This is a genomic window from Capnocytophaga cynodegmi (assembly GCF_002302475.1).
Lineage (GTDB): Bacteria > Bacteroidota > Bacteroidia > Flavobacteriales > Flavobacteriaceae > Capnocytophaga > Capnocytophaga cynodegmi.
Window position 1 is genome coordinate 2,368,357 of sequence record NZ_CP022378.1, and the last position, 115,343, is coordinate 2,483,699.

Genomic DNA, 115,343 nt, shown 5'->3' on the forward strand with positions numbered 1-115,343 from the left:
TGGTTGATTTTGGTACTAAAATTTTAGGTACACAAAATGCCTATTTGAATAAGCTTTCTGAGTTTAAAGATGATATTGCTAATTCACGAACATTCAGTTTTTTACACGAATTAGAAATGCTTCTTGACCACGGGCTGATTAAAGGAGGAGATTTGAATAATGCTATCGTTTATGTAGATAAAGAAATCTCGGAAGAGACGATGGAAAAGTTGAAAAAAATCTTCAATAAAGAGGATATTTCTGTGAAGCCAAACGGGATTTTAGATAATTTGAATTTGCATTATTCCAATGAGGCTGCCCGACATAAGCTCCTTGATGTAATTGGAGATTTGGCTTTGGTCGGTACACGTATAAGAGGAAAGGTAATTGCTACAAAACCAGGTCATTTTACTAATACACAGTTTGCTAAAAAATTGTCGAAAATTATTAAAAATGAACGTAGAAATAACGTCCCTTCAATTGATGTAAATCAACCTCCGTTGCTGAATGTCAATGATATAATGAAGCTCTTGCCACATCGTCCGCCATTTTTATTAGTGGATAAAATTTTTGAGCTTTCGGACAAACACGTTATTGGCTTGAAAAATATAACAATGAATGAGCCTTTCTTTGTAGGACATTTTCCTGGGGCTCCCGTGATGCCTGGTGTTCTGCAAATTGAAGCAATGGCTCAAGCAGGAGGTGTATTGATTTTGAGTACAGTACCTGATCCTGAAAATTATTTAACATATTTTATGAAGATAGATAATGTTAAGTTCAAAGTTCAAGTAATGCCTGGTGATACACTTATTTTTAAGTTAGAACTCTTGACTCCTATTAGAAGAGGTATTTGTCATATGCAAGGGTACGCCTATGTAAATGGGAAATTGGCAACTGAAGCCGAGTTGATGGCCCAAATTGTAAAAATTAAATAATTCGGAAAAGCGATGAATCAACCTTTGGCTTATGTACACCCTGGTGCGAAAATAGCTCAGAATGTGGTTATAGAACCCTTTTCAACCATCCATAATAATGTTGAAATTGGTGAGGGTACTTGGATAGGCCCTAATGTTACGATTATGGAAGGAGCAAGAATTGGCAAGAATTGTTCAATCTTTCCTGGAGCAGTAATCTCTGCAATTCCTCAAGATAAAAAATTCCAAAATGAGGAAACTATTACCATTATTGGAGATGGAACAACTATCCGAGAGTGTGTTACAATCAACAGAGGGACGATTGATAAAATGAAAACTGTGGTGGGAGAAAATTGCTGGATAATGGCTTATAGTCATATTGCTCACGATTGTATTGTAGGGAATCATTGTATATTTTCGAATAATACAACTTTAGCAGGACATACTACAGTTGGAGATTTTGTGGTTTTAGCAGGGATGGTTGCAGTTCAACAGTTTACCACTATTGGTAGCCACGCATTTGTGACAGGAGGTTCTTTGGTTCGCAAAGATGTGCCTCCTTACGTAAAGGCGGCTCGTGAGCCGCTTTCATACGTGGGAATAAATTCTGTTGGTTTACGAAGAAGAGGTTTTACACCGGAAAAAATCAGAGAGATACAAAACATTTACAGAATTATTTTCCAAAAAGATTTTAATATCACACAAGCTCTTTCCATAGTAGAAGCAGAAATGGAGGCTACTCCTGAGAGAGATGAAATTCTTGATTTTATTCGTAATTCTTCTCGAGGTGTGATGAAAGGTTATACAGGAGGAAGTATGTAGCAGTATCGTACTTTCTTATTTTATGATGAAGTTTTTAATATTCTTGAAAAATAAAAGTTTAAATTAATTATATAGATGGCAACAACAGCAGATATTAGAAAAGGATTATGTATCCGTTTTAATCACGACATTTACAAAATAATCGAATTTTTGCACGTCAAACCAGGAAAAGGACCCGCTTTCGTTCGTACCAAATTAAAAAGTGTTACAACAGGAAAAACCCTTGATAATACATTTTCTGCAGGACATAAAATTGATGATGTGCGTGTAGAAACTCGCTCTTTTCAATATTTATACGAGGAGGGAGACGATTTTGTTTTTATGAATACTGAGGATTACAACCAAGTAAATATCCGCAAAGATATGTTGGAAAATCCTGAATTATTAAAAGAAGGAGAAATAGTAATGATTATTTTTAATGCAGAAGATGAATCACCTCTTTCTGTGGAAATGCCTGCCAGTGTGATACTTACCGTTACACACGTTGAGCCGGGAGTGAAAGGAAATACAGCAACTAATGCTACAAAACCTGCTACTGTGGAAACAGGGGCAATTGTAAATGTTCCGTTGTTTATTAATGAGGGAGACCGCATTAAGGTAGAAACAGAAAAAGGAACGTATGTAGAACGTATGAAAGATTAATTATCTTTTCAATAAATATAAAAATCCGAATTTCATTAATGAAATTCGGATTTTTACTTTCTTATCAACCATTACAGTATTTCTCAATAGCTACTTTACATTCTTTTTGAAAAAGGTTTTCTAAATCATCAATTTTTAGACGTAGTTCCAGAATATCACTTTTTTCTGAAATATTGTTCAAAAAACTTAATATTTCCACTTCTCTTTTGGCATTTATCTGTCCGAACATACTTAACATTTTGTGAGCAATAGCTCGGATATGTTCATATTCTCTAATATTTGCAAAACGTTTTAAGTCTGAAATGTTTTTTATAGAGTCATTTATAAAGTTTTCGTAAAGAGCGATTATACCTTCTTTATCATCACCCATAAATTGTTCCAAAACTTCGGGACGATACTTTGTAGAATCAACAGTTAAAGGAGGTGTGAAGTCTACTTCGTTTACTTCTATTTTTGGGAAAAATGAGTTCAATTTTTCGTAAAATTTTTGAGGTGTGAAAGGTTTGGGTAATATTCCTGAAAAGCCGTTTTGAGTATAGAAACTCTCAGGGACATCTTTTCTTCCAGTGATGGCTAACACAGGAATTGGATTATCTTTATATTTCTCATTGAATAACGTAACAAAGTGAAAACCATTCATTTCAGGAAGCTGAATATCTGTAATGACCATATCAAAACTGAGGGTGTTCATCTTGGAGAGAGCTTCTTTTCCGTTACTGAAAGGAATTACTTCTATATTCTTTTGTTGTAATAATTCCTGAATAAGTCCCAAAATGGTCACATCATCATCAATGGCTAGAATTTTAATTTCGTTAGGTTTTTTGTCAGAAATCCATTTTTGTGAAATATTCTTTTGATTTTCAACAACCTTTTCAGATACAAAACGAAAAGTGAATGTGCTTCCTACATTTTCCTCACTCTCAAGAGTTATTTTTCCTTTAAGTAAATGAGCCAATTTTTGTGAAATATGTAGTCCCAATCCTGAGCCTCCATAACGTTTTGAGACATCTGTATTAGCTTGTGTAAATTCATCAAAAATATGTGCTTGTTGCTCTTTTTTTACACCAATTCCAGAGTCAGTAACAGAAATTATGATTTCAGAAGCCTTATCCGTGAAAGGTTTTGCCTCAGCTTTAATGCGAATTTCTCCTTTTTCAGTGAATTTAAAAGCATTGGAAATCAGATTGTAAAGTATTTGTCTGATACGATATGAATCATTTGTAAATTTGCTATTACGAATTGTATCGGAAATTTCGATGGAAAGGGTAATAGGCTTTGATTTGAATATAGATTTCACATTATCAGATACTTCCTTGATGGTGTCAGCTATGTTTATAGGAACTTTTTGTATAGTAATTTTTCCAGCCTCTAATTTTGAATAATCTAACAATTCATCGACCAATTTTTGAATATATTCTGAAGAATATTTAATATGTGATAGATAATTCTTACTTTTTTCTGTAATATCTTGCTTACTAAGCAATTCCGAATAACCTATGATGGAACTTAGCGGTGTTCTTAAGTCGTGGCTAACCATCGATACGAGTTGTTCTCTACTTTTTAACAAACGATTGGTTTTCAAGTTTGCTGTTTCTAATTCTTGTCGGTATGTTTGAATTTTCCAAAAGTCTCTAATTATGATAAAGGAGAGCAAAACCGTCACTATAATAGCAAAAATATAAGATGAAATTAGAAAAGATTTACTTTTTTTGAAAATAATTTGGCGTTCGTAGTTAATTTCCTGTGAGCTTTTCAGGATATCTTCTTCAAAATCGGAAAGTAAATCACTGATTTTCTCTGACATACGGTTGTCATTGTGCCAAAGAGTTTGAATCTTTTCATTTTGCTTATATTTAGATTTTTGAGTTTCTTTATAGACTTTAGTCAACAATTTCAAGGTCTCCATAACAGTTTCATCAAATTTTGACTGATTCCGAGTAGGAGGGATTTTGATGTCCTTATATCGTTTTAAGATGGAGGATATATCGGGCTGTGTATCCGTTGAATCTATCTTAGGACCTATTCGCTCTTGGTTTGTTGCTATGTTGTCATTCAACAAGAAATGCCCCAATGAAGGTTCCAAACTCGAAAGTTTTTTAATAGCATTACGAATGGTAATTGATGAAATATCACTACGTTGAATAACTTTTAGTTCCTGAAGATTTTTACTTTTTAATTGCAGTAACATCTGCACAGTATCAAGCATTTGTAAATGTTTTTCCGAAGTGATATGTTCCCTGAATTTAATAATGCTATCCTCCAGAATATGATTCTTTTTAAGAAACGATTGAAGAGCTTGTTCGTCGTCAGTACGGATTGCGATTTTTCCAGCACTCTCCGTTTCATTCATAAGAGTTAGTATCCTACCAATTTTCAGAATTTTATCTCTGTTGGATTCATTTATATTTTCTGAAGCGGTTAGCTTCTGGATTTCTTTGTAAGTAACAACAGCAACTGTCGCAGATGTTAAGGTTAATAGAAGGTACCCTAAAATTATTTTTAGTGTTATTTTTGGAGATTTCATAGTTTTTCTAAGCTAAAAATTTAACTCTGACAGCAAAAATAACATTTTTTTATGATTTAAAATACTATTTTGTGAATTTAAGAATTAAATTGAATTTTGTTTGGAAAAACATTTTTTTTTTTATAAAATTGCAGTCGCATAAATAGAATAGTTTTGTTTTTATAAATGATTGATTTCAAATAAGTTATCTTTAATACAACTACACAAATATGGGTTTTTTTGACTTCTTAACAGAAGAAATAGCAATAGATTTAGGAACTGCAAACACATTAATTATTCATAATGATAAGGTGGTGGTCGATAGCCCGTCAATTGTAGCTCAGGACCGAACTTCGCACAAAATTATAGCAGTAGGTAAGGAAGCTCGTTTGATGCAAGGTAAGACACACCCTAATATTAAAACAATCCGACCATTGAAAGATGGAGTAATTGCTGATTTTGATGCTTCCGAGCAGATGATTAGTATGCTTATCAGGAGTGTACCCGCATTGAAAAGACGCTTTTTTTCTCCTTCGTTGCGTATGGTGGTTTGTATTCCATCGGGAATTACAGAGGTGGAAACACGTGCGGTACGCGAATCGTGTGAGCGTGTAAATGGTAAGGACATTTACCTTGTTCACGAACCAATGGCTGCAGCTATTGGGATTGGTTTGGATATTATGCAACCAAAAGGAAATATGATTATTGATATTGGAGGAGGAACCACAGAAATTGCTGTAATTGCCTTAGGGGGAATTGTTTGTGATAAGTCCGTGAAAATTGCAGGTGATATCTTCAACTCTGATATTGTTCATTATATGCGTACTCAACACAACTTGTATGTTGGAGAAAGTACTGCTGAAAATATTAAAATAACCATTGGTGCAGCAACAGAAGATTTAGACCTTCCGCCAGATGATATTATGGTACAAGGGCGTGATTTGTTAACGGGTAAACCCAAACAAGTACAAGTTTCGTATCGCGAAATGGTAAAAGCATTGGATAAGTCCATCTTACGAATTGAGGATTCTATTATGGAAACTCTATCACAAACGCCTCCTGAGTTAGCGGCAGATATTTACAATACAGGTATTTATATGGCTGGTGGTGGGGCTATGTTGCGAGGTTTGGATAAGCGAATTTCTCTAAAAACTGATTTGCCAGTTTATGTAGCGGAAGACCCATTACGTGCAGTAGTTCGCGGAACTGGAATTACCCTGAAAAACATAGATAAATTCAGAAGTATATTACTTAAGTAATGATTTATAATTTTGAAATTGTAAGGTGTAGGATACTAAAAACTTGCACCTTACAATTTGTCTTTTAAAAATATGTAATTTAAAGTTTATGCAACAAATCATTTTGTTTTTTATTCGTAAAAGAAACTTTTTTGTGTTTTTGTTGCTTTTTTCTTTTTCTATCTTTCTGACTATTAAAGATAATTACTATCCACAAAGTAAGTATATTAACTCTGCTAATATAGTTTCTGGAAATTTATATAATTTTTCAAGTTATTGGGCTCAGTATTTTGACTTGAGAGGACAAAATAATATTCTTAGTGAAGAAAATAAACAACTTCGTAGCCAAATATTTGCATTAGAAAATCAGCTCAAACAAAGGATTGCAACTGATAGTATATCATTTTTTGATACAAGCCAATATGAAGTTCGTAGGGCTAATGTTATAAAAAATAGTTTCTTACGAAAGAAAAATTATCTGACAATTGATAAGGGAGAAAAAGAAGGAGTAAAGCAAGATATGGGAGTTATTTCTCCTAATGGAATTGTGGGAATTGTTGAGAACACATCGGGTGAATTTGCTACTGTTCAAAGTGTTTTGAATATAAAATCTTCTTTGAATGCAATGGTAAAACGAACAGGTCATTTTGGTTCATTGAAATGGAATGGGCAAGAGTTAAATATTGTTCAACTTGTGGATATTCCTAACATAGCTCCCATTCAAAAAGGTGATACTATAGTCACGGGAGGAATGTCGAGCATTTTTCCTAAAGGAATTCCTGTTGGGCAAATTATGAATATTACTAAAAGTCAAATGGATAATTCTTTTGTAGTTGATATTAAATTATTTACGGATATGTCCAACGTGGATTTTATCTATATAATTGAAAACAAAGACAAAGAAGAGATTAGTAATTTAGAAAGTCAAAATCCTAATGAATAATCTTTTTATCAAAAATATTTTTCTGTTTATTGTACTAGTATTGTTGCAAGTACTTGTGTTTAGCAATATTGGCTATTTAGGGTATGCAAATCCGATGGTGTATTTACTTTTTGTAATTATTTATCCATACAGAGAGTTCAAGATACCATTTTTATTTGCAGCTTTTTTAATAGGTTTAAGTATTGATATTTTTTCGAATACAGGAGGAATTCACGCAGCAAGTACAGTTTTTGTAGCCTATATTCGTTCAGTAATATTGAGATTCGTGTTTGGTAATAACTTTGATTTTCAGGAAATAAAGCTTTTGCAATATCCTCCTGCAAAGGTATTTTCTTATACAACAATTATGGTTGTATTGCATCATACGTTATTTTATTTTCTCGAAATATTTAACTTCAATCATTTGTTCACAACCTTTGTAAAAATAGGAGTTTCTTCTGCTTTTACTATAGTTGTATGTTTGCTATTCGTCTACATATTTAGAAGCCAAAAGAAATGAGAAAGTATTTGTTATTTATCATAATTATCTTAACATCAATTATTTTCGTAATTCGTTTAGTTTATCTTCAAGTTGTGGAATTTAATGAGAATTCACGTCCTGACGAAGATGTTGCTGTTGAGGTTGTTTACGACTATCCAGAAAGAGGTTATATTTACGATAGAAATGGGCAACTTCTGGTGTCAAACCAACCAGCCTACGATGTGATGGTAGTTCCTAATGATGTTAAACAATTGGATACGTTGGAGTTATGTGGATTATTGGCAATTTCAAAAGAAGATTTTAAAGAACGTTTACAGAAAGCAAAAAAATATTCTTATCGAAAACCATCTGTTTTGGTAAACCAACTTTCAAAAGATGATTATGCAGTTTTGCAAGAAAAGTTACGTAAATTTGATGGTTTTTACATTCAAAGACGCTCATTACGTCATTATTTAACGCGTAATGCAGGAAATGTTTTAGGATACATAAGCGAAGTAAATGAGTGGGAATTAAAAGAAAATTTATATTATATAGCAGGGGAATTAGTTGGACGTCAGGGAGTTGAAAAACAATATGAATCTTTTTTAAGAGGAGAAAAAGGAGTACGTTATTTTCAGAAGGATAGACACAATCGTCAGATAAGTAGCTATAAAGAAGGAATGTTAGACACGCTTCCTGTTATGGGACAGTCTCTACAACTTACATTAGATATTGGTTTACAGGCATATGGAGAAGAGTTAATGCAAAATAAACGAGGTGGTATTGTAGCGATTGAACCTAAAACAGGAGAAATATTGGCATTGGTTTCTGCTCCTACTTTCGATCCTAATTTGTTGGTAGGAAGGCAACGTTCTAAAAATTATACAACTCTTTATCAAGACTCTATTGCTAAACCTTTGTATGATAGGGCTTTACTTGCAGAATATCCGCCAGGTTCTCCTTTCAAAGTAATCAATGCTTTGATAGCCTTACAGGAGAATGTAATATCTCCTTCAACCTCTTTTGGTTGTGGGGGAGGGTATCGGTATGGAAATCGAATAATGCGATGCCATTGTGGGCGTTCGAGCAATGATTTGCTACACGGAATTGCTCACTCTTGTAATTCTTATTTTGCAAATTCTTACAGACGTAGTATCGAAAAGTATGGAAAACCTTCTGTAGGAATGGATGCGTGGAGTAAACACGTCAAAAGTTTTGGTTTGGGAAGCTTCTTGGGAAGTGATTTTCCTACAGGACGACCAGGCAAAATTCCGAATACGGCACTGTATGACAGGCAATATGGACAAGGTCGTTGGGCAGCGACATACAATATTTCAAATGCAATAGGACAAGGAGAAATATTGACCACTCCAATACAACTTGCTAATGTAATGGCAATTATAGCTAATAGGGGGCATTTTTATACACCTCATATCGTAAAGAAGGTAAATGATGAAGTAACTCCATTTAAAGAATTTACAACACTTAAACGTACAACTATAGATAAGCAACATTTTGAACCTATAATTCAGGGAATGAACACAGCTTATAATTCAGGTACTGCACGTGGAACGAGAATAGAGGGAATTGATATTGGTGCGAAAACAGGAACCGCTGAAAATTTTATACGAATTAACGGAAAACGTATGCAGTTGACAGACCACTCTATTTTTGTGGCGTTTGCGCCAATTGATGATCCTAAGATAGCTATTGCTGTATTTGTAGAGAATGGATACTATGGAGCAAGAGTTGCAGGACCAATTGCCTCACTGATGATAGAAAGATATATAAAAGGAGAGGTATATCGTTGTGATTTAGAAAAGCGAATGCTTGAAAAAAGCTTAGAGGAAGAGTATGCAAAACCATATAGTGGGCAACCTTTCCGTATAAATCAATAAAATTTCAGGTAAGTTGTAATTTTGATATGGTATTTTTAGTGTAAAAAATATCCAAAATTAAAAATACTTGATTTTTCTGAATTTTATAATCTGTTAATAATCAGTATCTAATATATATAGTGTCCAAATATATGGCACACTATTTTGAAAAATAGTTTTGTGATATTGTATTTTTAAGTATATTTGTCACTATCTATTTCTTAATATTGCAGAAGAGTAAAAAAATGTCTTCTTTTTTTAAGAAAATTTTAAAAATAAAAACATAGATAAAATAATATGAAATTTATTGTATCAAGTTCGTACTTATTAAAAAAATTACAAGTAATAGGAGGAGTTATTAATAGTAGCAATACGATGCCTATTCTTGATAACTTTTTGTTTGAATTGTCTCCTAATGTACTAACTATCTCAGCATCAGATTTAGAGACAACAGTTAAAGGAGCGTTGGAAGTGGAGTCAGATTCAGAAGGAAGCATTGCTGTACCTGCGAAATTGTTGGTCGAAATATTGAAAACTTTCGCTGAACAACCGCTAACGTTTGTAGCAAAGGATAATAACACAATAGAAATCAGCTCAACACACGGAAAATATTCATTGGCATATTTGAATGGAGAGGAATTTCCAAAGCCTGTTACCTTATCTGAAGCCAACAAAGTAACTTTGCTTGGAGATGTTTTGGCTACTGCGATTCAAAAAACAATTTTTGCTGTTGGGAATGATGATTTACGTCCTACAATGAGCGGAATTTTCTTTGAATTTAATGAAGAAGGGCTAACTTTTGTGGCTACAGATGCTCATAAGTTAGTGAAATACCAAAGAACAGATATCAAAGCCACAGAAACTTCAGAGTTCATTATGCCTAAAAAACCTTTGAATTTATTGAAAGGAATTTTAGCAGGAAGTGAAACGGAGGTTATCGTTGAATATAACGAAAGTAATGCCAAATTCTCTTTCGATGGAATGGAGTTTATATGTCGTCTGATTGATGGGAAATATCCAAACTACGATGCAGTAATTCCTAAGGAAAATCCTAATAAGTTGGTTGTGAATCGTTCACAATTTTTAAATTCAGCAAGACGTGTTTCTATATTTTCGAATAAAACGACACATCAGGTTCGTCTAAAAGTAGCAGGCTCTGATTTACAAGTTTCTGCAGAAGATATCGATCACAGCAATAAGGCAGATGAGCGTTTGGTTTGTAACTACCAAGGAGATGATATGGAAATTGGGTTCAATTCTCGTTTTTTGATTGAAATGTTGAATAATTTGGATTCAGATGAAGTAATGCTTGAAATGTCTATGCCAAATAGGGCAGGTATATTAACTCCGCTTGATGGGTTAGACCCAGGTGAGAAAGTGTTAATGTTAGCGATGCCTATAATGTTGAATAATAATTAGTTGAAAAAATAAAAAAGGGAATAAATTTTTAATTTATTCCCTTTTTTATTTTCTCATTCAATTTCAGCACTCAGGTCAGCATCTAATAAGGCAAGACACATAGGTTTTAGTTTTTCATAACTTCCTGACTTTACATCACATTTACCTTTAAAATGAACAATGATGGCACATTGTTCTGCTTGGTCGTAAGTATGTTTGCAAACATTGACCAAAGTTTCGATAACGTGGTCAAAAGTATTCACATCATCGTTGTACAAGATAAGATGGTATCCATCATCCAAGAGTTCTTCTGTAGAAATTTCGATTTGTATTTTTTCTTGGTGATTGAAAATCATAGTTTTTAGGATTTTAATTTTTTCTAAATTTTAAAGCAACCCACTGATTACGTTCTAATTTCTCCACAAGTTTTAGATCATTTTCGTTGCATTTATTCGTAATTACAGGTATATCAGATTCGTAAAATCCACTCAATAATAACGTTCCTTCAGAAGGTAAAGTTTTTGCATATTGTGGAATATCCGAAAGCAAAATATTTCGATTAATATTGGCTATAACAACATCAAAATTTTCATTATCAAGAAGTGAAGCATCGCCTAATTTTACCGAGATATTTTTGCAATAGTTCCTTTCTATATTTTCAACAGAATTTTGAACACACCAATCATCAACATCAATAGCAGTTACGGATTTAGCACCCCGTTTTTCTGCCATAATAGCCAAAACGCTTGTTCCGCACCCCATATCTAATACTTTTTTTTCTTGCAAATCTATGTTTAATAGAAATTGCAACATCATATATGTAGTTTCGTGATGGCCTGTGCCAAAACTCATTTTTGGTTCTATGATAATATCATAAGTTGTATTAGGAACTTCGTGAAACGGAGCTCTGATTGTGCAAATATCATCAACAACAATGGGACTGAAATTTCTCTCCCACTCTTCATTCCAATTGATTTGTTCTATGGTTTTGAAAGTATATGAAATTTTGAATTCAGCAGATTGTAAGATATAAACATCGTCCAAGATATTTTTGTGCCATAAATTTTCTTGAATATAAGCCAATATTCCATTTTCAGAATCCACAAAACTCTCAAAACCAAGCTCTGCTAATTCAGCAACCAGAATTTCAGAAGCAACTCCAAGAGGTTCAATTGTAAAATTGTATTCTATATAATTATACATTTTTTTGTTTTTTACTCCATTTTCTTTTTGCGAAGCTCAAAGTTTTTACCTAAATATACTTTTCTAACCATTTCATCTTCAGCAAGTTCTTCGGGTGTTCCTGCCTTTAAAATTCCTCCTTCAAACATCAGGTAAGTTCTGTCCGTAATGGAAAGAGTTTCCTCCACGCGGTGGTCAGTAATTAAAATTCCAATATTTTTGCTTTTTAATTGAAAGACAATAGATTGAATGTCTTCAACAGCAATAGGGTCAACACCAGCAAAGGGTTCATCAAGTAGAATGAATTTAGGATTTGTAGCCAAAGCACGAGCAATTTCGGTACGTCTACGCTCTCCTCCTGAAAGTAAATCTCCTCGATTTTTTCGTATATGTCCTAAACTGAATTCATCAATAAGTTCATCAACTCTCCTTTGTTGTTCTTTTTTAGATAGTTTGGTAAGTTGCAACACACTTTTGATATTGTCCTCAATGCTTAGCTTTCTGAAAACGGAAGCCTCTTGTGCCAAATATCCAATCCCGTATTGTGCTCGTTTGTACATAGGGAAGTTAGTAATATTCTCTTTATCAAGATAAATTGTGCCTCCATCGGGTTTTATTAAACCAACAATCATATAAAAAGAAGTTGTTTTCCCAGCTCCATTTGGTCCTAAAAGCCCTACAATTTCTCCTTGATTTACTTCCAAAGAGACGCCCTTAACAACTTTTCTTCCTTTGTATATTTTAATGATGTCGTTTGCAATTAGCTTCATTTTCAGATTAATTAGAAAACCAAAAATTACATATAAAAATGATTTCTGGCAGAATTTTTTCTGGATTTTATTTAAAACTCAAATCGATAAGGCATTTCGTCTAATTCAGTTTCTAAGTCTACCCAATCGTGAACTTCTGTTACGAGGCTATAAACCATTTTTTCGGTCAATATTTTTCCTTCATATATGTCTGAAATTGTTTGTTCTGACATATCTTCTCTTAGGAAAGTTTCATCTCCAAAGAAGTCAATTGCCCAATTTTTGTATTCTTCTGGTTTGGTAGTAATTTGGTCAAATTTATGAATAAATTCATCAACTTCAAAATTTTCTTCACAATTCCAAGTTTCGCCGTCCAAAGACCAAATCACAAACGGAATATCAGCATCTGAAAAATTCTTACGATAATAAGGAAGGAAAATTTTTGGAATTCTTTTTTCAAATGACTTATTGTCAGAATCTCCATTTCCTTCTGAGGCTGTTGATGGAACAATCAAACAAGCTTTATCAGCAAAATAAAATGAGAGTGAAGCACCATCTTCATCTTCAAATCCAAGTCCCCACTGAGCTTCAGTTCCATCGTATTCTTCTTGATTGCTTTTGTAGTAAGTGTGGTATGTTTCAAATTCATAACCACAAATAATCCAGTCTATTACAGCTTTGCCTTTGCAAATCTGTTTCAACGTTTTCACGTTGGGTAGTTGTTGTAGGTAGGCTTTACAATCCATTGAACCTTGTTGTATTATAAATTAATTTTTTTTGATTTTTCGTCTTTTTTTAGTACGTATTTTGATATGAAAATACTTATTTCATATAAGATTAGAATAGGGATAGTTACAATAATCTGGCTGGTTACGTCTGGAGGGGTAATGATAGCTGATATGATTAAAATAACTACAATGGCGTGTCTGCGATATTTTCGCATAAATGGAGGCGTTACCAATCCTAATTTTGTTAAAAAATAAACAATTATTGGAAGCTCAAAAACTAATCCACAAGCTATTACCGACGAACGTACTATGGAAATATACGAGCTTAAATCAATTTGGTTTTGAACCTCGTCACTTACAGAATATGAACCTAAAAAGTTAATTGAAAGGGGTGCTATTAGGTAGTATCCAAATAAAATTCCAGAGAAAAACAAAACTGAAGCAATAATAATAAAGCCACTCGCTAGTTTTCGTTCGTTTTCGTATAAGCCGGGACTTATAAACTTCCAAAGTTCATAAAGAATGTAGGGGAAAGAAACGATAACTCCAGTCCAAATAGAAGTCCAAATATGAGCTGAAAATTGCCCGGCCATAGTTCTGTTTTGCAGTGTGAAAGGCAATTCCTGAGCACAAAAAACACTTTCATAATCAAAAAGTTGCCCAAGTTTACAGAACATTTGATATGTGAAAAAATCTCCCTGTTTTGGTCCAAAAATGATTGCAAAAATGTAATCTTTGTAGATGAAAGCAAGAACAGCGACTATCAAAACAGCCATTGTTGAGCGAATTAAATGCCAACGAAGCTCCTCCAAATGGTCTAAAAAAGACATTTCATCTTTTTGATTTGTCATATTTTTTAAGCTGAAAACTTTCTATTTTAATGGTTGAAATACTCTGCAAATATACATTTTGTTTTCAATTTTCAACATTTTTGAAAAGAATTTTTTATGTTGGGAAAAATATATTGGCTATAAAGAAAAATAGAATTGCTTTTTTTATCTCTATATTGTTGCTTCCCAGTGAGTTTTGAACAGACGGAGTTCGTCCCAAGTGTATTTTCCATTGAGTTTTTCAAATATATTTCCGAGTGAATGATTTTCTTCTTCGTTAAAAATTTCAGTAAGTTCCTGTATTGTTGTTTCTGATAAAATTTCTGAAGCCATAATTTTCTGTTGTTCAACGAGTTTTATCAGATGGCGATAAATAGTTGCTTCAGTTAGCATTCTTTTTTCAGCAATAGATTTTACGCAATGAGTAGTATTCCAGAGTTGTAATGTGATGTTGTAAGTAGAGATTTTTTCCGTTTGATTTTTTATATCTTTTTTATTGATATTTTCCGATACAAAAAGCTGTTTGTTTTTTAAATGTTGCTCAACTTTTAGAAGTAATTCCGTTCGCATATTCTTAAATTTTTCGGAATTAATATTCTGATTTTCAAAATCTTTTCCTTCTTTGTGTAATTTAATTAATTGTTCTGTTTTTAAAAGATTTCTAATGATTTTTGAAGTGATGTCATCTAAATCAGATAATTCATCTTTGAATTGTTTAACTTTCTTTAAAATTTCAATTTCACCATAAATGCAAAGAATTTCGTACCAAATTTCTTTCAATTGTGGCATAAAATAGGAATATGCTTTTTCAAAACGTTCACAGATGAATGAAAATTCATAATCTGAAATGAAAATATTTTTGAGCTGCAATACAAATTTTTCGGCGATTCCTGTTAATGTAATAACTTGCGATAATTTTTCATTTGCCCAGTTTTTGTATGTGCTTTTTTTACCAACTTCACCAGTATAACTTAATTTGTGTAAGTTCCATTGATACAATAAGTTATCCCATTGAAAGCATTCCAAAATTAACTTTTCCAAGAATTGTTTTTTCCCATTTTTACAAGCATTAAGTATTTCATTTTCAGAAGCTTTATTTTTAGTATATTGTCTTACGGTTTCATTGCCGTCAATTCCGTGTTCGCTGATAGGAGAAAGCAAAATCAATCCATCTAAAGAACGCAAACGAGAAAAAGCCACATACGCTTGACCTGAAGCAAAAACGTTATCCAAATCCAAAGCTGCTTTTTCAAAGGTAAGTCCTTGACTTTTATGAACTGTAATCGCCCACGCTAACCTGAGTGGATATTGTGTAAAAGTTCCTAATCGTTCTTCTTCAATGTCTTTGGTTTCTTCATTTACACGATAACGGATATTTTCCCATTCATAACGTTCCACATTTATCATTTTTCCGCCATCTAATTGTATTTCAATTTCATTCTCGGAAAGAGAAGCGATAGTCCCCATTTTTCCGTTGAAAAAAAGTTTCTCAGGAGATAAATCGTTTTTGATAAACGTAACTCTGGCACCTTCTTTCAAATGTATTTGTTTTTCAATAGGATACATATTTTCAGGAAAATCACCAACAATGATAGCTTCATAGGTAAATTCTTTCGTTTTTAGTTTGCTTATTTTTTCATCGTTGATGGCATCTGCTTTTGCATTGTGTGTTGTTAGTGTTATAAAATCGTTTTCTGGTTTGAAGTTAGGTTTTACGTATTGTTGCAAAAATTGTATGTCTTTCTGATTTAATTTGTTATCTCTTAAATTATTGAGAATAGATATGAAATGCTTATCCGATTGGCGATATATTTTTTCTAATTCAATGTAAAGCAATGGATTCTGTGAAATCACTTTCGATTGGAAGAAAAACATTCCTTCGTAGTACATTTTCAAAATTTCCCACTCATCATTTTTCACAACGGGAGGAAGCTGAAGTAAATCTCCTATAAATAATACTTGCACACCTCCGAAAGGGACTTTGTTTTTGCGAATGGTTTGTAGCATAAAGTCTATCGCATCTAAAACATCAGCACGTAGCATACTTACTTCATCAATCACCAGAAGCTCCATACTTTCAATAATTTGACGCTTATTTTTATGCATCTTAAAGTGATTTCGTAAGGAAGTTCTGTTTTCGAATCGAGTATTGTTATTTATGAGAGGAGTAGAAGATGAAGTTGGTAGAAATGAAGCAAAAGGCAATTGAAACATCGAATGGATTGTAACGCCTCCTGCATTGAGTGCAGCGATACCTGTCGGTGCCACGACAATCGTATTTTTATGGCTTGTTTCAATAATTTTACGCAATAACGTGGTTTTTCCTGTTCCTGCTTTTCCTGTTAAAAAAATATTTTGGTATGTTTCGTTTACCAATGTAAGTATTTGCTTTTCCATAAAAAAATCGCTGACGAGCAAAAGTAATAAATTATTCTGAAAATTAAATTTTTACAAAAAGAAAGAAGTTGCCTTTTGAGCAACTTCTTGAAATATGTATGTTTTTCTTTCTTTACCAGAAGATAGCGTACAACGCCACTAAAAGTATGATAATCACATAGGAAGCAATATTAAATGTTGAATCTGTTTTGAAAGTGTTTTTGTCAATGATGATAGCTTTTTCACTAACAGCACCTTTATTTTCAAAGTGGCTAACCACAGCAATAATTAACATTGAAACAATCCAAGTAATCATCATTTGATGCATCCAAGGAAGTGTAACGAACAAGCTACTTAAAGCTGAATCTGCCATCCAACCGTTAGGTCCTATTTTGAAATAGAAGGCAATCAATGTAGAAAGAAGTATTCCCCAAATAGCTCCTTTGTTTGTAGCTCGTTTATAGAACAATCCCATCATAAAAACAGCCAAAATACCTGGACTAACAAGTCCTGTATATTCCTGAATGTATTGGAACATTTGATTAATTCCTCCTAAGGCAGGTGCTACAACCAAAGCAATTACTAGTGCAATTGCTGCTGAAATACGACCTACGCTAACCAGTTGTTTTTGAGAAGCATTTGGATTAATATTTTGTTTGTAAATATCCATTGTGAAAATTGTAGCCGTGGAATTTAACATCGAAGCTAATGAAGAAACAATTGCGGCTGCCAAAGCGGCAACTACCAATCCTTTTAACCCTGTTGGGATAAATGTTTTGATAAGCCAAGGGTAAGCATTGTCATTCATTACAGCTCCATCTACTCCTGTAAAGGCTTCTTTTACCCCATCAATAGTCGCCGTTCCTGTTCCACTTTGATACATAACATACGCCACAATTCCTGGTATTACCACCAAAACGGGTACAATCATTTTTAAGAAAGCCGCAAAGACAATCCCTTTTTGTGATTCTTTTAAAGATTTTGCAGCTAAAGTACGTTGGATAATATATTGATTAAATCCCCAGTAGTACAAGTTTGCAACCCAAAGTCCACCAACTAGTACAGCAATACCAGGTAAGTTCATATATTCGGGGTGCGATTCGTTTAAAATCATTTTAAAATGGTCAGGAGCAACATCGAAAATATGCTGTAAACCAGTTATTACTCCACCCTGAGGTGTCACATTGTCAAGTGCAATGTAAGCAGTAATCAATCCGCCAACAACAAGTAATGCCACTTGGATTACATCTGTCCAAGCAACCGCCGACAGCCCTCCCCAAAGAGAATATGCCGCTGCAAAAAGTGCTAAACCAATCATTGCGTAAAAAGGGTCAACTCCTAAAACTACTTGCAAGGCTTTTCCTCCTAAAAATAAGACACTTGTAAGATTAACAAAAATAAACAAAGCCACCCAGAAGACAGCAAGAATTGATTTTAGATTAGCACTATATCGTTTTTCGATAAACTCAGGAATGGTGTACAATCCCTTTTCAATGAATATAGGTAAGAAGTACTTTCCTACGATAATTAATGTAAGAGCTGCCATCCATTCGTAAGATGCAATTGCTAAACCTAACGCAAACCCCGAACCGGACATTCCTATAAATTGTTCCGCGGATATGTTTGCAGCAATTAGTGAAGCACCAATTGCCCACCAAGGAAGAGATTTACTCGCCAAGAAATAATCTTCTGCAGTTTTCCCTGAATTCTTTTTATTGCGTGACACAAAAAGCCCTACACCGAGAATGACTGCTGCGTACAAGGCAAAAATCACATAATCTAACGTTGTAAATGAATTCATATATTAAAATTTTAGTATGTTTTTATTTTTTCGGGTGCTAATTTAAGAAATTTTTATTTACGATGTAGCATCTGCCCTGAAAGATTTAAATGTGTTAAAGGTTAAATGCGATTGTATTTGCTAAAATTGTCATATAATCACCTCTATACTCGGGTTAATTTCCAACAAATCAGCGATAAATGCGGTTCTATCTTTTGGAGAAATCAGAAAGCAGTCATATTTATTGTAAAAAACTCCGATACGCTCAAGTGATGCTCCCAGTCCAAGTTCTGCTATAAAGCCTACTTTTTCTATTTTTCGGATACTTTTAATAGCTATTTTTTTCTTGAAAAAGAAACCTCCTTTTAAAGTCAGGAATTCTTGGTCAATACTATATCGAATGCCCCAAATACAATTTCCAAATACTAAAGCCAAAAGCAAAAGTATTGTTGCTACAATTATTCTATCTCCAAAAGAAGTAAGCTCATATAACAAGAATATAAGCGGAAAGAATGTAATTACGATAACAATTCCAAAAAGGAATTTATCTACTTTGGATTTATATACTTTTTTCATTTGTAAAAAAATAAAAGCCAAATGAAAAAATGATTTCACTTGGCTTTCTGATGATTATAATTCACGAGTTCCCTCGCCGATGCTCACGTCATACACCGATGGGGCGTACCCAATTTTTTCTGTGTAGCGTTCGGTAATGTGTTTTTTGTAGGCTTCTACACGGTCGTTTTTAACCAGTGCAATGGCACAACCTCCGAAACCAGCTCCAGTCATACGAACGCCCGTAACGCCATCAAAATTGATACTTTCCAAATAGATGGTATCCAGTTCTTTGCCTGTAACTTCATAATCTTCCATTAGGGATTTGTGCGAGGCAGACATCAACTCTCCGAAACGCTTCACGTCACCTGATTTTAGGGCTTTTTCGCTTTCTTTCACGCGTAAATTCTCATAAATTACGTGTTTAACTCGTTTTTGCATCTCTTCGGTAAGTTCGTTTTTGTGAGCCTCGAAGTACTCAGCAGGGATAGAACAAAGGTCTTTGAAATCGGCATTTTTGTTGAAGATTTCCAACGCTGCTTCGCAAGTAGCACGACGCTCATTGTATTTGGAATCTGCCAGTTTTCTTTCTTTGTTGGTGTTGATAATCAGTAGGGTATCATCTTTTAAGCTGAAAGGCGTATAGGTATAATCCAACGTTTGGCAATCCAAAATGATGGCGTGTTCCTTTTTCCCCATTCCGATAGCGAATTGGTCCATAATACCACAATTTACCCCCACAAATTCGTTTTCTACATTTTGTGAAATTTTCACCAGTTCAATTTGGTCTTTTCCTAATCCGAAAAGAGAGTTCAAAGCAAAGGAAGTTACAAGTTCGATAGAAGCCGAAGAGGAAAGTCCGCCGCCGTTAGGAATATTTCCGTAGAAGAGAAATTCCATTCCACTGAATTTCGCACCTTCACGTGTAAAATAGTCAATACAACCCAGCGGATAATTTATCCAAAGACTTCCATTTTTGGTATATCCTTCGTGATTGATGGTTACCTGATGTGTTGATTCTGGAAAGTTTAAACTCTTGAAAGTAAATGTGTTGTCGTTTGTTTTGCGAACTGCCAAATACGTTCCATTCTCAAGAGCACAAGGCATCACCAGTCCGCCGTTGTAGTCGATGTGTTCGCCAATCAAATTGACACGAGCCGGAGCAAAGAAAACCTTGTCACAAGGTTGCCCATAGCTTTTCTGAAATTCTTCTTGTATATATTTTTTCATTTTTTGAAATATTTTTTCTTTTGTTTTATGTTTGTTTTTAAGTTGAGATATTGGATTGTATTTCAAAGATGCTTATTTCTTGATTTTTGATTTTACTTCCAATAACTCATAAGATACTTCATAGGGAGTAGCTTTAGTTGTCTTTTTTACTTTTAGAATATATTCATTTCCTGCTTCAAAATTAAAATTTTTAATTTCTTTCAGAATCAAAATAGTGTTTGTTTTTGTATTTGTGCAGTAAAGAGCATCATAAACCTTTGGAGCACCATCATTTTGCAGATCGTAAGGGAGTGTTGGAGAAAATTTAACCAACTCGTTTCCTACTTTTAATTCCAACTCTTGCTCAGTATCTTGGGTAATGACTTTTTCTTTTTTGATTTGTTTCAATAGCACATATTTGATAGGAGATACATCGGCAATTACGTGTTTTCGTATCCAGATTTTTTTGGCTTCGTATATGTATTGGTAGCCTCTTTCAAAATTAACAGATTCTATTCCGTCTATGTGTGTATGGAAAACGTCTTGTTTTTTATTATTGTCACTATCCGAAAAGACAATGTTTTCCGTCCAAGTAGTGGATAATACGTGATGTCCGTACACAGTTTCTGGATAAATTGTAAATTCTACAACCTTTTCTATGTCTTCGTCACCTTCTCTATTAATAGTTTTTGAGCAACCAATTGCACAAAAGCTTAAAAGCAAAACGATTAGTAAATTTGTTGTTTTCATTTTATTTGAATTTTATATGTTATCCTTAAAATATTTTTCTAAAAAATGAAACTTCTTAGGTAAATGCTCAAAGCTTCAAAACGTGTGTTTTCTCCAATCGGGAAAACCCCGAAGTCCTAAAACGTGTGTTTTCTCCAATCGGGAAAACCCCGAAGTCCTAAAACGTGTGCTTTCTTCATTCGGGAAACCCCCGAAGCCTTAAAACGTTTGTTTTCTTCATTCGGGAAACCCCCGAAGCCTTAGAACGTTTGTTTTCTTCAATCGGGAAACCCCCGAAGCCTTAAAACGTGTGTTTTCTTCTATCGGGAAAATCCCGAACCTTCACAACGCGTGTTTTCTTATTTCGAATAAATGTCCGAAAGGCAAAAACTTTCATTTTTAATTCTGAAAATTTATGCTATTTCAATGAACTTAAAAATAGTAAAATGTTTGTATTCCTCCTGCGGATTTAACTGCGTGGATTGAAACTGCGGATAGTTCAACGCATCGGCAAAACCTTGGCATTCAAAGCATATTCCTGCATTCTGCCCAGTAGCTTTTCTGTTTTTGGGGTGTAGTTCAGGCACATAATATCCGCCATAGATGTGGAGTACGGGGTGATTGGTACGCACGTCCATACGAATACCACTTTCGTTGCAAATGAGCGACCCAACGGTTTCTTCTTCCGAAACCTGACGCGGAAAGGCATTGTCAATATCGGGATGTACAAGGGTAGGCTTACGATAATCCCATTGTGTGCCTTCCACCAAGCGTAATTCACCCGTTGGAGAATAATCAGGATTTAGCGGAGAAACTCTGTCGCCATTAATCTGTAAATGATGATTTAAAATATTGCTGGAATCGGTGTTCAGGTTAAAATAAGCGTGTTGGGTTAGGTTCAGGATAGTAGGTTTGTTGGTAGTTCCGTAATAATCCACTCGGAGTTCGTTTTCATCAGTAAGTGAGTAGGTTACTTCTGCGGTAACTTCGCCTGGGAAGCCTTCTTCGCCATCGGCAGAAATGTATCGGAAAGTTATAGACGGAATTGGTTCATCTTGTACCGAAACGACTTCCCAAACTTTGCTGTCAAAACCTTCAAAACCACCGTGTAGTTGTGCTTGGTTGTGGTTTACGCTTAGTTGGATTGTCTGTCCGTTGAGGGTTGTTTTTCCATTTTTGATGCGTCCAGCATTTCTCCCGATGATTGCTCCAAAATACGGATATTCTTTGCGATAATCTGCACTTAGGTATTCTTCCAACGTGTCAAATCCGAGAACGGTTTGTATGTGTTTCCCGTCTTTTGGGAATTTAATGGAAGTGATGATACCGCCAAAGTTGGTTACTGATACTTCCATTGTGTTTTTATTGGTTAAGGTAAAGAGTGTTACCTGTTTATCGTGGTGTTTTCCAAAAGGTTTTTGTGTAATATTTTTCATTTTCAAAAATTTTGACGAATGTACGAAAATTTTGACAGAGTACAATGTTTTTCTGTTCAGAAATGACCAAAAACAGAAAATATTTTTTCTCTTCTGATGAAAACTGCTATCTTTGCAAAAAAAGTTTTAATGATGAAATCAGAGCAAGAATTGGCTGAATTTTACGAACGTTTGAAAAAAGAATTGGAGGAAACAACTTCTTTCCCAACCTCGTATTTGTACAAGTTTATCGTACCAACCGACGCCCAAAAAATAGAAACGCTTAATTCTGTTTTTGAGAAAACAGATGCTGAAATAAAAACTCGTCCTTCTTCGAATGGAAAATATACAGGAGTTTCTGTGACTATTCTTTTGCAAAATCCAGACGAGGTAATCCATTACTACAAGGAAGCAGGAAAAATAGAAGGAATTGTTTCCTTGTAAAGATTTGATAATTACTGAAACACAATGCTGAATAATCAGAAGAAAATGGAAAATCAAGATACACAAAATATGTTCGAAAATATGGGGTTGGAATACAACACAGAACGAACGCCTTTGATAATTCCTGAATATGGAAGGCATATACAAAAAATGATTGAGAAAGCCATAACGATTGAGGATAGGGAAAAACGTAATAACACGGCAAAAAGCATCATAGCTGTAATGGGAAATATGTTTCCTCATTTACGAGATGTTCCTGATTTTCAGCATAAACTATGGGATCAGTTATTCATTATGTCAAAGTTTCAGTTAGATGTAGATTCTCCTTTTGAAAAACCAACTTCTGACGTATTGATTAAACATCCTGATACTCTTCAGTATCCGCAAAATCATCCAAAATACAGATTTTATGGCAATAACATAAAGAAAATGATTGAGGTTTGCGTTCGTTGGGAAGAAGGGCAGCTAAAAGAAGCATTAAAATATGCAATCGCTAATCATATGAAAAAGAGCTATTTGATTTGGAATAAAGAAGCTGTTGAAGATGAAGTAGTTTTTCAGCATTTGTATGAATTAAGCGATGGTAAAATTGACCTAACTGAAACAAAAGAATTTCTGACAAATAGTAATGAACTCATCAAAACCAAGCAAAACTTAACGAAAAGAAATTCAACTCAAACCAAAAAAAATAAAAAAACTAAAAGCAGTTAATTATGGGTGTATTTAAAATAGAAGGAGGACACACGCTGAAAGGCGAAATAACTCCGCAGGGAGCTAAAAACGAGGCACTTCAGGTGTTGTGTGCGGTTTTGCTTACAAACGAAAAAGTAACAATACATAATATTCCTAATATATTAGACGTTAATAAGTTAATTTCATTGCTTGAGAACTTGGGAGTGAAAATACAAAAATTGGGCAAGGGTTCGTATAGTTTTCAAGCAGATGAGGTGAATTTAGAATATTTGAAATCAGAGGCTTTTCAGTCTGAAGGACAGGGGTTACGAGGCTCAATTATGGTTGTGGGACCTCTGCTTACACGTTTTGGAGTAGGTTACATTCCTCGACCAGGCGGAGATAAAATTGGTCGTCGTCGGTTGGATACACATTTTGAGGGATTTATAAAATTGGGTGCAAATTTCAACTATGATAAAGAAAACCAGACATATAGCGTAACTTCAAATCGACTAAAAGGAGCGGATATGTTGCTCGATGAGGCATCAGTAACTGGAACATCAAATATTATTATGGCTGCGGTTTTGGCAGAAGGAACAACAACCATTTACAATGCTGCCTGTGAGCCTTACGTACAGCAATTGTGCCGAATGTTGAACATAATGGGTGCTGATATTCAAGGAATAGGCTCTAATTTTTTGACAATTAACGGAGTAGAAAAGCTTTCAGGTTGCACACATACGCTTTTACCCGATATGATTGAAATTGGTAGTTGGATTGGATTGGCAGCGATGACTCAAAGTGAGATAACTATAAAAAATGTAGGCTGGGAACATCTTGGGCTGATACCTAATGTTTTTCAGAAATTAGGAATTACCCTCGAACGCCGCGGAGATGATATTTATATTCCTGCTCATACTCAAGGATATGAGGTTCAGAATTACATAGATGGTTCCATTTTGACTGTTTCCGATGCTCCTTGGCCAGGCTTTACTCCTGATTTGCTGAGTATTATATTGGTGATGGCTACACAGGCACGTGGAGAGGTATTAATTCATCAAAAGATGTTTGAAAGCCGTCTGTTTTTCATTGATAAACTGATAGATATGGGAGCTAAAATCATTTTATGTGACCCACATCGAGCTACGGTAATTGGTAATGACTTTAAATCTCCGTTGAAAGCTACTTTGATGACTTCTCCTGATATTAGGGCAGGAATTGCTCTGTTGATTGCAGCTCTTTCAGCTAAAGGGACTTCAACCATCTATAATATAGAACAAATTGACAGAGGTTACGAAAACATTGACGAGCGTTTAAGGGCTTTAGGAGCAAAAATAATACGAGTAAATTAACAGAAAATCAAAAATTTATATATAAATAAAAAATCAAAATGCTAATCATAGGAATTACGGGAGGAACAGGATGTGGAAAAACAACCGTTGTAAATCAGATAGTTAAAGAGTTGTCGGGAAAAGAAGTAACAGTAGTTTCGCAAGATTCATACTATCGGGATATGAGTCACTTACCTTATTCTGAAAGAGTTAAAGTTAACTTCGACCATCCAAGTTCTATCGATTTTGATTTACTAAAACAACATTTGATTGCTCTTAAAGAAGGAAAATCAGTAGAAAGCCCCGTGTATTCATTTGTGGAACACAACCGAACAGGCGAAACTATTTTGATAAATCCTACGAAAGTAATTATTGTTGAAGGAATTTTGATTTTTTCACACGCAGATATTCGTAGCCTATTTGATATCAAAATTTATGTTCACGCTGATTCTGATGAGCGATTGATTAGACGTATTAAGAGGGATACTACCGAAAGAGGCAGAGATGTGGAAGAGGTTTTGAATCGTTATCAAACTACTTTAAAACCAATGCATTTGCAATTTATTGAACCCACAAAAGAATATGCCGATATTATTATTCCTAACAATAAAAGAAATAATGTAGCTATTGGTATTATAAGAACCATTGTTCACAATCGAATTTCTCAAACTGTTTCCTGATGAAATCTATTTTTCGATACATCGCACTTTTGAAAGGGTATAAGCTATACGCTTTTATACTCGTTTTTTTCTTTGTATGGATGGCTTTCTTCGATGCAAATTCTTTATTGACACACAGGGAATTAAATAAAGAAATTAAAAAATTGAACAAACAAAAACAGTTTTTGGAAAAGGAAATAGAAAAGGATAAAAAAAGTTTGAAAATCCTCAATACTGATGAAGGTAAGGAAAAAATGGGAAGAGAGGCATATTATTTAAAACACGATAATGAGGAAATCTTTATAATAGAATACGATACAATAGATTGAAAATTAAAGTTATATGAACTTCGGAATTGTTATTCCAGCCCATAATGAAGGAGATTTCATAGAAAAAACGTTGGAATCTCTTTTTAAACAAACAAAAGCACCTTCACAAATCATTGTAGTTGACGATTGTTCCACTGACTTAACACCTCAAATTTTAGAAAAAATTAAACTAAAAAATCCTTCCTTAGTAATTCTTCGCAGAGAAGAGGGAGCTACGCATTTGCCTGGGAGTAAGGTAGTTCGGGCGTTTAATTCAGGTTTGCCTTTTCTGAAAGATGATATAGATGTAATTTGTAAGTTTGATGCGGATTTGGTTTTTTCTCCTGATTATCTTGATATTTTAGAAAAGCATTTTACTGAAAATCAGAAAATAGGAATGTGTGGAGGTTTCTGTTATGTAGAAGAGAATGGTGATTGGGTTTTGGAAAGTTTGACGGACAAAGATCATTTGCGAGGTGCGGTGAAAGCTTATCGGAAAGCCTGTTTTTCAGATATTGGGGGACTAAAAACTGCAATGGGCTGGGATACAGTTGATGAACTTTTAGCTCGTTTTTATGGTTGGGAAGTGAAAACCGATGAAGTATTGAAAGTCAAACATTTACGTCCTACAGGAGCTGGTTACAATTTAAATGCTCGTTTTCTGCAAGGAAGTGTTTTTTATCGTTTGCGTTATGGTTTTTTGCTTTCTGTTTTGGCCTCGGCAAAGTTGGCTTTCAAAAAGAAAAAATGGAGTTTATTTAAGGATTATTTGCGAGGATATTTTAAAGCAAAACGTGAAAAACAAGAATTTTTGGTAACTCCTGAACAAGGAAAATGGATTAGACATTACCGATGGAATAAAATTCTCACAAAGATTTTTTGAATACACTAAATTTTTATAGCTTTTGGCAATAAACTTTCGTCTTTTTTAATGTATCAAATTGTTATCTTTGCGGTAAAATAGATTTTTTTAATGAATCCTACAAATAGAATATATTTTGATAATGCTTCAACAACACAACTATTTACTGATGTAATAGAAGTTTTAAATCAAACATTTTCAGAATTTTACGGAAATCCATCATCAACACATAGCTTTGGACGTTCTGCAAAATCATTGATTGAAAGTGCAAGAAAAACTATCGCCAAAGAATTAAAAGTTCAAGCATCTGAAATCATTTTTACATCGGGTGGAACAGAAGCTAATAATTTGGTTTTGAGAGCTTGTGTACGTGATTTAGGAGTTCAAACCATTATAACGTCTCCTATAGAACATCATTCGGTGTTACATACTGTACAATTACTAAAATTAGAATATAATATTGATGTTCATTATGTCCATTTAACTGGAGAAGGTGATGTTGATTTGAACCATTTGGAAGAACTTTTACAACAAACAAAACAACAGAAAGGTTTGGTCAGTTTAATGCACGTTAATAATGAAATAGGAAATATTCTTCCTGTGGAAAAAGTTGCTGAACTTTGCAAGTTGTATGGAGTTTATTTTCATTCGGATATGGTGCAGTCTGTTGGGCATTTTCGGTTGAATTTGAATGAACTTTCAGTGGATTTTGTAACGGCTTCGGCTCACAAATTTCACGGGATTAAAGGAGTAGGATTTGCTTATATCCGAAAGGGAATTGACTTAAACGGACTTATATTTGGTGGAGAGCAGGAGCGAGGTATGCGTGGAGGTACCGAACCTTTGCATAATATCGTGGCAATGGAAAAGGCTTTTTCGCTATCTTATAAAAATCTGGAAGATACTATTTTATATCTATCTGAATTGAAGAAATATTTTATCAAAAGGATAAAAGAAGTATTTCCTGATGCATTATTTAACGGAACGTCTGCCGATTTAAGAAAAAGTACACATACTATTATAAATGTGGGATTTCCTTCTTTAAAACAGAAGAACGAAACACTTTTGTTTTATCTGGATTTAAAAGGAATAGCTTGTTCAAAAGGGAGTGCCTGTCAAAGCGGAAGCACGCAAAACTCACACGTTCTGACCTCTTTTCTTCCAGAAGAACACCTGAAGATACCTTCACTTAGGTTTTCATTTTCTCAATTTAATACAAAACAAGAGATAGATAGTTTTGTGACTATATTAGGCACATTATAGTTTAACTTAGAAGAAATAAAAAAACCGATGACTTATTGTCATCGGTTTTTTACTTGTAAATATAAAAATCAAACTATTTTTTACCAACTTTGTGCCCCGCCATACCATAATATAGTATAAATACAAAACAAGGTAGACAAAGCCAATAAGCGTTTTGCATTCCGTAACTATCTTTTAGCCACCCGAAAATAAGCGGAAGCACAGCACCCCCAGCAATCGCCATAGTTAAAAGAGAAGCTCCTGTTTTGGTGAATTTACCCAATCCGTCCATAGCCAAAGGCCAGATGGCAGGCCACATTAGTGAGCAACCCAAAGCCATAAATGAAATAAAGTAGATTGAGTACTCAGCTGGAGCGAGTCCAACAGCTATTGTACCAAAAATAGCCAACAAAGAGCAAATTTTAAGTGCCGCAGACTGGGAAATATATTTCGGAATAAATAAAGCACCACAAATGTAACCAATAATCATTCCGATAGAAGGAATAAAAGCCGCCACTTTAGCGATTTCAATTCCAAATAATGAAGCCACCTTAACTCCGCTTTCTTCAATATCTTTTGCATAATCTACCATAGTTGCTAAAGAAATGGTTTCAACTCCCACATAGAAGAATAAAGCTAAAACTCCTAAAAGCAAATATGGAAAATCAAGGATTGAGTTCTTTCCACTACCTTCGCTAAGGTTACTTTCAGTAGAGTCTTCATCCTCTCCAGCTGCTTTTACCTCAGGAAGCGGAGCCATTAGTGAAACAACTCCTAAAAGCAAAAATACTCCAACAATAATGTAAAAAGGTAATTGCAAGTCAGCTGGAGTTACGTTTTCAATACTTTTTCCAATAATAAAAGCCAAGAAAAGTGGTGCAATAGGCCAAGCCAATTTATTACAAATTCCCATTATACTGATGCGTTTCGCAGCACTTTCAATAGGTCCTAAAATTGTTGTATACGGATTTACTGAAGCTTGTAGATAAGCATTGGCAGCACCACTAACAAAAGAGGCTAACAAAAAGATATAAAAGTTAGTTGCTGTAGCAAAAATTCCAAAAGCAATGGCAAAGAGTAAAAATGAAAAAGCCATTGTTTTTTTATACCCGATTTTTTTTATCAGCATCGAAGCAGGATATCCAAAAATTAAAAATGGAATAAAAGTAGCAGCTAAAAGCATATAACTTCCTGCAGATGAAATATCTAAAGTTCCTTTTAAAACAGGAATCAGATATGAATTAATCCCCAGAGCAAACCCAATGGAGAAAAACATCAGCCCGATGAACGCCAACGGAACTAAAAAACTTTTTGAAGATTCGTTTGTTTGCATATTAAATTATTTTAATTGGTTATGAACAATGTTTAAAAATTCAGCTGACTAAATTAATACTTTTTTATTGATGGAAAAAGTAATTCAGTATAAAAATGTATTTATAAAATAAGAATTTATTTCTAAGTTATTTATAATAAGTTGTTTGTGACTTTTATGAATTATGTTTTCTATTTTGAAAGAAGAAAAATTAGAATATAATTTAATAAGATGCTTAACTCCTTAATTGTGATGTAATTACTAAACTCTAGTGTGTACTCATATTAAAAAAGTGAAAAAAGTGGGGTTATTTCAAAAAAAAATTGTAATTTTACCTCGCAAAAAAAATAATGTATATATTAAATGTCAGAAAAAAAGATTAAGAAAATAGCAGTTTTAACCTCTGGTGGTGATGCTCCGGGAATGAATGCTGCCATCCGTGCAGTAGTTCGTACGTGTGCGTATCACAATGTTGCCGTTTTGGGGGTGTATCGTGGTTATCAAGGAATGATTGAAGAAGATTTTGTAGAATTGAATGCTCGTAGCGTTCGTGATACCATCAATAAAGGAGGAACTTTCTTGAAATCAGCACGTTCTAAGGATTTCCGAACAAAAGAAGGTCGCCAAAAAGCTTACGAAAATCTTAAAAAACACAACGTAGATGCCTTAGTAGTCATCGGTGGAGATGGTTCATTTACAGGGGCTTTGCTTTTCAATGAAGAGCATAATTTTCCAGTGATGGGAATTCCTGGAACTATTGATAACGATATTTATGGAACAAGCCATACCTTGGGTTACGATACCGCACTTAACACAGCGGTGGAAGCTATTGACAAAATCCGCGACACAGCAAGTTCTCACAACCGAATGTTCTTTATTGAGGTTATGGGGCGTGACGCTGGATTTATCGCACTAAATACGGGTATTGGTGGTGGTGCTGAACGAATTTTAATTCCAGAGGAAGATACACCTATTGAAGAACTTCTGCAAGATATTGAAGAAGGACACGCTAAAGGAAAAACTTCTAACATCATCGTGGTTGCTGAAGGAGATAAAACGGGTAAAAATATTTTTGAATTAAAAGAATATGTTGAGAAAAAACACCCAGAGTACGACATTCGTGTGGCCATTTTAGGACATATGCAACGTGGTGGAGCTCCTTCTTGTTATGACCGTGTTCTTGCCAGTCGTATGGGAGTGAAAGCGGTAGAAACGCTTTTGGAAGGAAAATCGAACTATATGGTAGGAATCAACAATGATGTAATTGACTTGACTCCGCTCGAAAAAGCCATCAAAGGTGGAAGCAAGTTGGATATGGAACTTGTTCGTGTAGCAGAGATTATGAGTATTTAGTTTCTCGTAATTCAGAAGATTGTTTTTATGCAGAAATATCACACATTTAACGTAGATAATTAGGCAATAATTTTATTAGGATGTAAAAATGGTAGAGTTAGTTACAAAACAAGAATGGTTAGACAATTGGCAAATAAATCGCCGATTAACTCGCAAGGTAATTGAGGCTTTTCCTGAGAAGGAATTGTTTGAATTTTCCGTTGGTGGAATGCGTCCGTTTTCAAAAATAGTTGATGAATTGATCTATCTTGGTGTTATTGCTCTTAGACAATTTTCTGAAAATGAAATAATTACTTTTGAAAATCACGATAATTATGCCGGAAAAACCAAAGCCGAGATTCTGTCAAATTGGGATAAACTTACCGAACAAATTAATACATTTTTTGCCAATACTTCTTTGGAGCGTTTTCGTGAAGAGTTTAACGTGTTTGGAATGTTTAACTATCCGATTATTCATAATTTAGATTACCTTTTGCAAAACGAAATTCATCACAGAGGTCAAGGATATGTTTACTTGCGAGCATTGGGCATTGAACCGCCAACATTTTATAGTGAATTTTAATAAAAACAATAGAATTTAATAAGGATTTTCAAAATTGAAAAAAATATAAAGATTGTAACATAAAAAGCTAATTGCTAAAAATAATTTAATAACAAATAAAAGAGATAATTATGTCAACATTAAAAATTGGAATCAACGGATTCGGACGTATCGGGCGTCTTGTGTTTAGAGCGGTTTACGAAAGACCAAATGTAGAAATCGTAGGGATTAACGACCTTCAAGACGTAGAATACATCGCTTATCTTTTAAAATATGATTCAGTTCACGGAACTTTCAAAGGAAACGTAGAAGTAAAAGACGGAAACTTGGTAGTTGATGGAAAAGTGGTTCGTATCACTGCTGAAAAAGACCCAGCAAACTTAAAATGGAATGAAGTTGGAGCTACTGTAGTTGCTGAATGTACAGGTATTTTTACTACATTGGAAAAAGCTCAAGCTCACATTAATGCAGGTGCTAAAAAAGTAGTTATTTCTGCTCCATCTGCTGATGCTCCAATGTTCGTAATGGGAGTTAACCACAAATCAGTAAAACCAACTGACAACATCGTTTCTAACGCTTCTTGTACAACAAACTGTTTGGCTCCTATCGCCAAAGTTATCAACGATGCTTTCGGAATTGAAGAGGCTTTGATGACAACAGTTCACGCTACAACAGCTACACAATTAACTGTTGATGGTCCTTCTAAAAAAGACTGGAGAGGTGGTCGATCAGCACTTATCAACATCATCCCTTCATCAACAGGAGCTGCTAAAGCGGTAGGAAAAGTTATTCCTGAGTTGAACGGAAAATTAACAGGTATGGCGTTCCGCGTTCCAACAGCTGACGTTTCAGTAGTGGATTTAACAGTTCGTACTAAAAAACCAACTTCATTAGCTGAAATTAATGCTGCTATGAAAAAAGCTTCAGAAGGTGAATTGAAAGGAATCTTAGGATATACTGACGAATTAGTTGTTTCTCAGGACTTTGTAGGCTGCAAAAAAACATCTATCTATGATGAAAAAGCAGGTATTGCATTGAGCGACACTTTCTTCAAAGTAGTTTCTTGGTACGATAACGAAGCTGGATACTCTAACAAATTGGTTGATTTGGCAGAGCACGTAGCTTCTTTATAATAAAAAATAAGGCTGTTCGTTTTTTTCGGATAGCCTTTTTTAAGTGTTTAACTTAATTACATTAAGATTATGATTTTAATTGTTGATAGTGGAGCTACTAAAGCGGATTGGACAGCTTTGGACAATAACGGAGAGAAACTATTTGTTACACAGACCTTAGGATTAAATCCTGAAGTAATTGATGAAGAGGTTTTTGTAGAACGTGTTACCACTAATAAGGAACTTGCTGAAAATAAAAATACTGTTTCGGAGATTTATTTCTATGGGGCTGGTTGCGGTACTGAACGTATGTGGACTTTTGTAGAGCGTACTCTAAAATCTATTTTCAGAAATGCAAAAATAGACGTGAAAGAAGACACCTTTGCTGCGGTTTATGCTACCACTAATCCTTCCGATAAAGCTATCGTTTGTATTTTAGGAACTGGTGCTAACTGTTCTTATTGGAATGGTGAAAAGCTAATTCAAGCGGTTGATTCTCTGGGATATATAATGATGGATGAATCCAGTGGAAATTTCTACGGGAAAAAATTAATCAATGATTATTTCTTCAAAAAAATGCCAAAAGATTTGGCTGAAAAATTTGAGAAGGAATATGATTTGAATTCTGATGTTATTAAAAATCATTTATACAAATTACCTAACCCAAATAGTTATTTAGCTACTTTCGCAAGATTCGCCGTAGAGAACAAGGAGCATAAATATTGTCGTCAGATTATAGAAAACGGAATACAACTATTTGTTGACCACTGGATTACACAATACGAAGCCAGATATGAAGTGCCAATCAATTTTGTAGGAAGTATCGCTTTCTATTTACAAGATATTCTGAAAGAGGTTCTTACAAAAAATAATTTGAAGTTAGGAACAGTTTTACGTAAGCCAATTGATGGATTAGTTGCGTTCCACGTTAAGAATAGATAATATCATAAAAGTCAGGATTTTTTCAAAAATGATATAAAAACACCTGATTTTAAAAATTTTGAATAAAAAATAAGGAATTATATTTGTTTATGTTCCTTATTTTTTATTTTTGCAACATAATGAGTATGAAAATATTATATACGCCTTACGGAATATGCCATTTAAGTGTGGTTCCTGTTCGCTTAGAGCCTTTTGAAGGTGCTGAGATGATAACCCAATTGCTTTTTGGTGAATTGTTACAAGTGATTGAAACGCAAGAAAACTGGAGTTTTGTTCGAATAATTTTTGATGGAACAGAAGGGTGGGTTTTGAATAATCAGTTTACAGAAATATCTGATAAAGAATATCGTAAAGTTCTCAAAAAGAAAGACAAATACGCACATCGTTTGGTAACTAAATTGCGGTTAAAAAACGCAGAGAATTCATTTTTGTATGTTCCTAAGGGAGCCACTTTTTCATACAACTATTTGTTAAATGCTTCACAATCAACACAGAAATCCTCTGGTGATGGTGTTATCTCAACAGCATTTGAATATTTGAATGTTCCTTATCTTTTGGGAGGAAGAACGCCTTTTGGTATTGATGCATCGGGTTTTGTTCAAATGGTTTATAAACTAAACGGAATCAATTTGTTACGAACTCCAGAAAAGCAATCCAAGCAAGGGGAATTAGTGGGGTTTATCGAAGAAACAATTCCTGGTGATTTAGCTTTCTTTGATGATGAAGAAGGAAATATCACGCACGTTGGAATTCTGTTGGGGGATAATCAAATCATACATTCTTATGGGAAAGTTCGTGCTGATAAATTAGACCATATAGGAATTTTTAATTCTGAAATTAGAAATTATACACATAAATTACGTTTGATGCGTAGAATACTTTAAAATATTTACCAAAATGATAAAAATATATCATAATCCGAGATGTTCAAAATCTCGTTGCGGTTTAGATTTACTTAAGGAATCAGAAAAAGAATATGAAATTGTGGATTATATGAAAAATCCGCCGAAAAAAGAGGAAATAGTTGAGATTTTAGCAAAACTAAAAATTTCTCCATTGGAACTAGTTCGGAAAAATGAATCAATTTGGAAAGAAAATTTTAAAGATAAAACGTTAACCGATGAGGAAATTATTCAATTAATGGCAGATTATCCTCAACTTATTGAGAGACCAATAGTTATTGTTGGAGATAAAGCTGTTATTGGAAGACCAACAGAAAAAATAAATGAGTTGTTAAGTATTTTTTAAGATATCTGTTTGGAATTTTCATTATTTTTTATAGGTTTGCACAAACGTATAAACATTTAAATAATGAAAAGAAATTTTTTATTGGCTGTAGCTGTGATTTTTGGAACAGCGGTTTACGGACAAGCGTATGTTTCAGTAAGTGGTGGCTACGGATTTGAAGCTCACAAAAAAAAGATTGGAGAACAAGTAGCACTAACGGGAGTTGCATCGGATTTAGAAGGAAGTTTTGGTGTTGGGTTTCAAACACAATTAAGAGGAGGATACTTCTTCAATAAAAGATTGGGTGCAGAATTGGCAGTTGGTTATTTGCATGGAAAATCAACCACAACTTCAAAAACTCCTGTTTCTGAGTCAATTTCTAAGTCAAATGTGTTCGGAGCATCATTGTCTGCTGTGTTCAATGTCACTGAAAATATTTATTTACGTGCAGGAGGAGTTACCAAAGTGGGAGGCTCATCAAAGATTAATACAGATATAGATTTGACTTCATTTTCTATGCCAGCAAAGGCTGCAGTGACTTCAAAAACAAGTGGAAAAATGCCTTTTGGGTTTATTGGCGGATTGGGTTATAAATTCAAATTAACTGAGAAACTTTCTTTCTTTGTTGAAGGTGAGTATATTAACATAAATGTTGCCCCAGATAAGTTGAAATTGGATAATTTTAACGGGACATTCGGAGGGAAAAACGTTTCATCAAAAGAATTTTTAGGGAATGTGAATACTACAATAGAAAGATTATCAGGTTCTCCTTCTCCTGAGCATAAGGCACTTGTGGAGAAAGCTAAACCTTTAGTAACCAAGCTTTCTACGTTATTGCAAGAAGATGAAGTTTCAGTAGCAAATCAAGATAAGTCACCTTATTCTTCATTAGGATTCAATTTTGGTTTGATCTTTCATTTCTAAGATTTTGAAAATAACATATCAAAAAGAGGTTTTTTTAAAAAGAACCTCTTTTTTTGATTTTTACGGGTGAGTAATGTATATTTGTAGCTGTATTTCAAAATAAAATAACTTACAGATGAAAATAGCTTTACTTGGGTACGGGAAAATGGGAAAAACCATAGAGAAATTAGCTTTAGAACGTGGTCACGAGATAGTTCTAAAAATAGATGATTCAAAAACCTCTTATGATATTTCTGTTGCTGATGTTGCAATTGAATTTAGTACTCCTGATAGTGCTTTTGGTAATATTGTGAGTTGTGTTCAAAAGCAAGTTCCTCTGGTTGTCGGAACTACGGGGTGGTTAAAGAATTATGATAAGGCAGTGGAGATTTGTAAGGAATATCGGGGAGCATTTTTGTATGCTTCCAATTTTAGTATAGGGGTAAATGTGTTTTTTGCTTTAAACAAGAAATTAGCAAAATTGATGGCTCCCTTGAAAAATTATGATGTTTCAATAGAAGAAATCCATCATACACAGAAATTAGATGCTCCAAGTGGTACAGCAATTACCTTAGCTGAAGGAATTATTCAAAATTCTGATAAAACAGCTTGGAAATTAGGACAGGCAGGAACAACTGAAATATCCATTGAAGCTAAACGTATTGAAAACGTGCCAGGTACGCATATCATAACTTATGAGAGTCAGGTAGATACCATTGAGATTAAGCATACGGCTCACAGCCGTGAAGGGTTTGCTTTGGGTGCCATTTTGGCGGCTGAATGGATTTTGGGCAAAGAGGGTGTATTTTCAATGACAGATGTTTTGGGAATAGATTAATTTTAGTTGATTATAAATGATTGATAATGAATTGTAAAATTATTTTTTCAGATATAGATGGAACACTTTTGAATGGGGAACGAACTCTTTCGGAGACAACTATTTCGGAAGTTAAAAAAGTAAAAGATAAAATACCTTTTGTTTTGGTTTCTTCACGTATGCCTAAGCAAATGAGTTATTTGCAAAAAATGTTAGATACGCTTCATCTTCCAGTTATTGCATATAACGGAGCGTTGGTTTTAGACCAAGAAAAAGTATTACATTCAACAGAAATAAATCTCGAACTAATTGAAAAAATAATATCATATAATGAAGAGAGGTTTGATGGCAAAATTCATATAAGTTTGTATCACAATGATTTGTGGTTTGTTCCGGAATATGACTTCTGGGCGATGCGTGAGGAAAACAATACAAAAGCAAAACCAGATGTCCTTTCCAATAGAGAAGTGCTTGTGGAATGGAGAAAACAAAATATTGGAGCTCATAAATTAATGCTTATGGGGGACCAACGCCTGATTGAACAAATGTTTGCCTATTTGAATGATAATTTTTCTGAAAAATTGCATATCTACCGAGCTAAGGATACGTATATCGAGGTTGCAGACATAAAAGTTTCAAAATTAACAGGAATTAATGTACTTCTGAACCAAAAATACAACTATACCTTGAAAGAAGCAATGGCTTTTGGTGATAATTACAATGATATGGAGATGATTCAAGGTGTTGGTTATGGAATTGCAGTTGCAAATGCTCGTGAGGAAGTGAAAAAGGTAGCTTACGGACTTACATTTCACCATAAAGAAGATGGTGTAGCAAAGTATTTATTCTCTTTCTTCAAAGATATTTTATAACTAATTTTGAATTTAAAAATAAAATTCGCACAAAATGTCTGTTCGATTTGTTGTAATACGCGAAAATATAAGAATTGCTATTGAGTCTATCAAGAGTCAGTTGTTGCGTACTATTCTGACAATCTTGATTATAGCAATTGGTATTACTGCTTTGGTAGGAATTTTGAGTGTGATTACAGCTTTGAGAAATACCCTTGAAGGAAATTTTTCACAGATGGGAGCAAACACATTTTCAATTTCAAGATACGAATTTGAACAACGGGCTCAAGGTAGTGGTGCCAAAGAGAAAATAAATCCGTTAATTACTTACCAAGATGCACTGATGTTCAAAAAAGAATTGGACAATCCGTTTGCTAAAACAAGTATTTCTATTTTCTCTGCTTCGGGAGTGGAAGTGAAGTATGAAAACCAAAAAACTGACCCTTTGGTCAATATACTTGGAGTTGATGAAAATTATGTAACTAATTCAGGATTAGAACTTGAAGCAGGAAGAGACCTTACTACTTTGGATATTGAAAATAATGCCAATGTTTGCATCATTGGTGCTGATTTTCAGAAAACTCTTTTGAAAGATATCAATCCTATTGGAAAAGTAATTTCAGTTCGTGGGCATAAGTTTACTATCGTTGGCGTTTTGAAATCAAAAGGTTCAACCTTTGGTAATTATGAAGATTTGCAAATACTTCTACCATTGGGGATTGCACGTTCCTCTTTTACAACTCAAGTGCCTAATTATCAGATAAAAGTGCGGGTAAGTGACCAACAGAAAATAGACGCAGTTATGGATGATGCTATTTTGGTAATGCGTAATATCCGAAGCCTTAGACCTTTAGATGAGAATAATTTTGGAGTGGAACGCAGTGATGATTTACTACATCGTATTGCGAATATTACTGGTGGAATTGCTATTGCAGGTTTTGTAATTGGGTTGATAACTATTTTGGGTTCATCAATTGCATTGCTTAACATTATGTTAGTCTCTGTAACAGAACGCACTAAGGAAATTGGAATACGAAAAGCCTTAGGTGCTCACAGAAAGGCAATTACGATGCAATTTTTTACCGAAACAATAATAATTGCTCAATTAGGAGCTGTTTCTGGCATTGTTTTAGGAATAAGCTTGGGATATTTTATATCAAAAATGGCTAAATTTGAGTTTACAATTCCTTGGATGGTAATTTTTGTAGCCATTTTAATAGCTCTTGTAGTTTCTATAATTTCTGGTTTGTATCCAGCTATAAAAGCCTCAAAATTAGACCCTGTTGAAGCCTTACGCTATGAATGATTCAATCCTTATTTTCGACGGAGATTGTATGTTCTGCAATCGAATGGCTTATTTTTTAGCAAAAGCAGACAAAAAAGATTACTTCAAATTTGTATCCAGCATTTCAGAAAAAGGAAAACAAATTATAGAGGAGAATAACTTGCAAGAAATGGTTGATAAAACAGTGATTGTGAGAGTGGAAGAGAAATTCTATTTTAAATCACAAGCGGTATATCATTTTCTGAAAATAAGTAAAACATTTCCTGTTTTTCGTTTTTTGATTTGGATATTTCCTACATTTCTGACAGATTTCTTTTATGATATCATTGCCAGAAATCGAAAAGAAATTATCAAAAGTAAGTGTCCAGTTCCAAAACCTGAAATTAGAAGGAAGTTTTTATAAATGATTGTAAAGAAATAATGTTTAGAATAAAAAAACTCAGAAGATAGAAATTCGTTTTCAAATCTTCTGAGTTTTTCATTTATTTTATTAGAAAAGAGTTATTTTTTTTCTGGTAGTCGTTCATACAAACAACAGTGATGCAAATTCTCGTATGTTTTATTATCTGCACGTTCCTCCCCAGCATCGTGACCTATTTTAGCGATAGCTTTTTGAACATCTTTTACTGAACATTTGCGTTCATCAATAACCACTTGAATATTCCCGCTTTCCACGTTCCAAATGGCACTTTTTACGCCCTTAATAGAATAAGCAGCCTTTTCGATACGTTTTTTACACATTTCGCAATTTCCTCCAACGGCAAATTCAGCTTTTTTATTTTTGTTAGGTTTTTCTTGAGCGGCAATTAGTCCAACAGAACAAAATAGTACCATTAAAATTAAAAACTTTTTCATTTTATTTGGTGTTTATGTTAATTATTTTTCCAATTTCTTATTTTAAAACGTAATCCAGCGTAGTACATTTGCCCAAAAGTAGGAGCATATAGCATTGTACTGTCAAAATATGTACCAAAAGGGTTATTGGCAGACAAGATTCCGTTTTCTTGCTTATAATTTCCTATGTTTTCTCCTCCAACATATATTTCAAATTGATGAGAAAAAGCTCTTGTTATTTGAAAATTCATTGTAGCGAATGATGGTGCATACTCGCTCAAACGATATTGCTCTGGATTGTTTTTGGTTGAAGGAAGTCGTTGTTTTCCAAGCCAATTAAATGTAAAGTCAAACTTCCAAAGAGCGTGATTTCTTTCGATAGTTTCGTATGCTACGTTCGCAAAAAATCGATGTTTGGGTGTTAATGTTTTCTCCAATTTTCCTGTTGTAAACTGCGTTTGAACATCATAGTATTTGTAGGCAGTTTTTAAATCCAAACCTCTGAGAGGAGAAATACTAAATTCAGCTTGAAAAGAATTGGCAAAACTTTCTCCTTGCAAATCATAAAATAGAACTTGTTGTGCAGAATTATCTAAGTCTATAACTGATTGATTTTCAAAATGAGTTCTGTAAATATCAAGGCTAACTTCTACATTTTTATTAAATATTTTGAATGATTGCAAAAAGCTTCCTCCGTAATTCCACGCTATTTCAGGATTCAAACCATATAATTTTCCGCCATTTCCAAGTATTGAAATTTCTCGATTTGAAGCAAAAAACTGTTGATTTTCAGCAAAAATATTAGCAGCTCGTTTTCCTCTTCCTGCAGAAGCTCTAACAACTGCATTTTTCCAAGGATTGTAGCGTAAATGCAAACGTGGAGTTATGAAATTCCCCAAATTATTGTGAGTATCAGCACGAATACCAGCTACCAAACTAAAATTATCTAAATTGTCATATGTATATTCAAAAAAAGCACCGATAGATTTATCTATACGCGAAAAATCGGCTTTCAAATTGCTTGATACCAATTCATTAAAGTCATCGTAAACAAAATTAATTCCTGTAGCGAATTTATTTTTTGTATTGGTAATAATCGAATTATAGATTAGATTCGAGTAAAAGCTTTTTTGATGTATATCATACTGATTCAGACCAAAATATGAGTTCTGTTTGTGCCAATGAAAAGCATTTTGTAATCCAATACTTTTGTGAGGCTCGTCGGGAAAAGCATAACCAACCTTATTTGCAATACCAATTCTTTCGGAATTTATTTCACTTCCCCAAGCATTTTTAGAAAGCTTATCCGTTGCAGGATTAAATTTCATTTCTCCTGCTTGTCGGTTATCTTTCATATAATTTAAGTTCAGAAATCCAACCCAACCCTTCTCATTATCAATAAATTGCCAACGATTTAGTAAGTTTATTTGATTACCTTTTGGGTGGTCTATAAATCCATCTTTATTATGGTCACTTTTTGTATTCAAAACATTTCCGTGAGCAAAAAATGTAGAACTCAGTTTGTCAGAAAATTTTTGATTTAAATGAGCGTTAATCTCCATACGACTATCCTGCGAACCAAATACATTAAGGAAAAAAGGAATATCCGTGGCAGGTTTTAAAATTTCGTAATTAATTTGTCCTGAGATACTTTCATATCCATTTATAACACTTCCTGCACCTTTGGTAATTTGGATACTTTCAATCCACGTACCAGGGACAAACATCATTCCGTAGGCTTGTGAAGCACCCCGAATTGTTGGGATATTTTCCTCAGCCATCAGGATATACGGACTTGTGAGTCCTAACATCTTGATTTGCTTATTTCCTGTAACTGCGTCAGAAAAATTTACATCAATTGACGGATTTGTAGAAAAACTTTCCGAAAGATTGCAACAAGCAGCTTTTAGTAGTTCTTTGCTACTCATTATCTGTAGATTAGCTACCTGATATTTTGACCGAACTGTGGCTGCCCGATTGTGTGAAACTACAACCTCTTCCAAATTGTTCTCTGGTTGTAGTTGAACCACCAAATCTGATTGAGAATTTACATTTATAGTCTGTGATTTGAATCCTATGTGGCTGAAAACAAGAGAGTTTGATTGTTCTGTGTTTTTTATGGTAAAATTACCATTTTCATCAGTAGAAACTCCAATAGAAGTTCCTTTCCAGTGAACATTCGCACCCAAAAGAGGTTCTTTGTTTTCATCGATAACTTTTCCACTTGTATATTTTTGAGAGAAAAGTAGAAAAGGGAATAAGAATATTCCAATTATAAAAAAGTATTTATTCATTTATTGTCAGTATTTTATGTTATAATTTTTACGTAAAATGTTTAAGACATTCTAAGTTAGAATATCTAAAAAATGGTTACTAAAAATTAATTATGCATAAAATATAAACTGACAAAATAATTCGTACAGAGGAGGAGCATTTAAATCAACATAAAAAGCAGGAACATTTCTGTTTGATTTTAAAATGCTTATATTCTTGAAATTGTACGAATTTTCAGGTAAGGCAAAGGTGAAAAAACTTAACTGAAATGTTTTAGAGGAAAGCGTATCATCCGATTTAGAAGATTCAAAGGTTTGATTGTCACAACAATTAGAGTGTTCATCGTTCGATTCGCAACAACCTCCAACTAAATCGCAATAATCGTTTTCTTGCTCTGAAATGATTTCGTAAGTAAATGAAATAGAAGCTAATTCGTCTTTACAATAATGGAAAGACAATGCCCATCCTGAATTTGAAAACAAGATGAGAATTATCAGTAATATGTGTGTAAATTTTCGAATCATTGGGGCAAAAGTAATGATTTATTTGTTATAAAACTGTTAAAAATATAAATTTAATTGTGTCTTTGATGTAAGTAGTTGTCAATTAGATATTTTTTGATTATTTTACTGAAACTTTCTTGTATTTTTGTATATTGCTTTTTACTTTTGTGTTTTTAATAGAAATTTATGGCACCACTATCCACTATCTCAAAGTTTTTGCCACAAGAGGAACGATTGGCAATATCTAATAGGCAAATATCGCTAAAAATAGGTTTGCCCAAGGAAAGTACATTTCAGGAAAAGCGTATCTGTCTGGCTCCTGACGATGTTGCTGTTTTGGTGGCAAACGGGCATCAAATTTTGGTTGAATCGGGTGCGGGTGAAAATGCTAATTTTTCTGACAGAGATTATAGTGAGGCTGGAGCAGAAATTATATATGATACGGAACAAGTATTTTCTTGTCCCATAGTGTTAAAAGTTGAGCCACCAACAAAAACGGAAATAAATTATCTCCGTCCGAAATCAGTTTTGATTTCAGCTTTGCAGATAAAAACTCAAACAAAAGAATATTTTGAGGCTTTGTCCAAAAAACAAATTACAGCTTTAGCTTTTGAATATATTCAAGATGAAGAAGGTAATTTCCCAGTACTTCAGTCTGTTAGTGAAATTGTAGGAACTGCTTCAGTATTAATAGCTTCAGAGTTGATAGCCAATGTTTCGAATGGAGGAGGAGGTTTTCTCTTCGGGAATATTACAGGGGTGCCTCCCATCGAGGTTGTTTTTTTAGGAGCAAACGACATAACCAAATCAGCTGTTAAATCAGCAATAGGTTTGGGAGCAAAAGTAAAAATGTTCGATAGTTCCTTAGCAAATTTGCGAGAATTGAAGCAATCGTTAAACGACTCGATTTTTACATCTACTTTGCAACCTAAAATCTTAAAAAAAGCCTTGATGCGTTGTAATGTTTTGATTGGAGCAATGCGAGGTGAGAGCCGTTCTCCCATTGTGGTTAGTGAAGATATGGTTCAGTTGATGAAAAAAGGTTCAGTAATAGTGGATGCCAGTATAGATACGGGAGGATGTATTGAAACAAGCCGAATAACCACTTTGGCAAATCCTACTTTTGTGAAACATAACGTGGTACATTATTGCGTTCCAAACATTGCTTCACGTTACGCTCGAACTTCGTCATTTACTCTGAGCAATATTTTAATGCCTTTTATATTGAAAGTAGGAGAGGAGGGAGGAATTGAGAATATTTTACACGCAGACAAAGGCTTAAGAAACGGATTGTATTTCTATCACGGAATTCTGACGGATAGTACTGTTTCTGAGTGGTTTGGATTACCTTACAAACCCATTAATTTATTATTTATTTAAAAACCAATCAATAAGAAGTTTTTTATCGGTTGGAAATGTTAAAAGGAGTTGAAATGTCAATATTAAAAAGAATTGGATATTATTCTATTGGGCTTTCTATCGGGATTGTAATTGTTGCTTTTTTCTTCAAAAAGAAAGAAACAGAGACTTTTTGTTATTTTCCTAATTGCAGAGTTTTGAAAGATTTACGTTCCAAAACAATGGAAATTTCTCCCGAAATTATCGCTACCAAAGAGGAATTAACCAAAATTTTTACAGATGGTAATGTGCTTTTTAGCAAAAGTGATGTGAAGGCAGAGCCGTGTAAAGTTTATGTTGTTGAAGGAGATTTAAAGGGGAAAAAAGTAGAGGTGATTGTTGAGAATTGTAAAGAAAAAGTTTTTGTTAAAAGGATAGAAATCCAATAATTTCTTTTTTTGAAAATATGAAAAATCCTCTTGAAATACTCAAAAAATATTGGGGATATGACTCCTTTCGATATCCTCAAGATGCTATAATCCAGTCTGTTTTGCAAGGGAATGACGTTTTAGCTCTAATGCCAACAGGAGGAGGTAAGTCCATTGCTTTTCAGGTACCAGCTTTGGTAAAGGAAGGAATTTGCATTGTTGTTTCTCCTCTGATAGCATTGATGACAGACCAAGTTGAAAACTTGAAAAGTAAAGGTATTAAAGCCCTATCAATTGCTGGTGGAATCTCATATGAGGACTTGGAAAGATTGCTAAATAACGCTATTTGTGGTGATTATAAATTTCTGTATTTATCTCCCGAACGTTTGCAACAAGAGGTTGTTCAGAATTTCATTAAATCAATGAATGTTAATTTAATAGCGATTGATGAGGCTCATTGTGTTTCCCATTGGGGAAAAGATTTCCGTCCCGCTTATCTGAAATGTAAATGGTTGAAAGAACAGTTTCCTAAAGTTCCATTATTGGCTTTAACTGCTTCCGCAACACTGAAGGTGCATAACGATATTCTTCAGCAATTAACCATTGAAAAAGCAACAATTATTTCCACTTCTTTAAAGCGTCCTAATATTGCCTATATGACTTTCAAAACTGATAGTAAATGGCAACGATTAGAGCAGATTCTGAAGAAAAATAAAGGAACTTCGATTGTTTATGTTCGTAGCAGAAATGGAACAATCCGAATGGCAGAATATTTGCAAGAACGAGGTATTTCAGCAACTTTTTTTCACGGAGGACTATCTTCCGAAGAAAAGAACAAAAAATTGAGTATGTGGCTACTAAATGATATTCAAGTGATGGTTGCCACAAATGCCTTTGGTATGGGAATTGATAAGCCCGATGTTCGAACGGTTATTCATTGGGAAATTCCAACAACTATTGAAGATTACTTTCAGGAAGCAGGAAGAGCTGGACGTGATGGAGAGAAGTCATATGCTGTTTTACTCTATAATAATTCAGATTTGCAAAGTACTAAAAATCAACTTGCAGAACAAATCGTTGATGTTTCGTATTTGAAATTCTTGTATGCTAAATTAAATGCCTATTTTCAGATTGCTTACGGAGAAGGAGAAGAAATTTCCTTCCGATTTCAATTTTCCGACTTTTGTAAGCGATACAATTTACAATTTCAAAAAACATATAATGGATTATCTTTACTTGACAGATTATCAGTTATTTCATTGAGTCAAAATTTTCATCATAAGATTACATTGCGTTTTCTTCCTTCAAGTGTAGAGGTAATTAACTATTTGAAAAATCAGACAAAATTAAAGGATATCGTTTTCTACTTATTGAGAAACTTTCCTGGAATTTACGAACAAACCATTCCTATAAAAATTGAAAGAATAGCCCAAAAAACAGGAATGGAAATCTCAAAAATTATAGCTCAATTTGAAAAATTACAAAAAGACGGGATAATAGAATACACTAACGAAAACACTGATGCTGAAATAATTTTTAAAGTTCCACGCGATGACGATAGAACTATTAACGCAGTTGCTAAAAATTTGAAAGAATATAATGCGAATAAGACTGATATGCAAGAAGCTATGTTCCGTTATATCGAAAATTCAGATGAATGTAAAAGTATTCAGCTGTTAAGGTATTTTGGTGAAAAGGAAATGAATCCTTGCGGTATTTGTTCTGTTTGTATTTCTAAAAAACAGAAAATAAAAATAAATAGTGAGGAATTAAGACAAAGGATTTTGGATTTATTAAAGGGGCAAAGTTTGTCTTCCAATGAGTTGCTTTTACATTTAGATTTTGAAGAAAAAGATATTTTGGAAGAGTTGTACAATTTATTGGAGATGAATAAAGTGTATATTAACCAATACAATCAATATGTTTTGTTAAAATAATATATTTTAAAAATAAAAAAGCAACCTTATTTAGGTTGCTTTTTTGAGCGGGAGACGAGGTTCGAACTCGCGACATTCAGCTTGGAAGGCTGACGCTCTACCAACTGAGCTACTCCCGCCTATCCTTTGTTTTACGAGTGCAAATATAATGCAATTCATATTAAAGTTCCAAATATTTTTTTACTTTTTTTTGATAAAATTTTATGTTAAAATGTAAGTGATTTATATTTAGTGTTTTATGTTAATAAAAAATTAAACAATTTCTGCAACAACGAAAGTACTTCCTCCTACAAAAATGAAATCTTCTGGTTTCGCATTTTTCTTTGCTGCTTCCAATGCGTTTTTTACCGAGTCGTAAGCTTTTCCTTTAATACCTTTTTTAGTGGCAATTTCGTATAAAATTTGCACATCTAACCCACGCGGAATATTCGGTTTACAGAAATAATATGTTGCATTTTTAGGAAACATATCAAGTGCGGAGTTCACGTCTTTGTCTTTTGCAAAACCTAAAACGATATGGAGTTTTTCAAAGGATTGTTGAGAAATTTGCTCAATAACGTATGATAATCCAGCCTCATTGTGTCCTGTATCGCAAACTATTTTAGGTCTTTCGGAAAGAGTTTGCCAACGCCCCCTTAGCCCCGTATTTTTTACCACATTAAGTAGCCCAGTTTCGATGTCATTATCAGAGATTTCCCAAAAATTATTTCTCAAAAAATCTAAAACGGCAATAACTCCTTTTATATTTTTTTCTTGATAAATTCCTTGTAAATCAGTTTTTAAAACAGTTGAAATATAGGAAGCAAAAATAATAGGAGCATTTTCTTCTTTGGCTTTTTTGATAAAAATAGGGGCAGTTAATTCATTATATTCACTAATAACTATAGGTGTATTTTTTTTTATAATTCCTGCTTTTTCGGTAGCTATTTCTGGTAAAGTATTTCCTAAAATATCCATATGGTCTTTCGATATGTTCGTGATTAAGGATATCTCAGGATTTATAATATTTGTAGAATCAAATCTACCGCCTAACCCAACTTCAATAACGGCAATATCTACTTGTTGTTTTGCAAAATAATCGAAAGCCAACCCAACTGTCATCTCAAAAAAAGACAAGTGATTTTCTTCAAAGAAAGATTTGTGTTTTTCTATGAATGTAATTACATCACTTTCAGGTATTTCGATGCCATTTATTTTGATACGTTCTCTGAAATCCTTAAGGTGAGGTGATGTGTACAAGCCCACTTTATATCCTGCTTGTTGTAAAACTGAAGCTAACATATGGCTTGATGAGCCTTTTCCGTTGGTACCAGCGATATGTAGTGATTTGAATTTCTTTTCAGGGTGATCTAGTATGGCGGTAAGTGCTTGAATGTTATCCAATTTATGGTTTAATGCTTTCCCGCCTTGGTTTTGAAACATAGGCAAACGATTAAACATCCACGAGAGTGTTTCTTGATAGTTCAATTTCATTCAGTTAATAAGTTGATATAAGAAAAGATAATTTAAGAAAACCTATTTTGAAATTCTTAAATTATCTTCATTTTTTTTAATAGCTTCACGTTGCGTAAATTATTCTCCTAATTTAAAGTTAATTACAATAAATCCGATTTGTCGTGAAGGAGCCTTTGAATCAGCATTCCATTTGTGCTTGAAGGCTGTTTTTCGGGCTGCTTCTAACAGACAAGCTTCTCTGCTTGTAGAGCCTCTCACACCAGGAGTAGCCTTTACCACATTTCCATTTTGGTCAACTTCAATTTGAACGACTATTGTTCCTGATTCATTACAGTCTTGCAGAACTTTTCCTTCAGCTTCTATGCTTCGTCCTTTAAGTCCCCAGCCTTTGCCTCCTGTTCCTGAACCTCCAGAACCGTAATAACTACTTGCGTAAGGGTCTCCATCAGGGCTACCTTTGTAACCAACAACATTGTCATCGCCTTGTCCTCCAGAGGAGTTTCCGTTTGCATTAGCAGCTCCTAAAATACTTGATAAAGCATCAGTTGCTTCTTTTGATGGCTTGGGCTCTTCTTTTGGCTTTTCAGTCGTTTGCTTATTAGGAGTTTTTTCTGATTTTTCCTTTTTGGGAGTTTCCTTCTGTTTTTCTTTCTTTTTTGGTTCGTTAGGAACAGCAATTTCTTCTTCATTGTCCTGAGCCAAAAGATTTTCTTTGACACTTTCAGAAGTACTTTCCTCTGGTTTTGACGTTTCCTCAGAACGTGATGGTTGTGGTTTTGAAGCACTTGGAGGAGGAGACTTTTCGCCCATTCCCTGTACATCAACACCAAAAACGACATCAACACCGCTTTCAGGAGGAGGGTCAAGATATTTCATTCCCGCAAAAAATAGCAAAATCACGATAAGCCCCATTATAGTGGTAGTGATAGCTAATGATTTACGTTTATGTTCTGTGTCAATTAAACTCATATCATTTTATTTTGGACGAACAGCCAAAATTACTTTATATTGGTTTTGATTTGCGATATCCATCACAGCAACAGCTTTCTCAATGGGAACGCTTTCTTCTACCCTTAAAATGATGGTAGGCTTTTCAACACCTTGCAATGCTACTCTAAGTTCTTGTTCTAAACTCTCAATAGCAATTTGTTTTTTATCAATAAAGTAATTTAAGTCTTTGTTTATGCTTACAGAAACATTCTGTGTATTAGTCGATTTACCCTTAGCTTTTGGTAAGAGCAAGTCTAATGCGTTCGGACTATTTGCCGTAATCATAAAGAATACAAGCAACAAGAACACTATGTCAGTCATTGACGACATACTGAATTCAGGACTGACTTTATTTCTACCTCTTATTTTCATTTTGATACTTGGCTTTAGAGGTTGTTTTTATACGGGTTCATTCAATAAATCCAAAAATTCAACTGCATTAGCCTCCATTTGGTGAACGATTTTATCAGTACGAACGACTAAGTGGTTGTAACCGATGTAAGCGATGATACCAACAATTAATCCAGCCACAGTTGTTGCCATTGCGGTATAGATACCATTGGCTAAAGCTCCCATTTCTGCCTGTCCTCCAGCAGTAGCCATCTCGTGGAACGACATAATCATACCAACAACCGTGCCTAAAAATCCAATCATAGGTCCAGCACCTGCAATAGTAGCCAAAATCGCTGTATTTTTTTCCAACTTGTAAACTTCCAACGTTCCTGCATTTTCGATTGCTTTATTGATGTCTTCCAGAGGTTTACCAATTCGGGAAATACCTTTTTCAATCAGACGAGCCACAGGTGTATTCGATTGCATACAAAACATTCTCGCTGCATCTAATTTACCCGCCGAAATACCATCACGGATTTTCATCATAAAATTCTTATCAACTTTAGAAGCTGATTTTATGGCAAATAATCTCTCAAAATAAATAAATAAGGCCACAGCTAACATAATGAATAACACAGCAATGATAACTGTACTCGCCGCTCCTCCGTTGAGGATCATATCCATAACCGAAAGTGTTTTTTCTTCAACAAGTGCTGTTTCACTTGCGACACTCGCCAACTCACCAGATGTTTGTAATACCAACATAATAATTTTTCGTTTTTCTTTTAAATCTGGCAAAATTAATAATTAATTCTTATTATGCATACTTTTTGTTGTTTTTTTACATTTTGATTGATTCGTTTTAAGATATATTTTTGAATTAACCCACTGAAAAGGATTTAACTAAGGTAATTTTTTATTCTTCATCTTCGTTATGAAAAATTTATTTTTTTCGATTTTCTGTAAAAATAGTTATCTTTGTCGTCTTAAAATTTAGGTATGCATCATTTACGACATATTCGAAAATATTTTTATAAGTATCGTTTTCATCTGGTATTGGGAATTTTTATCACAATTATAGCCAGAGTTTTTTCGTTATTTATGCCAGAATATGTACAAAATTCTATTTCTGCGATTGAACAATACACAAAATCTCCACAGGAAAATATAAATATCACAGAATTACTGTTGAAATACGCCTTGATTATCATTGGAACTACAATTGTTTCTGCAATAATGACTTTTTTTATGCGACAATTGATAATTAATGTTTCAAGATATATAGAATATGACCTAAAAAATGAAATTTTTGTAAAATACGAGCAACTTTCACTTTCTTTTTATAAAAAAAATCGTACTGGCGATTTGATGAATAGAATTAGTGAAGATGTTAGTAAAGTTCGGATGTACGCTGGTCCTGCAATTATGTACAGCGTTCAAACGATAACGCTTTTTTTGTGCGTAATTCCGCTAATGTTTTACACGTCTGTAGAGTTGACGCTTTACACATTAATTCCTCTCCCTATTTTGTCAGCGTTGATTTATGTGATGAGTAGAAAAATCAATAGAGAGACACTGGTTGTACAACAATTTTTATCCAATTTGTCCACTTTTTCTCAAGAAACATTTTCAGGCATAGGAGTTATTAAAGCCTATAATGATGAATCTCTGATTAACAGTCAATTATCTGTTTTAGCAGAAGAGGGAAGACAAAAAAATATCAAATTAGCAAAAGTACAGGCAATTTTTTTCCCGACAATGATTTTGATGATAGGTTTAAGTCTAATTTTTGTGATTTTTATGGGAGGAAGGCTTTATTATCTGGGTGAAATTACTTCGATTGGGGTTATCGTAAAATTTAGTATTTATGTGATGATGCTCACTTGGCCTGTGGCAACGGTGGGTTGGGTAAGTTCTATTGTGCAACAAGCTGAAGCCTCTCAAAAACGGATTAATGAGTTTTTGGCAGAAGTTCCTGATATTCAAAATACAAATCCAAATCCAGAGACAATTAAAGGAAATATTCGTTTTGAAAATGTAAGTTTTACCTATCAAGATACAGGTATTCAGGCTCTTAAAGATATTTCTTTCAATATTAAAAAAGGAGAAACAATAGCTATTATCGGTAAAACAGGAAGTGGAAAAACCACAATTATTGATTTGATTTCCAGAATGTATGATGCTTCAAAAGGGCAAATTTTCATTGATGAAAAACCTATTCAAAGTATGAATTTACCGAGTCTTCGCAAGGCTATTTCAGTAGTTCCACAAGAATCTTTTTTATTTTCGGATACGATAAAAAATAATCTTTTATTTGGAAACAAAAACGCAACACATCAGCAAATCGTTGAGGCAACAGAAAAAGCAGTTGTACATCATAATATAATGGATTTTACACATCAGTATGAATCCGTTTTGGGAGAACGTGGTGTGTCGTTAAGTGGTGGGCAAAAGCAACGTATATCTATTGCTCGAGCTTTACTTAAAGAGGCCGAAATTTATTTGCTGGATGATAGCCTTTCGGCTGTGGATACGGATACTGAGGAAAAAATACTTTACAATTTGGGTGAAATTTTTAGGGAGAAAACCGTAATTATCGTAAGTCATCGAGTTTCAATAACCAAAAATGCGGATCGTATTTTAATGTTAAATCAGGGAGAATTAGTAGAAGAAGGAACACACGAAGAACTTTTTGATAAAAATGGCTATTACAGAGCATTTTACGATTCACAAGTAGAAACATAAAAAATTGTGTAAGAATAGAAATAATTATTGTATCTTTGTGCTGAATTGAGATGTAATTAATAATTAAAAAAATATAAAAATATGTACAAAATTGTATTGTTGCGTCACGGATTAAGTGAGTGGAATAAGTTGAATTTGTTCACAGGTTGGGAAGATGTTGATTTAACAGAACAAGGAATCGAAGAAGCTCGTGAGGCAGGTAGAATTCTTAAAAAAGAAGGTTTTAAATTTGATGTAGCTTTTACTTCTGTATTGAAAAGAGCCATTAAGACATTAAATTACGCTTTAGATGAGATGGGAGATTTATGGGTACCTACTAACAAAAGTTGGCGTTTGAATGAAAAAAGCTATGGAGCTTTACAAGGTTTAAACAAAGCTGAAACCGCAGAAAAATATGGGGAAGATCAGGTACTTTTATGGAGACGTTCTTACGATGTAAAACCACCACTTATTGAAGAGACAGATAAGAGACACCCTTCACACGACCGCCGTTATAATAATTTAAAAGCGGAAGAAAAAACAGGAGGTGAAAGCTTGAAAGATACGTATGACAGAATGTTGCCTTTCTGGTTTAGTGATATCGCTCCTGCCATCAAGGAAGGAAAAAGTGTGATTATTGCAGCCCACGGAAATAGTTTGCGTTCATTAGTTCAGTATTTAGATGGGCTTAGCGAGGCTGAAATCTTGAAATTGAATATCCCAACAGGTGTGCCTTTGGTTTATGAATTAGACGCTGACTTAAAACCAATTAAGAGTTATTATTTAGGTGATCAAGAAGCCATTGCAGCAGCAATCAATAGTGTTGCTAATCAAGGTAAATCAAAATAGTAGATTAAAAAATATATTTAAAAATCCGTCTGAAAGTTTCAGTTTTCAGACGGATTTTTTATTTTTAAGTGAATGATATAAAGTGGTCGTAGGTTATGATAATGATTAAAATAAAGACCTCTACACCCTCAAAGTCAAAGATAAAGCTAAAGTCCAGTTAATAAGCACTTTGGTCACTTATGTGCTTATAACTTTTGGTTGGGTGCAGAGCGAAGATTCCAAAAAGGGTGACCAAGTAATGAATAAATATCCACCTTATATCATTCTAAATCAAGTAAATAAAAGTCTGTTATAGGTCAACTATCTTTTCTTACCTGAACCTTGATTATTTTTTAATAAATCTTGAATTTCAGTTTTATATAAATTTGGAATAACAATCCTAAAACTTGCAATTTCTTCTTTTATTTTTATAAGTTCAGCTGTTTCGCTCACTACCAACTGATTGATTTTTTCTTGTCGTGCTTGTGAAACTCGTAAAAATTCCCTTTCGTAATTGACTTTTGATTGATTTTCGAATTCGCGAAATTTTGCTTTATAGAAATTAACTTCGCTTTCAAATTCACGATGTTGTGCCAATAATTTTTCTTGCAAAATTTGCAATTCTTCTATCTCATGCAAAGGTACATTTATAATTTTGAACACTTTTTCACCTATCTGCCTGAGTGAAATAAGTTCTTTTTTAGTGATCTCCTCACGTAAAGCATCAAAATTGTGAATGAATTTTCCAATATGTGCTGCTTTTGCCTCACAGGAGTTGTATTTTATGACTTTTTCAAGAGGTAAAGTTTTTAAAAAATCTTCAATAGTAACGTTTTTTAATTTATCCAGAGCTTCAAAGTCAATTTTTTCTACTTTTCCTCTACTTTCTGGCGAATTTGTAATATTTTTTGTGAAATTTCATTGACACGATTATCTTTTTCTTTGATAGCACTTCTTAAATAAGCAGAAATGGCATATAAGGTTCCGATTTTTTCTAACTTCTCATCAATATTTTCTACTTTTTTGAAATTATCCAATTTTTCTCCTTTTAATGAGGAAGTATGTGTGGCTATGTTTGTAACCAAATTTTGAATTGGTTTCAAATGCTCCTTGATACGCTAACAAACGTAATTGGCTTCGTAAGAGGTAAGTCCTGAAGTATTAAAATATAGACTTTTTGTCAGTAATGAGTTCGTAATTTGAATATTAAAAAAACGAAGATAATGATTCTTTAATCTAGTGTTGAAAATCTACAAAAAAAAACTACGTAACAAGATGTAGATCATTTTATTACGTAGTTCTATAAAAAATAATATTGACAGAAGTTATTCTACAATTGTCATTTCATCAACAATATGTTTTGCTCCTGAAAATTTGTCGATTACCCAAAGTACATAACGGATATCTACATTGATTGTACGTTGCAGTTTTGAATCGAAAATAACGTCTCCTGCCATTGCTTCGATGTTTCCATCAAAAGCCAATCCGATTAGTTCACCCTTACCATTCATTACAGGCGAACCAGAATTTCCACCGGTGATGTCGTTGTCTGTTAGGAAATTAACGTGCATTGTCCCATCTTTATCTAAATAGCGTCCGAAATCTTTTGCTTCATACATTTCAATCATACGTTTTGGCATATCAAATTCAGGGTCGTTGGGTTTGTATTTGGCAACCATTGATTTGAATGTTGTATAATTATTGATGGAAGCATCGGCATTACGTTTATCGGCAGGAAGGGCACGAACTGTTCCGTAAGTCAAACGAAGTGTGGAGTTTGCATCAGGATACAATGTTTTCCCAATTTTAGAAACTCGCATTCCTTTCACAAACTTGCGGAAAGCTTTTTCATAAGAATCTTGTAAAGCGATTTGCTCTTCTGACTTATGATTGTATTTATTTACAATAGCAAATGAAAGCTGTACTAACAAATCATTTTTAAGAACTTCTGGGTTAGGATTTTCTAAAAAGGTTTTGAAATTTTCTTCTGAACCAAATACACTTGTTTCAAAGGCTTTATTAGCAAATTTTTTGAAATCACCCTGATAATCAGTTTGTATTTGTTGTATTTCGGAAGGAATATTTTTTGCTTTGGTTGCGTATAATTTTAATCCGTCAGCCAAAATAGCTTTTTCGGTAGCGATGTGTTTTTCTTTGTAAATTTGCAGAACATTTTGCATACGGCTAACCAATTGTTTCTTTTGCTCATCAGGCATTTGTTCGTAATTTTGAAAAGCACGTGCTACTGCCTGTGGAAGTGCAACAAAATCCGTAGCCCGAATAAGTGAAACCAAATAGTTATTATCAGCTGATTGAACGTTTGTTTTCTCAAAATAATTAGCCATTGTTTTCAGTACATCGCCATATTCAGCTCTGTTTTTCTTTTTATTTGCCCATTTAGCAAATTTTTTCTCGTAACTACGTTTTGTATCAGCAGTTTTGTGAGCTTTTAAAGCCTCAATCATTCCTTGACGATTTTTCCAGTAATTAGCGATTTGTGCGTATTTTGAAGCATACATCAATCGAACGGCATCATCAGCATTCATAAAAGGTTTCATAGCGTCCATTGCTGTTTTTGAGCCTTTTACCCAAGCTGGGTATGCATACGTTACGTTTTGGTCAACCCAGAAAGAAGGCACCCAGCGATTTGTACGTCCAGGATAGCCCAAAATCATTGCGAAATCCTTTTCTTGAACTCCTTTTAGGCTTACTTCTAGGTGTTTTTTGGCTTTCATAGGGACATTTTCAGCAGAATACTCGGCTGCATTTCCGTTTTTGTCAGTGTAAACACGGAAAAGTGAAAAATCCCCTGTTTGTCGAGGCCATTCCCAGTTATCGGTATCCCCTCCAAATTTTCCAATACTTTCAGGTGGAGTTCCTACAAGGCGAACATCTTTAAAGTCTTGATAAACAAAATAATAAAATTCATTTCCTTGGAAGAATGAACGAACAGAAACTACATATTTTCCTCCTTCATCATTTTCTTTTTGAATTTTAGCCATTTCACGATTCAATGCTGCTTCACGCTCTTTTTCAGTCATTTTATCGTTAACCACAGAGAGCATTCGTTGAGTAACATTATCCATACGGACAAAGAAACGAACAAAAAGTGATTGTGGTTTTATTTCATCTTGATATGTTTTAGCCCAGAATCCATCACGCAAGTAATTATTTTCGGGTGAAGATACTTCCGCAATTTGCCCGTATCCGCAGTGGTGATTGGTTAGTACCAACCCATCTTTGGAAATAATACTTGCTGTACAACCTCCGTCAAATTGTACGATGGCATCTTTTAAGCTATTATTGTTAATACTATAAATTTCTTGGGCAGTAAGCTGTAAGCCCATTTTTTGCATATCACGCTGATTTAAGCGTTCTATGAACATCAGAAACCACATTCCTTCATCGGCACGAGCTATTGGTGTTAAAAGCAAAGTAGCGATGAATGCTAAACATATTTTTTTCATCATAAAATAAATTAAATTTTTTGAGGCTAAAAGTAAATAATAAATATATTTAAAAATATTATTTAGTGTTTTTTAACATTTTCGAGCGTCATTTTTTCTCTTTTCCATAGAAAATTCTGTTTGCGCATCTGAATTATAAAATATTAAAATTTTGATGTATTTGGAAAGAGAATCATTTTTTAGCTCTTAACATTTCACGTTTTCCAGGAGGACCTTGTAATTTTTCAACCTCAAAACCACAATGTTTCATCGCTCTTTGTACGCTTCCTTTTGAAGAATAGGTAACTAAATATCCATTTTTTTTCAAGGCGTTGTACATTTTTTCAAAAATAGAAATTTCCCAAAGTTCAGGTTGAACCCTTGCTCCAAAAGCATCGAAGTAAATAAGGTCAAACCGCTCAAAATCATCAATTTGTTCAAAAAAGTGATTTCTTTTCTTAATTACAAAGTTTTCTGAAAGTGGAAATTCTTTTTCCCATTCCGATTGGTGAATTTTTTCAAAAATAGAATGTAGTGTATTATTATTCAGTAGGTTGCAATAGTTCATTTGTTGGACTTCCTCCCAAGAAAGTGGATAACCTTCCACAGTTTCATAATGAATTTTCAACCCCAGTTTTGAATGTTCTGAATAAGTCACTAAAGTATTTAATCCTGTTCCAAAGCCAATTTCAAGAATAGAAATAGATTGATTTCCAAATAAATAAAGTCCATTTTTTATGAATACGTGTAAGGCTTCCTGAATAGCTCCGTGTTTGGAATGGAAACTTTCATTCCACTTAGGAATATGTAAAGTAGTTGAACCATCGGAGGTTACGATAATTTTTCGTTCCATTTTTTAGTTTTTAAAACCTATTTTTGAAGGTTCAGAATTTTCCTTAAATTCCTTGATATTAATGTTTGTCAATTCTGCTAAAGAATAAGGTTTATTTACAGTGATTTGTTTATCAGTTGATTGTAAATATTTGTTTGCTTTTTCAATGGTGAGCTCTTTAAATTTGTATTCGGCAATAAGCCTTCCTTTTCGTAAAAGGGCTGGGTCAATTTTTGAAATATCGGAGTTGAAAGTGCAAATTAATTGACACTCAAGTACATCGGAAAGCATACCATCTGCAATATTTAAGATAGAAGAAACTACATCTGTATTGCTATTGAAAGCAGTTCGCTCAGCAATGTAATTTTCGCAATCCTCTAAAACTAAAATGGAGTTTTTGTTTCCAATCAGTAGCCCAATAAAAGCGGGATCGGTAAGTGAGCCAATCATTGTTGTAGGAACGAAAATAAATTTTTTATTCGGAATTTGACTTGTTAACCATTTGATATAGTTTGTTTTACCAGAACCTGCAATTCCGTGAAAAAGAACTACTCCTTTCGTGTCGTTTGTCAAAACATTTTTAACTCGATTGTGGATTTCCAAAAAATCATCATTGTACATTGTCTCAAAATCAATACGATATGGTTTTATAGTGTGAGTTTTGATTTCAAGTCCAACTTGAGTTTTTAATAAAATTGATACTTTCGAATCTTTAGAAACATATTTTTCTATATATTCCGAAAAAAGGGCAGTTAAATTTTCTTTCGTTTTGGGATTTGTATTTTCGTAATATACGTAATTTACTTTAAAAAGTCCCTCCTCAAATATTTGATTATCATATTCATTAGATAGGTTTTTATCTGTTAGAATAAAAACTTCCAGTTCTGGATGAAAAAAGCATTCTTCCGATTCAAAAAGTTCATTTTGTTTTGATGCATAATCAACTGTATAGTAATCAGTGCATTTTACAAAATGTTTTAGCTTTTCTTTCTGAATTACTAAATCCTCTCCACTTAGATAAATTCTACTCATCAAATCGTCCAGCAAACACTGATATGGGTTGCTGTAAGTCAGCATTTTAAATTTATCCACAACCTGAATGTTGTCATCTCCATCAGTTTGTAGTAGATTAATAGGGCGATAATATTTAGAGTCTTGTATCTTCATAAATAGTTTTTTTTAAGTATTTTTCAAACAGAGAAAAAGTTCGTTTTTATCAAAAAATTTTGGCAAAGGTATGAAATGTAGTCAGAAGTTAAAAAATAAAATTTCAAATTTGATTGTAGAATTTAAAATAACAAAAGCGAAACGTAATTATAATTTGAAGTACGTTTCGCTTTAAAATCAAATATATGAGCTTACACTATCCTTTTAATAATTTTTCTTGAACTTCGTGGTTCATTACCTGATAGCCCCACAAATGCCTACTGAATTTAGATTTTCCTTGCGTGATGGAACGCAGTGAGGTGGAATATCCGTACATCTCGGAAATGGGTACTAAAGCCTTGATTTGCTGGTATTGTCGGATGTTGTCAATTCCTGTAATGACAGCTCTTCGGCTTTGTAAATCGGTCATTACATCGCCCATCGCAACAGCATCACAAAGCACTTCCAATTCGTAAAAGGGTTCCATAATTTTGGGTGAAGCATTTTTGAAGGCTTCCGAAAAACCAGCTGAAGCTGCCAACTGAAAGGCAATATCATTGGAATCTACAGGGTGCATTTTTCCGTCGAAAACGCTTACACGAACGTTTTGGCAATACGAACCTGTGAGAGGTCCTTCTTCCATTTTTGCCATAATTCCTTTTTTGATAGCTCCAATAAAGCGTGTGTCGATGCTTCCGCCAACAATGCACCATAAGAAATGCAAATATCCGCCCCAAGGTAGTTCGATGAGTTCTTCTTTTCTGATATTCAAATCGGTAGGTAAAGGGGAATTTTCATCATAAGGTTCAACACGAAGATGCACTTCGGCAAATTGCCCCGCTCCACCTGATTGTTTTTTATGACGATATTGGGCTTCAGCGGTTTTTGAAATCGTTTCACGATACGGAATTTTCGGACGAATAAGCTCCATATCAATATTATACAGCGATTTGATACGTTGTTTCACCACATCAAAATGCATTTGTCCTTGTCCGTGAATGATGGTTTGTTTCAGCTCAGGAGAATATTGCAAGGTAAAGGTTGGGTCTTCCTCCTGAATGATATGTAAAGCGTTGGTTAGTTTTTCAAAATCCGATTTTGAAGGAGGCACCACAGCCATACGGATTTTCATTTGTGGGAATTTGATTTTGCGTATTTGTACGTCTTCGTGTCCTTCCGCATTGAGTGTGTTGTTGGTATGTGAATTTTTTAGTTTTATAGTAACTCCTAAGTCACCAGCGACCAATTGCTCAACGGATTCTCTGTTTTTTCCATTTACGACGAAGATTTTGTTGATGCGTTCGTCTTCGCCATTCATCTGATTTTTAAGGGTTTCTCCGCTTTTCAGTTTTCCGCTATATACTTTAAAATAACTGAGTTCTCCAATTTGTGATTCGTTCAGTGTTTTATAGATGAAAATACTTGTGGGTAATGAGGCATTCGGAGCGAGAGTTTTTCCGTTTTGAAGCTCTTTATCAGGTTGTTGCAAGGGGGAAGGACAGATGTCACGAATGAAACCCATAATACGTCCCGTTCCTTTATTTTCCTTTGCCGAAGCACAAAAAACAGGGAAGAAATTTTGTTTTCCCATAGCCAATTGAAGTCCTTTGGTAAGTTCTTCTTCCGATAGTGTTCCTTGTTCAAAGTAGCGTTCCATTAGTCCTTCTTCTTCCTCAGCAGCTATTTCAACAAGCTGATTGTGAATTTGTTTTGCTCGTTCAAGTACCTCTTCAGGAATAGCTTCTTTTTTAGGTTTTCCTCCGTTGGAATCGAAGGTATACATTACCATACGCAATGCATCAACGATATGATTAAATCCGTTTTCTAATTGATATGGAAACTGAATTTCGACTACTTTATTTCCAAAAGTATTTTTGATTTCCTGAAGTGATTTTTCAAAGTCTGCTTTTTCGTGATCCATTTGGTTGATAACGAAAAGAGTAGGGGTTTTAAACTCTTCGATGTAATCTTTGTGGAGTTCGTTTTGAACCTCAATGCCTTCCTTAGCGTTGATAACCACTACGGCGGTATCGGCGACTTTCAGCCCTGAGATAGCTTCACCGATAAAATCATCAAAACCAGGGGTGTCAATAAAATTGATTTTGACATTTCCCCATAACACGTGCATCAACGAACTGAAAATACTGTGTTTTTTTTCTCGTTCCATTTCGTGAAAATCGGAAATTGTATTTCCCTCTTCAATGCTTCCGATGCGTGTAGTAGCTCCTGATTCAAACAGCATTGTTTCTACCAAAGAAGTTTTTCCGCTTCCGGCGTGTCCTAAAAGAACCGCATTCCGAATATTGTTGGTATTATAATCCATAATGAATAATTTTGGGTGTTAAAAATACCCTATAAAAGTATAAAAAAATGAAATACAAAGCAAAGTAATTTTGCATTTTTTGTTTTTAGAAACTAAAATAATATAATTTATTTCATATTTCAATTTTTATACTATTGTTAATCATATTTTTATATAAATAAAAACAGATTGTCTGAAAAGACAATCTGTTTTCGATTTTATTCTTATTTTTACTATTTCTTTCTTGTTCTCCAAGTGATTCCTTCAATTGATTTTTTATTTGGAATCAATAAGCTCAAAGTAAATGCAACAATGATGTTAGAAACCATTCCTATAAGTCCGTAAAGTAGGAATGAAAAATCTGTGTGAGATTTTACTAAATATAGGACAATCACGCCAGAAATCAACCCAATGAAAGCAGGAGTAGCACCCACGCGAGGGAAAAATATTCCTAAAATGAATAAAGCACCTAATCCGCTAGTTAGTAGACCTAAAAAAGTATTAAATTGATCCCAAAGTGAAGCTATATTCCAAGTAGCTAATACAATAGCCATTCCTGTTCCTAATAAACCAATGATAACTCCTGACCATCTAGCTACAATCATTTGTTGCTTGAATGAAGTATTTTTAAATAGAGATTTGTAAAAGTCAGAAGTAATTACTGCTGAAACTGAATTGATGTTTGATGAAAGTGTACTCATCGCTGCAGCAAAAATGGAAGCTATTAGTAATCCTGACAATCCTACAGGCATCTGTGAAACAAGGAATTGAGGAAAAATAGAATCAATATTAGGGTCAGTAATGGACATTTGTTCAGGATTCGATTTGTAAAATGCAAATAGCCCTGTTCCAAGAAGGAAAAACAAAATGCTCACAGGAACACTCACAATTCCGTTTAACCAAATACTTTTTGCCGTTGCTTTTTCGTTTACGGTCGACATATATCTTTGCACTACTGATTGGTCACTGGTATATGATATTAAAGTATTGGCAAGTCCTCCAAAAACTACAACCCAAAATACAGGTTGTGAGAAATCGAATCGGAAATCAAATGTATCAAATTTGTTGAAAGATTTCGTTGTCTCCCAAAATTCACCAATACCACCTTCAATCCCTGTAATCATTACTACAAGAGCAGCAATAGCACCTCCAACTAAAATAAATCCTTGAATTACGTCGCCCCAAACCACAGCTTCCATTCCACCACTTGTTGAGTAAATTATGGTTACAAGGCTCATTATCAATATAGCATAGTAAATATTAAATCCCGTAACTATATTTAAAGCTAATGAAGGCAAGAAGAGTACAATTGCGATACGGCTTATCATAAAGAGAGTAAAAAAAGCCGATGCCACCCAGCGAATTGGGCGATTAAAACGGATTTCTAAATATTGGTAAGCTGTGTCTAATTTAAAACGCAAGAAAAATGGTAGAAAAAAGTGAATAATTATGGGTACAGCCAAAATAATTGTCATATTGAACATCAACATACGCCAATCAGTAGCATAAGTTTTGGCGGGAATTGAGATAAACGTAATGGCACTGAGCATTGTAGCAAAAATACTTACTCCTACTGCCCACCACGGAATGCGTCCGCCTCCTTTAAAATAATCTTCGGTATTGTTATTGTTTTTCATAAAGAAAAACCCAAGTCCTAACATTCCTATGAAATATAGCCCCAATACAGCATAATTTAACCAACCAAAACTTTTACCCTTTGAAAATGATAATTTGGTAATCAAAGAAGAACGAATACCTGGTTTTTGTTCTCCTCCTGCGATATAAATATGTTGATTTTGAGTGTCATAAAAGATTGACGATACAGCTACAGCGTTGTTTGCATTGCCTAAAGTAAACCACTCATCGGTAATTGTATTGTAAACCAAAATTTCTTTTTCAAATCCTTGATGGTTTTGCCATAGTTTGTTACGAAGTTCAATATCATTATCGTTTATAGCTTTTTCTATCTGATTGAAAATAAATCCAGTATCTCCTCCAAATAGTAAAATACTTGATGCCCCTACTTTGGTACCTGTAGAAACTGCCAGAGGTAAACTTCCTTTCGAGTTTTGAATGTTTTTCTTTTTAATCCATTGATTTCTTGAAGGTTTGAATTGATAAACTTCGTCGTAAAAATCAGTAATGTTAGAATTATTACGACTTCTTCCTCCAAAAGTAAAAATTGAAATTTCTTCTCCATCTTGTTGGGCAACAGCCACTGCTCCCGACACGTGTTTGGGATAATTGGGTAATTTTTGCCAACCTTTTTTAGGATTGTTGATGTCTAATTTTATGAATTGATTCGATGACGTACCGTTAGTTGTCTGTCCACCAACAATATATATGTGGTTTTCTATGAGAGTTGCCGCCGCACTTTTTACGGCTATTGGTAAATCTGGAAAGTTTGTGATTTTTATTTTTTTGTTTTCGTAAGAAATTAAAAAGTTTTTTGATGAAACGTCATCAGGTGTTTGTCCTCCAATGCAGAGAAGTCCTTCAGGGAGAGAAATATAAGTCCCTTCGGCGATGGCTTCAGGCAAATCATCTCCTTGGTGAACTAATGATAATTTACCATCAGTTGAGGATTCAAAAATAAAAATAGTTTTGGAAAATTCTTTTTTGCCTCCCTGCCAAGGTTTTTCGTTAGGAAAATATGAGCCACCTGCTAGTATAAAAAATTGCTTGTGTTTGCCGAAATAAGTTCCTGCTAATCCTTCTTGAAATTGTTTTGTTTGAAGTGAATTACTATTCCAAACTACGGATTGTTCAAGCTGGTTAATAGTTTTCCTTTCCTGAGCTTTTGAAGAAAAGATTGCCCCAAAGAAAAAAAGAATTGAAAAAACGACCGAATAATAATTTTTTATCATAACGAAAATATTGGTCTTACAAAGGTATATTTTTTTAATTCTAAAATCAAAAAAAAGGAGGTATATTTCGGTAGAGGAGCAAAAATTTCATTCTAATGGAACTTTTTTATATTTTTGCACCCCAAATTCTTTTTGTCCGTATTTAAAATGATACAAATTGGTGAAACTATAATCTCAGAAGATATTATTGAGAATGATTTTGTTTGTAACTTAAATGCTTGTACAGGAGCTTGTTGCATTGAGGGAGATGCAGGTGCTCCCATTGAAGAATCAGAGCTTAGCATATTGGAGAAAATTTATGATAAAGTAGCTCCATATCTTACCACTAAAGGGTTACAATCTATTGAAAAACAAGGGGTTTGTATTAAGGGAGAAGACGGAGAATGGGAAACTCCACTTATTGATGGGGGAGAGTGTGCTTACGTAATCCGAAATGAGAAAGGATGGGCTTTGTGTGCCATTGAACAAGCCTATAACGATGGTAAAATTGATTGGAAGAAACCGATTTCTTGTCATTTGTATCCCATTCGTTTACAGGAATATACTTCTTTTACAGCTGTAAATTACAATCGTTGGCAAATTTGTGACGATGCTTGTAGTTTGGGAAAAGAACTCCAAGTTCCGGTTTATAAGTTTGTGAAAGAGGCACTTATCAGAAAGTTTGGAGAACAATGGTACAAAGAGCTTGAGCTAATTGCAGAACATTTGAAGACTGAACCCAGAAAAAATAAAAGAAAATAAGAATATATTACTAACTGAGATAAAGGTCAATCAATCCTTCGGGAGTTTTTACTATAATTTTTTTATTTTCTCTGTCCACTTTCTCAAGAAATTCATCATTCATTGGTATAAGAATTTCTTTGTCATTGTTTTTTACTTCGAATAAAGCTTGTGAGGTGCTGTCGTTTACGCCAGTAATTGTTCCCACATACCCGTATTCAATGTCTTCCATTGTAAATCCGATAACTTCGTGATAATAAAATTTATTTCCGCTTAATTTTGGGAGAAAAGAGAGCGGTAAATAAAGTTTATGTTTTAATAAAGCATCTGCGTCCGATTCATTTTCAACATCTTCAAATTTAATTCGCAGTAAGTCGGACTTATGTAGGGAGCATTTTTCAACAAAAAAAGGAACCAGATTATTGCCAAGGGCAATAAAAACTGATTCCAAATTTTCGTACAATTCGGGGTCATCAGAGTCTAATTTTACCAAAACTTCCCCTTTAAAACTGAATTTTGATACAATTGTTCCTACATAAAAACAATCTTTCAAAGTCATAATTATGCTTCAGTTTCGTTGTTTTCTTCACTTGTAGTTGCTTCAGCAACTTCGTTTTCAGCCTCCGCAGCTTTAGCAATAGCAGCATTTTTGCGTTTCTCATTAGCCTCTTTTTCAGCAGCTAAAGCGTTTGCTTTCGCAGAAGCTTTGTCTTTTGCTAATTTTTCTTCTTTTGAAGAGATTTTCCCAGCTTTTTCTTCTAACCAAGCATTGAATTTTGCTTCAGCTTGTTCCATAGTTAAAGCTCCTTTAGCAACACCGCCCAAAAGGTGATATTTCAATAGAACACCTTTGTAAGAAAGAATTCTACGAGCTGTTTCTGTAGGCTGAGCCCCATTTTTTAACCATTTCACCGCTGCATCAATGTTTAACTCAATCTGAGCAGGATTTGAAATTGGGTTGTAAGTTCCTATTTTCTCAAGGAATTTACCATCTCTTTTTGCACGAGAATCAGCTGCAACCACCCAATAGAATGGTTTACCTTTTTTTCCGTGTCTTTGTAATCTGATTTTTACTGGCATAAGTATTTAATTTGTGAGGTTCACGACCTCGTTATTAATTCAGGGTGCAAATATATATCTATTTTTTGAAATAGAAGCAGAATTGAAAGATTTTTTTAAAAATGTAATTATCTAAAAATCAAAATGAAGATATTTTACCTGTAATGGAATAAGTATTTTTTATAGTATTCTTTGTAAAAATTATGAATCTGCTAAGTTTTTAAGGGAATATTTATTTCTATCAAAAGTATTTTTATAAGTTTATTATTTAGAATTATTAATAAATACGTAACTTTGCGGACGTTTTTAAAACTTAAATTTTGTTTTATGGAAGATATGATTTTATATAATCGATTGCAATTTGCTTTTACGATTACTTTTCATTATTTATTTCCACAATTAACGATGGGACTTTCCTTAATGATTGTTTACTTTAAGTGGAAATTCCTAAGAACCAATGATGTGTCTTATAATGATGCGGCAAAATTCTGGATGAAAATTTTTGCGTTGAATTTTGCAATGGGGGTGGTTACAGGTATCCCAATGGAATTTCAGTTTGGAACGAATTGGGCGAAATTCTCTGAACTTACAGGTGGAATTATTGGGCAAACATTGGCTATGGAAGGAATGTTCTCTTTCTTTTTGGAATCTTCCTTTTTGGGAATGTTTCTTTTTGGAGAGAAATTATTGGGACACAGACTTCATTTTCTTGCAGGATTTTTGGTCTTTTTAGGGTCTTGGGCGAGTGGATTTCTCATAATCGCTACGCATTCTTGGATGCAACATCCAGTAGGTTATGAAATTCTTGCTAACGGAAAATTCGTTTTGAATAATTTTTCTGCTTTATTTGATAATCCTTGGTTATGGCCTTCATATTTGCATAATCAGGCGGGGTCGCTCGTTACCAGTTCTTTTTTTGTGACAGCAGTAGGTGCTTTTTATCTGTTGAATAACAAACATAGCAAATACGGCAAACTATTTGTTAAAAACGGAGTTATTTTTGGAGTTATTTCAGCCGTTTTAGTAGCTTTCCCAACGGGAGATTTGGCTGCTAAAAATGTGGCAAAGTATCAGCCTGTTACTTTTGCTGGAATGGAAGGTATCTTTGAAACTGAGAAAGCAGGTGCGGAAATTATACTTATAGGGCAGCCTGATATGCAAAATAAGAAAATTGATAACAAAATAGCTGTTCCTAACGTACTTAGCTTTTTAACTCACCACCGTTGGGATGCAGAAATTAAAGGATTGAATGATTTTGACCCGTCACTTCACCCAACAAACGTTCCTGGTTTATATTATGCGTATCATATTATGGTTGGTTTAGGAACTATTTTCATAGGAATAATGGCTTTTGCAGCTTTTTTACTTTGGAAGAAACGACTTTTCTATACAAGATGGCTACTTTGGGTTCTGATGATGTTACTTCCGTTTCCATATATCGCCAACACGGCTGGTTGGTATACTGCTGAGCTTGGCAGACAGCCTTGGCTTGTTTATAATTTGATGCGAACAGTAGATGGAGTATCTCCTACGGTTTCTTCTGGAAATACGCTATTTACGTTTCTCGGATTTGTAGGTCTTTATCTGCTTTTGGGCTTACTTTTCATTCTTTTGGTATTTAAAATTGTTAATAAAGGACCTGAAACAAAAATTCAGTTAAATCACTAAGAAATATGGAGTTATTTTGGTATATTGTTTTGATGTTTATGTTGGGAATGTATGTTATTCTTGACGGATATGACTTTGGTGCAGGAATTGTACATTTATTCTTTACTAAAACAGAAGAAGAAAAAAAAGCTGTAACGAAAGCGATTGGTCCTTTTTGGGACGCTAATGAAGTTTGGTTAATTGCAGGGGGAGGAGTGTTATTTTTTGCTTTTCCAACTTTGTATGCTTCATCATTTAGTGGATTTTATTTGCCTTTAATGATGGTTTTATGGTTGCTGATTTTCAGAGCTGTAGGTTTGGAGCTTCGTGGACAATTTCACAATCCGTTATGGGAAGGATTTTGGGATAAGGCTTTTGGAATTGCGAGTTTGTTGTTAGCTCTTTTCTTTGGGGCAGCGTTAGGAAATGTTGTTCGTGGGGTAAATTTAGGAATGGTTGAAAATGGAATTTCTACTCAAGAGCCTCATTATTTTTTCCTTCCGTTGTGGAATCCAACTTTTGATCCTATTGCTCATCAGCAAGGTGTAATTGATTGGTTTACATTGCTTATGGGAGTTTTAGCTGTGGTAACTTTAACTATACACGGAGCTAACTGGGTGATTTTAAAAACTTCCTCTCCTCTTAATCAGCGTTTGCGAACTATTATTTTCAAGCTGAATTTTGCTTTGGTATTTTTAGTAATTTTGTCAATAATATTATGGCAATATGTTCGTCCTGTTCCTTTTCATAACTTTAAAGAGCATTTATGGCTGTGGATTTTTCCTATAATTGCTGCTGTGGGATTATTAGGTCAGTTTCGTATTCGGAATTTTAAAAAGGATAGCACTGGTTTTGTATTTTCAACATTGTTTATTTTTGGAAGTTTTGCTACCAGTGTAGCGTCATTATTCCCGAATTTATTACCTTCTACTAATAATGTTAATCCTTCTTTAACTATCTATAATACAGCAGCAAACGATTATGGTTTGAATGTAGGATTAAATTGGTTTATTATTGCTGCTGTATTGGTAGTTGCTTATTTTGTTATTCAATTTAGGGTTTTTAGGGGGAAATTGGATAATATTGATTATGGTGAACATTGATAAAAGTGGTTTATAAAATGAAAAAACAGCTGATAAATTCTAAAAATTTATCAGCTGTTTTTTCGTAATTGAAAAATATTAATTTTTATTTTAATCCTCTAGCTTTCAGTAATGATTCAATAGAAGGTTCTTTTCCTCGAAAATCCAAATACATTTTTTCGTAATCCAACGTATTACCACGAGAAAGAATCATATCTCTGAAACGCTGACCATTAGCTCTGGTAAGTCCGCCATTTTCTTCAAACCATTTGTAAGCATCGTGATGTAACATTTCTGTCCATTGGTATGAATAGTATCCAGCTCCATATCCTCCTCCAAAAATGTGAGCAAAATATGATGAGCGATAGCGAGGAGGAACTTCATTTAATAGCAATCCTGTTTTTTTCAAAGCTTCCTTTTCAAAGGTAGTTACATCTTCGATTTTGGTATCAGCAGAAATAGTGTGCCATTGCAAATCCAAATTTGCAGCAGCTAAAACTTCTGTAAATGAATATCCTTGGTTAAAGGTACTTGCATTTTTTATTTTTTGAACTAAAGATTGAGGAATAGCTTCTTTAGTTTGATAGTGAAATGCATAATTACTTAAAACTTCGGGGTGTAAAGCCCAGTTTTCGTGAAATTGTGATGGTAATTCAACAAAATCACGAGCTACAGATGTTCCAGAGAGTGAAGCATATTGCTGATCAGCAAAAAATCCGTGCAAAGCGTGACCAAATTCGTGATAAAGTGTAGTTAATTCATCAAAAGATAGTAGGGCAGGAGCTCCATTAGCGGGTTTTGGATAGTTACAAACATTATAAATTACAGGTTTTTTGCCTAATAACTTAGATTGCTCGACGAAATTACCCATCCAAGCACCTCCTCGTTTACTTTCACGAGCGAAAAAGTCACCATAGAATAGTCCTAATTTGGTTCCATCTTCTTCAAACAATTCATAAACAACAACATCAGGGTGATATACAGGAATATCTTTTCTTTCTTTAAAAGTAATTCCGTATAGCTTTGTAGCGGCGTAGAAAACACCATTTTCTAAAGCATTTTTCAGCTCAAAATAAGGTTTTATTTCATTTTCATCTAAGTCATATTTTGCTTTTCGAACCTGTTCAGCATAAAAATTCCAATCGTATGGAGTAAGTTTGAAATCGCTCCCTGTAGCCTTAATTTGTGCTTGAATTTCTTTAGCTTCATCTTTGGCTTTTCCAACAGAAGCGGGAACTAAATCCTTGAAAAACTGATAGATATTTTCAGGAGTCTTAACCATTGTTTGTTGTAATGACCACTCTGCATAGTTTTTAAATCCTAGTAAACTTGCTTTTTTAGCACGAAGTAAAGCAATTTTTTTAATCACTTCATTTGTGTTGTGTTTTCCGCCATCGGTTCTGTTCCAGGCAGATTCAAAAATCTGTTTGCGAGTCTCTCTATTTTTCAAGTCTACAAGTAGTGGTTGTTGTGTGGTATTGAAAGTAGGAACTTTCCATTTTCCCTCTGTTTCAAGTCCTTTTAGGGCTTCCTCACTCAAACCTTCGAGAGAATTTTTGTCCGTAAATACTTGGGCAGAAGCCAAATTTCCTTCCAATAATATTTGATTAAATTCGGTTTGCAATGATGCTAACTCTGAATTGTAACCTTTTAAAGTTTCCTTGTCAGTGGAAGATAAATTTGCACCTGAAATTATGAAATTTTCATAATAATGCTCCAATAATTTTTTAGACTCAGCATCTAAGTTTAAATTTTCACGTTTTTCGTAAAGTTCTTTTATTCTTTTAAAAAGATTGTCATTCAGATAAATAGCGTCAGAATGTGCTGCAAATTTGGGTGATAATTCCTTCTGAATGTTTTTAATAGTATCGTTGGTGTGTGCTGAAGATAAAGCTCCAAAAACTCGTCTTGCTCGGCTAAATTCTTCACCACTTTTTTCCAAAGCTACTATTGTGTTTTCGAACGTAGGAGCTTCTTTGTTTTCGGCGATGGCTTTAACGCGTTCTGTTTGTAATTCCATTCCTTTTAACAATGCAGGACGGAAGTGTTCATCTTTGATTTTCGAGAAATCAGGAGCAAAATACTCCAATGTACTTTCAATTAGTAATGGATTTTCTTCCATAGTGTCATTTTTAACTGATTGATTTTCACTACAACTAACTAAGGCTAAGACTAAAGCTGTTGAGGTTAAAAAATTAGAATACTTCATAGACATAAAAAATTTATGTTAAAATTAATCGCTAAAGGTATGAGTTTATTTTCGAAAAAGCAAAAAATGAAGTGTTTTTTAAATCAGTAGTGAGAAATGACGTTTGAAAAATTGTTGTGTTTGGTTAGTTCACAAACTACAAATGGTAAAAAGTTTTATATCTTTGCGAAAATATATTTTTTGATGATGAACACACCTTTAGCAGAGCGTATGCGTCCGCAGGATTTGGCTTCATATGTGGGACAAGAACATTTGATAGGCGAAAATGGTTCTTTACGGAAACAAATTGAAACTGGTTTGCTTCCCTCTCTCATATTTTGGGGACCTCCAGGAACGGGAAAAACAACACTCGCTAACATCATAGCTCAGCAAAGTAATCGTTCTTTTTTTACGTTAAGTGCCATTAATTCAGGTATTAAGGAAGTTCGCGAGGTAATAGAACAATCTAAAGGAGCTGGAGGTTTGTTTTCTGCTAAAAATCCAATCGTTTTTATTGATGAAATTCATCGTTTTAATAAAACTCAACAAGATTCGTTGTTACAAGCTGTTGAAAAAGGGTGGATTACGCTTATCGGTGCTACGACAGAAAATCCGAGTTTTGAAGTAATACCTGCCTTACTTTCACGTTGCCAAGTGTATGTCCTCAATGCTTTTGAGCGAAATGATTTGGAAAAATTATTGAGAAATGCCATTGAAAGGGACTCAATTTTGAAAACTAAAAACATAATACTTACTGAAACAGAAGCTCTTTTGCAACTTTCTGGAGGAGATGGAAGAAAATTACTCAATACTTTTGAATTAATTATAAATTCTTCATCAGAAGATGAAATTATTGAAATAACAAATGCCAAAGTATTTCAAATTGTTCAAAAAAATACGGTTTTATATGATAAAACAGGAGAACAGCATTACGATATTGTTTCAGCTTTCATCAAATCAATTCGTGGAAGTGACCCAAACGGAGCTGTTTATTGGCTTGCTCGAATGATTGAAGGAGGTGAAGATGTGAAGTTTATAGCACGGCGTATGCTTATTTTAGCTTCAGAAGATATTGGAAATGCAAACCCGACGGCACTTATTTTGGCAAACAATGCTTTTCAGGCAGTTACAACGATTGGTTATCCTGAGGCGAGGATAATTCTCAGTCAATGTGCTACTTACTTGGCTTCTTCCCCCAAAAGTAATGCATCATATATGGCGATCAATAAGGCACAACAAAAGGTAAAGCAAACGGGTGATTTATCCGTTCCAATTCACTTACGTAATGCTCCAACCAAACTTATGAAAGAGCTGAATTACGGAAAAGATTACAAATATTCGCACGATTATGAAAATAATTTTGCTTTTCAGGATTTTTTACCAGAAGAGTTACAAGGAGAAAAATTTTATGAGCCAGGGGATAACCCACGTGAGAATGCAATACGCACGTACTTAAAAAATTTGTGGAAAGAAAGATATAATTATTGATTTTTAATATTTTATTGTTCCTTTTGTTTTGAAATTTTGTTTTGCAGTGATAAGATTTCTTCATATTCTGCGAAACGATGTTCTCGAACAGGACGAATGTAAGGTTCTGTGTTAAAGTAGAGTAATAAACACGGACTTATGTTTTTGTATTTTTCAACAAATTCATATTTTATCAGCTCACCATTTTTTATTCTTTGTTTTATTTTGTTGTGGTAAGGATACATATTAATCCATTTTTTTTGATTCTTGCCAAAAGCGTTCCATTTCCTCCAAAGTCATATCTTTCAATGATTTACCTTGTTGTAGGGCTTTATTTTCTAAAAACTGAAAACGTTTGATGAATTTTTTATTTGTTTTTTCCAAAGCATCTTCTGGGTTAATTTTCAGGAATCGAGCATAATTAATTAAACTGAAAAGCACATCACCAAATTCTTTTTCAATGTTTTCCTTGTTTTTGTTTTCAATTTCATAATGAAGTTCATTGATTTCTTCTTTTATTTTATCAAAGACACCTTCTTTTGAATCCCAATCGAAGCCTACTCCAGCTGCTTTATCCTGAATTCGAGAAGCTTTTACCAAAGCAGGTAAACTTTTCGGAACTCCTTCTAAAACACTTTTTTTACCTTCTTTCAATTTGATTTTTTCCCAATTTCTCTTTACATCTTCCTCATTTTCAACTTTAACATCACCATAGATATGCGGATGACGCTCAATGAGTTTTTCGCATACTGAATTAGCTACATCTGCAATATCAAAATCGTTGGTCTCACTACCAATTTTTGAATAAAAAACAATATGAAGAAGTAAATCACCTAATTCTTTCTTAATTTCTTGTAAATTGTTGTCCAAAATAGCATCACCTAACTCATAAGTTTCTTCAATAGTTAAGTGACGAAGTGATTGCAGGGTTTGTTTTTTATCCCAAGGACATTTTTCTCTTAAATCGTCCATTATGTCAAGCAAACGCTCAAATGCTTGTAATTGTTCTTTGCGAGAATTCATCAGAAAATAAATTGAAAAATTATTGTTAGAAAAAGTTGGTTGCTATCAATATTTGTTATATGAAAAATGGAAATTTGAAAAAACGCATATGCTACTCAATTTTTTCAAATTTCCATATAAAATTATTGTATTGTTGGTTTATTTTATGCTGTTGAAAAGAGCTTCCATTTTTTCTTTTTCTTCCTCAGCAAGTGCTAAATCTACCAGAATGCGTCCGCTGTGTTCATCGGTTATGATTTTCTTACGAGCAGCAATTTCCATTTGTACTTGTGGTGGTATAGTAAAAAATGAACCACCTGAAGCTCCACGCTCTACGGGAACTACTGCCAAACGGTTAACTACACTACTGCGAATTCTGCGATAAGCAGTTAGTAGTCTTTCTTCAATTTGCTCGGCGTATTCTTCAGCTTTTTGTCTTAAGAAAGCTTCTTCTTTTTCAGTTTCAGCTAAAATGGAATCCAATTCTTCTTTTTTGTGCTTAAGATGAGCTTCTCGTTGAGCTTTTTTCTCTTCAACTTGTTTGATGGCTTCCTTTTTTTGGTCTGCCTGAGCTTTACCTTCTTTGATTCGTTTTTCAGCTAATTGAATTTCAAGTTCTTGAAACTCAATTTCTTTTGTAATGGAATTATATTCTCGATTGTTACGTACGTTTTTTTGTTGTGTATTGTACTTTTTAATCAAGATTTTAGCTTCTTCTATAACATTTTTTTTCTCAGCAATTCCAGACTGCAAATGTTCTAATTCTTCTTTGAATTTAGACAAACGATTTTTAAGTCCTTCAACTTCATCTTCAAGGTCTGAAACTTCTAATGGAAGTTCGCCTCGAACATTTTGTAATTCATCAATTTGTGAGTCGATAAGTTGCAAATCATACAACATTCTCAACTTTTCTTCTACTGTAATTTCAGCTTTCTTTGTCATATTTACTGGTAATACTTGATAGGATTTGTGTTTACGTCGGATAAAACGACGGCAAAGTTAGGAAAATTTTTTGTAAGATAATCAAATAAAAGCATTTTTGTGAATTGTTCGCTTTCAAAATGACCAATATCGGTGAGTAAAATCTGGTTTTCAGCTTTGAAAAAATCGTGATATTTAAAATCAGCACTAACGAAAGCATCGGCTTTGGCAGCTTTGGCTTTGTCAATGGCGAAAGCTCCACTTCCTCCCAAAACAGCAACTTTTTTTATTTTTTTACCAGTTAGAGCCGAATGCCGAATGCAATCAGTTTGCATTTTATTCTTTAGATAATTAAGAAAATCTTGTTCGTCCATTGGATTTTCAAGTTCTCCAATCATTCCCATTCCGATATGTTGATGAGTATTTTCCAGAACATAAATTTCATAGGCAATCTCTTCATAAGGGTGATTTTCTTTCAAAGCTTTTAATATTTTATTTTCAAGATGTTTGGGAAAGATAACATTTATTTGTGTTTCATTTTCAGTGTGTAAGAGATTTTTCTCACCAATGGTTGGATTGGAATTATCATTTCCTTTGAACGTTCCATATCCTTCCAAATTGAAACTACAATTGCTGTAATTACCAATTTCCCCAGCTCCTGATTCAAATAATGCTTTTCGTAACATTTCGGAGTGTTTGTGGGGAACGTAAGTAACAAGCTTGTGAATAGTGTGTTTTTGAGGAATTAGGATAGCTCTATTTTTAAGTTTCAAAGCATCACATATCGCTGAGTTGACACCTAAAAACATATTGTCCAAAGCAGTATGCATACTATAAATAGCAATATCATTTTTGATAGCTTTCATCACTACACGTTCCACATAGTTTTGACCTGTAAGACTTTTTAATCCACTGAAAATAATTGGGTGAAAGCTAACAATAAGGTTGCATTTTTTTTCAATAGCTTCATCAGCAACACTTTCAAGAGTATCAAGCGTTATCAAAACTTTGTTTACACTCATTTCAGGATTACCTACAAGTAAGCCTACATTGTCAAAACCCTCCGCGTATGATAACGGGCTGAGTTGTTCTATCTTCTGAGTAATGTCTTTTACTTTCATAGAATAGATAAATTACTTAATGTTTCGGTTCATTTTGATAGATAGATAAATCCAAAAAATATTGATTCAGAAGTTTTTTGATTTTCTTGCTATACATCTTAGTTTTAGTAAAAAAAGCTACCCTTTATTTGAGTAGCTTTTTTCCCTTTAAAAACAATTATTACTATGAATGTGATTCTTCTTTTTTAGATTTTCTATCCAAAGTATCATAAAGCATTGGGGCGGCAATGAATATAGATGAATATGTTCCTACAACTACACCTACAATCATTGCGAACATAAAGCCTCTTAACGTTTCTCCACCAAAAATAAATATGGTTACTAACACAGCCAATGTGGTAAGCGAAGTATTCAAAGTACGACTTAATGTACTATTCAACGCCGTATTAATTTTTTCTTTTGTCCAATTAGGTTCGTTCATATATTCACGAATGCGGTCATAAATAATTACTGTATCGTTCAATGAGTACCCTACGACCGTTAAAATAGCAGCTATGAAAGCTTGGTCAATCTCCATATTGAAAGGCATAAAGCTGTAAGTTAGAGAGAAAACTCCTAGTACTAAAATAACATCGTGAGCAGAAGGCACCACTGTTCCCAAAGAAAATTGCCATCTTCTAAAGCGGATTAAAATGTAGAAAGCAATCACAACCAAAGCTCCAAGCACAGACCAAACAGCGTTACTTTTGATATCTTCAGCAATTGTGGGACCTACCTTCATTGATTGTACGATTCCTAAAGTACTCTCTGCAGAAGCTCCTACAAAGTCTTCATATGAGTACCCTTGTGGTAAGAACTTCTGTAATCCTTTGTATAGTAATTCTTGAATTTCATTGTCCACAGCAGTGCTTTCTTCTTCTACCTTGTACTTAGTAGCGATTTTGATTTGGTTTGCAGAACCAAAGGTTTTCACTTCGGCATTTCCGATGAGTGGCTGTAATTCTTTAGATATTTCAGCTGGAACCACAGGGTGTTCAAAACGAATTTGGTATGTTCTACCTCCTACAAAATCAATCCCTTGGTTTAATCCTTTAGTAGATAGTGAGATGATACTAACTAATATAGCAACAGCCGAAATAATATAGCCAACTTTACGCTTTTTAATGAAATCAATATTGACATTTTTGAGAATATTCTTAGTAAGATTTGTAGAAAACGTCAAATTGTGTTTTTTCTCAACACTATAGTCTATTAGTAAACGTGTTATGAAAATAGCTGTAAACAAAGTAGTTGCGATACCAATAAGCAAAGTAGTTGCAAAGCCTTGGATAGGTCCGCTACCAAAAGCTAACAAAATAAGAGCTGTCAGCCCAGTTGTTATGTTGGCATCTAAGATTGATGAAAGGGCATTTCCAAAACCATCAGAAACTGCTTGTGAAACACCTTTACCTTTATCTAATTCTTCTTTAATACGCTCAAATATAAGTACGTTAGCATCAATTGCCATACCGATAGTAAGCACAATACCTGCAATACCAGGCAAGGTAAGTACAGCATTGATACTTGCTAGTACACCAAATACCAATAATATATTGAAAACCAATGCTATATCAGCATAAATTCCTGCTCTTCCGTAGTAGAAAATCATCCAAGCAAAAATGATGATAGCAGCAATCAAAAATGAATTCATACCACTATCAATAGCTTCTTGTCCAAGTGATGGTCCAACTACCTCTGACTGAACAATATCAGCTCCTGCTGGTAATTTACCCGCTCTTAGTACGTTAGCTAAGTCAATAGCTTCATTTAGTGTGAAAGTTCCTGTGATTTCTGAACGTCCACCAGTAATGGCTCCATTTGTTACGCCTGGTGCAGAGTACACGATATCATCTAAAACGATAGCGATGTTTCCTTGCTCTTTGAACGCTTTATCAGTAAGGCTTTCCCAAATTCTAGCTCCTTTTCCGTCCATTTGCATCGAAACAGCAGGTTGATTTCTCACATCGTACGTTTGAGCTGCATCTGTGATTACATTTCCTGTCAGTGCTGCTACATTATCACGATTAGATTTTAAAGCATACATTTCCACCAAATCTGAATCTTTGGAAGGTTTGCCCCAAACGAATTTAGCAAACTGAAGATTTGCTGGTAACAATCGTTTTGCATCAGCAGATTTTAAGTAGTTATTAACTTTTGCAGTATCTTTTAAACTTACAGCAAAAAGAACTGGAGAACCCTCATAAGTCGGTACAGGCTTAAATAAATCAAACAAAGGGTTAATCTGTTTTGCTTGGTCTATTGAGTCTTTTTTAATGTCTGTAAGAAGTGAATCAATTGTATTTGATTCACTTACAGATTCCTGAGGTTTTATTGTAGATTTTAAGGTTTCATTTACAGCACTTATGTAAGGAAGAACATCTATGTTTTTAAAAGTTTCCCAAAATTCTAACTGAGCTGTACTTTGTAAAAGTGATTTGATACGTGTAACATCTTTAGCTCCAGGTAATTCAATTAAGATACGTCCTGAAGCACCCAAACGTTGAATGTTAGGTTGTGAAACACCAAACTTGTCAATACGTTTACGCAATACCTCAAAGGCTGATGTTACAGACTCATCAACTTTTCTTTTGATGATAGGACGAACTTCACTATCAGACATTTGGAAGTTGATTTCCTCACTTAATGTTTTATTGGCAAAAACATCAGGAGAAGCCAATTTACCTCCATTTTTTTCGTACGATTCAAAAAACAAATCCAAATATGTACGATCTGTTTTTCGTAATAATTCGTCAGCTTCAGCTAATGATTTGTTGAAAATGGGGTCTTTCGTATTGTTAGCAAGACCTTTCAATATGTCTTTTACAGAAATTTGTAGGATTACGTTAATCCCTCCCTTTAAGTCCAAACCTCTGTTTAACTCCTTGTCTTTCACCTGTGCATAGGTGTACTTGGTAATTCCGATGTTGTACACATTTTGCCCCAACATAGAGTCTAAGTACTGAGATTCAACTCTTTCTCGTTTCGAAACGTAATTACTCTCTGCGTTCGACACTTTTGCCTCAGCGAATGCCTTAGCTTTGTTCTCCACCCTATTTGCGATGTACGTAAATGAAAGCTGAAAGATGCTTACAAGTCCGAATAAGAGTGCAAATAGTTTAATAAGTCCCTTGTTTTGCATTTTTTTAAATTAATTACTTATTCTTTTTTTCTTCAATCGGCAAATATATACAATTTAAGTAATATATAACACTTTATAGTTGTTAAAATTTTAAGTTTTTTTACTTTAGAAATATTTAAAAAATTAACATTGACATTTTAGGTAATTTCTTGTTCAGAAGAACTACTTTTTCACAATATTTGTTCTTTGGTAATAAACTCGAATGATTATAGTTACTAAGAGAAATAATAAAAGGGGATAAATAATGCTTTTTACTTTCCAAGACTTCTGACTTTCAGCAACTTTTTCTCTATCCAGAAAGGCTAATTGTACCTTTTTATTTCGTAGTACAAGAAAATTTGTGTCATCTAATAGATAGTTAATGACATTTTGTAGGAATGCTTTGTTATCGTAAAATTTATTGGTCCATTTGTCAAAACCTAATTCCAAAGGATTATTGTCACTGATGTCATTTTTGATAATATCGCCATCAGAAACTACAATCATTTTGGTAGGTTTACTAATTTCAGTATTGGTTTTCAAATCAATAGGTCGGATTCTATTTTTATAAACAGAAGTGAATTCTCCCTCCAGAAGAACAGCTGTAGGGATATTACCTGTTTTATAAGCATTTTTATCTAACTTATTTACATCAATTTTCAGACTTACTTCTCTTGGAGTACCATCAGCTTTTGAAAAAGGAGAGCTTGAAAGAAGAATAGTTTTTTTAATTCCGTTTTTTAGTGTGTCAATACTATTAGCAAATTGCAATCTCGTAGCATCTAAGTGGTTGTTAATTAGGTGATTATTTTTTGATAAAATCATAGGATTATACACCCAAGGAATAGGCATATAACGAGTTTGACTTCCTTCTCCAGTCGCAATTACGATTTGTGATGAGTATAAATCATTGATAATATTGAAGTTAATTCGAAAACCATACTGAAAGAATAAATCTGTAAGATTCAGATTTACAGGCATTGCCATTGCTGTACCTGACGGATTGTACAAATCGTTAATATCAATTTTTACATTGTCGATGAGCCACAATAGACGTCCACCTTTCATCACAAATTGGTCAATTACCTGTTTTTGAGGGTCAGAAAAAGGTTCAGTAGGTTTAGCAACTATCAGTAAATCAAATTCATTGAGGTCTTTTAATGTTTTTTCCGCATTTGTGTTAACAGAATCTAAAGTAAAAGGAGCAATGCGATAATACCCTTGTACAGATTTCAGAAAATCAGCTATATATATATCTTCGAGAGTTCCATTGCTTTTTAACATTGCAATTTTTTTTCTCTTTTTCAAAGTCAACTTATGAAGCGCATCTGTTAAGCTATATTCCAATCTTTGTACCGAATTTTGAACGCGTTCTTGGTCATTTGCACCTAATTTGTTTACGAAAAGAGCTACTTTTTCTGATTTCTCTCCATTATTTACTATTGCCCAAGGGAAAATATACTCAATAGATGATTTTCCAGCTTCATTTTGTGATATTTGTAAGGGATTTAGTCCAAAATTAATTAATTCTTGTAAGGTTTGTTCTGTATTTTCTTCATTTTCCAGAGGATTGACAAAATTGAAGTGAATATTGTTGTTAAAAGCTGAATATTCTTCCAGAAGTTGCAACGTTTCCGTTTGTAATTTTTTAAATTCTGTTGGAATGTTTCCTTTTAGAAGAACATCAATAACTATAGGACTATGAATTTTTAGCAATATTTTTTGCGTTGTTTCAGAAAGGGTATAACGTTTGTCCTTGGTTAAATCCCAACGATTATGCCATTTACTGGCCAAGAAATTGACCAAAAGTAACATCAAAAAAGCTATAATTGCTTTGAAACCAATTTTATTTAGAAGTACTTTCATAGCTTATAACTTTTTAAAGATAAGGTTGTTATATATAAGAAAAAAGCAATTACAGAAATGAAATAAATGATATTTCTGCTGTCAATCACACCACGACTTATAGCATCAAAATGCGATTGAAATCCGATTTTTGAGAGGTTTTCAGGAAAAATTAGCTCTACAATTTGGTCTAATCCGAAAAAGAAAAAAAAGCACAAAAAAGCAGCCAATACAAATGAAATAATTTGGTTGTTACTTACCGATGAAGTCCATAGCCCTACAGCTGAAAATGAGGCAATAAGAAGAAAAAGGGCAATGTAAGAGCCAATAGTACCAGTAATATCCAGATTTCCAACAGGGTTGCCTAAGGTCCATACCATATATACATATATGACAGAGGGAACAAGCGTGATGAACAGCAAAAATAGAACTCCTAAGTACTTTCCGAGTACAATTTCCAAAGTGCTTACGGGTTTTGTAAATAAAAGTGTTAGCATTCCGTTGCGTTTTTCTTCAGAAATGGTTCGCATTGTTAAGGCAGGGACTAAAAATACAAAAATCCACGATGAAATTTTGAAAAATGGAAGTAAATCAGCAAAATTACTATTGAAAATATTATATTCCGTTTTCAGAATCCATAAAAATAATCCGTTTAGAACGACAAATAGCCCAATGATAGTAAAACCGATGGGTGAAGTGAAAAAATAACGTATTTCTTTTTTGAATAATGCGTACATTCAATCAAATTTTTTAAAATAAAGTTCTATAATTGCGATTGAGGTTTGAAATTCAGAATTCTACTTACAAAATCTTAAATTTCAAACCTCAAACAAAAAAATAAAAATAAGTTATTTCAATTTAGTATAGTTTATTTTCAATTGCAAGCGTTTATCTTTATCAATACTTGAACTATTTCCGTAAATTACAGTACTCAAAGGAGTTGAAAGTGAATTCATAGGAATAAATTTATTTTCATTGGATGAGTTCAAATATTTTGCAGAAAAACTATTTTTAACATTTGAAGCCACGGCAATTCCCAATGGAACATTTTCTGCCTTGTTCTTTATAATATTTAAAATATGATTTGTTATACGAAGCTGATAGTAAACACCCTTTCCATTTTTCTTTTGCAATTTCCCTAAATGAACCGTTTGAGCATCGTTTGATGAAGGCAAACTTGCTGTTGGGTCGTGCAGATAATCAGCTAAAATAGCTCCAGTTTTGGCATTATAGATAAAAATTCGCTCCGGTTCTTTGTTATAGGTAACCGATTCATCTACATATAAAAACAAACTCGCATCTGTGATTAGAACATCTTTTTTGCGAATTTCTGCCAATTCAGTTTCTGTAAATAGTTTGAATTCAGCAGTTCTTCCTTGTGAACCGCTGAGAAATACTCGTGATACATCATTAGGATTTGAATCCAAATTAATAGCTTCTTGCGAATTATTAAAAAGATTTACTGTAATTCCGTTTACATTCATCTCATAACGATTGGTATTCTTTTTATCCTTTTTATCCTTGTCTGAAGATGATTTGTAAGTATAAACCAATTCAATTTTTGCATTTGCCATATTCAAAAGCATCATTAAGTCTGCTGAAAGATTATCAACGGAGATAGCTATCCCTCTGAAATAGTTTTTAAAAACATTCTGGTTAGAAAGTTCATTACTACCTTCTTTATTCAATATTTTTTGCTGAAAGAAGTCTGGTTTTAAATCAATTCGTATTCCTGGAGCTAACACATCTCCCACGTTATCAGTTTCTTTATCATTTGAATTGCCTAACTTATTTCGTATGATGGCTTTTCTGCTAATGGTGTAGCTTTTGTTTTCCTTTATCAAAGAAACTCCCAAATGATTATTAACATTCAGGTCAGAATAATAAACTTGATTTTTTAAATTTTCATCAATATCTCTCAAAAAATAAGTAAGTTCTTTTACGTCTACTTGGAAAGACGCTTTTGAATCTCCATAGATGGAGTCTAACACATATTCAGCATCTTTGGTGTACGAGAAGTTTTTTGAAAAACTATTAGGATTGAAAAAAGGTATATATAGGTACACTTCAGTAACGGTTTCTTCCTCTTGTGATTTATTTTTAATTTCAGTAGCCTGAGAATTAGCACCAAAGGTGGGATTTTCACTTGGTAAAGTTACTTGAGCGATGATACTTGCTTTTTTTGTTCCAAATGGTTCTTGAGTGTATTGTCCTAAAAGATATCCTCCAAGTCCGTTGGCTTGGGTCGCTTTCTCCTTAACATTATTTATAGAAACTGTAGCAGTATAAACGCCTGTATCGTAATTAGGATTTCCTAATAAATCGCTTTCAATCTCCTTGAATGAATCATCAGTACAACTACAAAAGATAATTGATAATCCTGTGATTGCTAATGTTTTGAAAAACATTGTTTTGTTCATATTTTCTATTTGTCTTATTTTTTTAAAATTCGTAAATAAAAATCTCTGTAGGATTCTTGAAAAGTTTCCTGATCACTATTGTAAAGGATAGGTTTTTTAAGTCCTTTAAGGAATGCACTAAAGTCCTCCGACATTTCATCTCCTACAATGATCACCCCGTCAGAGTTTTTCGCAGCTATTTTCATTAAATTAAAATAATTCGGCTCTTTTAGTGCATCGGAGGCTCTGGAACTAATACCATCAAAATTCACTTTACTAATTAATGTTGAGTCCAAATTGCCTTCAAAATCCTTATTGAATACTGAAGTAATTATCTTACTTTCCTGAAAAATAGGCTCATCTTTGTAATAAGTCCTCAAATATAGTGGTAATAATGATGCTAACCAGCCGTGAATATGAATGATGTCAGGAAGCCAATTAAGTTTTTTAACAGTTTCTACTACACCTTTTGCGAAAAAAATGCAACGCTCATCATTATCAGGGAATAACTCTCCATTTTCATCTGAAAAAGTAGCTTTCCTTTTAAAATATTCATCATTGTCAATGAAATAAACCTGAATACGCTCCTTGGGTATAGACGCAACCTTGATAATCAAGGGTACATCAATGTCATTGATAACAATATTCATTCCTGAGAGTCGAATTACTTCGTGAAGTTGGTGTCTTCTCTCATTGATATTTCCGAAGCGTGGCATAAAAATTCGTATCTGTCCACCATTGCTATTAACCATTCTTGGAGTTTCAAAAGACATTTTTGAAATCTCATTTTCAGGAGAATAAGGCATTACTTCAGAAGACACAAAAAGCACTTTTTTATCTTTCATAAAAAGTAAATAGTTTTTTGTTAGCTTTGAAAGCTACAAAAGTACAAAAAAATATACAGAAATCCATAAAAAATATATAAGTTTGCACGATAATTATTTAAAGAATGGAAATTTATACGCAACAAGAGAAACTAAGAAACACAATTTCAACATATAAAAAATCAGTAAAAAGTATTGGTTTTGTTCCCACAATGGGAGCTTTACACGAAGGGCATTTATCATTGATTTACAAATCTTTGTCAGAAAATGATGTGACTGTAGTGAGCATTTTTGTAAATCCAACGCAGTTCAATAATACTGAGGATTTGGATAAGTATCCACGAACGCTTGAGGCAGATGTGGAGAAGATAAAAAAAGTTAGTGAAGAAGTTATTCTTTATGCTCCCAGTGTGGAAGATGTTTATGACAAAGACGTAGTTTCCGAAAAATTTAATTTTGAGGGACTTGACAAAGTAATGGAAGGTAAATTTCGTCCTGGGCATTTCGATGGGGTAGGCACCGTTGTAAAGAAACTTTTCCAGATTGTTACTCCTAATAAAGCTTATTTTGGAGAGAAAGATTACCAACAATTCCTTATTATCAAGAAGATGGTTGCTCAAACAAAATTACCTGTTGACGTAATTGGTTGTCCGATTGTTCGAGATGAAAGAGGCTTGGCTTTGAGTTCTAGAAATCAAAGGCTTAGTGAAGATAGGAGAGAAGAAGCTGCCTATATTTATCAGGTACTTCAAGAAGTTAGAAATCAGTTTAGTACAAAGAATCCTATTGAGATTGAGAAGTGGGTAAAACAGCAATTTGAAACAAAAAAAGATTTCGAATTAGAGTATTTTAGCATAGCAGAAGCAGATACATTGATTGAGATTATTGAAAAAGAATCTGGTAAAAAATATAGGTCTTTTGTTGTTGTATACGTTGATGGAATTCGCTTGATAGATAATTTGGAAATGTAGAAGTGAGTAAAATAAGCTAAAGGTATTTTTTTTCTATTTTATTTTGAAAAAAAGCAGATTTTTTGCACCTTTGCAAATATTTCTGATAACTCACTTATTTTTTATGTAAAATATTAAAAATCAGATATTATAAAAGATTATATCATACTAAAATATAAAGGCAAATGAAAAAAATTGGTAAAGATGTGTACCTGAAATGGTATGAGGATATGCTTTTTTGGAGAAAGTTTGAAGATAAACTTGCAGCAGTTTATATTCAACAAAAAGTGAGAGGATTTTTACACTTGTACAATGGGCAGGAAGCTATTGTTGCAGGTTGTATGCACGTTATTGATCCTAAAAAAGATAAAATGATAACCTCTTACCGCAATCACGTTCACCCTATTGCTTTAGGGGTTGACCCTAAGAAAGTTATGGCTGAGTTGTACGGAAAAGCTACAGGAACTTCACAAGGATTGGGTGGGTCGATGCACATCTTCTCAAAGGAACATAATTTTTATGGAGGTCACGGTATCGTTGGAGGTCAAATTCCGTTAGGAGCTGGTTTGGCTTTCGCTGATAAATATTTTGACAGGAAGGCAGTTACGCTAACATTTATGGGAGATGGTGCTGTTCGTCAGGGGGCTTTCCACGAAACACTCAATTTAGCAATGCTTTGGAAGCTACCTGTTGTGTTCATTATCGAAAATAACCATTATGCAATGGGAACTTCGGTGGAAAGAACTGCAAATCACGTAGACATCTGGAAACTTGGTTTGGGTTACGAAATGCCTTGTGGACCTGTCGACGGAATGAATCCTGTAAAAGTTGCTGAGGCAGTTTATGAAGCAGTGGAGAGAGCAAGACGTGGTGACGGACCTACCCTTCTGGATATCAGAACGTATCGTTATCGTGGGCATTCAATGTCTGATGCTCAGCATTATCGTACCAAAGAGGAAGTAGAGGAGTACAAGAAAATCGACCCAATTACTCAAGTACTTGATGTGATAAAAGCTAAGAAATATGCTTCTGAGGCTGAAATTGAGGCTATTGATGAGCGAGTTAAGAAACTTGTTGCTGAGTGTGAAAAATTCGCAGAGGAATCTCCATTCCCAGCCAAAAATGTGATGTACGATACTGTGTATGAACAAGAAAATTATCCTTTTTTATCTCATAAATTATAATAAAAAATGGCAGAAATAATCAATATGCCACGATTGAGCGACACAATGGAAGAAGGAGTTGTTGCAAAGTGGTTAAAAAAAGTAGGTGATAAAATAAGTGAAGGTGATATTTTGGCAGAAATTGAGACTGATAAAGCTACAATGGAGTTTGAATCATTTTATTCAGGCACATTGTTATACATCGGTCTTCAAGAAGGCGAAACAGCTCCTGTAGATTCTCTTTTAGCAATTGTAGGTAAAGAAGGGGAAGATATTTCGGCATTGATAAGTGGGGGAGCTACTTCTCAAGTTGCTTCTCAACCTGAAGAAGCACCAAAATCTGAAGCACCTGTAGCAGAAGTAACTATACCTTCGGGAGTGGAAGTGGTGACTATGCCACGATTAAGTGATACTATGACTGAGGGAACAGTAGCTACTTGGCTAAAAAAGGTAGGTGATAAAGTAAGCGAGGGTGATATTCTGGCAGAAATTGAGACTGACAAAGCTACAATGGAGTTTGAGTCGTTCTATTCAGGTACATTACTATACATAGGTATAAAAGAAGGTGAGTCAGCCGAAGTGGATTCTCTTTTAGCTATTATTGGTCCTGCTGGGACAGACGTGAGTGCTATCGTGGCTGGTGGAGGAAAAGTTTCAGCTCCCGCACCTAAACAGGAAGAAAAAACTGAACAGAAAAAAGAAGTGACTTCAGCTTCTGTGTCTAATTCTAATATAGCTGCTAGTAGTGAACGTATTTTTGCTTCTCCATTGGCTAAAAAAATAGCACAGGAAAAAGGTATTAATCTTTCGCAAGTGAAAGGTTCTGGAGAAAATGGACGTATTACCAAAAAAGATGTTGAAGGATTTACACCATCTGCAGTGGTATCTTCAGCACAAAGTGCTACTGCACCAGTAGCTACTACCTTTGCCCCTGTAGGACAGGAAGCAGTAGAAGAGGTTAAAAACTCTCAAATGCGTAAAACGATTGCTAAACGCCTTTCTGAATCGAAATTCACGGCACCTCATTATTATCTGACTATAGAAATTGATATGGAAAATGCGATGGCTTCACGTGTGCAAATTAACAACATACCTGATACCAAAGTTTCATTCAACGATATGGTTGTGAAGGCGTGTGCAATGGCACTCAAAAAACATCCTCAGGTGAATACTTCTTGGAAGAATGATGTTACCGTTTACAACAAACACGTACACATTGGTGTAGCGGTTGCTGTAGATGAAGGATTGGTGGTTCCAGTGCTTAAATTTGCTGACCAATTGAGCCTTACTCAAATAGGTGGACAAGTGAAAGATTTGGCAGGTAAAGCAAGAAATAAAAAGTTGACTCCAGCTGAAATGGAAGGAAGTACATTTACTGTTTCTAACTTAGGAATGTTTGGTATTGAGTCGTTTACGTCAATTATCAATCAACCTAATTCAGCGATTTTGTCAGTTGGAGCTATTGTTGAAAAACCAGTTGTTAAAGAAGGACAAATTGTGGTAGGACATACAATGAAAGTTACCTTGGCGTGTGACCATCGTACAGTTGATGGTGCTACGGGAGCCCAATTCCTGCAAACGCTTAAAACGTACATTGAAAATCCTGTTACAATGCTAGCGTAGAAATTTTTAGGGTTTTTATAATATTACGTTGAAAATGCAAATCTGAATATTTAGATTTGCATTTTCTATTTTTGGAATATTAGGAAAAATAGAAAAAAAGCCATTCTTTTGCACAAAAATTTAGGAAACGAGTTAAAATTTGAGTTATGAGAAAAATTTGTTTGTTTTTTCTATTGTTGATAACATCAACGCTGTATTCTCAGCAACTTGATGATGTGAATACTGACCGTCCCGACCAAAGTGAAGGAGTCTACACACTTCCGAAAAATAAATTTCAGTTGGAAGATGGCTTTACGTTTTCTGATGAAAATACTTCTAATAATTTGATGTTGCGTTATGGGGTTTTTAACGGAACAGAAATTCGATTGTCTTCTGATATTGAGAAAAATAAATCGGAAAATATTCAGGTAGATAATTTAGTTTTGAGTTTCAAACAACGCATTTTGCAAGAAAAGGGAAGTTTACCTGCAATTACTCTGGTTGGTTACTTGGCATACAAAAATCCTCTGAAACAATGGCAAACAGATGTTTATTTAGCTTTTGAAAATAATATTTCTGAAAAGTTTGTTCTTTGCTACAATGTGGGAACATCGAATTCTTTTAAAGAATTGAATGTTACAACCCAATTTGGTTATTCTATTAATAAGGATTTGTATACATTTTTAGAATATTTTGCTGTTTTCGGAAATCAGTTTCCTGTACATAATTTTGATACAGGATTGTTGTATTGTATAACTTCTGATTTTCAGATTGATGTATCTTTTGGTCGTTCTATTTTCAATGAAAATTCAAATTGGTTTGTAAGCACTGGATTCGCATATCGATTTTTTTAATATAAGCCATTTGTAATACGTATTACTTTTTTTATTATCTTTGCCCTCTCAAATAGATTATTTGTAATGAATTTATTATCATATCATTATACTTCTGTTTTTCACGAAAATGTGAAAAAATTTGGGCATAAGAAGGCTTTAATAGGTAAAGTTGAACAAAATTGGGAAGGGATTACTTGGAATGAGTTAGGAGATGTAACCAATTTACTTTCAAAATCATTATTACATTTTGGACTTCAACCACAAGAAACTATTGGCATTTTTTCTCAAAATATGCCTCAGTGGACAATTACAGACTTTGGTAGCTTACAAATCAGAGTGATACCCGTTCCTATTTATGCTACAAATACATCAGAACAAGCTCTCTATGTGTTGAATCACGCAGAGGTAAAGATATTATTTGTAGGTGATACCGAACAATATGAAAAAGCTCTTCAAATAGCTGAAAAATGTCCTTCTTTACAAAAAATAGTTGTTTTTAAAGAAGATGTTGAGCTGAAAGAGGATAAATATTCCATTAAATGGAATGATTTTTTAGTGTACGGAAAAACGGATATCTATAATGAAGAACTTCAAAAAAGGATAGCAGATAAAAGGTTAGATGATTTATTTACAATAATATATACTTCAGGAACAACAGGTGAACCTAAAGGTGTGATGTTGGATTATGAAAATTTAGCCTACCAATTAATTGGACACGATATAAGGCTTGAAATTTCGGATAAAGATGAATCATTGGCGTTTTTGCCTTTATCACACGTTTTTGAAAGGGCTTGGACGTACTATTCGTTATATAAAGGTGCTACGGTTTATTATTTAGAGAACCCCAATAATATTAAAAGTGCGTTGGAGGAAGTAAAACCAACTGTAATGTGTGCTGTACCAAGATTTTATGAGAAAATATTTGCAACCGTTCACGACAAAGTGGATAGTTCTTCTTTCGCTAAGAAGATGATATTTGCTTTTGCTATAAAAACAGGAAGAAAGGTATTGAAAATCAATCAAGAAGGTAAGAAGATTTCTTGGTGGTTAAAAAAAGCACACAATATCTCAGATAAGTTAGTGTATTCTAAATTAAAGCAATCATTAGGCGGACGCATTCGTTTTATGCCTTGTGGTGGAGCTAATTTAGAGCCAAGTATAGGACGTTTTTTCCATTCGATAGGGGTAAATGTAAAATTAGGATACGGAATGACCGAAACACTTGCTACGGTGTCTTGTTGGGATAATGTAGATTTTGAAGTTCAGTCAGTTGGATCGATAATGCCAAATGCTGAAGTCAAAATTGGAGCAGATAACGAAATTTTGGTTAAAGGGGGTATGGTGATGAAAGGGTATTATAAAAATCCTGAGGAAACCAAAAAAGTATTTACGGAAGATGGCTTCTTGAAAACGGGTGATGCAGGTAATTTAGATGCTCAGAATAATGTGTATATTACGGACAGAATCAAGGAGTTAATGAAAACTTCTAACGGAAAATATATTGCACCACAACATATTGAAGGAAAGGTAGGAAAATATAATCTTATAAATCAGATTGCAGTAATTGCAGATGGAAAAAAATTTGTTTCGGCTTTGATTGTGCCTAATTTTGAGATGCTTACACAGGCTCTTCAGGAGTTGAATATCAAGTACAAATCAACAACGGAACTTTTGAAAAATAGCCAAGTAATTGATTATATTACCAAGCAATTACAGAAGTTTCAAAATGATTTGCCTGATTATGAGAAAATTAAAAAATTCACGTTGCTTCCTGATGCTTTCTCAATTGAGCGAAATGAAATTACACCAACATTAAAGCTCAAACGCAAGGTTATCTACGCAAATTATAGTAAGGAAATAGAAGCAATGTACAAGTAGAAAAGTAAGGACAGAATTATCGCTGTCCTTTTTTTATTTTCTGTATATTGTTACTGGTGGAGTTCAGAAAAAATCTTTCTTTGAATGGAAAATGCTGTGATGAGATATAGATAAAACTGTTTTTATTGATGAAGAATCATTAAATGAATTTTGTAAAAAGTAAGATTAGAATAAGAAACTGAATAAACCGCAATAAAATTCCTATTACCAAATTTTATTGTTATATTTGTGGCAATAGAGTCTAATTTTTTAAACTTAAAACATATGGAAACAACTAGAGGAGGAGAGTTCTTAGTAAAAGAAACCCTATGTGAAAACATTTTTACACCTGAGGATTTTTCGCAAGAGCAAATCTTGATGAAAGACACGGTTAAGGAGTTTGTGGATAAAGAAATTTATCCGAATAAGCCTCGTTTTGAGCAAAAAGACTATGCCTATACCATAGAAATGATGAAGAAAACTGGGGAAATGGGATTGTTAGGAATCGCTATCCCAGAGGAATATGGTGGGCTTGGAATGGGATTTGTTACTACGTCGGTTGTATGTGATTATATTTCGGGAGCGACAGGCTCATTTGCTACGGCTTTTGGGGCACATACAGGGATTGGAACAATGCCAATCTTGCTTTACGGAACGGAAGAACAAAAGCAAAAATATCTACCAAAATTAGCAACAGGTGAAGCTTTTGGAGCGTATTGCCTAACGGAGCCAGAAGCAGGTTCTGATGCCAATGCTGGAAAAACAAAAGCAGAGCTATCTCCTGATGGAAAGTTTTATATACTCAACGGACAAAAAATGTGGATTTCAAATGCTGGGTTTGCTACGATTTTAACAGTATTTGCCCGTATAAATGACGACAAAAACATAACCGCATTTGTCGTGGAATATGATCCTTCTAATCCTAATGGGATAACTTTAGGTGAGGAGGAACACAAATTGGGGATACACGCTTCTTCTACCCGACAAATATTTTTTAACAATACAAAAGTCCCTGTTGAAAATATGCTTTCGGAGAGAAATAACGGGTTTAAAATAGCACTCAATGTATTAAACATAGGTAGAATAAAATTGTCGGTGGCTACTTTAGACGCTCAACGTCGCATACTTGAAAATTCTGTAAATTATGCAAAAGAGCGTATTCAGTTTGGGATACGTATTGCCGAATTTGGAGCAATTAAAGAGAAAATAGCAGAAATAGCAAGTAGCTTGTATGCAGGTGAGGCAGCCGTGTACAGAACACTTAAAGAAATTGAGAATCGAATAGAAATCAGAAAATCTGAAGGGAATGCTGAAAATGAAGCTGAACTTAAGAGTATTGAAGAATATGCGATTGAGTGTTCTATTCTAAAAGTAGTTCTTTCAGAAAATATTCAGCGAAGTAGTGATGAAGGAATTCAAATTTTTGGAGGAATGGGATATTCAGCTGAGATGCCTATGGAAAGTGCTTGGCGTGATGCTCGTATCACGCGAATTTATGAAGGTACTAATGAAATTAATCGAATGCTTTCAGTGGGAATGCTCATTAAAAAAGCTATGAAAGGTCACGTGGATTTGCTCACTCCAGCAATGGCAATCAAAAATGAATTGATGGGAATTCCTTCCTTTGAAATTCCTGATTTTTCGGAAGTAATGTCGGAGGAAAAAGAATTGATTGCTCGGTTGAAAAAAGTTTTTCTGATGGTTTCAGGTTTTGCCATTCAGAAGTATGGAACTGACTTAGAAAAACATCAGTTATTATTGATGGTGGCTTCCGATATTATGATGGAAATTTATATGGCCGAATCGGTTGTATTACGAGCAGAAAAAAATGCAAAACGTTTCGGAGAAGAAAATCAGAAAGTGCAAATAGCGATGGCCAAACTTTGTTTGTATCAATCTGTTGAAAAAATAATTACTCGAGCTAAGGAAGGAATAATTTCTTTCAGTGAAGCAGATGAGCAACGAATGTTATTGATGGGCTTGAAACGATTTACAAAGTATTATAATTATCCGAAAATTATTGATTTAAAAGAGTTTATAGCAGAAGAAATTTGTAAGGAATAAAAAATATTCCTGAATGATTGATATAGAAAACTCTATTGAAACATACTTTTTCATAAGGTTTTGATGGAGTTTTTCTTTTTGTTTTTTCAAAGGATTTATTCGATTCTTGCAAATTATTTTGTTTTTAGAACTTCTTAATGGCAAAATTCTGATTTTAAGAATAATTTAATTTTCAAATACCAATTAAATTACTATTTTTGCCCACCAAAAGTTAGTAGTATGGCTAAAAACGTAGTAATTGTAGAGTCGCCTGCGAAGGCAAAAACCATTGAAAAATTTTTAGGGAAAGATTTTAAAGTAGTATCAAGTTACGGACATATTGTTGATTTACCCTCCAAGGAATTGGGTGTAGATATCGAGAATGGCTTCAAGCCTAAATACTTGGTTTCCAGTGATAAAAAAGCAGTTGTTAAGGAGCTTAAAACACTTACTCAAAAAGCTGAAACGGTTTGGTTAGCAAGTGATGAGGACCGTGAGGGAGAAGCTATTTCTTGGCACTTATCAGAAACGTTGAAATTAAAACCTGAAAATACAAAACGCATTGTTTTTAACTCTATTACAAAGTCTGCAATTGAAAAAGCCATTCAAAATCCGAGAGGAATTGACTACAACTTGGTAAATGCTCAACAAGCACGTCGCGTATTGGATAGGCTTGTCGGATATGAAATTTCGCCAGTGCTATGGAAAAAGGTTAAAAGCGGACTTTCAGCAGGACGAGTTCAATCAGTTTCTGTGAGATTAATCGTTGAAAGAGAACGCGAAATACAAGATTTTAAAACGAATTTTTCTTATAAAATAACAGCAGAGTTCGCTAATTCCGAAGGGAAAACATTTAAGGCAACCTTGCCAAAATCATTTGATACATTAAAGGAAGCAAAGCAATTTTTGGAAAAAAATTTGGGTGCAAACTTTACAATAGCTTCTTTAGAAACAAAACCCGCGAAAAAATCTCCTGCACCTCCTTTTACTACTTCAACACTGCAGCAAGAAGCTTCTCGAAAATTATACTTCTCGGTAAGTAAAACAATGATGATTGCACAGCGTTTGTACGAGTCAGGTTTTATAACCTATATGCGTACCGACAGCACTAATCTATCACAAGAAGCAATAAATACTGCCAAAAACGCCATAGTTAGCATATACGGAAACCAATATAGTCAGGTTCGCAATTTTGCCACCAAAGCAAAAGGAGCCCAAGAAGCACACGAAGCCATTCGTCCTACGGATATGACACGTACTTCCATTTCTGCAGAGAGCGACCAAGCTCGTTTGTATGAACTCATCTGGAAACGCACAATTGCTTCACAAATGGCGGACGCTCAACTTGAGCGAACTAATGTAAAAATTCAAGCAGATAAACATACTGAACTTTTTACAGCTAACGGAGAGATGATTCGCTTTGACGGATTTTTAAAAGTATATCTCGAAGGTAGCGATGACGAGGAAGAAGAACAAGAAGGTATGTTGCCAACATTAAAAAAAGGAGAATCTATCAGCAATAATAATATCATTGCTACACAGAGGTTTACTCGTCCTCCAGCTCGTTACACAGAGGCTTCTTTAGTGAAGAAACTCGAAGAATTGGGTATCGGGCGTCCTTCAACCTATGCTCCTACAATTTCAACAATCCAAAACAGAGGCTATGTAGAACGTAGCTCTTTGGAAGGAGAGGAAAGAAAATACGAGCAACTTGTACTTGCCAAAGAAACCATACAACAAAAAACACTTACAGAAAAAGTGGGTGCTGATAAGGGCAAATTAATTCCTACTGATATAGGAATTGTTGTAAATGACTTTCTGGTTACAAATTTTGAGAATATTATGGACTACAACTTTACTGCAAAAGTAGAGGGTAGCTTTGATAATATAGCCGAAGGCACTGAAGACTGGACACAGATGTTGCAACATTTTTATACGCACTTCCACCCAGTTGTGGAGAATGTAGAAAAAAATGCAGCGAGAGAAACAGGCGAACGTATTTTAGGAACTGACCCAAAATCAGGACGACCGTTGAGTGTTCGCTTAGGACGCTTCGGAGCGATGGCTCAAATAGGAACAAATGAAGATGATGAAAAACCACTCTTTGCAAGTCTTCATTCGGGAATGTCTATCGAAACAATTACTTTCGAAGAAGCCTTAAAACTCTTTGAACTCCCCAGAAAATTAGGCATTATCGACGGAAAAGAGGTTGATGTGAATGTAGGAAGGTTCGGACCTTATGTGCGTTATGGAGATACTTTTATTTCTTTGGACAAAGGGGAAGATGTGTTTGGTGTAACACTGCAACGAGCCGAAGAACTTATTTCACAAAAGAAAAAAGCTGACGCCCCTATCGCATTATATCAGGGTATGGAAGTTACCAAAGGAACAGGAAGATTTGGTCCTTTTATTAAATGGAATAATATTTTTATCAATGTAAGTAAAAAATATGACTTCGATAACCTTTCAAAACAAGATATAGAAGAACTCATTGAGAATAAATTACAAAAAGAATCGGAGAAAGTGGTAAAAGAATGGGAAGATGGTTCTATCCGATTGGAAAAAGCACGTTGGGGACGCTATAATCTCATTAAAGGAAAAGTGAAAATCGAATTACCAAAAGAAACCGATGTTGAAACTTTCACTTTAGAACAAGCTACAGCCCTGATTGCTGAGAAAACTCCGAAAACAAAAACAGCTTCAAAAGTTGCAAAAACCAAAAAGACAACCACAAAAGCGAAGAAAAAATAATGATACGAAAACTTTGGTAAAAAAATGATTTGCCAAAGTTTTTTTTATGAAATAACACCAATAACACTATTCCAATTAAAAATATGAAAAAGCAAGATAAATTCACATACACGGAGGCATATTTCAGAGAAAACAGATATATAAAATATCTGTTGATAGCAAAACTCACGCATTTCTCTTACCTTACCATTTGGAGAGACTTGGAGTACGACTTTCTCAACTTAAATTTTCCTTCGTACGAAGAAGCTAAGGAATTTGCCGAAGACATAAGTTTTTTAGCAGGAAAAGAAATACCCGTTAGCCATATTCTTTCTTCGGCAAATGAAATTTCAAACCGAATCATCGATTACACCAATCAGGCACAAGAAATTAAAGAAGAAATAGTCGCAAATTTTCATATTCCTCACTTTACGGTCGAAGATTTTCTCTTTTTACTAACTTTTGAGTCAAGTTTGTACAGATTTTTAAGAACTTGGGGAATGCATATCGTGAAAATATACGAAACAGTAGCTCAATACACTTTGGGCAACATATCCAAACAAGAATGCGAGGAGAAAATAGAAGAATTGCGTCAGAATGAGTTTCGAGAAATGCCCAAACAATCATTGAGGGACGCAATCGGCTTATTGACGCAATTATTTTGGATGGTTTACAGAAGATACCTCAGGAAAAGACAAATGGCTAAAGAAATGGGCTTCGATTAAAAGTAAACTAACCTCAAAACATTTTTGCCAAGTAGTCGTAATGTTCTCCTTCGGCAACCAATTCGCATTCTAAGCCTACCGAGTGTGCAACGTTCTGCAAAGTGTTGTAGTCCACGTAAAGCCACGCAAAAGGCTCTTCTTTCTCATTTTTGTACTTAACCAAATAATCAACCTCGCCGTAGTAATCAAAATGGAGTGGTACGTCGTATGTTCCGTCCTCATTCTCATCGAACATATAAATAATATCGGACGAATCGGTCAAAATTTGTCCGTTTGGGGCTAACAGACTTTTAATTTTAGCTAAAAAAGTTCCCATTTGCTTTAATCGTCCGCACATTCCAGCTCCATTCATTAGTAGCAAAATAGTATCAAATTTCCCCTCGAACTCCATAACATTGGCAACTGAAACGTTCTTTAAACCTCTGAGTTTACAAGCCTCGACAGCCTTTGGTGAAATGTCGATAGAATGAACTTCCAAATTTCGTTCGTTTTGCAAATACAATCCGTGGCTACCAGCTCCACAGCCCACTTCTAAAACTTTTCCTCTCGCCAAACGCAATGCTTTTTGCTCCAATGGTGGCATTTCTTTAAACGAACGGAATAAATAGGGCAGGGGCAAAATGTCTTCTTCCGAAATAGTAGTTTCTGTTTTAATATCTTCCGTATAATTGCCTTGTTGATAATCTAAGATAGCTTGTCCGAATAAATCTTTCATTAATAAATTATTTTTTAGTAGATATACAATTAAATAAATGTATTTATAAGATGTACAATTTGTTGTATTGTTATTTTGAAATCAAAAAATTTTTTTGAGGCTGGATTATCTGCAATCTTGTCTGAAAAACTTTTTTTGATGTTGGATTGTTTGCAATCTTTTTTAAAAAACTTTTTTAGCGTTGGATTGTTCGCAATCTTGTCTTAAAAACTTTTTTTGACGTTGGATTGTTTGCAATCTTTTTTGAAAAACTTTTTTTGATGCTAGATTGTCTGCATCTTTCTTAAAAAACTTTTTTTGACGTTAGATTGTCTACAATCTTCTTTAAAAAACTTTTTTTGATACTGGATTGTTTGCAATCTTTTTTGAAAAACTTTTTTTGACATTAGATTATCTATAATCTTATCTTAAAAAGAATTTTTGATTATGTATTTTTGTTGATATTGCAATATATTTTTGGAAGCGTATTGCATACACTATCATTTTGCTTCTCAAGATGTATGCAGTACGCCCCGATGTACGATATGCTTTCAAAAAACATTTTTGAAGGCGTATTGTACAGATTCTTTTTTCCGAAAGAAAGTAGGAGAATTATTTAACCAACTTCTCAATTTCTTCAATCATTTTATGGCTTTCGATGGTTCGTGCGATGATGGTTCCGTTAGCATCAATTAAGATGTATGTAGGCAACCAACGCAAAGTATAGGTTTGAGCTGCTTCTGATTTCCAAGCATTTTCCACAAATCCGTGTTCCCACGAAAGTCCGTCGGCGATGGCTTTCTGCCAATTTTTTTTGTTGCGGTCGAGCGAGATACTCAGTATTGTAAAGTTTTTGGAATTGTATGTTTTGTAAATTTCTTTCAGAGAAGGTATTTCTTTGAGACAATCAGGACACCAAGTAGCCCAAAAATCGATGAGAACATTTTTTCCTTTTAAATCACTCAGTTTAAAAGTTTTTCCCTCAGAATTTTCCATAATAACATCAGGAGCAGGATTTCCTGGCTGAAGTTTTTCGAGCTTATTGATAGCAGTATCAAGTTCTTCGATGTATGTATTTTTAAGTAACTCCGGAGCGATTTGTTTTCTAAGCGAAACGAGCTGCGGATAGTCGTACATATAAGCATTTCGCCCTAAAAAGTAGGCAATCACAGGCGAATTATTGTCTGTTTTGAGAATACTATCTAAGTTTAAGGCTCTTTTTTCGTTCAGGTCGTTGTATTTTTTGAAAAGTTGCGTGTTTTTATCTCCTTTTATGATTTCAATTTCCCAATTTTGGTTCAAATGCAATGTTATATTTGTGTTTTCAAGGAAGAAGTTGGCCCTTTTTCCCACGTTATTGAGTCGCAAAGAGTAGACGAGGGGCTCAGAAATATTTCCTTCAAATTTAAAATTTCCGTTGTTAATATCAACAGAATCGACAGCGGTGTATTCTCTGTTTTTGAATTCCAAGAGATAAACCTTGCCTTTCGTTTGCCCATCAACGCTCCCTTGAATTGTGTAGGATTGTTCTTTTTTTGTTTGTTGTTGCTCACAAGAAGTTAGCGTGAGTAGCAGTCCCAACACGGATAAAACATATGTATGCTTCATAAGAAAATAGAATTTAGTTTCCAAAGGTAAGAATTTTTTTTGTATGAAAAAATTATTACTTTTGTCCGCAAAATTATGTCATAACAAATGGAAAGCCAAATTGTCACTTTTTTGTTGTATTGTATTCCTTCAGCGATTGTTGGTGTAATTGCATATTATTTCTTCTATTTACACATCAAAAACGAAGAAAAACGTCGTTTATTTTTGTTGCAAAAGGAAAATCAGAAGCTTTCACTTCCGCTTCGTTTACAGGCGTATGAGCGAATGGCTCTGTTTTTGGAACGCATCAGTCCGCAGCAATTACTACTTCGCATTCCTTCTCGTAACTTGCCTAAAAAAGAATATGAAGCCCTTTTGGTAAATTCTATTGATGAGGAGTTTGAGCATAACTTATCGCAACAAATTTATATGAGTGAAAATTTGTGGAATGTTATCCGAACCGCAAAAATGGCAACCATTCAAGTAATACGTAAAGCCACATACGATGAGCAACTTGCTGATTCCAAAGCGATGACCGAATTTATTTTTAAAGAGTTTATAAACAAACCATCGCCTTCGTCAAGTGCTTTGAGCCATTTAAAGGAGGAAGTTCGTGAGTTTTTACGTTAAATTTTGACATTTCAAAGAAGAATACCTTGCTGAATTATCGCAGACAAATAGTTTTACTTATAGGATTATTAATCGCAACCACTTGCTTTTGGTATGCGGAGCTATTTGCTATCCGAAAGATGGATTATCGTAGTTTTCATACCTATTCAATATTGGATACTTTGCGGCGTTCCAGAAATTCAGCCAAAGATACTATCAAAAAACAAAATATAAAACCTCAAACCGATTCTCTTCTGCAAAAAGCCGATTCACTCAGGAAGGATTCTTTGCAAAAACCTAAAGGGGCTTTGGAAGATATTGTTAAGTACAAAGCCAAAGATAGTATCGTATTCAACAAGGTGAAAAGTGAAATCATTCTGTACAATGAAACACAAGTGCAATATACTGATATTGATATATCTGCAGGAATTGAGCTTATCAAATTTGATATAGGAGAGGTTTACGCAGGACGATTGAAGGATTCTGTTGGAGAATATACGCAACATCCTGTGTTTAAGCAAGGAGATGATGTAATAGAACCCGATTCAATTCGTTTTAATTACAAAACGCAAAGGGCGATTATCCGAAATGCTTACACAAAGCAAGATGAAAATAACATAAAGGGTGAAATCATTAAAAAAGAAAATGATTCTACCTATTTTATGAAGAATGCTATCATTACAACGGCAGAAGACTTAGATGACCCAGATTATTATATTCTACTTCGGAAGGCTAAGTTTGTACCACAAAAGAAAATAGTTGCGGGGTTTAGTAATATGTACATTGTTGATGTACCGACTCCTATAGCCATTCCTTTTGCATACTATCCGATGGTTTCAGGGAGGTCTTCAGGGCTTATTTTTCCTACTTTTGGAGAAGCAAACAATCGTGGATATTTTGTACAAAACGGAGGATATTATTTTGTTATCAGTGACCATTTGGATTTAGCACTCACAGGAGATTACTTTACAAACGGAAGTTATGGTTTTAGAGCACAATCCGCATATAACAAACGGTACAAGTTTTCTGGTAATTTCAGCTTGAACTATGAAAATCAGATTTATAGTATCAAAGGACTTCCTGATTACAGCGGAACCACTCTGTACAATATTCAATGGACACACTCAAAAGATGCAAAGTCAAATCCTAACTCAAGTTTTTCTGCATCTGTGAATTTGGGAAGTAGTCGGTATTACCAAAATTCATACAATCAAATTAATTCACCCAATGTTTTGAACAATACATTATCCTCATCAATTTCGTATTCAAAAACGTTTCCTGCGTATCCTTCTGTAAATCTTTCTGTTACAGCATCACATTCGCAAAATACGAACACACAAAGCATTGAAATGACTTTACCAGCATTACGTGCCAATATGGAGCGTATCTATCCTTTTGTTAAACAAGGTCAATCAAAAAGAGGACTTCTAAAAAGTCTTAATTTTCAATATAGTATGCAGGCAGATAATCGGTTTTCAACAACTGATAGTTTGTTCTTTTCAAAAAAAATGTTCAATGACGCCAAAAACGGAGTACGACATTCAATTCCCGTCAGTACTACGACAAAATTGTTCAAGTACGTAACTTTAGGTTTGAATTCATCATTGAACGAAACTTGGCAATTTAAAACAATCCGTAAAAACGATTTTAACAGCAATATAGGTGCATCAAAAATTGACACACTTAATGGTTTTGACCGCTTTCTTACTTATAATTTGGGAGCGAGTTTGGGAACAACAGTTTACGGAACTTTTCGATTTAAGAAAGATGCTAAAATACAGGCTATTAGGCACGTAATGCGACCATCAGTTAGTTATGGTTACACACCTGCTTTCGACCAATATTATGAGGATTATATTTCAGATGCCTTTGGAAATAAATCGCAATATACTCGCTTTGAAGGGGGAATTTATGGAGTGCCAGGGCTAAATAAATCACAATCCATTAGCTTTTCATTGAGTAATACTTTGGAAGCAAAAGTAAAGCAAAAAGATAGCACAGAAACAGAGCCTAAGAAAATTATGTTACTTAATAGTTTGAATTTCAGTTCAAGTTATAATGTAATAACAAAACAATTTAGTCCTGTATCGGTAACAGGGGGAACTTCACTTTTTGAAGGAAAATTGCCTATAAACTTTGGAATGACATTAAATCCGTATGCAATTGATGAGAATGGAAGGCAAATGGAGAAATTCAATATTAATAATGGGGGAAGTCTTTTCCGCTTAACAAATGCAAACCTTTCCACAAGTTATACTTTTTCAAATAGAGATAAAAACAAAACAAAAAATAATGACAATAGAGCTTCGGGAGGACGTGCAGACGATTTGTTTGGGTCATCAAGACCTATAAATGATATGCAAGACAAAGACGAAGAAACAGAGGAACAAGAAGACAAAAATGAAAAGAAAAGCGCTTTCTACAATGCATCCATTCCTTGGGACGTGAATTTGGCGTACTCTTTGACCTATAGCAATGTGGCTCGTGAATCAAAAATATCGAATAACTCTATTATGTTTTCGAGTAATGTGGAGCTTTCGCCAAAATGGCAAGTGGGTATTTCAAGCGGATACGACTTTATAAATAAAGGAATTACTTATACACAATTGCGATTTGAAAGGGATTTGAATAGCTTCAGAATGAGTTTTCATTTTACCCCTATTGGATATAGAAATTCTTGGTACTTTTTCATAGGTATAAAATCTTCAATGCTCTCTGATTTGAAGTGGGATAAGAGCAAAGAACCAGACAGAAGATTACGTTAGTATTTTTGTAAATATGCTAAATGGAGAGCTTTTTGTAAATAGTTTTTTGTCATTATTTTAATTTATAGGTGTTTTTTATGAAAACTTTTAATTTTTATTTGTGTTTTTTATTGAATAAATAATTACCTTTGCACCTGCAAATGAAAATATCTACTAAATAACAAATATAATTTTATGAAAAAGTTTTTTGCATATGCAGCTATTGTACTGATGGTTATGATAACTGCTACAAATTGTTCAAAAAAAGATGAGGTTACTTATGATGACCTTAAGTTAAGTATCCAAAATGTTTCAGTTAGAGTTGGAGAAAGTGCTTCTTTTAAAATCGATGCTGGTAGTGGGGAGTATGAAGTTATGAGTTCTGATAATAATGTAGTTACTGTTTCTATCTCTAATTCAAATGTAACTCTTAAGGGAATTGCTGCGGGAGAGGCTACAGTTACTGTTTTGGACAAAAAGACTAATCAACGTTCAAGTGTGAAAGTTTCGATAAGTAGGGAGTTACTTAATTTGGAACTTGATGCTAAAGAAGTTAGTTTGCTTGTAGGACAGCAGGGAGTTGTTAATATTTCTTCAGGAAATGGAAAGTATGAAGTCGTTGTGACTGACCAAAGCATCGCGACAGCAACGCTATCTCAAACTACAGTTACTATTTCTGGGTTAGCAGTAGGAACTACAACAACCACAATAAAAGATGTTGAGAGTGGTAAAGAAGCGTCAATTGCTGTAACAATAGCTAAGAAGGAAAGTATAACTCTTTCAGTCAGTAATGTTGTAGTGAAAGCTTTCACAGTTGTGGAGGTTGAGCAATCCAAAGAAAATGGAACTTTACTGGATAATAAAGCTAAAGTTGAAATTGTTTCAGGAGGTGGAAATTACTCAGTAGTCACGAGTAATGACAAAGTTGCTACAGCAACTATTTCAGGTAATGAGTTGGTTGTTACAGGACTTAGTTCGGGAGTAGCTACAATTACAATTTCTAACGAAGTTAATGAGGCTGCTGTTTTGGAGGTAAAAGTTTACAATTTGATAGTTACACCAAATGGGTTAAATTTAAAACCTAATACGACTGCGGAAGTTCTAATAACAGAAGGTAGTGGGGAATATGAGATATTGAATAATAATGCTTCAGTAGAGGTAACTCGATCAGAAAATAAGTTGACTGTTAAAGGAGTGCAGGTAACAGAAAATGCAGAAATAATAGTTAAGGATAAAATATCTGGAAAAGAAGTTTCTTTGGAGGTTCGTGTTACAGCTTCAGTGGTGGTTCCAACAGATAAAGATGTTGTTTTTGTGGAAGGGGGGACTTTTGTTATGGGAAGCAGTAGAACAAAAGATGAAAAATTTCCAGACAAAAAAACTAGCCCATATTCAGATTTGGATGAAGTGCCTATGCATAGAGTTACTTTAAGCAGTTTTAAAATAAGTAAGTATGAGATTACAAATGCTCAATATGCTAAATTTTTGAGTGAAAAAGGTAACGAAAGTCAAGGAGGCTTCCGATGGTACAACGGAACAGATATAATTAGTAAAGCGGGTAAATACGAAGTATTAGAAGGAAGGGAGAATTATCCGGTTACATTTGTGAGTTGGTATGGAGCTAAGGCTTATGCCGAGTGGGCTGGTGGTAGTTTACCTACTGAGGCACAATGGGAGTATGCTGCACTTGGTGGAAAACAAAGTAAAGGATATTTATATGCAGGAAGTGATGATGTAAACGAGGTGGCTTTTCATATTAAAAATTCAAAAGGTATACACCCTGTTGGATTGAAAAAACCAAATGAGCTAGGTATCTATGATATGAGTGGAAATGTTTGGGAGTGGACTGCAGATAGATATGCTCCTTACAAAGCTGATGATCAAACTGACCCTAAACCTGTTACAGAATCAACAGACAAAAGGTTCATTCGTCGTGGAGCAAGTGTTTATTGTAAACCAACATATTGCCGTTCAGCAAATAGAGGAGCTAATGACTCTTACCAGAATAATATAGGTTTCCGTGTAGTATTCAAAAATTAAGAAATAATGAAGATTTAAATAAAAAACATCCCAATCGGGATGTTTTTTGTTTATCTAGTTTATTTTTGGTTGAGAGTTTTTTAAAGGTTACATAAAAGTTGAAAATAGATAGTTTGATTGTAACAAAAAACCTTTTTTATCTTCTTTTATAAATATAAAGTATTATATTTGTACCGAATTTTAATAAAACTAACTAACAATAATTTAACAGATATGTCAAACGACATCCGCATTCGAAAGGGGTTGGACATACATTTGGAAGGGGAGGCTGAGAAGATAACTCAACAACTTCCTCTGGCTAAAATGTATGGTCTTAAGCCCTCTGATTTTCATTCTGTTGTGCCGAAGCTTATCGCAAAGGAAGGCACAGAGGTTAAAGCCGGAGAAGCCGTTTTTCACGACAAAAAAGACGAGCGGGTGCTTTTCCCTTCTCCAGTAAGTGGAAAAATCGCTGAGATTGTTCGTGGAGAACGTCGTAAGATTTTAGAAATCAAAATCTTACCCGATACAGAGCAAGTGTTTAAAGACTTTGGAAGCAAAGACCCTGCAAAAATGTCAGCAGAACAAATCAAGGATTTCTTGCTTTCAACAGGGGCTTGGACTTTCATCAAACAACGTCCGTACGACATCATTGCAGGGGCAGACACAACTCCAAAAGCAATTTTTGTTTCGGCTTGTAAAACCAATCCTCTTGCACCCGATTACGACTATGTTCTAAAAGGTAAAGAAAAGCAATTACAAACAGCACTGACGGCTTTGGCAAAATTGACTACAGGAAAGGTTCACGTTTCTGTATTCAAAAACAGCTCTTTATCGCCTTTCAGAAATCTGAAAGACATTGTTCTTCACAATGTTTCAGGTCCGCACCCTGCTGGAAATGTCAGTACACAAATTGCTAAAATTGACCCAATTAACAAAGGGGAAGTGGTATGGGTGGTTACTCCACAAGATTTGGTCGTGATGGGCGAACTTTTCCTTACCGGAAAATTGAATCTTACCCGAACATTGGCACTTACAGGAGCTTGTGTTGAAAAACCGCAATACGTTTCGGTAATCGCTGGTGCTCAGGTTGATAGTGTAGTTTCTGGAAATCTCAAAAAAGAAAAATCACGCGTTATCAGTGGTGACGTATTGACAGGTAAAAAGGTGTCAGAAGACGGATTTTTAGGATACTACGATGACCAAGTTACGGCAATTCCAGAAGGTGATGATTATGAGTTTTTTGGTTGGAACAAACCTGTCTTCAATAAAATTTCAACAACTCGTGCAATGACTTTTTCTTGGCTAAATCCTAAGAAAAAGTATAATTTGAACACCAATACCAATGGCGAACATCGTGCATTTGTAATGACAGGAATGTACGAAGAGGTATTTCCGTTGGATATCTATCCGATGCAACTTTTGAAAGCGTGTTTGTACAAAGATTTAGATGAGTTGGAAAACTTGGGTGCGTATGAAGTTGCTCCTGAGGATTTTGCACTTACTGAATTTGTTTGTGTTTCAAAACAACCCCATCAGAAGATTATCCGTGAAGGTTTGGATTTAATGATGCAGGAGTTGGGTTGATTCTAAAAAATTAATTCTATATCATAATTGAGTGTTATGCCCCGACCGCAATCGAAAATAGAGCTTGAAAAATTAGCTGAGGATAATTATCGGAAATTATGTTTGTTTGTTGAAGGATTATCCGAAGCTCAAAAGAATGAGGAATTTCCTCAGGGGACTATGAATCGAAATATCCGAGATGTTATCGGGCATTTATATCATTGGCATCTACTTTTTTTAACTTGGTATAAGGTAGGAATGAAAGGCGAAAAGCCCAAAATTCCGAAAGAGGGTTATACCTTTGCCGATACGCCACGTCTGAATCGGGATATTTGGGAAGAGTGCCAAGGTGTATCGTTGGAAAAAATGCTAAAACTTTTTGAAAGTACGCATCAGGCTGTTTTTAAAATTATTAAAGATCATACTGATGAGGAGCTTTTTACCAAGAAATATTACAAATGGACGGGAACATCATCGCTTGGTTCATACTTAGTTTCGTCGACATCAAGCCATTATGATTGGGGGTTAAAACTGATTCGTAAATCAATAAAAAGTAAATAATTATAACTTATTCATAAGAAAATGAGTTTAAAAAGTAAATTACATACGTTAAAAGAAAAGTATAAAGGAACGAAGTTTGAAACGACTTTCAATGCTTTGCACACATTCCTTTATTTGCCTAATGAAACGACCCACGGAGGTACGCACATTAAGGCTGCTGACGACCTAAAACGTACGATGAATACCGTGATTATGGCACTAATTCCGTGTTTGATTTTCGGTATTTTTAACGCAGGTTATCAGCATTATGCTGCTACGGGAGAGTTTGCTCACGCAGCAGGATTGTCATTTTTCAGTCCTGATTTTTGGACTTGGAAAAATTTCTCATTGGGGGCAATGAAAGTGCTTCCGCTTGTGGTGGTTTCCTATGTCGTTGGTTTGGGAATTGAATTTATATTCGCAACACTTCGCGGACACGAAGTAGAGGAAGGATATTTGGTAACAGGAATGCTTGTTCCGCTTATCGTTCCGGTAGATTTACCACTTTGGATGCTTGCCGTTGCGGTTGCTTTTGGGGTGATTATCGGAAAAGAAGTTTTCGGAGGAACAGGAATGAACATCTTGAATCCGGCTTTGACTATCCGTGCCTTCTTATTCTTCGCTTATCCAACTTCGATGAGTGGGGACAAAATTTGGGTACACGGAGCTACTGAAAGAGCAGGTGAAATCGCCAAAGGAGCGAATTTAGACGCTATTTCAGGAGAAACTATTCTTGGACATTTGGCTCAACAACATAACATTGTAGATAAATTTTCTGTATCGGATATGTTCTTCGGATTCACGCCGGGCTCTATCGGTGAGACATCAACTTTATTGATTATTTTGGCAGGATTGTTCTTAATCTTCACTAAAATAGGAAGTTGGAGAATAATGTTGAGTATGGTTCTTGGAGGTTTGGCAATGGGATACATTTTCAATGCTTTTGCACCTGCAATGGAAGGAACTAAATTCTTCACTTTGTGGAGTTTACCGGCTTGGCAACACTTACTTGTTGGAGGTTTTGCTTTCGGTACGGTGTTTATGGCAACTGACCCTGTTACAGCATCACAAACCAACACAGGAAAATACATCTACGGATTTTTGGCAGGTTTCATCTCGATAATGATTCGTTGCTTCAATCCTGCTTATCCTGAGGGAGTTATGTTGGCAATTTTGTTGATGAACGTGTTTGCTCCAACGATCGACCATTACGTGGTTCAGGCAAATGTGGCAAGAAGAAAAAAACGTCTAAAAGCTAAAACTGCATAGATATGTCAAATAGAACTGAAAGTAATTCATATACAGTGATTTTTGCCATCATAATGGTAATTATCGTAGGAGCGTTGCTTGCGGGAGTTTCTTCGGCGTTGAGCGATAGAATCAGCGAGAACAGAAAGTTCGAAAAGCAACAAAACGTACTTTACGCAATGGGCGTAAACCGCAATCAGAATACGAATTTGGGTGAAGGAGATGTAACTTTTGTTCCGACAAACGAGGTTACTGCCGAGTTTAAAAAATACATCAAAGGGCAATATTTCATCAAAGGAAATCAAGCTATTGAAGCCGATTTGATTGAAGACCCAAAATGGACAGCTGAGAAGGGATTACCTCTTTTCGTTGGAGAGAAAGATAGCAAAACATTCTACATCATTCCTGTTTTTGGAAAAGGTCTTTGGGACGCTATTTGGGGATATGTGGCTGTAGATAAAGATCTTATCGTTCAAGGAGTTTTCTTTGACCACAAAGGGGAAACTGCTGGTTTGGGGTCAAACATCAAAGAACGTTTCTTTATGGACGATTTCATCGGAGAGCATTTGTTGGACGCTTCGGGTAACTTCCAAAGTGTAGAGGGTTCAAAATCAAACGGAGACCCTGAAAACAAACGCAAAGAAGACGGAAAAGTAGATGCCATTGCCGGTGCAACCCTTACCGTAAACGGAGTAAATGAGATGGTAAAAACAGGCGTTGGTGCTTATGTTGATTATATTAAAAACTTAAAAAACTAATATTATGGGACTATCAAAAAAAGACGTAAAATTGGTTACAGACCCGCTATGGGATAACAACCCAATTACCGTACAAGTACTGGGGATTTGTTCCGCATTGGCGATTACGGCACAGCTTAAAGCAGCTATCGTTATGGGATTGTCCGTAATATTTGTACTTAGTGTGGGGAACGTAGTAATTTCTTTGATTAGAAATGTTATTCCTGGTAAAATTCGTATTATCGTGCAATTGTTGGTGGTTGCGGCGTTGGTAATCATCGTTGACCAAGTGCTAAAAGCCTTTTCGTATGAATTGAGTAAGCAACTATCTGTATTCGTGGGGCTTATCATTACAAACTGTATCATTATGGGACGCTTCGAGGCTTTTGCTTTGGGAAATACCCCTTGGAAATCGTTCTTAGATGGTATCGGAAATGCAGGTGGATATGCGTTGGCTCTTGTCATCGTGGCTTTCTTCCGTGAGCTTTTAGGTTCGGGAACGCTTCTTGGATTTCAAGTATTGGGCGACCCTATTAAAAAGACAGGTTTGTATGCATTAGGATACGAAAATAACGGATTTATGTTATTAGCTCCGATGGCACTTATCACTTACGGAATTGTGATTTGGATTCAGCGTACACGTAACAAATCCTTAATTGAGGAATAATTAGTAACTAAATAAAAATTAGAAAATGGAATATATAGAACTGATTTTTAAGTCGATATTCGTAGATAATATGGTATTCGCTACCTTTTTGGGTATGTGTTCGTACCTTGCGGTATCTAAGAAAGTATCTACAGCGGTTGGTTTGGGAGCAGCGGTTATTTTCGTATTGGCTGTAACTGTTCCGATGAACTGGCTACTAAACGAATATCTGCTCAAAGAAGGAGCTTTGGCTTGGTTGGGCGAGGAGTATGCAAGTTATGATTTAAGTTTCTTGACCTACATTTTGTTCATCGCAACGGTGGCTACGATGGTTCAGTTAGTAGAAATCATTGTTGAGAAATTTGCTCCTGCTTTGTACAATTCATTGGGGATTTTCTTACCACTTATCGCTGTAAACTGTGCAATTTTGGGAGGTTCACTCTTTATGCAATCGCGTGAAATACCTACCATTGGTTTGGCGGCTACTTACGGATTGGCATCAGGGATTGGCTGGTTTTTGGCAATTGTTGCCATTGCTGCCATTCGTGAGAAAATCCGTTATTCGAACGTGCCACCTGCACTTCGCGGATTGGGAATTACCTTTATCATTACGGGGCTTATGGCTATCGGCTTTATGAGTTTCGGAGGAATGCTTACAGGTGGAGAGAAAAAATCTGACGAGGACAAAAAGGCAGTTATCGAGCAAAAAGTTGATAAAACTGAAAAATTAGCCAATAACACAAAAGAAATTAAGTAATGGTATTATCAAGTAGTATATTTGTAACAGTAGCAGTAACGGTTATCGCTTTACTGGTGATAACATTGCTTTTGGTGGCACTTTTGTTGGTCGTAAAACAGAAGTTAGCTCCATCAGGACCTGTAAAAATCAAGATTAATGGCGAGAAAGTAATTGAAGTACCTTCGGGAGGGTCGTTGCTTTCTACATTAGGAAATCAGAAAATATTTTTGCCTTCAGCTTGTGGGGGTGGAGGGTCTTGTATCCAATGCGAATGCCACGTGCTTTCAGGTGGTGGAGAGGCTCTTCCAACAGAAACGCCTCACTTTACCAAAAAAGAACTAAAAGAAGGAGCTCGTTTGGCTTGTCAGGTGAAGGTAAAACAGGATATGGAAATTTCAATTCCTGAGGAAATCTTTGGTATCAAAAAATGGGAAGCTGTCGTGGTTCGTAACTATAACGTAGCTTCATTTATCAAAGAATTTGTGGTGGAAATTCCTGAGGATATGGACTACAAACCAGGAGGATACATTCAGATTGAAATTCCACCTTGTGAGATTAAGTATTCTGATATTGACATCACTGCCCACCCTGCTGAACACCCAGGAGAACCTGAAAAATTCAAAATGGAATGGGACAAATTCAACCTTTGGCCTTTGGTAATGAAAAATGGCGAAACCGTAGAACGTGCTTACTCAATGGCTTCGTATCCTGCTGAAGGACGTGAAATTATGTTGAACGTTCGTATTGCGACTCCGCCTTGGGACAGAGCTAAAAACGGTTGGATGAACGTAAATCCAGGGGTGGCTTCTTCGTACATTTTCTCTCGTAAGAAAGGTGATAAAGTGGTTATTTCGGGTCCTTACGGGGAATTCTTTATCAACGAATCGAATGCCGAAATGTTGTATGTAGGAGGTGGAGCAGGTATGGCGCCGATGCGTTCGCACTTGTATCACTTATTCAAAACATTGAAAACAGGACGTAAGGTAACTTACTGGTACGGAGGACGTTCTAAACGAGAGTTGTTCTACTTGGAGCATTTCTGGGAATTAGAGCGTGAGTTTCCGAACTTTAAGTTCTTCATCGTGTTGTCTGAGCCACTTCCAGAGGATAATTGGAAAGTTAAGAAAGACATTAACGATACCGAAGGAGACGGATTTACAGGATTTGTTCACAATGCGGTTATTGAGCAATATTTGAGCAAACACGATGCACCAGAAGACATCGAATTGTATTTCTGTGGACCTCCAATGATGAACAAAGCGGTACAAAAGATGGGACAAGACTTCGGTCTTCCTGATGAAAACATCCGCTTCGACGACTTTGGTGGATAATGAAACGTAAGAAGTATTAGAGATTTTAAATAGAAAATCCTTTCTCCGTTAATTGAGAAAGGATTTTTTATTTTTAAATGTTTTAAAAGTAACTTTTATATATTCTAGAAATGAACTATTATTTATTAATCAATTTTATGTTTAGAAGAATGTAGAAATAAAAAGCCCCGCAGATAGGCGAGGCACTAGATGTTTTCACAACGGAATAATCCTTATTGTAAATTGCTTTCTGCCACAAAGGTAGCAAAAAAATAATTGAATATCAAAAATAATTAACTTTTTATTTGTATTTTTATACCCATTAATTTTTAAACTATTAACTATGAAACATATAATCGGTCTCGATTTGGGGACAAACTCTATCGGTTGGGCAGTTGTAAAAGAAGCTGAAAATGATAATGAACAATCAGAAATTGTAGATGTTGGTGTTCGGGTTAATCCGCTAACAACCGATGAAAAAACAAATTTCGAGAAAGGTAAACCCATTTCTACCAATGCCGACAGAACCCTCAAACGAGGTGCCAGACGCAACCTGCAACGCTATAAGCTCCGTAGAAAAGAATTGATTAAAATTTTGAAAGAACATCAGTTGATTTCTGATGATACAATTTTGTCAGAAAACGGTAAAGGAACCACCTACCAAACATTAAAATTACGAGCAAAATCGTCTAAAGAAAAAATATCATTAGAAGAGTTGGCACGTGTTTTTTTAACCATCAATAAAAAAAGAGGTTATAAAAGCAGTCGAAAGACTAAAAATGAAGACGAAGGGCAATTGATAGACGGAATGGAAATTGCCAAAAGACTTTATGAAGAAAATCTTACTACGGGACAATTGTCTTTACAACTTTTGAAAGAAGGCAAAAAATCATTGCCTGACTATTATCGTTCTGATTTAGAGCTTGAATTGGATAAAGTTTGGAACTTTCAAAAGCAGTTTCATTCGGATATTTTGACCGATGAATTTTACACTCAACTTAAAGGCAAAGGACAAAGGGCAACCAGTGCTTTGTTTTTGGAAAAATACCAAATATATACCGTTGAAAATAAAGGAAATAGAGAAGAGAAAAATTTACAAGCCTATCAGTGGAGGGTAGATGCACTCTCAAAGGAATTGACAAGGGAAGAATTGGCTTTTGTCATCACCGAAATCAATAACAATTTGAATAATTCCAGTGGTTATTTGGGGGCAATTTCAGACCGAAGTAAGGAACTTTACTTCAACAATGAAACCGTAGGCGAGTATCTTTGGAAACAAATTGCAGCAAATCCGCATACTTCGTTGAAAAATCAGGTGTTTTATCGCCAAGATTATTTGGATGAATTTGAACGAATTTGGAATACCCAAGCTCAATTTTATCCACAAATTTTGACCGAGTCCCTAAAAAAAGAACTTCGAGATGTGGTGATTTTCTACCAAAGAAAATTAAAATCTCAAAAATCATTGGTGAGTTTCTGTGAGTTCGAAAATAAGAAAATAGAGATTAAAAATGAAGATGGAACGACTACTAAAAAAGTAATCGGTCTTAAAGTAGCTCCCAAATCATCGCCTCTGTTTCAAGAGTTTAAAATTTGGCAGAATTTAAATAATGTTTTGATTCGTAAAAAAGGAAGTAAAACGGAAAAGATATCTGAAAATCAACAAATTACTATTTTTGAACAGGAAAAAACAATTTTAGAATTGGATTTGGAGGCAAAACAAGCATTATTTAATGAATTAAATCTCAAAGGGAATCTCAAAGCGGATTATTGTTTGGAAATTTTAGGCTATTCTCCGAAAGAATGGGAGATGAATTATTCTGTTTTGGAGGGCAATAGAACAAATAAAGCATTGTATGAGGCATATTTGAAAATTATTGATTTAGAAGGATATGATGCAAAAAATTACCTCAAAGTAAAATCGAATAAAGATGAGGTAGAACTCAATGATTTAAAAGTTCCTGCATCGGAAATCAAGGAAATGGTTCAAGCAATTTTTAAAGAAGCAGGTATCAACACGGATATTCTGCATTTCGATGCTGAATTAGACGGTAAAGATTTTGAAAATCAAGGAAGTTATAAATTGTGGCATTTGCTGTATTCTTATGAAGGCGATGATTCTAAAAGTGGTAACGAATTACTTTATAAATTGTTAGAAACAAAATTCGGTCTTAAAAAAGAGTATGCTCAAATTTTAGCAAATATTTCATTGTCAGATGATTATGGTAATCTTTCTACCAAAGCGATGCGAAAAATTCATCCATATATTAAGGAGAATAAATTCAGTACCGCCTGTGAATTAGCAGGTTATCGTCATTCTAAACATTCATTGACCAAAGAAGAAAATGAAAAGCGTGTGCTGAAAGATGGTTTGGAAGTGTTGAAAAAGAATAGTTTGCGTCAGCCGGTAGTAGAAAAAATTTTAAATCAGATGATTAACTTGGTCAATGCTCTTTTAAAAAAATATCGAACCGAAAACCCTAACTTTAAATTCGATGAAATTCGTATAGAATTGGCTCGTGAACTGAAAAAAAATGCGGAAGAAAGAGCCAATATGACGGCAAACATAAACAAAGCTAAAACCGAACACGAGAAAATTGATAAAATTTTGAAGAGTGAGTTTGGTTTACCAAATCCAACCCGAAATGATATTATTCGTTACCGCTTGTACGAGGAATTAAAAGCGAATGGGTACAAGGATTTATACACAAACAGATACATTTCAAGCGAAAAGCTATTTAGCAAAGAGATTGATATAGAACACATCATACCTAAGTCAAGAGTGTTTGATGATAGTTTTTCAAATAAAACCATCGTGTATAGAACGGATAATTTAGATAAAGGAGAGCAAACAGCTTATGATTATATCGAAAGTAAATTTGGTGCGGAGAAATTGAAGGAGTATATGACTCGTGTGAAAGATTTGTATCAAAAAAAGATTATTTCCAAAGCAAAACACCAAAAATTATTGAAAAAAGAAAGTGAAATTGGTGATGGTTTTGTTGAAAGAGATTTGAGAGAAACTCAATATATTGCTAAAAAAGCCAAAGAAATACTTTTGCAAATCACTCACAATGTGCTTTCTACCTCAGGAGGTATTACAGACAGATTGAGAAAAGATTGGGGTTTGGTCAATGTGATGAAAGAACTCAACTTGCCGAAATACAGAGCTTTGGGACTTACCAAAATGGAAGACCGCAAATATGGTCAGCAAGTGGAAGTTATCACCGATTGGACTAAACGAAATGACCTCCGCCATCACGCAATGGATGCTCTTACGGTTGCTTTTACCAAGCACAATCATATTCAATACCTTAATTATCTAAATGCTCGTAAAAATGAAAAACATAAGGAGCATAACAACATTATGGCGATACAACAATTGGAAACCATAAAAGTAACCGATGAAAATGGTAATGAAAAACGAATTTTTAAAGCTCCAATGCCTAATTTCCGTCAGGTAGCTAAAACCTTTTTAGAAAATGTTTTAATTTCTCATAAGGCTAAAAATAAGGTAGTTACCAAAAACAAGAATAAAATTTCCGGAAGTAACAAAGTTCAGGAAGTTTTAACTCCTCGCGGACAATTGCATAAAGAAACAATTTATGGAAAATACCAGTATTATGTACAAAAAGAGGAAAAAATCGGAGGTAAATTTGATTTGGAGACTATAGAAAAAGTAGCCAATCCACTGTATCAATCCTTGTTGAAAAAGAGATTAGAAGAAAATGGCGGCGATCCGAAAAAGGCTTTTACAGGTAAAAATTCATTGGCGAAAAATCCTATTTATTTAGAAGAAGCCCAAACAGAACAACTGCCTGAAAAAGTGAAATTGGTATGGTTAGAAAATAGTTTTTCCATTCGAAAAGACATTACTCCTGAAAACTTTAAAGATGAAAAGTTAATCGACAAAATATTAGACGAAGGGGTAAAAAGAATTTTGAAGGAGCGATTAAAATCTTTTGAAAATGATGCTAAAAAAGCCTTTTCAGATTTAGACAAAAATCCGATATGGCTCAATAAAGAAAAGGGAATTGCGATAAAGCGTGTAACCATAAGCGGTGTAGCAAATGCCGAGCCTTTGCATACGAAAAAAGACCATTTAGGAAAAGAAATTTTGGATAAAGAAGGTAAGCCTATTCCTGTGGACTTTATCAGTACGGGCAGCAATCATCATGTGGCGGTTTACCGTGATGATAAGGGAAATTTACAAGAAAAAGTAGTATCGGTTTTCGAAGCCGTAGTAAGAGCTAATCAAGGATTACCCATTATAGAAAAAACATACAATCAGCATTTGGGTTGGGAATTTTTATTCACAATGAAACAGAATGAAATGTTTGTTTTCCCGAATGAGGTAACAGGTTTTAATCCTAACTATATTGATTTATTGGATCCTAAAAACAAGAAAATAATAAGCCCAAATTTATTTAGGGTGCAAACTATATCTGTTGTGAAATATGGTAATGCGATAGTTCGTGATTTTAAATTCAGACATCATCTAGAAACGACAGTAGAAGATAAAAAAGAGTTGCAAGGAAAAACTTACCAACAAATTAAAAGTTTGTCACCTTTGAATGATATCATAAAGGTTAGGATTAATCATTTAGGGGATATTGTTAGTGTAGGAGAATATTAATTAAAAACGATGAAATTATGCTTTACCGCTCTATTTACATTGGCAATCCAGCATATTTGAAGTTGAAAGACCAACAGATGGAAATCGTTTGTCCTGAAACCAAAGCAGAGAAAGGGAGCGTTCCGGTAGAAGATTTGGGTTTGTTGATGCTCGATCACTTTCAGATTACCATTTCCCATCAGCTGATACAGTGGCTGATGGGGAATAATGTGGTGATTATCAGTTGCGATACCCATCATCTCCCACACGGACAAATGCTACCGCTCCACGGAAATGCGATTCATTCCCAACGCATAAAAGATCAGATAGAAGCCAGCGAACCGCTCAAAAAACAGCTGTGGAAACAAACCATAGAATGCAAAATAGCCAATCAAGCCGCTGTTTTGGAACGACTCGGAACTTACTCCAGTCCGATGTATGAGTATCTCAACCAAGTGAAATCGGGCGACACCAGCAATATGGAAGGCATCGCTGCACAGCACTACTGGAAATACCTTATCCATCCCGATTTTTTACGCGAACGCTATGGCGATTCTCCCAATCAGTTCTTCAATTTTGGTTATTCCGTATTGAGAAGTATCGTGGCAAGAGCCATTGTAGAAACAGGTTTATTGCCCATTTTGGGGATTTTTCACAAAAACAAATACAATGCTTACTGCTTGGCAGATGACCTAATGGAACCTTACCGTCCTTTTGTGGATTTATTGGTCATCCGATGGTTGGAAAAGAATCCTGAAGCCGAAGAACTGACCAAAGAAGCGAAAGCCTATTTTTTACAAATCGCTACCAAAGATGTGAAAATAGACGAGCAGGTGCGTCCGCTATTGGTTGCGGTAAAATCTACCGTTTCCTCTCTGTACAAATGCTATACGGGTGAAAAAAGACAAATTTCTTATCCTAAAATGTTATGAATTCCGAACGATTTAACGCTTATAGAATTATGTGGGTAATGGTTTTATACGATTTGCCAACCGAGACCAAGGCAATGCAAAAAGCAGCGAATCTTTTCCGAAAACGCTTGGAAGACGACGGATTTTCTTTATTTCAGTTTTCTATCTATTTGAGGCACTGTCCGAGTAGAGAAAATGCTGAAGTGCATAAAAAACGAGTAAAAATGATGCTTCCCAAATACGGGAAAGTAGCCGTAATGACGATTACAGATAAACAGTTTGGTGATATGGAAATATTTCATTCTAAAGTACGCGAAGATCCGCCACCTACTTACCAGCAGCTCGAGTTATTTTAGAAATAGAATGAAAAAAATGGATTTACTCAGCCCGATTTATTCTTTTTTTGCTCAATTTTTTATTTCTAAAAACAAAAATAATCCTCTGTCTGTTAGAGGATTATTTTTTGAGGTTGTAACTAATCACAAAGTTACGGAAAATTGAAAGCAATTTACAACGAATTGAAAAATCATAATTCATCATACTCAGTTGTAACTAATCACAAAGTTACGGAAAATTGAAAGCAATTTACAACCCATAACTAAAAGAAGCAAAACACGTAATTGTTGTAACTAATCACAAAGTTACGGAAAATTGAAAGCAATTTACAACAATGCTTCTAACGAGAGTAATCCCTTACTGGTTGTAACTAATCACAAAGTTACGGAAAATTGAAAGCAATTTACAACGTCTAAAGAACCGAAACCGAATTTCTCTTTGTTGTAACTAATCACAAAGTTACGGAAAATTGAAAGCAATTTACAACGTCTAAAGAACCGAAACCGAATTTCTCTTTGTTGTAACTAATCACAAAGTTACGGAAAATTGAAAGCAATTTACAACGCATAATCTACCCTATCCCTTTCAATAGCGGTTGTAACTAATCACAAAGTTACGGAAAATTGAAAGCAATTTACAACGATATTCAGCCAATGCTCCACAATTCGCAAGTTGTAACTAATCACAAAGTTACGGAAAATTGAAAGCAATTTACAACCGGTGAAGTACAAGTAAACACGGGTATACTTGTTGTAACTAATCACAAAGTTACGGAAAATTGAAAGCAATTTACAACACGTGCAGTTTAGATATACCGATGCAGTTTGTTGTAACTAATCACAAAGTTACGGAAAATTGAAAGCAATTTACAACAATGAAAGATTATACCCTTCAAGATATGGAGTTGTAACTAATCACAAAGTTACGGAAAATTGAAAGCAATTTACAACCCTACAAAGTTAGAGATGTAGCAACAACAAGTTGTAACTAATCACAAAGTTACGGAAAATTGAAAGCAATTTACAACGAGGGTGCTGAGGGTAACACTGGAGCGTACGTTGTAACTAATCACAAAGTTACGGAAAATTGAAAGCAATTTACAACAGGGGAATGTTGAAAATGTCAATATAATAAGTTGTAACTAATCACAAAGTTACGGAAAATTGAAAGCAATTTACAACCCTACAAAGTTAGAGATGTAGCAACAACAAGTTGTAACTAATCACAAAGTTACGGAAAATTGAAAGCAATTTACAACGAGGGTGCTGAGGGTAACACTGGAGCGTACGTTGTAACTAATCACAAAGTTACGGAAAATTGAAAGCAATTTACAACCC

The 115,343-nt window shown here is 34.4% G+C and carries 97 protein-coding genes, 1 tRNA gene and 1 CRISPR repeat array (2 of these 99 only partly in view); of the genes, 56 read left to right on the forward strand and 42 right to left on the reverse strand.

Annotation, left to right across the window (positions count from 1 at the left end; all coding sequences use genetic code 11):
* The 3 genes from CGC48_RS10470 to efp all read left to right on the forward strand — a co-directional run.
* On the forward strand, positions 1–914 hold the 3' portion of the coding sequence (locus tag CGC48_RS10470) for a bifunctional UDP-3-O-[3-hydroxymyristoyl] N-acetylglucosamine deacetylase/3-hydroxyacyl-ACP dehydratase (protein WP_041995829.1). 475 nt of this gene lie to the left of the window's left edge; only the last 914 of its 1,389 coding nucleotides appear in the window; its start codon lies beyond the left edge, outside the window; its stop codon occupies positions 912–914.
* Between the two features lie 12 nt (positions 915–926).
* Positions 927–1,715 carry an acyl-ACP--UDP-N-acetylglucosamine O-acyltransferase gene (lpxA, locus tag CGC48_RS10475; RefSeq protein ID WP_041990292.1) on the forward strand — a complete coding sequence of 263 codons (789 nt, stop codon included), beginning with the start codon at positions 927–929 and terminating at the stop codon, positions 1,713–1,715.
* A 75-nt stretch (positions 1,716–1,790) separates the two neighbouring features.
* A complete protein-coding gene (gene efp / locus CGC48_RS10480) occupies positions 1,791–2,357 on the forward strand; it encodes an elongation factor P (protein WP_041990295.1) in 567 nt (188 codons plus the stop codon).
* A gap of 64 nt (positions 2,358–2,421) precedes the next feature.
* Here the strand turns inward: efp and CGC48_RS10485 are convergent, their stop codons facing one another.
* A complete protein-coding gene (locus CGC48_RS10485) occupies positions 2,422–4,881 on the reverse strand; it encodes a hybrid sensor histidine kinase/response regulator (RefSeq protein ID WP_098029525.1) in 2,460 nt (819 codons plus the stop codon).
* A gap of 209 nt (positions 4,882–5,090) precedes the next feature.
* Here CGC48_RS10485 and CGC48_RS10490 point away from each other — a divergent pair, with 209 nt between their 5' ends.
* From CGC48_RS10490 to dnaN, 5 genes are all read left to right on the forward strand, one after another.
* A complete protein-coding gene (locus CGC48_RS10490; RefSeq protein WP_018280126.1) occupies positions 5,091–6,119 on the forward strand; it encodes a rod shape-determining protein in 1,029 nt (342 codons plus the stop codon).
* Between the two features lie 88 nt (positions 6,120–6,207).
* Positions 6,208–7,041 carry a rod shape-determining protein MreC gene (gene mreC, locus CGC48_RS10495; RefSeq protein ID WP_098029526.1) on the forward strand — a complete coding sequence of 278 codons (834 nt, stop codon included), beginning with the start codon at positions 6,208–6,210 and terminating at the stop codon, positions 7,039–7,041.
* Positions 7,034–7,540: a rod shape-determining protein MreD gene (locus CGC48_RS10500; protein ID WP_098029527.1), complete on the forward strand. Its 507-nt coding sequence runs from the start codon at positions 7,034–7,036 to the stop codon at positions 7,538–7,540. The genes mreC and CGC48_RS10500 overlap by 8 nt, the downstream gene beginning before the upstream one ends.
* Complete coding sequence (gene mrdA, locus CGC48_RS10505) at positions 7,537–9,399, forward strand: penicillin-binding protein 2 (RefSeq protein WP_098029528.1); 1,863 nt, start codon at positions 7,537–7,539, stop codon at positions 9,397–9,399. Before CGC48_RS10500 ends, mrdA begins: the two co-directional genes overlap by 4 nt.
* Positions 9,400–9,675: 276 nt before the next feature.
* Complete coding sequence (dnaN, locus tag CGC48_RS10510; RefSeq protein WP_018280122.1) at positions 9,676–10,797, forward strand: DNA polymerase III subunit beta; 1,122 nt, start codon at positions 9,676–9,678, stop codon at positions 10,795–10,797.
* A gap of 53 nt (positions 10,798–10,850) precedes the next feature.
* Here dnaN and CGC48_RS10515 read toward each other — a convergent pair whose 3' ends face one another.
* The 11 genes from CGC48_RS10515 to CGC48_RS10565 all read right to left on the reverse strand — a co-directional run bounded on the left by CGC48_RS10515 (position 10,851) and on the right by CGC48_RS10565 (position 22,350).
* Positions 10,851–11,132 (reverse strand): ATP-dependent Clp protease adaptor ClpS, encoded by a 282-nt coding sequence (locus tag CGC48_RS10515; protein WP_098029529.1) that lies wholly within the window; start codon positions 11,130–11,132, stop codon positions 10,851–10,853.
* A 13-nt stretch (positions 11,133–11,145) separates the two neighbouring features.
* Positions 11,146–11,979 (reverse strand): 50S ribosomal protein L11 methyltransferase, encoded by an 834-nt coding sequence (gene prmA, locus CGC48_RS10520; RefSeq protein WP_098029530.1) that lies wholly within the window; start codon positions 11,977–11,979, stop codon positions 11,146–11,148.
* 11 nt (positions 11,980–11,990) lie between these two features.
* Positions 11,991–12,728 (reverse strand): LPS export ABC transporter ATP-binding protein, encoded by a 738-nt coding sequence (gene lptB / locus CGC48_RS10525; RefSeq protein WP_018280119.1) that lies wholly within the window; start codon positions 12,726–12,728, stop codon positions 11,991–11,993.
* Positions 12,729–12,799: 71 nt separating this feature from the next.
* Positions 12,800–13,453 (reverse strand): hypothetical protein, encoded by a 654-nt coding sequence (locus CGC48_RS10530; protein ID WP_098029531.1) that lies wholly within the window; start codon positions 13,451–13,453, stop codon positions 12,800–12,802.
* Positions 13,454–13,467: 14 nt separating this feature from the next.
* Entirely contained in the window at positions 13,468–14,286 is an 819-nt protein-coding gene (tatC, locus tag CGC48_RS10535) for a twin-arginine translocase subunit TatC (RefSeq protein ID WP_098029532.1), read from the reverse strand.
* 150 nt (positions 14,287–14,436) lie between these two features.
* Entirely contained in the window at positions 14,437–16,662 is a 2,226-nt protein-coding gene (locus CGC48_RS10540; RefSeq protein ID WP_098029533.1) for a helix-turn-helix domain-containing protein, read from the reverse strand.
* Between the two features lie 112 nt (positions 16,663–16,774).
* On the reverse strand, positions 16,775–18,442 hold the full coding sequence (locus CGC48_RS10545; protein WP_098029534.1) for a sodium/sugar symporter: 1,668 nt from the start codon (positions 18,440–18,442) through the stop codon (positions 16,775–16,777).
* A gap of 129 nt (positions 18,443–18,571) precedes the next feature.
* Positions 18,572–18,997, reverse strand: a complete 426-nt coding sequence (locus CGC48_RS10550) for a PH domain-containing protein (protein WP_098029535.1) — start codon at positions 18,995–18,997, stop codon at positions 18,572–18,574.
* 54 nt (positions 18,998–19,051) lie between these two features.
* Positions 19,052–20,206 carry a galactokinase gene (locus CGC48_RS10555; RefSeq protein WP_042001418.1) on the reverse strand — a complete coding sequence of 385 codons (1,155 nt, stop codon included), beginning with the start codon at positions 20,204–20,206 and terminating at the stop codon, positions 19,052–19,054.
* A gap of 72 nt (positions 20,207–20,278) precedes the next feature.
* Positions 20,279–20,935 carry a hypothetical protein gene (locus CGC48_RS10560; RefSeq protein WP_098029536.1) on the reverse strand — a complete coding sequence of 219 codons (657 nt, stop codon included), beginning with the start codon at positions 20,933–20,935 and terminating at the stop codon, positions 20,279–20,281.
* Positions 20,936–21,327: 392 nt separating this feature from the next.
* Complete coding sequence (locus tag CGC48_RS10565; protein ID WP_098029537.1) at positions 21,328–22,350, reverse strand: aldose epimerase family protein; 1,023 nt, start codon at positions 22,348–22,350, stop codon at positions 21,328–21,330.
* Positions 22,351–22,482: 132 nt separating this feature from the next.
* Here CGC48_RS10565 and CGC48_RS10570 point away from each other — a divergent pair, with 132 nt between their 5' ends.
* The 7 genes from CGC48_RS10570 (at position 22,483) to CGC48_RS10600 (ending at position 27,868) form a co-directional block, all read left to right on the forward strand.
* Positions 22,483–22,773, forward strand: a complete 291-nt coding sequence (locus CGC48_RS10570) for a DUF493 family protein (RefSeq protein ID WP_026193978.1) — start codon at positions 22,483–22,485, stop codon at positions 22,771–22,773.
* A gap of 45 nt (positions 22,774–22,818) precedes the next feature.
* Positions 22,819–23,484 carry a DUF4290 domain-containing protein gene (locus CGC48_RS10575; protein WP_197063396.1) on the forward strand — a complete coding sequence of 222 codons (666 nt, stop codon included), beginning with the start codon at positions 22,819–22,821 and terminating at the stop codon, positions 23,482–23,484.
* Between the two features lie 2 nt (positions 23,485–23,486).
* Positions 23,487–24,797 (forward strand): UDP-N-acetylglucosamine 1-carboxyvinyltransferase, encoded by a 1,311-nt coding sequence (gene murA / locus CGC48_RS10580; RefSeq protein ID WP_098029538.1) that lies wholly within the window; start codon positions 23,487–23,489, stop codon positions 24,795–24,797.
* Positions 24,798–24,835: 38 nt separating this feature from the next.
* Entirely contained in the window at positions 24,836–25,456 is a 621-nt protein-coding gene (udk, locus tag CGC48_RS10585; protein ID WP_098029539.1) for a uridine kinase, read from the forward strand.
* Entirely contained in the window at positions 25,456–25,764 is a 309-nt protein-coding gene (locus CGC48_RS10590) for a septum formation initiator family protein (RefSeq protein WP_098029540.1), read from the forward strand. Before udk ends, CGC48_RS10590 begins: the two co-directional genes overlap by 1 nt.
* Before the next feature lie 13 nt (positions 25,765–25,777).
* Positions 25,778–26,626 carry a glycosyltransferase gene (locus tag CGC48_RS10595; RefSeq protein ID WP_098029541.1) on the forward strand — a complete coding sequence of 283 codons (849 nt, stop codon included), beginning with the start codon at positions 25,778–25,780 and terminating at the stop codon, positions 26,624–26,626.
* Between the two features lie 90 nt (positions 26,627–26,716).
* The gene (locus CGC48_RS10600) at positions 26,717–27,868 is read left to right on the forward strand and encodes a cysteine desulfurase family protein (protein ID WP_098029542.1); all 1,152 of its coding nucleotides are present in this window, start codon (positions 26,717–26,719) and stop codon (positions 27,866–27,868) included.
* A gap of 73 nt (positions 27,869–27,941) precedes the next feature.
* Here the strand turns inward: CGC48_RS10600 and CGC48_RS10605 are convergent, their stop codons facing one another.
* Complete coding sequence (locus CGC48_RS10605) at positions 27,942–29,180, reverse strand: MFS transporter (RefSeq protein WP_098029543.1); 1,239 nt, start codon at positions 29,178–29,180, stop codon at positions 27,942–27,944.
* Positions 29,181–29,522: 342 nt separating this feature from the next.
* Between CGC48_RS10605 and pfkA the strand changes: the two genes are divergently transcribed.
* From pfkA to CGC48_RS10660, 11 genes are all read left to right on the forward strand, one after another.
* Positions 29,523–30,512 carry a 6-phosphofructokinase gene (pfkA, locus tag CGC48_RS10610; RefSeq protein ID WP_098029544.1) on the forward strand — a complete coding sequence of 330 codons (990 nt, stop codon included), beginning with the start codon at positions 29,523–29,525 and terminating at the stop codon, positions 30,510–30,512.
* 88 nt (positions 30,513–30,600) lie between these two features.
* On the forward strand, positions 30,601–31,074 hold the full coding sequence (locus tag CGC48_RS10615) for a DinB family protein (RefSeq protein WP_098029545.1): 474 nt from the start codon (positions 30,601–30,603) through the stop codon (positions 31,072–31,074).
* A gap of 110 nt (positions 31,075–31,184) precedes the next feature.
* Positions 31,185–32,186 (forward strand): type I glyceraldehyde-3-phosphate dehydrogenase, encoded by a 1,002-nt coding sequence (gene gap, locus CGC48_RS10620; protein ID WP_013997127.1) that lies wholly within the window; start codon positions 31,185–31,187, stop codon positions 32,184–32,186.
* A gap of 69 nt (positions 32,187–32,255) precedes the next feature.
* Positions 32,256–33,107, forward strand: a complete 852-nt coding sequence (locus tag CGC48_RS10625; protein WP_098029546.1) for an N-acetylglucosamine kinase — start codon at positions 32,256–32,258, stop codon at positions 33,105–33,107.
* 119 nt (positions 33,108–33,226) lie between these two features.
* Positions 33,227–33,991: a C40 family peptidase gene (locus CGC48_RS10630; protein WP_098029547.1), complete on the forward strand. Its 765-nt coding sequence runs from the start codon at positions 33,227–33,229 to the stop codon at positions 33,989–33,991.
* A 13-nt stretch (positions 33,992–34,004) separates the two neighbouring features.
* Complete coding sequence (arsC, locus tag CGC48_RS10635) at positions 34,005–34,355, forward strand: arsenate reductase (glutaredoxin) (RefSeq protein WP_098029548.1); 351 nt, start codon at positions 34,005–34,007, stop codon at positions 34,353–34,355.
* 63 nt (positions 34,356–34,418) lie between these two features.
* Positions 34,419–35,258 carry an outer membrane beta-barrel protein gene (locus tag CGC48_RS10640; protein ID WP_098029549.1) on the forward strand — a complete coding sequence of 280 codons (840 nt, stop codon included), beginning with the start codon at positions 34,419–34,421 and terminating at the stop codon, positions 35,256–35,258.
* Between the two features lie 115 nt (positions 35,259–35,373).
* Positions 35,374–36,075, forward strand: coding sequence for a 4-hydroxy-tetrahydrodipicolinate reductase (gene dapB, locus CGC48_RS10645; RefSeq protein ID WP_098029550.1), 702 nt, complete (start codon positions 35,374–35,376; stop codon positions 36,073–36,075).
* 26 nt (positions 36,076–36,101) lie between these two features.
* Complete coding sequence (locus tag CGC48_RS10650) at positions 36,102–36,926, forward strand: HAD family hydrolase (protein WP_098029551.1); 825 nt, start codon at positions 36,102–36,104, stop codon at positions 36,924–36,926.
* Positions 36,927–36,960: 34 nt separating this feature from the next.
* On the forward strand, positions 36,961–38,211 hold the full coding sequence (locus CGC48_RS10655; RefSeq protein ID WP_098029552.1) for an ABC transporter permease: 1,251 nt from the start codon (positions 36,961–36,963) through the stop codon (positions 38,209–38,211).
* The gene (locus CGC48_RS10660) at positions 38,204–38,593 is read left to right on the forward strand and encodes a thiol-disulfide oxidoreductase DCC family protein (RefSeq protein WP_098029835.1); all 390 of its coding nucleotides are present in this window, start codon (positions 38,204–38,206) and stop codon (positions 38,591–38,593) included. Before CGC48_RS10655 ends, CGC48_RS10660 begins: the two co-directional genes overlap by 8 nt.
* A gap of 98 nt (positions 38,594–38,691) precedes the next feature.
* Here the strand turns inward: CGC48_RS10660 and CGC48_RS10665 are convergent, their stop codons facing one another.
* The 3 genes from CGC48_RS10665 to CGC48_RS10675 form a co-directional block, all read right to left on the reverse strand.
* Complete coding sequence (locus tag CGC48_RS10665; RefSeq protein ID WP_098029553.1) at positions 38,692–39,045, reverse strand: heavy-metal-associated domain-containing protein; 354 nt, start codon at positions 39,043–39,045, stop codon at positions 38,692–38,694.
* Between the two features lie 17 nt (positions 39,046–39,062).
* Positions 39,063–41,318 carry a TonB-dependent receptor gene (locus CGC48_RS10670; protein WP_098029554.1) on the reverse strand — a complete coding sequence of 752 codons (2,256 nt, stop codon included), beginning with the start codon at positions 41,316–41,318 and terminating at the stop codon, positions 39,063–39,065.
* A 90-nt stretch (positions 41,319–41,408) separates the two neighbouring features.
* Positions 41,409–41,822 carry an HYC_CC_PP family protein gene (locus CGC48_RS10675; RefSeq protein WP_098029555.1) on the reverse strand — a complete coding sequence of 138 codons (414 nt, stop codon included), beginning with the start codon at positions 41,820–41,822 and terminating at the stop codon, positions 41,409–41,411.
* 165 nt (positions 41,823–41,987) lie between these two features.
* On the opposite strand from CGC48_RS10675, the gene CGC48_RS10680 reads away from it, so the two are divergent.
* Genes CGC48_RS10680 through CGC48_RS10690 form a run of 3 tightly spaced genes read left to right on the forward strand, consistent with a single transcriptional unit; the run spans position 41,988 to position 45,504 of the window.
* Entirely contained in the window at positions 41,988–43,181 is a 1,194-nt protein-coding gene (locus tag CGC48_RS10680; RefSeq protein ID WP_098029556.1) for an alanine dehydrogenase, read from the forward strand.
* Between the two features lie 53 nt (positions 43,182–43,234).
* The gene (locus tag CGC48_RS10685) at positions 43,235–43,588 is read left to right on the forward strand and encodes a DUF4258 domain-containing protein (RefSeq protein WP_212898850.1); all 354 of its coding nucleotides are present in this window, start codon (positions 43,235–43,237) and stop codon (positions 43,586–43,588) included.
* Positions 43,589–43,605: 17 nt separating this feature from the next.
* Complete coding sequence (locus CGC48_RS10690) at positions 43,606–45,504, forward strand: RecQ family ATP-dependent DNA helicase (protein WP_098029558.1); 1,899 nt, start codon at positions 43,606–43,608, stop codon at positions 45,502–45,504.
* A 46-nt stretch (positions 45,505–45,550) separates the two neighbouring features.
* Here CGC48_RS10690 and CGC48_RS10695 read toward each other — a convergent pair.
* From CGC48_RS10695 to CGC48_RS10715, 5 genes are all read right to left on the reverse strand, one after another.
* A tRNA-Gly gene (locus CGC48_RS10695) sits at positions 45,551–45,623 on the reverse strand.
* Positions 45,624–45,756: 133 nt separating this feature from the next.
* The gene (locus CGC48_RS10700; protein ID WP_098029836.1) at positions 45,757–46,971 is read right to left on the reverse strand and encodes a bifunctional folylpolyglutamate synthase/dihydrofolate synthase; all 1,215 of its coding nucleotides are present in this window, start codon (positions 46,969–46,971) and stop codon (positions 45,757–45,759) included.
* Between the two features lie 105 nt (positions 46,972–47,076).
* Positions 47,077–47,928 carry an energy transducer TonB gene (locus tag CGC48_RS10705; protein WP_098029559.1) on the reverse strand — a complete coding sequence of 284 codons (852 nt, stop codon included), beginning with the start codon at positions 47,926–47,928 and terminating at the stop codon, positions 47,077–47,079.
* A 6-nt stretch (positions 47,929–47,934) separates the two neighbouring features.
* Positions 47,935–48,321: an ExbD/TolR family protein gene (locus CGC48_RS10710; protein ID WP_098029560.1), complete on the reverse strand. Its 387-nt coding sequence runs from the start codon at positions 48,319–48,321 to the stop codon at positions 47,935–47,937.
* Between the two features lie 27 nt (positions 48,322–48,348).
* On the reverse strand, positions 48,349–49,047 hold the full coding sequence (locus CGC48_RS10715) for a MotA/TolQ/ExbB proton channel family protein (RefSeq protein ID WP_041990376.1): 699 nt from the start codon (positions 49,045–49,047) through the stop codon (positions 48,349–48,351).
* 234 nt (positions 49,048–49,281) lie between these two features.
* On the opposite strand from CGC48_RS10715, the gene CGC48_RS10720 reads away from it, so the two are divergent.
* Both CGC48_RS10720 and gpmA read left to right on the forward strand, forming a co-directional pair.
* Positions 49,282–51,027, forward strand: coding sequence for an ABC transporter ATP-binding protein (locus CGC48_RS10720; protein ID WP_098029561.1), 1,746 nt, complete (start codon positions 49,282–49,284; stop codon positions 51,025–51,027).
* A gap of 81 nt (positions 51,028–51,108) precedes the next feature.
* Positions 51,109–51,855, forward strand: coding sequence for a 2,3-diphosphoglycerate-dependent phosphoglycerate mutase (gpmA, locus tag CGC48_RS10725; protein ID WP_098029562.1), 747 nt, complete (start codon positions 51,109–51,111; stop codon positions 51,853–51,855).
* Between the two features lie 300 nt (positions 51,856–52,155).
* Here the strand turns inward: gpmA and CGC48_RS11865 are convergent, their stop codons facing one another.
* From CGC48_RS11865 to CGC48_RS10755, 7 genes are all read right to left on the reverse strand, one after another.
* Positions 52,156–52,497: a hypothetical protein gene (locus CGC48_RS11865; protein ID WP_232780503.1), complete on the reverse strand. Its 342-nt coding sequence runs from the start codon at positions 52,495–52,497 to the stop codon at positions 52,156–52,158.
* 206 nt (positions 52,498–52,703) lie between these two features.
* A complete protein-coding gene (locus tag CGC48_RS11870; protein ID WP_232780504.1) occupies positions 52,704–52,919 on the reverse strand; it encodes a hypothetical protein in 216 nt (71 codons plus the stop codon).
* 240 nt (positions 52,920–53,159) lie between these two features.
* Entirely contained in the window at positions 53,160–55,301 is a 2,142-nt protein-coding gene (locus CGC48_RS10735; protein WP_098029837.1) for a S46 family peptidase, read from the reverse strand.
* A gap of 172 nt (positions 55,302–55,473) precedes the next feature.
* Positions 55,474–56,133, reverse strand: a complete 660-nt coding sequence (gene mnmD, locus CGC48_RS10740; RefSeq protein WP_098029563.1) for a tRNA (5-methylaminomethyl-2-thiouridine)(34)-methyltransferase MnmD — start codon at positions 56,131–56,133, stop codon at positions 55,474–55,476.
* A 3-nt stretch (positions 56,134–56,136) separates the two neighbouring features.
* On the reverse strand, positions 56,137–57,279 hold the full coding sequence (locus CGC48_RS10745; RefSeq protein WP_041990384.1) for an AAA family ATPase: 1,143 nt from the start codon (positions 57,277–57,279) through the stop codon (positions 56,137–56,139).
* Positions 57,280–57,475: 196 nt separating this feature from the next.
* Entirely contained in the window at positions 57,476–59,581 is a 2,106-nt protein-coding gene (locus tag CGC48_RS10750; protein ID WP_098029564.1) for an elongation factor G, read from the reverse strand.
* Between the two features lie 212 nt (positions 59,582–59,793).
* Positions 59,794–62,427 carry a sodium:solute symporter family transporter gene (locus CGC48_RS10755; RefSeq protein WP_098029565.1) on the reverse strand — a complete coding sequence of 878 codons (2,634 nt, stop codon included), beginning with the start codon at positions 62,425–62,427 and terminating at the stop codon, positions 59,794–59,796.
* Positions 62,428–62,574: 147 nt separating this feature from the next.
* Here CGC48_RS10755 and CGC48_RS10760 point away from each other — a divergent pair, with 147 nt between their 5' ends.
* Positions 62,575–63,168 carry a DUF3109 family protein gene (locus tag CGC48_RS10760; protein WP_098029566.1) on the forward strand — a complete coding sequence of 198 codons (594 nt, stop codon included), beginning with the start codon at positions 62,575–62,577 and terminating at the stop codon, positions 63,166–63,168.
* A 10-nt stretch (positions 63,169–63,178) separates the two neighbouring features.
* Here the strand turns inward: CGC48_RS10760 and rimM are convergent, their stop codons facing one another.
* Entirely contained in the window at positions 63,179–63,706 is a 528-nt protein-coding gene (gene rimM / locus CGC48_RS10765) for a ribosome maturation factor RimM (protein ID WP_098029567.1), read from the reverse strand.
* Between the two features lie 2 nt (positions 63,707–63,708).
* A complete protein-coding gene (locus CGC48_RS10770; RefSeq protein WP_018280072.1) occupies positions 63,709–64,227 on the reverse strand; it encodes a 30S ribosomal protein S16 in 519 nt (172 codons plus the stop codon).
* A gap of 306 nt (positions 64,228–64,533) precedes the next feature.
* Between CGC48_RS10770 and CGC48_RS10775 the strand changes: the two genes are divergently transcribed.
* Together CGC48_RS10775 and cydB are read left to right on the forward strand one after the other, a co-directional pair.
* Entirely contained in the window at positions 64,534–65,874 is a 1,341-nt protein-coding gene (locus CGC48_RS10775) for a cytochrome ubiquinol oxidase subunit I (protein WP_098029568.1), read from the forward strand.
* 5 nt (positions 65,875–65,879) lie between these two features.
* Complete coding sequence (cydB, locus tag CGC48_RS10780) at positions 65,880–66,956, forward strand: cytochrome d ubiquinol oxidase subunit II (RefSeq protein WP_098029569.1); 1,077 nt, start codon at positions 65,880–65,882, stop codon at positions 66,954–66,956.
* 85 nt (positions 66,957–67,041) lie between these two features.
* On the opposite strand, the gene CGC48_RS10785 is transcribed toward cydB, so the two are convergent.
* Entirely contained in the window at positions 67,042–69,144 is a 2,103-nt protein-coding gene (locus CGC48_RS10785) for a M3 family metallopeptidase (RefSeq protein WP_098029570.1), read from the reverse strand.
* Positions 69,145–69,330: 186 nt separating this feature from the next.
* Between CGC48_RS10785 and CGC48_RS10790 the strand changes: the two genes are divergently transcribed.
* A complete protein-coding gene (locus tag CGC48_RS10790) occupies positions 69,331–70,611 on the forward strand; it encodes a replication-associated recombination protein A (protein ID WP_098029838.1) in 1,281 nt (426 codons plus the stop codon).
* An 11-nt stretch (positions 70,612–70,622) separates the two neighbouring features.
* Here CGC48_RS10790 and CGC48_RS10795 read toward each other — a convergent pair whose 3' ends face one another.
* The 9 genes from CGC48_RS10795 to CGC48_RS10835 form a co-directional block, all read right to left on the reverse strand.
* Positions 70,623–70,835 (reverse strand): hypothetical protein, encoded by a 213-nt coding sequence (locus CGC48_RS10795; RefSeq protein ID WP_098029571.1) that lies wholly within the window; start codon positions 70,833–70,835, stop codon positions 70,623–70,625.
* A 1-nt stretch (position 70,836) separates the two neighbouring features.
* Positions 70,837–71,613 carry a nucleoside triphosphate pyrophosphohydrolase gene (gene mazG / locus CGC48_RS10800; protein ID WP_098029572.1) on the reverse strand — a complete coding sequence of 259 codons (777 nt, stop codon included), beginning with the start codon at positions 71,611–71,613 and terminating at the stop codon, positions 70,837–70,839.
* Between the two features lie 138 nt (positions 71,614–71,751).
* Positions 71,752–72,534, reverse strand: coding sequence for a zinc ribbon domain-containing protein (locus tag CGC48_RS10805; RefSeq protein ID WP_098029573.1), 783 nt, complete (start codon positions 72,532–72,534; stop codon positions 71,752–71,754).
* A 2-nt stretch (positions 72,535–72,536) separates the two neighbouring features.
* Complete coding sequence (locus tag CGC48_RS10810) at positions 72,537–73,634, reverse strand: Nif3-like dinuclear metal center hexameric protein (protein WP_098029574.1); 1,098 nt, start codon at positions 73,632–73,634, stop codon at positions 72,537–72,539.
* Positions 73,635–73,797: 163 nt separating this feature from the next.
* Complete coding sequence (gene secDF / locus CGC48_RS10815) at positions 73,798–76,752, reverse strand: protein translocase subunit SecDF (protein WP_098029575.1); 2,955 nt, start codon at positions 76,750–76,752, stop codon at positions 73,798–73,800.
* A gap of 162 nt (positions 76,753–76,914) precedes the next feature.
* On the reverse strand, positions 76,915–78,597 hold the full coding sequence (gldG, locus tag CGC48_RS10820; protein ID WP_098029576.1) for a gliding motility-associated ABC transporter substrate-binding protein GldG: 1,683 nt from the start codon (positions 78,595–78,597) through the stop codon (positions 76,915–76,917).
* Positions 78,594–79,313 carry a gliding motility-associated ABC transporter permease subunit GldF gene (gldF, locus tag CGC48_RS10825; protein WP_098029577.1) on the reverse strand — a complete coding sequence of 240 codons (720 nt, stop codon included), beginning with the start codon at positions 79,311–79,313 and terminating at the stop codon, positions 78,594–78,596. Before gldF ends, gldG begins: the two co-directional genes overlap by 4 nt.
* Positions 79,314–79,424: 111 nt before the next feature.
* Complete coding sequence (locus CGC48_RS10830; RefSeq protein WP_098029578.1) at positions 79,425–80,996, reverse strand: DUF4270 domain-containing protein; 1,572 nt, start codon at positions 80,994–80,996, stop codon at positions 79,425–79,427.
* A 14-nt stretch (positions 80,997–81,010) separates the two neighbouring features.
* Positions 81,011–81,820, reverse strand: a complete 810-nt coding sequence (locus CGC48_RS10835; protein ID WP_041990420.1) for a glycogen/starch synthase — start codon at positions 81,818–81,820, stop codon at positions 81,011–81,013.
* Positions 81,821–81,924: 104 nt separating this feature from the next.
* Between CGC48_RS10835 and panC the strand changes: the two genes are divergently transcribed.
* From panC to CGC48_RS10875, 8 genes are all read left to right on the forward strand, one after another.
* Positions 81,925–82,770, forward strand: coding sequence for a pantoate--beta-alanine ligase (gene panC, locus CGC48_RS10840; RefSeq protein WP_098029579.1), 846 nt, complete (start codon positions 81,925–81,927; stop codon positions 82,768–82,770).
* 164 nt (positions 82,771–82,934) lie between these two features.
* On the forward strand, positions 82,935–83,933 hold the full coding sequence (gene pdhA, locus CGC48_RS10845) for a pyruvate dehydrogenase (acetyl-transferring) E1 component subunit alpha (RefSeq protein WP_041990424.1): 999 nt from the start codon (positions 82,935–82,937) through the stop codon (positions 83,931–83,933).
* A 6-nt stretch (positions 83,934–83,939) separates the two neighbouring features.
* On the forward strand, positions 83,940–85,535 hold the full coding sequence (locus tag CGC48_RS10850; RefSeq protein WP_098029580.1) for a pyruvate dehydrogenase complex dihydrolipoamide acetyltransferase: 1,596 nt from the start codon (positions 83,940–83,942) through the stop codon (positions 85,533–85,535).
* Between the two features lie 146 nt (positions 85,536–85,681).
* A complete protein-coding gene (locus CGC48_RS10855) occupies positions 85,682–86,368 on the forward strand; it encodes a transporter (protein WP_098029581.1) in 687 nt (228 codons plus the stop codon).
* A 66-nt stretch (positions 86,369–86,434) separates the two neighbouring features.
* Entirely contained in the window at positions 86,435–88,228 is a 1,794-nt protein-coding gene (locus CGC48_RS10860) for an AMP-dependent synthetase/ligase (protein WP_098029582.1), read from the forward strand.
* A gap of 264 nt (positions 88,229–88,492) precedes the next feature.
* Positions 88,493–90,271: an acyl-CoA dehydrogenase family protein gene (locus CGC48_RS10865; RefSeq protein ID WP_098029583.1), complete on the forward strand. Its 1,779-nt coding sequence runs from the start codon at positions 88,493–88,495 to the stop codon at positions 90,269–90,271.
* Between the two features lie 219 nt (positions 90,272–90,490).
* Positions 90,491–93,001 carry a type I DNA topoisomerase gene (topA, locus tag CGC48_RS10870; protein ID WP_098029584.1) on the forward strand — a complete coding sequence of 837 codons (2,511 nt, stop codon included), beginning with the start codon at positions 90,491–90,493 and terminating at the stop codon, positions 92,999–93,001.
* Between the two features lie 83 nt (positions 93,002–93,084).
* Positions 93,085–93,705: a hypothetical protein gene (locus CGC48_RS10875; protein WP_098029585.1), complete on the forward strand. Its 621-nt coding sequence runs from the start codon at positions 93,085–93,087 to the stop codon at positions 93,703–93,705.
* 13 nt (positions 93,706–93,718) lie between these two features.
* On the opposite strand, the gene CGC48_RS10880 is transcribed toward CGC48_RS10875, so the two are convergent.
* Positions 93,719–94,420, reverse strand: a complete 702-nt coding sequence (locus CGC48_RS10880; RefSeq protein WP_098029586.1) for a class I SAM-dependent methyltransferase — start codon at positions 94,418–94,420, stop codon at positions 93,719–93,721.
* 591 nt (positions 94,421–95,011) lie between these two features.
* Entirely contained in the window at positions 95,012–96,007 is a 996-nt protein-coding gene (locus tag CGC48_RS10885; protein ID WP_098029587.1) for a TlpA disulfide reductase family protein, read from the reverse strand.
* A gap of 87 nt (positions 96,008–96,094) precedes the next feature.
* Between CGC48_RS10885 and CGC48_RS10890 the strand changes: the two genes are divergently transcribed.
* The 13 genes from CGC48_RS10890 (at position 96,095) to cas2 (ending at position 114,026) form a co-directional block, all read left to right on the forward strand.
* Positions 96,095–96,616: a DUF7935 family protein gene (locus CGC48_RS10890; RefSeq protein WP_098029588.1), complete on the forward strand. Its 522-nt coding sequence runs from the start codon at positions 96,095–96,097 to the stop codon at positions 96,614–96,616.
* 119 nt (positions 96,617–96,735) lie between these two features.
* A complete protein-coding gene (locus tag CGC48_RS10895) occupies positions 96,736–99,360 on the forward strand; it encodes a putative LPS assembly protein LptD (RefSeq protein ID WP_394336573.1) in 2,625 nt (874 codons plus the stop codon).
* A 174-nt stretch (positions 99,361–99,534) separates the two neighbouring features.
* The gene (locus CGC48_RS10900) at positions 99,535–101,379 is read left to right on the forward strand and encodes a formylglycine-generating enzyme family protein (protein WP_098029589.1); all 1,845 of its coding nucleotides are present in this window, start codon (positions 99,535–99,537) and stop codon (positions 101,377–101,379) included.
* Between the two features lie 213 nt (positions 101,380–101,592).
* On the forward strand, positions 101,593–102,945 hold the full coding sequence (locus tag CGC48_RS10905) for a Na(+)-translocating NADH-quinone reductase subunit A (protein WP_098029590.1): 1,353 nt from the start codon (positions 101,593–101,595) through the stop codon (positions 102,943–102,945).
* A 36-nt stretch (positions 102,946–102,981) separates the two neighbouring features.
* Positions 102,982–103,485: a ClbS/DfsB family four-helix bundle protein gene (locus CGC48_RS10910; protein ID WP_098029591.1), complete on the forward strand. Its 504-nt coding sequence runs from the start codon at positions 102,982–102,984 to the stop codon at positions 103,483–103,485.
* Positions 103,486–103,506: 21 nt separating this feature from the next.
* The gene (locus tag CGC48_RS10915) at positions 103,507–104,733 is read left to right on the forward strand and encodes an NADH:ubiquinone reductase (Na(+)-transporting) subunit B (RefSeq protein ID WP_098029592.1); all 1,227 of its coding nucleotides are present in this window, start codon (positions 103,507–103,509) and stop codon (positions 104,731–104,733) included.
* A 2-nt stretch (positions 104,734–104,735) separates the two neighbouring features.
* Complete coding sequence (locus tag CGC48_RS10920) at positions 104,736–105,470, forward strand: Na(+)-translocating NADH-quinone reductase subunit C (protein WP_098029593.1); 735 nt, start codon at positions 104,736–104,738, stop codon at positions 105,468–105,470.
* Positions 105,471–105,474: 4 nt separating this feature from the next.
* Positions 105,475–106,116, forward strand: a complete 642-nt coding sequence (locus CGC48_RS10925; protein ID WP_013996999.1) for an NADH:ubiquinone reductase (Na(+)-transporting) subunit D — start codon at positions 105,475–105,477, stop codon at positions 106,114–106,116.
* A gap of 25 nt (positions 106,117–106,141) precedes the next feature.
* Complete coding sequence (nqrE, locus tag CGC48_RS10930; RefSeq protein WP_081461653.1) at positions 106,142–106,852, forward strand: NADH:ubiquinone reductase (Na(+)-transporting) subunit E; 711 nt, start codon at positions 106,142–106,144, stop codon at positions 106,850–106,852.
* Entirely contained in the window at positions 106,852–108,165 is a 1,314-nt protein-coding gene (gene nqrF / locus CGC48_RS10935) for an NADH:ubiquinone reductase (Na(+)-transporting) subunit F (protein ID WP_098029594.1), read from the forward strand. Before nqrE ends, nqrF begins: the two co-directional genes overlap by 1 nt.
* A 322-nt stretch (positions 108,166–108,487) precedes the next feature.
* Complete coding sequence (cas9, locus tag CGC48_RS10940; RefSeq protein ID WP_098029595.1) at positions 108,488–112,780, forward strand: type II CRISPR RNA-guided endonuclease Cas9; 4,293 nt, start codon at positions 108,488–108,490, stop codon at positions 112,778–112,780.
* 17 nt (positions 112,781–112,797) lie between these two features.
* Positions 112,798–113,691 carry a type II CRISPR-associated endonuclease Cas1 gene (gene cas1 / locus CGC48_RS10945; RefSeq protein ID WP_098029596.1) on the forward strand — a complete coding sequence of 298 codons (894 nt, stop codon included), beginning with the start codon at positions 112,798–112,800 and terminating at the stop codon, positions 113,689–113,691.
* Positions 113,688–114,026 carry a CRISPR-associated endonuclease Cas2 gene (gene cas2, locus CGC48_RS10950; protein ID WP_002663340.1) on the forward strand — a complete coding sequence of 113 codons (339 nt, stop codon included), beginning with the start codon at positions 113,688–113,690 and terminating at the stop codon, positions 114,024–114,026. Before cas1 ends, cas2 begins: the two co-directional genes overlap by 4 nt.
* Before the next feature lie 112 nt (positions 114,027–114,138).
* Positions 114,139–115,343: direct repeats of the CRISPR family, unit length 47 nt; unit sequence GTTGTAACTAATCACAAAGTTACGGAAAATTGAAAGCAATTTACAAC; it runs 691 nt beyond the window's last position.

Excerpts from the sequence above, each read along its gene's own strand:
- CGC48_RS10675 (WP_098029555.1), bottom strand. The coding sequence starts at position 41,822 with ATGATTCGAAAATTTACACACATATTACTGATAATTCTCATCTTGTTT.
- CGC48_RS10750 (WP_098029564.1), bottom strand. The coding sequence starts at position 59,581 with ATGGATTATAATACCAACAATATTCGGAATGCGGTTCTTTTAGGACAC.
- CGC48_RS10850 (WP_098029580.1), top strand. The coding sequence starts at position 83,940 with ATGGCAGAAATAATCAATATGCCACGATTGAGCGACACAATGGAAGAA.
- CGC48_RS10915 (WP_098029592.1), top strand. The coding sequence starts at position 103,507 with ATGAGTTTAAAAAGTAAATTACATACGTTAAAAGAAAAGTATAAAGGA.
- prmA (WP_098029530.1), bottom strand. The coding sequence starts at position 11,979 with ATGTATAATTATATAGAATACAATTTTACAATTGAACCTCTTGGAGTT.
- CGC48_RS10685 (WP_212898850.1), top strand. The coding sequence starts at position 43,235 with ATGTCAATATTAAAAAGAATTGGATATTATTCTATTGGGCTTTCTATC.
- efp (WP_041990295.1), top strand. The coding sequence starts at position 1,791 with ATGGCAACAACAGCAGATATTAGAAAAGGATTATGTATCCGTTTTAAT.
- CGC48_RS10625 (WP_098029546.1), top strand. The coding sequence starts at position 32,256 with ATGATTTTAATTGTTGATAGTGGAGCTACTAAAGCGGATTGGACAGCT.
- CGC48_RS10895 (WP_394336573.1), top strand. The coding sequence starts at position 96,736 with ATGGATTATCGTAGTTTTCATACCTATTCAATATTGGATACTTTGCGG.
- CGC48_RS10865 (WP_098029583.1), top strand. The coding sequence starts at position 88,493 with ATGGAAACAACTAGAGGAGGAGAGTTCTTAGTAAAAGAAACCCTATGT.
- CGC48_RS10880 (WP_098029586.1), bottom strand. The coding sequence starts at position 94,420 with ATGAAAGATTTATTCGGACAAGCTATCTTAGATTATCAACAAGGCAAT.
- CGC48_RS10710 (WP_098029560.1), bottom strand. The coding sequence starts at position 48,321 with ATGAAAATAAGAGGTAGAAATAAAGTCAGTCCTGAATTCAGTATGTCG.
- CGC48_RS10570 (WP_026193978.1), top strand. The coding sequence starts at position 22,483 with ATGAAATCAGAGCAAGAATTGGCTGAATTTTACGAACGTTTGAAAAAA.
- lptB (WP_018280119.1), bottom strand. The coding sequence starts at position 12,728 with ATGAAGCTAATTGCAAACGACATCATTAAAATATACAAAGGAAGAAAA.
- CGC48_RS10650 (WP_098029551.1), top strand. The coding sequence starts at position 36,102 with ATGAATTGTAAAATTATTTTTTCAGATATAGATGGAACACTTTTGAAT.
- nqrF (WP_098029594.1), top strand. The coding sequence starts at position 106,852 with ATGGTATTATCAAGTAGTATATTTGTAACAGTAGCAGTAACGGTTATC.
- CGC48_RS10875 (WP_098029585.1), top strand. The coding sequence starts at position 93,085 with ATGAAAAAGCAAGATAAATTCACATACACGGAGGCATATTTCAGAGAA.
- CGC48_RS10590 (WP_098029540.1), top strand. The coding sequence starts at position 25,456 with ATGAAATCTATTTTTCGATACATCGCACTTTTGAAAGGGTATAAGCTA.
- CGC48_RS10910 (WP_098029591.1), top strand. The coding sequence starts at position 102,982 with ATGCCCCGACCGCAATCGAAAATAGAGCTTGAAAAATTAGCTGAGGAT.
- CGC48_RS10735 (WP_098029837.1), bottom strand. The coding sequence starts at position 55,301 with ATGAAAAAAATATGTTTAGCATTCATCGCTACTTTGCTTTTAACACCA.
- CGC48_RS10665 (WP_098029553.1), bottom strand. The coding sequence starts at position 39,045 with ATGAAAAAGTTTTTAATTTTAATGGTACTATTTTGTTCTGTTGGACTA.
- CGC48_RS10640 (WP_098029549.1), top strand. The coding sequence starts at position 34,419 with ATGAAAAGAAATTTTTTATTGGCTGTAGCTGTGATTTTTGGAACAGCG.
- CGC48_RS10905 (WP_098029590.1), top strand. The coding sequence starts at position 101,593 with ATGTCAAACGACATCCGCATTCGAAAGGGGTTGGACATACATTTGGAA.
- CGC48_RS10900 (WP_098029589.1), top strand. The coding sequence starts at position 99,535 with ATGAAAAAGTTTTTTGCATATGCAGCTATTGTACTGATGGTTATGATA.
- CGC48_RS10545 (WP_098029534.1), bottom strand. The coding sequence starts at position 18,442 with ATGAATTCATTTACAACGTTAGATTATGTGATTTTTGCCTTGTACGCA.
- CGC48_RS10500 (WP_098029527.1), top strand. The coding sequence starts at position 7,034 with ATGAATAATCTTTTTATCAAAAATATTTTTCTGTTTATTGTACTAGTA.
- gpmA (WP_098029562.1), top strand. The coding sequence starts at position 51,109 with ATGTACAAAATTGTATTGTTGCGTCACGGATTAAGTGAGTGGAATAAG.
- CGC48_RS10830 (WP_098029578.1), bottom strand. The coding sequence starts at position 80,996 with ATGAACAAAACAATGTTTTTCAAAACATTAGCAATCACAGGATTATCA.
- CGC48_RS10530 (WP_098029531.1), bottom strand. The coding sequence starts at position 13,453 with ATGGATTGTAAAGCCTACCTACAACAACTACCCAACGTGAAAACGTTG.
- CGC48_RS10630 (WP_098029547.1), top strand. The coding sequence starts at position 33,227 with ATGAGTATGAAAATATTATATACGCCTTACGGAATATGCCATTTAAGT.
- pfkA (WP_098029544.1), top strand. The coding sequence starts at position 29,523 with ATGTCAGAAAAAAAGATTAAGAAAATAGCAGTTTTAACCTCTGGTGGT.
- cas2 (WP_002663340.1), top strand. The coding sequence starts at position 113,688 with ATGAATTCCGAACGATTTAACGCTTATAGAATTATGTGGGTAATGGTT.
- CGC48_RS10810 (WP_098029574.1), bottom strand. The coding sequence starts at position 73,634 with ATGAAAGTAAAAGACATTACTCAGAAGATAGAACAACTCAGCCCGTTA.
- CGC48_RS10785 (WP_098029570.1), bottom strand. The coding sequence starts at position 69,144 with ATGAAGTATTCTAATTTTTTAACCTCAACAGCTTTAGTCTTAGCCTTA.
- secDF (WP_098029575.1), bottom strand. The coding sequence starts at position 76,752 with ATGCAAAACAAGGGACTTATTAAACTATTTGCACTCTTATTCGGACTT.
- CGC48_RS10835 (WP_041990420.1), bottom strand. The coding sequence starts at position 81,820 with ATGAAAGATAAAAAAGTGCTTTTTGTGTCTTCTGAAGTAATGCCTTAT.
- CGC48_RS10555 (WP_042001418.1), bottom strand. The coding sequence starts at position 20,206 with ATGAAAAAATATATACAAGAAGAATTTCAGAAAAGCTATGGGCAACCT.
- CGC48_RS10920 (WP_098029593.1), top strand. The coding sequence starts at position 104,736 with ATGTCAAATAGAACTGAAAGTAATTCATATACAGTGATTTTTGCCATC.
- CGC48_RS10670 (WP_098029554.1), bottom strand. The coding sequence starts at position 41,318 with ATGAATAAATACTTTTTTATAATTGGAATATTCTTATTCCCTTTTCTA.
- CGC48_RS10755 (WP_098029565.1), bottom strand. The coding sequence starts at position 62,427 with ATGATAAAAAATTATTATTCGGTCGTTTTTTCAATTCTTTTTTTCTTT.
- murA (WP_098029538.1), top strand. The coding sequence starts at position 23,487 with ATGGGTGTATTTAAAATAGAAGGAGGACACACGCTGAAAGGCGAAATA.
- mrdA (WP_098029528.1), top strand. The coding sequence starts at position 7,537 with ATGAGAAAGTATTTGTTATTTATCATAATTATCTTAACATCAATTATT.
- cydB (WP_098029569.1), top strand. The coding sequence starts at position 65,880 with ATGGAGTTATTTTGGTATATTGTTTTGATGTTTATGTTGGGAATGTAT.
- CGC48_RS10600 (WP_098029542.1), top strand. The coding sequence starts at position 26,717 with ATGAATCCTACAAATAGAATATATTTTGATAATGCTTCAACAACACAA.
- CGC48_RS10855 (WP_098029581.1), top strand. The coding sequence starts at position 85,682 with ATGAGAAAAATTTGTTTGTTTTTTCTATTGTTGATAACATCAACGCTG.
- nqrE (WP_081461653.1), top strand. The coding sequence starts at position 106,142 with ATGGAATATATAGAACTGATTTTTAAGTCGATATTCGTAGATAATATG.
- CGC48_RS10860 (WP_098029582.1), top strand. The coding sequence starts at position 86,435 with ATGAATTTATTATCATATCATTATACTTCTGTTTTTCACGAAAATGTG.
- CGC48_RS10885 (WP_098029587.1), bottom strand. The coding sequence starts at position 96,007 with ATGAAGCATACATATGTTTTATCCGTGTTGGGACTGCTACTCACGCTA.
- CGC48_RS10605 (WP_098029543.1), bottom strand. The coding sequence starts at position 29,180 with ATGCAAACAAACGAATCTTCAAAAAGTTTTTTAGTTCCGTTGGCGTTC.
- CGC48_RS10575 (WP_197063396.1), top strand. The coding sequence starts at position 22,819 with ATGGAAAATCAAGATACACAAAATATGTTCGAAAATATGGGGTTGGAA.
- CGC48_RS10595 (WP_098029541.1), top strand. The coding sequence starts at position 25,778 with ATGAACTTCGGAATTGTTATTCCAGCCCATAATGAAGGAGATTTCATA.
- CGC48_RS10660 (WP_098029835.1), top strand. The coding sequence starts at position 38,204 with ATGAATGATTCAATCCTTATTTTCGACGGAGATTGTATGTTCTGCAAT.
- pdhA (WP_041990424.1), top strand. The coding sequence starts at position 82,935 with ATGAAAAAAATTGGTAAAGATGTGTACCTGAAATGGTATGAGGATATG.
- CGC48_RS10515 (WP_098029529.1), bottom strand. The coding sequence starts at position 11,132 with ATGATTTTCAATCACCAAGAAAAAATACAAATCGAAATTTCTACAGAA.
- gap (WP_013997127.1), top strand. The coding sequence starts at position 31,185 with ATGTCAACATTAAAAATTGGAATCAACGGATTCGGACGTATCGGGCGT.
- CGC48_RS10925 (WP_013996999.1), top strand. The coding sequence starts at position 105,475 with ATGGGACTATCAAAAAAAGACGTAAAATTGGTTACAGACCCGCTATGG.
- rimM (WP_098029567.1), bottom strand. The coding sequence starts at position 63,706 with ATGACTTTGAAAGATTGTTTTTATGTAGGAACAATTGTATCAAAATTC.
- CGC48_RS10560 (WP_098029536.1), bottom strand. The coding sequence starts at position 20,935 with ATGAAAACAACAAATTTACTAATCGTTTTGCTTTTAAGCTTTTGTGCA.
- CGC48_RS10680 (WP_098029556.1), top strand. The coding sequence starts at position 41,988 with ATGGCACCACTATCCACTATCTCAAAGTTTTTGCCACAAGAGGAACGA.
- CGC48_RS10770 (WP_018280072.1), bottom strand. The coding sequence starts at position 64,227 with ATGCCAGTAAAAATCAGATTACAAAGACACGGAAAAAAAGGTAAACCA.
- CGC48_RS10615 (WP_098029545.1), top strand. The coding sequence starts at position 30,601 with ATGGTAGAGTTAGTTACAAAACAAGAATGGTTAGACAATTGGCAAATA.
- mnmD (WP_098029563.1), bottom strand. The coding sequence starts at position 56,133 with ATGGAACGAAAAATTATCGTAACCTCCGATGGTTCAACTACTTTACAT.
- CGC48_RS10690 (WP_098029558.1), top strand. The coding sequence starts at position 43,606 with ATGAAAAATCCTCTTGAAATACTCAAAAAATATTGGGGATATGACTCC.
- CGC48_RS10805 (WP_098029573.1), bottom strand. The coding sequence starts at position 72,534 with ATGACAAAGAAAGCTGAAATTACAGTAGAAGAAAAGTTGAGAATGTTG.
- gldF (WP_098029577.1), bottom strand. The coding sequence starts at position 79,313 with ATGTACGCATTATTCAAAAAAGAAATACGTTATTTTTTCACTTCACCC.
- udk (WP_098029539.1), top strand. The coding sequence starts at position 24,836 with ATGCTAATCATAGGAATTACGGGAGGAACAGGATGTGGAAAAACAACC.
- cas1 (WP_098029596.1), top strand. The coding sequence starts at position 112,798 with ATGCTTTACCGCTCTATTTACATTGGCAATCCAGCATATTTGAAGTTG.
- CGC48_RS10745 (WP_041990384.1), bottom strand. The coding sequence starts at position 57,279 with ATGAAGATACAAGACTCTAAATATTATCGCCCTATTAATCTACTACAA.
- CGC48_RS10485 (WP_098029525.1), bottom strand. The coding sequence starts at position 4,881 with ATGAAATCTCCAAAAATAACACTAAAAATAATTTTAGGGTACCTTCTA.
- CGC48_RS10775 (WP_098029568.1), top strand. The coding sequence starts at position 64,534 with ATGGAAGATATGATTTTATATAATCGATTGCAATTTGCTTTTACGATT.
- dapB (WP_098029550.1), top strand. The coding sequence starts at position 35,374 with ATGAAAATAGCTTTACTTGGGTACGGGAAAATGGGAAAAACCATAGAG.
- CGC48_RS10550 (WP_098029535.1), bottom strand. The coding sequence starts at position 18,997 with ATGAAAAAAGTATATAAATCCAAAGTAGATAAATTCCTTTTTGGAATT.
- CGC48_RS10760 (WP_098029566.1), top strand. The coding sequence starts at position 62,575 with ATGATACAAATTGGTGAAACTATAATCTCAGAAGATATTATTGAGAAT.
- gldG (WP_098029576.1), bottom strand. The coding sequence starts at position 78,597 with ATGAAAGTACTTCTAAATAAAATTGGTTTCAAAGCAATTATAGCTTTT.
- mazG (WP_098029572.1), bottom strand. The coding sequence starts at position 71,613 with ATGAATTCTCGCAAAGAACAATTACAAGCATTTGAGCGTTTGCTTGAC.
- CGC48_RS10890 (WP_098029588.1), top strand. The coding sequence starts at position 96,095 with ATGGAAAGCCAAATTGTCACTTTTTTGTTGTATTGTATTCCTTCAGCG.
- CGC48_RS10715 (WP_041990376.1), bottom strand. The coding sequence starts at position 49,047 with ATGTTGGTATTACAAACATCTGGTGAGTTGGCGAGTGTCGCAAGTGAA.
- tatC (WP_098029532.1), bottom strand. The coding sequence starts at position 14,286 with ATGACAAATCAAAAAGATGAAATGTCTTTTTTAGACCATTTGGAGGAG.
- panC (WP_098029579.1), top strand. The coding sequence starts at position 81,925 with ATGGAAATTTATACGCAACAAGAGAAACTAAGAAACACAATTTCAACA.
- CGC48_RS10790 (WP_098029838.1), top strand. The coding sequence starts at position 69,331 with ATGAACACACCTTTAGCAGAGCGTATGCGTCCGCAGGATTTGGCTTCA.
- CGC48_RS10795 (WP_098029571.1), bottom strand. The coding sequence starts at position 70,835 with ATGTATCCTTACCACAACAAAATAAAACAAAGAATAAAAAATGGTGAG.
- CGC48_RS10705 (WP_098029559.1), bottom strand. The coding sequence starts at position 47,928 with ATGAGTTTAATTGACACAGAACATAAACGTAAATCATTAGCTATCACT.
- arsC (WP_098029548.1), top strand. The coding sequence starts at position 34,005 with ATGATAAAAATATATCATAATCCGAGATGTTCAAAATCTCGTTGCGGT.
- CGC48_RS10565 (WP_098029537.1), bottom strand. The coding sequence starts at position 22,350 with ATGAAAAATATTACACAAAAACCTTTTGGAAAACACCACGATAAACAG.
- mreC (WP_098029526.1), top strand. The coding sequence starts at position 6,208 with ATGCAACAAATCATTTTGTTTTTTATTCGTAAAAGAAACTTTTTTGTG.
- CGC48_RS10720 (WP_098029561.1), top strand. The coding sequence starts at position 49,282 with ATGCATCATTTACGACATATTCGAAAATATTTTTATAAGTATCGTTTT.
- CGC48_RS10540 (WP_098029533.1), bottom strand. The coding sequence starts at position 16,662 with ATGGAAAAGCAAATACTTACATTGGTAAACGAAACATACCAAAATATT.
- topA (WP_098029584.1), top strand. The coding sequence starts at position 90,491 with ATGGCTAAAAACGTAGTAATTGTAGAGTCGCCTGCGAAGGCAAAAACC.
- dnaN (WP_018280122.1), top strand. The coding sequence starts at position 9,676 with ATGAAATTTATTGTATCAAGTTCGTACTTATTAAAAAAATTACAAGTA.
- cas9 (WP_098029595.1), top strand. The coding sequence starts at position 108,488 with ATGAAACATATAATCGGTCTCGATTTGGGGACAAACTCTATCGGTTGG.
- lpxA (WP_041990292.1), top strand. The coding sequence starts at position 927 with ATGAATCAACCTTTGGCTTATGTACACCCTGGTGCGAAAATAGCTCAG.
- CGC48_RS10490 (WP_018280126.1), top strand. The coding sequence starts at position 5,091 with ATGGGTTTTTTTGACTTCTTAACAGAAGAAATAGCAATAGATTTAGGA.
- CGC48_RS10655 (WP_098029552.1), top strand. The coding sequence starts at position 36,961 with ATGTCTGTTCGATTTGTTGTAATACGCGAAAATATAAGAATTGCTATT.